This is a genomic window from Porphyromonas bobii (assembly GCF_943169685.1).
Taxonomy (GTDB): domain Bacteria; phylum Bacteroidota; class Bacteroidia; order Bacteroidales; family Porphyromonadaceae; genus Porphyromonas; species Porphyromonas pasteri.
In genome coordinates, this window is the sequence record NZ_CALPBU010000003.1 from 173,015 (window position 1) to 264,626 (window position 91,612).

At 56.5% G+C, this 91,612-nt stretch carries 72 protein-coding genes, 2 rRNA genes and 1 other RNA gene (1 of these 75 only partly in view); 48 read left to right on the plus strand and 27 right to left on the minus strand.

All coding sequences use genetic code 11. The features are described 5' to 3' along the window. The 13 genes from KO088_RS04485 to KO088_RS04545 form a co-directional block, all read left to right on the plus strand. On the plus strand, positions 1-1,269 hold the 3' portion of the coding sequence (locus KO088_RS04485) for an amidohydrolase family protein (RefSeq protein WP_215493751.1). Its footprint begins 3 nt before the window's first position; the window shows 1,269 of its 1,272 coding nt (coding positions 4-1,272); its start codon lies off the left edge, out of view; the stop codon is at positions 1,267-1,269. Beyond that, positions 1,270-3,054 (plus strand): phosphoethanolamine transferase family protein, encoded by a 1,785-nt coding sequence (locus KO088_RS04490; RefSeq protein ID WP_215493752.1) that lies wholly within the window; start codon positions 1,270-1,272, stop codon positions 3,052-3,054. Positions 3,055-3,217: 163 nt separating this feature from the next. After that, entirely contained in the window at positions 3,218-4,000 is a 783-nt protein-coding gene (locus KO088_RS04495; protein WP_215493753.1) for a DUF481 domain-containing protein, read from the plus strand. 35 nt (positions 4,001-4,035) lie between these two features. Beyond that, positions 4,036-4,719, plus strand: a complete 684-nt coding sequence (locus KO088_RS04500; RefSeq protein ID WP_060935241.1) for a DUF421 domain-containing protein — start codon at positions 4,036-4,038, stop codon at positions 4,717-4,719. A gap of 95 nt (positions 4,720-4,814) precedes the next feature. Further along, the gene (locus KO088_RS04505; protein WP_044114621.1) at positions 4,815-5,630 is read left to right on the plus strand and encodes a purine nucleoside phosphorylase I, inosine and guanosine-specific; all 816 of its coding nucleotides are present in this window, start codon (positions 4,815-4,817) and stop codon (positions 5,628-5,630) included. A 363-nt stretch (positions 5,631-5,993) separates the two neighbouring features. Then, positions 5,994-7,085: an acyltransferase family protein gene (locus KO088_RS04510; RefSeq protein ID WP_215493754.1), complete on the plus strand. Its 1,092-nt coding sequence runs from the start codon at positions 5,994-5,996 to the stop codon at positions 7,083-7,085. Positions 7,086-7,300: 215 nt separating this feature from the next. Next, positions 7,301-8,410: a methylmalonyl Co-A mutase-associated GTPase MeaB gene (gene meaB / locus KO088_RS04515; RefSeq protein WP_060935239.1), complete on the plus strand. Its 1,110-nt coding sequence runs from the start codon at positions 7,301-7,303 to the stop codon at positions 8,408-8,410. Between the two features lie 157 nt (positions 8,411-8,567). After that, a complete protein-coding gene (locus KO088_RS04520) occupies positions 8,568-8,840 on the plus strand; it encodes an HU family DNA-binding protein (protein ID WP_009432465.1) in 273 nt (90 codons plus the stop codon). A gap of 243 nt (positions 8,841-9,083) precedes the next feature. Continuing rightward, on the plus strand, positions 9,084-10,646 hold the full coding sequence (locus KO088_RS04525) for an Rne/Rng family ribonuclease (protein ID WP_215493755.1): 1,563 nt from the start codon (positions 9,084-9,086) through the stop codon (positions 10,644-10,646). A gap of 102 nt (positions 10,647-10,748) precedes the next feature. After that, entirely contained in the window at positions 10,749-11,369 is a 621-nt protein-coding gene (gene recR, locus KO088_RS04530) for a recombination mediator RecR (protein ID WP_009432452.1), read from the plus strand. Between the two features lie 4 nt (positions 11,370-11,373). Further along, a complete protein-coding gene (locus tag KO088_RS04535; protein ID WP_215493756.1) occupies positions 11,374-11,910 on the plus strand; it encodes a GNAT family N-acetyltransferase in 537 nt (178 codons plus the stop codon). Then, positions 11,898-13,985, plus strand: a complete 2,088-nt coding sequence (ligA, locus tag KO088_RS04540) for an NAD-dependent DNA ligase LigA (RefSeq protein ID WP_215493757.1) — start codon at positions 11,898-11,900, stop codon at positions 13,983-13,985. The genes KO088_RS04535 and ligA overlap by 13 nt, the downstream gene beginning before the upstream one ends. Positions 13,986-14,027: 42 nt before the next feature. Then, positions 14,028-16,268 carry an inorganic phosphate transporter gene (locus KO088_RS04545; protein WP_215493758.1) on the plus strand — a complete coding sequence of 747 codons (2,241 nt, stop codon included), beginning with the start codon at positions 14,028-14,030 and terminating at the stop codon, positions 16,266-16,268. Between the two features lie 237 nt (positions 16,269-16,505). Here KO088_RS04545 and tyrS read toward each other — a convergent pair whose 3' ends face one another. Continuing rightward, complete coding sequence (gene tyrS / locus KO088_RS04550) at positions 16,506-17,798, minus strand: tyrosine--tRNA ligase (RefSeq protein ID WP_215493814.1); 1,293 nt, start codon at positions 17,796-17,798, stop codon at positions 16,506-16,508. Positions 17,799-18,451: 653 nt separating this feature from the next. Here tyrS and KO088_RS04555 point away from each other — a divergent pair. The 19 genes from KO088_RS04555 to KO088_RS04645 all read left to right on the plus strand — a co-directional run bounded on the left by KO088_RS04555 (position 18,452) and on the right by KO088_RS04645 (position 41,038). After that, positions 18,452-18,802 (plus strand): hypothetical protein, encoded by a 351-nt coding sequence (locus KO088_RS04555; protein ID WP_215493759.1) that lies wholly within the window; start codon positions 18,452-18,454, stop codon positions 18,800-18,802. Between the two features lie 127 nt (positions 18,803-18,929). Next, positions 18,930-19,388, plus strand: a complete 459-nt coding sequence (locus KO088_RS04560; protein WP_215493760.1) for a hypothetical protein — start codon at positions 18,930-18,932, stop codon at positions 19,386-19,388. A gap of 41 nt (positions 19,389-19,429) precedes the next feature. Next, positions 19,430-20,311, plus strand: a complete 882-nt coding sequence (locus KO088_RS04565) for a GLPGLI family protein (RefSeq protein ID WP_215493761.1) — start codon at positions 19,430-19,432, stop codon at positions 20,309-20,311. A 12-nt stretch (positions 20,312-20,323) separates the two neighbouring features. Further along, positions 20,324-21,202 carry a GLPGLI family protein gene (locus KO088_RS04570; RefSeq protein WP_215493762.1) on the plus strand — a complete coding sequence of 293 codons (879 nt, stop codon included), beginning with the start codon at positions 20,324-20,326 and terminating at the stop codon, positions 21,200-21,202. Positions 21,203-21,216: 14 nt separating this feature from the next. Beyond that, positions 21,217-22,095: a GLPGLI family protein gene (locus KO088_RS04575; RefSeq protein WP_215493763.1), complete on the plus strand. Its 879-nt coding sequence runs from the start codon at positions 21,217-21,219 to the stop codon at positions 22,093-22,095. Between the two features lie 29 nt (positions 22,096-22,124). Continuing rightward, entirely contained in the window at positions 22,125-23,018 is an 894-nt protein-coding gene (locus tag KO088_RS04580; RefSeq protein ID WP_215493764.1) for a GLPGLI family protein, read from the plus strand. Positions 23,019-23,049: 31 nt separating this feature from the next. Further along, positions 23,050-25,665 (plus strand): hypothetical protein, encoded by a 2,616-nt coding sequence (locus KO088_RS04585; protein WP_215493765.1) that lies wholly within the window; start codon positions 23,050-23,052, stop codon positions 25,663-25,665. Between the two features lie 250 nt (positions 25,666-25,915). Further along, positions 25,916-27,196: a phosphopyruvate hydratase gene (gene eno / locus KO088_RS04590; protein ID WP_009432153.1), complete on the plus strand. Its 1,281-nt coding sequence runs from the start codon at positions 25,916-25,918 to the stop codon at positions 27,194-27,196. 227 nt (positions 27,197-27,423) lie between these two features. Next, positions 27,424-28,113, plus strand: coding sequence for a rhomboid family intramembrane serine protease (locus tag KO088_RS04595; protein ID WP_215493766.1), 690 nt, complete (start codon positions 27,424-27,426; stop codon positions 28,111-28,113). Between the two features lie 58 nt (positions 28,114-28,171). Next, entirely contained in the window at positions 28,172-28,900 is a 729-nt protein-coding gene (locus tag KO088_RS04600; protein ID WP_215493767.1) for a rhomboid family intramembrane serine protease, read from the plus strand. Positions 28,901-28,922: 22 nt separating this feature from the next. Beyond that, positions 28,923-30,047: an endonuclease/exonuclease/phosphatase family protein gene (locus KO088_RS04605; protein WP_215493768.1), complete on the plus strand. Its 1,125-nt coding sequence runs from the start codon at positions 28,923-28,925 to the stop codon at positions 30,045-30,047. A gap of 10 nt (positions 30,048-30,057) precedes the next feature. After that, positions 30,058-31,431, plus strand: a complete 1,374-nt coding sequence (vimE, locus tag KO088_RS04610; RefSeq protein ID WP_215493769.1) for a UDP-2,3-diacetamido-2,3-dideoxy-alpha-D-glucuronate deacetylase VimE — start codon at positions 30,058-30,060, stop codon at positions 31,429-31,431. 24 nt (positions 31,432-31,455) lie between these two features. Beyond that, positions 31,456-32,526: a bifunctional 3-deoxy-7-phosphoheptulonate synthase/chorismate mutase type II gene (locus KO088_RS04615; RefSeq protein WP_215493770.1), complete on the plus strand. Its 1,071-nt coding sequence runs from the start codon at positions 31,456-31,458 to the stop codon at positions 32,524-32,526. Between the two features lie 2 nt (positions 32,527-32,528). Continuing rightward, positions 32,529-32,936, plus strand: coding sequence for a 2-amino-4-hydroxy-6-hydroxymethyldihydropteridine diphosphokinase (locus KO088_RS04620; RefSeq protein ID WP_044114637.1), 408 nt, complete (start codon positions 32,529-32,531; stop codon positions 32,934-32,936). Positions 32,937-33,250: 314 nt separating this feature from the next. Next, entirely contained in the window at positions 33,251-34,042 is a 792-nt protein-coding gene (locus tag KO088_RS04625; protein WP_215493771.1) for a DUF3575 domain-containing protein, read from the plus strand. A gap of 52 nt (positions 34,043-34,094) precedes the next feature. Next, positions 34,095-34,889, plus strand: coding sequence for a DUF3575 domain-containing protein (locus tag KO088_RS04630; RefSeq protein ID WP_215493772.1), 795 nt, complete (start codon positions 34,095-34,097; stop codon positions 34,887-34,889). Between the two features lie 595 nt (positions 34,890-35,484). Further along, complete coding sequence (gene pyrG / locus KO088_RS04635) at positions 35,485-37,107, plus strand: CTP synthase (RefSeq protein ID WP_215493815.1); 1,623 nt, start codon at positions 35,485-35,487, stop codon at positions 37,105-37,107. Positions 37,108-37,177: 70 nt separating this feature from the next. After that, complete coding sequence (yidC, locus tag KO088_RS04640) at positions 37,178-39,031, plus strand: membrane protein insertase YidC (RefSeq protein ID WP_215493773.1); 1,854 nt, start codon at positions 37,178-37,180, stop codon at positions 39,029-39,031. A gap of 123 nt (positions 39,032-39,154) precedes the next feature. Further along, positions 39,155-41,038, plus strand: coding sequence for an amidophosphoribosyltransferase (locus KO088_RS04645; protein ID WP_215493774.1), 1,884 nt, complete (start codon positions 39,155-39,157; stop codon positions 41,036-41,038). Positions 41,039-41,145: 107 nt separating this feature from the next. Here the strand turns inward: KO088_RS04645 and KO088_RS04650 are convergent, their stop codons facing one another. The 3 genes from KO088_RS04650 to KO088_RS04660 form a co-directional block, all read right to left on the minus strand. Continuing rightward, the gene (locus KO088_RS04650; RefSeq protein ID WP_215493775.1) at positions 41,146-41,607 is read right to left on the minus strand and encodes a MarR family winged helix-turn-helix transcriptional regulator; all 462 of its coding nucleotides are present in this window, start codon (positions 41,605-41,607) and stop codon (positions 41,146-41,148) included. Between the two features lie 104 nt (positions 41,608-41,711). Further along, positions 41,712-42,140 carry a DoxX family protein gene (locus KO088_RS04655; protein WP_231724902.1) on the minus strand — a complete coding sequence of 143 codons (429 nt, stop codon included), beginning with the start codon at positions 42,138-42,140 and terminating at the stop codon, positions 41,712-41,714. Then, positions 42,137-42,556, minus strand: a complete 420-nt coding sequence (locus KO088_RS04660) for an organic hydroperoxide resistance protein (RefSeq protein WP_215493776.1) — start codon at positions 42,554-42,556, stop codon at positions 42,137-42,139. Before KO088_RS04660 ends, KO088_RS04655 begins: the two co-directional genes overlap by 4 nt. A 1,099-nt stretch (positions 42,557-43,655) precedes the next feature. Here KO088_RS04660 and KO088_RS04665 point away from each other — a divergent pair. The 7 genes from KO088_RS04665 to KO088_RS04695 all read left to right on the plus strand — a co-directional run bounded on the left by KO088_RS04665 (position 43,656) and on the right by KO088_RS04695 (position 51,221). Then, positions 43,656-44,051 carry an HU family DNA-binding protein gene (locus KO088_RS04665; protein ID WP_009432149.1) on the plus strand — a complete coding sequence of 132 codons (396 nt, stop codon included), beginning with the start codon at positions 43,656-43,658 and terminating at the stop codon, positions 44,049-44,051. Between the two features lie 22 nt (positions 44,052-44,073). After that, positions 44,074-45,444 (plus strand): TolC family protein, encoded by a 1,371-nt coding sequence (locus KO088_RS04670; protein WP_215493777.1) that lies wholly within the window; start codon positions 44,074-44,076, stop codon positions 45,442-45,444. 4 nt (positions 45,445-45,448) lie between these two features. Beyond that, positions 45,449-46,486 (plus strand): HlyD family secretion protein, encoded by a 1,038-nt coding sequence (locus tag KO088_RS04675; RefSeq protein WP_215493778.1) that lies wholly within the window; start codon positions 45,449-45,451, stop codon positions 46,484-46,486. Position 46,487: 1 nt separating this feature from the next. Then, on the plus strand, positions 46,488-47,660 hold the full coding sequence (locus tag KO088_RS04680; protein ID WP_215493779.1) for an ABC transporter permease: 1,173 nt from the start codon (positions 46,488-46,490) through the stop codon (positions 47,658-47,660). A gap of 7 nt (positions 47,661-47,667) precedes the next feature. Beyond that, positions 47,668-48,852, plus strand: a complete 1,185-nt coding sequence (locus KO088_RS04685; RefSeq protein WP_215493780.1) for an ABC transporter permease — start codon at positions 47,668-47,670, stop codon at positions 48,850-48,852. 520 nt (positions 48,853-49,372) lie between these two features. Next, a complete protein-coding gene (locus KO088_RS04690) occupies positions 49,373-50,017 on the plus strand; it encodes an ATP-binding cassette domain-containing protein (protein WP_215493781.1) in 645 nt (214 codons plus the stop codon). A 4-nt stretch (positions 50,018-50,021) separates the two neighbouring features. Further along, positions 50,022-51,221 (plus strand): ABC transporter permease, encoded by a 1,200-nt coding sequence (locus tag KO088_RS04695; RefSeq protein WP_215493782.1) that lies wholly within the window; start codon positions 50,022-50,024, stop codon positions 51,219-51,221. A gap of 101 nt (positions 51,222-51,322) precedes the next feature. Here the strand turns inward: KO088_RS04695 and KO088_RS04700 are convergent, their stop codons facing one another. From KO088_RS04700 to dgt, 3 genes are all read right to left on the minus strand, one after another. Then, complete coding sequence (locus KO088_RS04700) at positions 51,323-51,643, minus strand: MerR family transcriptional regulator (RefSeq protein ID WP_060935211.1); 321 nt, start codon at positions 51,641-51,643, stop codon at positions 51,323-51,325. 12 nt (positions 51,644-51,655) lie between these two features. Continuing rightward, positions 51,656-52,651: a type I phosphomannose isomerase catalytic subunit gene (locus tag KO088_RS04705; protein ID WP_215493783.1), complete on the minus strand. Its 996-nt coding sequence runs from the start codon at positions 52,649-52,651 to the stop codon at positions 51,656-51,658. A 116-nt stretch (positions 52,652-52,767) separates the two neighbouring features. Next, complete coding sequence (dgt, locus tag KO088_RS04710) at positions 52,768-54,108, minus strand: dGTP triphosphohydrolase (protein ID WP_215493784.1); 1,341 nt, start codon at positions 54,106-54,108, stop codon at positions 52,768-52,770. 853 nt (positions 54,109-54,961) lie between these two features. On the opposite strand from dgt, the gene KO088_RS04715 reads away from it, so the two are divergent. The 7 genes from KO088_RS04715 (at position 54,962) to cobM (ending at position 65,413) form a co-directional block, all read left to right on the plus strand. Beyond that, positions 54,962-56,629, plus strand: coding sequence for a DUF4836 family protein (locus KO088_RS04715; RefSeq protein WP_215493785.1), 1,668 nt, complete (start codon positions 54,962-54,964; stop codon positions 56,627-56,629). A gap of 166 nt (positions 56,630-56,795) precedes the next feature. Further along, positions 56,796-58,472, plus strand: coding sequence for a DUF4836 family protein (locus KO088_RS04720; protein WP_215493786.1), 1,677 nt, complete (start codon positions 56,796-56,798; stop codon positions 58,470-58,472). A 164-nt stretch (positions 58,473-58,636) separates the two neighbouring features. Next, positions 58,637-60,340: a DUF4836 family protein gene (locus KO088_RS04725; RefSeq protein ID WP_215493787.1), complete on the plus strand. Its 1,704-nt coding sequence runs from the start codon at positions 58,637-58,639 to the stop codon at positions 60,338-60,340. A 188-nt stretch (positions 60,341-60,528) separates the two neighbouring features. After that, positions 60,529-61,836 carry a Na+/H+ antiporter NhaC family protein gene (locus KO088_RS04730; RefSeq protein WP_215493788.1) on the plus strand — a complete coding sequence of 436 codons (1,308 nt, stop codon included), beginning with the start codon at positions 60,529-60,531 and terminating at the stop codon, positions 61,834-61,836. A 6-nt stretch (positions 61,837-61,842) separates the two neighbouring features. Next, complete coding sequence (locus KO088_RS04735) at positions 61,843-62,388, plus strand: GNAT family N-acetyltransferase (RefSeq protein ID WP_215493789.1); 546 nt, start codon at positions 61,843-61,845, stop codon at positions 62,386-62,388. A gap of 24 nt (positions 62,389-62,412) precedes the next feature. Beyond that, positions 62,413-63,561 carry an iron-containing alcohol dehydrogenase gene (locus tag KO088_RS04740; RefSeq protein WP_215493790.1) on the plus strand — a complete coding sequence of 383 codons (1,149 nt, stop codon included), beginning with the start codon at positions 62,413-62,415 and terminating at the stop codon, positions 63,559-63,561. Positions 63,562-63,592: 31 nt separating this feature from the next. Then, positions 63,593-65,413 carry a precorrin-4 C(11)-methyltransferase gene (cobM, locus tag KO088_RS04745; RefSeq protein WP_215493791.1) on the plus strand — a complete coding sequence of 607 codons (1,821 nt, stop codon included), beginning with the start codon at positions 63,593-63,595 and terminating at the stop codon, positions 65,411-65,413. 564 nt (positions 65,414-65,977) lie between these two features. Here cobM and KO088_RS04750 read toward each other — a convergent pair. The 15 genes from KO088_RS04750 to KO088_RS04820 all read right to left on the minus strand — a co-directional run bounded on the left by KO088_RS04750 (position 65,978) and on the right by KO088_RS04820 (position 83,816). Continuing rightward, positions 65,978-68,554: a TonB-dependent receptor gene (locus tag KO088_RS04750; RefSeq protein WP_215493792.1), complete on the minus strand. Its 2,577-nt coding sequence runs from the start codon at positions 68,552-68,554 to the stop codon at positions 65,978-65,980. Between the two features lie 339 nt (positions 68,555-68,893). Then, entirely contained in the window at positions 68,894-69,139 is a 246-nt protein-coding gene (locus KO088_RS04755) for a hypothetical protein (RefSeq protein ID WP_215493793.1), read from the minus strand. A gap of 21 nt (positions 69,140-69,160) precedes the next feature. Beyond that, positions 69,161-70,216 (minus strand): SPFH domain-containing protein, encoded by a 1,056-nt coding sequence (locus KO088_RS04760; RefSeq protein ID WP_215493794.1) that lies wholly within the window; start codon positions 70,214-70,216, stop codon positions 69,161-69,163. A 49-nt stretch (positions 70,217-70,265) separates the two neighbouring features. Then, positions 70,266-71,654, minus strand: coding sequence for a hypothetical protein (locus KO088_RS04765; RefSeq protein WP_215493795.1), 1,389 nt, complete (start codon positions 71,652-71,654; stop codon positions 70,266-70,268). A 119-nt stretch (positions 71,655-71,773) separates the two neighbouring features. Continuing rightward, on the minus strand, positions 71,774-73,075 hold the full coding sequence (locus tag KO088_RS04770; protein WP_215493796.1) for a hypothetical protein: 1,302 nt from the start codon (positions 73,073-73,075) through the stop codon (positions 71,774-71,776). A 79-nt stretch (positions 73,076-73,154) separates the two neighbouring features. Beyond that, the gene (locus tag KO088_RS04775) at positions 73,155-74,456 is read right to left on the minus strand and encodes a hypothetical protein (RefSeq protein WP_215493797.1); all 1,302 of its coding nucleotides are present in this window, start codon (positions 74,454-74,456) and stop codon (positions 73,155-73,157) included. Between the two features lie 138 nt (positions 74,457-74,594). Further along, positions 74,595-75,230 (minus strand): nitroreductase family protein, encoded by a 636-nt coding sequence (locus tag KO088_RS04780; protein ID WP_188807715.1) that lies wholly within the window; start codon positions 75,228-75,230, stop codon positions 74,595-74,597. Between the two features lie 866 nt (positions 75,231-76,096). After that, positions 76,097-78,343, minus strand: coding sequence for a nitric-oxide reductase large subunit (locus KO088_RS04785; protein ID WP_215493798.1), 2,247 nt, complete (start codon positions 78,341-78,343; stop codon positions 76,097-76,099). A gap of 279 nt (positions 78,344-78,622) precedes the next feature. Beyond that, complete coding sequence (locus tag KO088_RS04790; protein ID WP_215493799.1) at positions 78,623-79,330, minus strand: LrgB family protein; 708 nt, start codon at positions 79,328-79,330, stop codon at positions 78,623-78,625. Positions 79,331-79,332: 2 nt separating this feature from the next. Continuing rightward, a complete protein-coding gene (locus KO088_RS04795; RefSeq protein ID WP_009432114.1) occupies positions 79,333-79,680 on the minus strand; it encodes a CidA/LrgA family protein in 348 nt (115 codons plus the stop codon). Between the two features lie 62 nt (positions 79,681-79,742). Then, positions 79,743-81,092: a YihY/virulence factor BrkB family protein gene (locus KO088_RS04800; RefSeq protein ID WP_215493800.1), complete on the minus strand. Its 1,350-nt coding sequence runs from the start codon at positions 81,090-81,092 to the stop codon at positions 79,743-79,745. Between the two features lie 108 nt (positions 81,093-81,200). Continuing rightward, positions 81,201-81,594, minus strand: an RNA gene (rnpB, locus tag KO088_RS04805) — RNase P RNA component class A. A 16-nt stretch (positions 81,595-81,610) separates the two neighbouring features. Further along, positions 81,611-82,723, minus strand: a complete 1,113-nt coding sequence (locus KO088_RS04810; RefSeq protein ID WP_009432109.1) for an Mrp/NBP35 family ATP-binding protein — start codon at positions 82,721-82,723, stop codon at positions 81,611-81,613. Between the two features lie 10 nt (positions 82,724-82,733). Then, complete coding sequence (trmB, locus tag KO088_RS04815; RefSeq protein WP_215493801.1) at positions 82,734-83,480, minus strand: tRNA (guanosine(46)-N7)-methyltransferase TrmB; 747 nt, start codon at positions 83,478-83,480, stop codon at positions 82,734-82,736. Between the two features lie 6 nt (positions 83,481-83,486). After that, positions 83,487-83,816, minus strand: a complete 330-nt coding sequence (locus KO088_RS04820) for a hypothetical protein (RefSeq protein WP_044114664.1) — start codon at positions 83,814-83,816, stop codon at positions 83,487-83,489. A 519-nt stretch (positions 83,817-84,335) separates the two neighbouring features. On the opposite strand from KO088_RS04820, the gene KO088_RS04825 reads away from it, so the two are divergent. Together KO088_RS04825 and KO088_RS04830 are read left to right on the plus strand one after the other, a co-directional pair. Beyond that, positions 84,336-85,202: a tetratricopeptide repeat protein gene (locus KO088_RS04825; RefSeq protein WP_215493802.1), complete on the plus strand. Its 867-nt coding sequence runs from the start codon at positions 84,336-84,338 to the stop codon at positions 85,200-85,202. Then, positions 85,202-88,270, plus strand: coding sequence for a PD-(D/E)XK nuclease family protein (locus tag KO088_RS04830; protein WP_215493803.1), 3,069 nt, complete (start codon positions 85,202-85,204; stop codon positions 88,268-88,270). Before KO088_RS04825 ends, KO088_RS04830 begins: the two co-directional genes overlap by 1 nt. A 139-nt stretch (positions 88,271-88,409) precedes the next feature. Here KO088_RS04830 and KO088_RS04835 read toward each other — a convergent pair whose 3' ends face one another. From KO088_RS04835 to KO088_RS04855, 5 genes are all read right to left on the minus strand, one after another. After that, positions 88,410-90,095, minus strand: a complete 1,686-nt coding sequence (locus tag KO088_RS04835) for a hypothetical protein (RefSeq protein WP_215493804.1) — start codon at positions 90,093-90,095, stop codon at positions 88,410-88,412. Between the two features lie 22 nt (positions 90,096-90,117). Next, positions 90,118-90,564, minus strand: a complete 447-nt coding sequence (locus KO088_RS04840; RefSeq protein WP_215493805.1) for a hypothetical protein — start codon at positions 90,562-90,564, stop codon at positions 90,118-90,120. Beyond that, the gene (locus tag KO088_RS04845; RefSeq protein ID WP_215493806.1) at positions 90,542-90,703 is read right to left on the minus strand and encodes a hypothetical protein; all 162 of its coding nucleotides are present in this window, start codon (positions 90,701-90,703) and stop codon (positions 90,542-90,544) included. Before KO088_RS04845 ends, KO088_RS04840 begins: the two co-directional genes overlap by 23 nt. A gap of 590 nt (positions 90,704-91,293) precedes the next feature. Next, positions 91,294-91,403 (minus strand): 5S ribosomal RNA (gene rrf / locus KO088_RS04850). An 81-nt stretch (positions 91,404-91,484) separates the two neighbouring features. Beyond that, positions 91,485-91,612: ribosomal RNA gene (locus tag KO088_RS04855) — 23S ribosomal RNA — on the minus strand; the annotation flags it as partial.

Consider the following 91,612-nt stretch of genomic DNA (forward strand, 5'->3'; position numbering starts at 1 on the left):
ACCTCTATCCTAATAAAGAATGTCCTCCACGGGACGACGACTACCGACGTCCTCATCGAGGGAAACCTTATCACTCGTATCGCCCCAGGCATCTCCGCTCCCACAGGAGTGGAGGTGCTTGACGGCACCGACAAGGCGATCATCCCCGGCTTCATCAATACGCATACCCATGCATCGATGACGCTCTTCCGTGGCTACGGCGATGACCTACCGCTGATGACGTGGCTCGAGGACTACATCTGGCCCGTCGAGGCGCAGATGACTCCGCATGACGTCTATGTCGGCGCCAAGCTCGCCTGCCTTGAGATGCTACGCTCGGGCACGACCTGCTTCCTCGATATGTATATGCACCCGCTGAAGACCGCCAAGGCAGTCGAAGAGATGGGGCTACGTGCACATCTCTCCTACACGCTCTTCGACCAAGGCAACCCCGAGCGTGCTGCACTGGACCGCAAGCGCAGCTACGAATACATGGAGCGCTTCGGCGAGTTCAGCGACCGCATCACCTTCACCCTTGGCCCACACGCTATCTATACGGTGAGCGGTGAACAGCTGCAGTTCTGCCATCAGTTCGCAGTAGAGCACGGTGTGAAGATCCACCTGCACCTCTCTGAGACCAAGGGCGAGGTAGAGGAATGTATCCGCCTGCATGGCCTCAGCCCTGTGCGCTACCTCGAGAAGCTCGGCATCCTCAGCGAGCACCTCGTGCTGGCGCACGTCGTCTGGGTAGATGATGAAGAGATGGATCTGCTGGCCAAGCACAACGTCTCCGTCGTGCACAACCCAGCCTCCAACATGAAGCTCGCCAGTGGCTACACCTTCAAGTACGAGGAGATGAAGCGCCGTGGCATCCGCATCGGTATCGGTACGGACGGCTGCTCTTCGTCGAACAACCTCGACATGGTCGTAGCGATGAAGCTCGCTTCCTTCCTCGGGAAGGCTTGGCGCTTCGACAGCACGGCGTGCAAGGCTGACGACATCTTCGCCTCTGCTACAGCTGTGGGTGCAAACATCCTCAACCTCAACGCAGGGCGCATCGAAGAGGGACGCCTGGCAGACGTCTGCCTCGTCGACCTCAATACGCCTGAGCTCGTGCCGCTGAATGACCTCACGTCGAACCTCGTCTATGCTACCTCGGGCAGCAGCTGCATCGACACCGTGATCGTCGATGGGCGCATCCTCATGCGCGACAAGCACGTGCCAGGGCAGGAAGCTATCATCGCGGAAGCCCGCGAGGTAGCCCAGCGTCTCTTCAGTAAGCACAGATAAATGCGGGGACTTCCCTCCATACTTCACCGAGTAGCACACGCAGCCTTCGGCAGGCGACTAAGCGAGCGTCTCTGGCTCTTCGTCTTAGTCTTCCTCGCCCAGCTGCGTGTGCTACTGGCTTATCTACCCTATCAGACCGAGGTGCCCTCGGGCGAAGTACTCCCGCTGGTCCTCAGCCAGCTCCTTCGCATCGGGGGCTGGGCGAGCCTCCTGACCCTCCTCTTCGCCCTCTCCCCGTGGAAGTGGCTGACCCGCACGCTCGGGCTCCTCTTCTCCGTCATCGTCCTCACCCTCTCCGCCTACGAGCTCTACCTCATCGGGCTCTACCATGTGACCTACAACATGGACTTGGCGCAGATCATGCTCTCGACCAACTGGCGCGAGGGCAGTGAATTCCTCGACAGCATCACCGCCGAGCAAGCCCTCCGCGTGCTCTGCCAGCTCACGCCTGCCGTCGTCATCGCCTTCGTAGTATCCCTCGTCTTCAGGAAGAAGTATCCCTCCTGCATCACCCTGTGCTGCAGCCTTACGATTACACTTCTCTCCCTCTTCGTGGGTCTCGAAAACATCTATAGTAACCTCCGTCTATGTCGTCGGCATTACAACTTCGGAGGACTCGAATACGCTGGTATTGATCGCACGATCTTCAATACCCTTAGTGCTCACAAAGCGATGAAGCATATCGCTGCAGAGCTGGATATGATACGCCGCTCCCAGCACAAGCTCAATAGCGTCGTCATTAACCCCATATCTAAGGCTCCACTCAACATCGTCCTCATCCTCGGAGAATCAGCCCGTCGTAGCAGTATGCACTGCTATGGCTATCCTCTGCAGAACACCCCCTATGCAGACAGTCTAATTCAGGCTCAGGAGCTTATTCCATTCTCCAATGTTGTCTCGCCAGCCTCAGCAACGATCCTCTCCAATACGCGTTCACTGACCTTCTACACTCAGGAGCAAGGCGAAAAGCCCTGGTATAAGTTCCCTTCGATTATTAATGTGCTTCGCCAAGCAGGGTATGCTACAGCCTGGATCGCAAATCAAGAAATCACAGGTAAGTACTCGATGTCTAACCTACTGGGTAGACAGGCGGATATCCTCACGGGCAATCCGGCCTTCTTCAAAGGACTGGGCGGAGAAGGTGTAGCAAATCGCCCCGACTTGTTTGATGAAGTCATACTCCCCTTTCTCCTTCATCATCGAGACCTATCAGATAGTCTCCGAATGAGCTCCCCCAGAGGACTCTTCCAGATCGTTCATCTTATGGGTTCGCATATGACCTACAAAGAGCGATACCCCCAAGCATTCAACAAGTTCACATCCGATAGCCTACCCATCCACAAGGGAGAAGCTAAGGATCTGGTCATCTCAGCCTACATCAATAGCCTTCTCTATACCGACTACATCATCCACGAGATCATAGAGCGCTACCGCGAGGAGAATGCCCTCATCATCTATCTCTCCGACCACGGCGATGCGCTCTTCGACGAAGACTACCCCGAGCTGATGGGCCATGCACTCGTACCCCGAGCCGTAGAGATCCCGCTCTTCGTCTACTTCTCCCCACAGCTCCGTGAGGAGCGCTCCGACCTCTGGCGTCAGATAGGTCGTCAGCGAGATAAGCGTATCCTCTCGGATCTGCTCACACACGCTCTCGTAGATCTCCTCGGCATCCATACCGAGTATACACAGCCACGCTTCAACTTCTTCGCGCCCACCTACGACGACCGTCGTACTCGCATCGTCGTCTCCCCCACGTCGAATAAGAAGATGGTGATGGAGTAGCCCGCTTCACACCAAGCCTCCCCACGTATATATTCATCAAGCGATCACGGCATTTTTGATGCCAGCTATCTCCCTATATATTGGGTATATCGCTCCGCTAAATCTGCATACACTTTTTTTCTACTTTTACAGCGTCAAAAGACGAACGAACAATAGATCCTATATGAAGCGATTACTCTATCTACTCGCCACACTACTCGCTCCCATCCACGTGTCGGCACAGATGCTTTTCTCTGAGAATATGACGATGAGCATCGATAGCACGAAGACACTCCAGGGGACGATCAGCCCTTCACTCAACTTCCAGACCGAGAAGGAGGAGGTATTCACCTTACGCAATAGCGCCAATATCAACCTGCTCATCAAGCGTAGCCGAGTGATCAACCTCATAAATAAGTTTGAGTTCTCCACCTACGGTAAGAAAGTGACCCTCAGTGGTGGGTATATACACGCCGAGTATCGCTACCTGCTGGACCGAGCCTTTGAGGTCTACCCTTACGCGGAGTCTCAGTGGGCTGCGAGTAGAGGGATGGCCTTTAAGTTCTCTACGGGGATTCAGTCGCGCTATCGTCTGCTGAATTCCTCAACAACCCTCATGTTTGCTACACTGGGCTTATTCTACGAATATGAAGAGTGGGAGCGCCCGATGCCCGCTACGAATGGCCCCAAGTATGCCTACAGCCACCGCATCAAGAGCCATCTCTCGCTCAGCATGCGGAATAAGATCGGCGAGCACTGGGAGCTCACGACGACCGCCATCCATCAAGCGACTCCTGACACTTACTTCAAGGAAGCCCGCTTCGGAGGTGCCGTTGACCTCAAGTACGACATCACGCCCACCATCGGGATACGAGGCACCTACCGCCTGATCTATGATACAGACCCCATCGTAGACATACGTAAGGACTACAATGTAGTCGATGCCGGCCTCGACATCTCATTCTAACAGCAGTCTAATCAATCTCACCTCATTCATATAATATGACAGCACTTTCCTACCTCCAGTCGGATGACCTCTTCTATCTGAATGTCTTCCTGAAGCTACTCCTGGGCTTACTTGCCATTGTCCTCGTCATCAACAAGTCTGGCAAGGGCAATCTAGCACCAACCTCTGCGATAGACCAGGTGCAGAACTATGTCCTCGGGGGTATCATCGGTGGGATCATCTATAGCCCAGCCATCTCGATCCTCCAGTTTGCAGCCGTCCTCGCGATCTGGGCCTCCCTCATCATCGGCCTGCGACGACTCAAGACGAAGAACCATAGCATCAAGAGATTCATCGATGGCGCTCCTGTTGTCCTCATCAAGCACGGGGTCCTCGATGTAGAGGCCTGCCGCAAGGCTAAGATCACAGCGAACGAAGTAGCATTCAAGCTACGCCGCGAGGGGGTCTACCACATCCGCGACGTGAAGCGAGCTGTCTTCGAGCAGAATGGAGAGCTCATCATCGTCCTGAAAGGCGAGGAGAACCCCAAGTACCCTGTCATCACAGATGGCATCGTACAGACCAGCGTGCTGGATGACGTAGACCGCACCGAAGAGTGGCTCGCCGAGGAGCTGCAAAAGATGGGATATGAGTCTGCTGCAGATATATTCCTTGCCGAATACGAAAGCGGGGAGCTGAAGCTGGTACCCTACAACTCCACCGTGCAAGAAAAGGAGTAGATAGCGCCGTCTCCCTTCCCCGATTATTGCTATATTTGTTTTGCCCTTGAGGCAAATACTATTCGCAATATTCGGCAAGATATATCCCTATTATTATGCTCGACCAACACTATCACGAGGCGGCCAACTACCTGGCATCACGCCTGCCAAAGGATATCAAGACCGCCATCATCCTCGGTAGCGGCCTTGGCAAGCTCGGCGACATGCTCGAGAATCCCACCATTATCCCCTACACACAGATCCCCCACTTCTCACACTCTACGGCTATCGGCCATAAGGGGAATCTCATCGCTGGTACCCTCTCGGGCGTAACCGTGCTGTGCATGCAGGGGCGCTTCCACTACTACGAAGGCTACCCTATGGAGCAGGTCACCTTCCCCATCCGCGTGATGAAGCTCCTCGGTATCGAGAACCTCCTCGTCTCCAACGCCGCAGGTGGTATCAACCAGACCTTCCGCGTAGGTGATCTGATGATCATCCGCGACCACATCAACAACCTCCCCAACCCGCTCATCGGCCCCAACGTCGAGATGTTCGGCCCACGCTTCCCTGATATGACGCGCCCCTACGACCGCGAATTCATCACGAAGGCTAAGGCCATCGCTCAGGAGCTCGGCATCCACGTCCACGAAGGTGTGTATGTCGGCCTCACGGGTCCCTCCTACGAGACCCCTGCTGAGTACACCTACTGGTCTCGCTCGGGTGGTGACGCTATCGGTATGAGCACCGTACCCGAAGTCATCGTCGCACGCCACGCTGGTATCCGCGTCTTCGGTATGTCGGTCATCACCAACGAAGGCTGGCACTTCGATGATGACTTCGTCAACGATGGTGACGACGTCGTACGCGCAGCCAACGCTGCCTCCGACCGTATGGGCCGCATCTTCAGCGAACTCGTACGCCAGCTCTAAGTATGACTCCATAGCACAAAGACATCAGCCCCGGTGTAAGTACAGGCACTTACACTGGGGCTGCTTTGTAGCGATCTCAAGGGAGGGGAGGCACAAAGCTCTTCTCCAATCACACAAATATTAGCGTGTCGCAACAATTCGCAGACCTATGATGTCGTCAAGTAGTTCGCTGATATTGGATCCTCATCGCAGCTCCGGCTCCGCAGAGAATTATATTTAGCCCTATATAGATTAAATAGCCGTGAGGCTACGTTCCCTTTATGGAGGTCGGTACATCTAAATTAGACCTATCGACTTCAGTCCTCCTCGGCATACGCACTTACGCAGTGCTTCGCTATCATCACCCTTTACCTCAAGTAGTATATGTCTCATCAGTCGGCGGTATCTTCTGATTCGTCTCGATCCATCAATCTCCATAGTCAGGTCTTACGAGGCTTGGCCATCCTCTCGATCATCCTCCACAACTATACGCACTGGATGTATGGAGCGATCTTCGAGAATGAGTTTACATACCAAGAATGGCACGTCTCGAAGCTCCTGAACTACCTATCACACCCCGACGGAAGACTCCCCCTACAGCTTTTCTCCTTCTTTGGACACTATGGCGTCGTGATCTTTGTCTTCCTCAGCGCCTACGGCCTGGAGAAGAAGTATGGACGCACTACCAAGGAAGTTCGCCCCCTCCCCTTCATCTGGACGCACTACCTCAAGCTCCTCTCAATGTGTATCGTGGGCTATGCGGCATACCTCCTGATAAATGCTTTCTACGTAAGCTATCCCACCTCTACGATCTTCGGAGTACTGAGCCAGCTCACAATGCTCAGCAATCTCCAGATTTGCTCCTTTGACACCTTTGCCCCAGGGCCCTATTGGTACTTCGGGCTCATGCTCCAGCTTTATGTCGTCTATCGTCTGCTCCTTTTCCGTCGCTCGTGGGGCGTGATCGTCGGAGCAATCTTAGTGTGTAGCATCGCTCAAGCCTTCGTCACCCCTGATGGAGCTGTCATGACGTGGCTACGTACCAATTTCGTCGGGAGCATCCTCCCCTTCGGTCTTGGCCTCCTCTATGCGCGCTATGAAGAGGATATCCAGCTGAGCAAGACGGCATACGGAATCATTGCCCTGGTCTCGATCGCACTGATCTTCGTGACAAGCCTCTCCCTCCTGCCATGGATCACGACTCCGATCTTCGTCTGTGCTCTCGGCATCTCATGCACCCAACTCCTTCCAAAGAGTGTGAATAAACCTCTCGCTTGGGTCGGTGGTATCTCCGCAGCGATCTTCGTCAGCCACCCGATCGTACGCCAGCTGGGGCTTGCACTAGCAGAGAAGCTCCACTTCTCCCCCTACCAGAGCGTCCTGACCTTCCTCATCAGCGCACTACTGCTCGGAGCACTTTTCCAGCCCATCCTCAATCGCTCATCCAAGCTTTTCATGAGGCTGGCTAAGCACTAAGCAAGAGCCAAGCAAGATATATAGCACGCGGGGTGGACCAATATTGGTCCACCCCGCGTACTTTATTAGGAGCTCCCAACTACGTATAAGGAATGGGGGTGTGGCACAGGACGAAATTGCGTACCTTTGACAGAGGAAAGCGCGAGCATGGGGACGACCTTATCCCGTGCCCCTTTACCACCGACACAAAACAAGCACTATTCAAAGCAAGCGATATGGACATCAACGAAGAGCTTCTACACCACCCAGAGAATGATCCAGCCTACCTCGGGCTCAAGGTCAATCAAGGCGTGGCAGCCCAGCCTATGGTCAATCCCAACCTACGACGCGTAGCTCGCCGCACCTATACGGTGGACGAATTCGTCGAAGGCATCCTCCGCTCCGACATCACCTGCCTCAGTCAGGCCGTGACACTCGTCGAGAGCAACCGCCCCGACCATCAGGCCATCGCCCAGCAGATCATCGAGCGCTGCCTCCCCTACGCGGGGAAGTCAATGCGCATCGGCATCACGGGGGTACCAGGTGCAGGGAAGAGTACCTCGATCGACACCTTCGGGATGCACCTCGTCAAGCAGGGGCGACGCCTGGCAGTCCTCGCTATCGACCCCAGTAGCGAGCGCTCTGGTGGTAGTATCCTCGGGGATAAGACCCGTATGGAGCAGCTCTCCCGCGAGAAGAATGCCTTCATCCGCCCCAGTCCTTCGGCAGGGTCACTCGGCGGTGTAGCTCGTAAGACGCGTGAGACGATCGTACTCTGCGAGGCTGCAGGCTTCGATACGATCTTCGTCGAGACCGTCGGCGTCGGTCAGAGTGAGACGGCTGTACACTCTATGGTAGACTTCTTCCTCCTCATCCAGCTGGCTGGGACTGGCGACGAACTGCAGGGGATCAAGCGCGGTATCATGGAGATGGCTGATGCCATCGTCATCAACAAGGCCGATGGTGATAACATTGACAAGGCCAACCTTGCGGCCACCCACTTCCGTAATGCCCTCCACCTCTTCCCTCCTACGGAGTCAGGTTGGCGCCCCAAGGTCCTCACCTACTCAGGCTTCTACGGTCTTGGCATCAAGGAGATCTGGGATATGGTCGATGAGTACCGACACTTCGCCACGGACTCGGGCTACTTCGAAGAGAAGCGCCAGCGCCAGACCAAGTGGTGGATGTACGAGAGCATCAATGAGGCTCTGAAGAGCTCCTTCTACCAGAGTGAGGCTATTCGAAGCCTGCGCCCCGAGGTAGAGAACGACATCCTCTCTGACCGCCTTTCCTCCTTCGTCGGAGCTCAGCGTCTCCTCGACGCCTACTTCAAGAGTCTCAAGTAAGCAAGCAGAAGGTAAAATAAAGTATAAGGGAGCGGGGTGGAAGTGCAGTCTCCACCCTGCTCTCTGATGCTAAGTACACCTTGCATATTCGAAGATTTACCGTATATTTGCAGGGCAAAAAGAATGATATTCATACAATTAAAATATTTCATCAACTATGACGAAAGCAGAAGTGGTGAGCGATATCGCCAAGAGCACGGGAGTAGATAAAGAGACTACTCTGGCAGTGGTAGAGGCGTTCATGGAGTCAGTCAAGGACTCTCTGGTACGTGGAGAAAACGTCTACCTCCGTGGCTTCGGTAGCTTCATCATCAAGGAGCGCGCAGAGAAGACTGCTCGCAATATCTCGAAGAAGACTACGATCATCATCCCCAAGCGCCGCATCCCTGCCTTCAAGCCCTCGAAGCTCTTCGCCTCCAAGGTCAAGTAGTGGATCGAAAGCCGAACTATAGTAAATAATCATATAATCAAAAGCAGCTATGCCAAGCGGAAAGAAAAGAAAGCGCCATAAGATGGCTACGCACAAGCGTAAGAAGAGACTCAAGAAGAACAGACATAAGAAGAAGTAATGTCACATGCGCGGGGGTAGGGCAGTTCACAAGACGTATGCCTTGCCCCCGTACACTTTATACTACTTCCTTTTTTACTCTACTATCATTAACGAATCCGCCAAGTGAACAGTGAACTGATCGTCGACGTCTCCGCCAAGGAGATCTCGATGGCTCTACTGGAAGACCAACGACTGGTAGAGCTCCAGCGCGAGCGTCGTGACCTGGCCTTCGCCGTCGGAGATATCTATCTCGGACGCGTCAAGAAGGTGATGCCTGGCCTCAACGCAGCATTCGTCGATGTAGGATATAAGAAGGATGCTTTTCTTCATTACCTCGACCTGGGGATGATCTACCAAGCGCAGCAGCGCTTCCTCGAGCAAATCGAGAAGACCAAGGCAGTACCTGCCTTGAGCAAGATCCCCACCTTCCCTGACCTGCCGAAGGATGGGAAGATCGCTGACTACCTGAAGGCTGGGCAGAATGTCCTCGTCCAAGTCGTCAAGGAGCCTATCTCCACGAAGGGGCCACGCCTCTCGGCTGAGATATCCATCGCAGGGCGAAACCTCGTCCTCGTCCCCTTCTCCGACAAGGTATCCGTCAGCGCTAAGATCGAATCACACGAGGAGCGAGCACGCCTCAAGCAGCTCATCCTCAGTATGAAGCCTAAGAACTTCAGCGTGATCATCCGCACCTCGGCCGAGGGTAAGCGAGCCAGTGAGCTCGATCAGGAGCTCAGCCGTCTGCTAAGACGCTGGGAGGAGAGCATACAGAAGCTCCCCAAGATCACCAAGACCCCAAAGATCGTCTACGAAGAGTCCAGCCGTGCCTTAGGCATCCTGCGCGACACCTTCAACCCCTCCTTTCAGAGCATCCACGTCAACGACAAGGCCTACTACGAGGAGATACGCGAGTATGTCCGTCAGATAGCCCCTGGGCGTGAAGATATCGTCCGCCTCTATACGGGGAACCTCCCCATCTTCGATGAGAAGAATGTCACCAAGCAGATCAAGGCGTCCTTCGGGCGTACTGTCACCTGTAAGAGTGGTGCTTACCTGATCATCGAGCAGACTGAGGCCATGTACGTCGTGGATGTCAATAGTGGCAATCGCTCCCGTAAGAGCACCGAGCAGGAGGGTACAGCGATCGACGTCAATCTCATCGCAGCCGAAGAGCTCGCTCGTCAGCTCCGCCTGAGAGATATGGGCGGTATCATCGTCGTCGACTTCATCGACATGCATGACCAGAAGAATCGTCAGCTCCTCTATGAGCACATGGTCAAGCTGATGGAGAGCGACCGCACGCGACACAATATCCTACCGCTGAGTAAATTCGGCGTGATGCAGATCACCCGTCAGCGTGTGCGCCCCGCCACCCAGATCAATACGGATGAGACGTGCCCCACGTGCCTTGGCACAGGGAAGATGAAGTCCTCTATCCTCTTCACCGATCAGCTCGAAGAAAAGCTCCGTGACTTAGCTCCACGCTTAGACACGTCCTACATCAACGTCCACGTACATCCCTACGTGGCCGCCTACCTCACCAAGGGGTTCTTCATGTCCATCGCCCGCCGCTGGAAGCTCCAGATAGCTCGCGGGATACGTGTGACCCCCAATCAGAGCCTCGGCTTCCTCGACTACAAGTTCGTAGACAAGGAAGGCAACGAAATCGAGGCCCTCGAAGAATAACCTACGATAAAGCCCGTAGAAGATCCCTCCCCTATCCCATAGCGATAGTACTCAGGGTATCTTCTGCGGGCTTTATCTCTACTGAGAGCGAGACCCGATACGATGAACGCCTACCCGTCCAAGCTCGTCGAGCGAGCCGTAGAGCAGCTCTCTACCCTCCCAGGGGTAGGGCGCAAGACCGCTCTACGCTTGGCGCTACACCTGCTCTCACGCCCCCCGATTGATACCCATACCTTCGCTGATGCCCTCGTAGAGATGCGAGATGGTATCGTCTACTGCCGGCAGTGCTACAACATCAGTGATACCGAGCTCTGCCCCATCTGCTCCAGCCCCCAGCGTGATAGCTCCACCGTCTGCGTCGTACAGCATGTAGGCGATGTGATGGCTATCGAGAATACCGGTCAGTACCGTGGTGTCTACCATGTCCTCGGCGGGGTCATCTCCCCTATTGACGGCATTGGTCCCGACGATCTGAAGATCCCCGAGCTCATCGAGCGGGTACGTAGTGGCAGTGTCCGTGAGGTCATCTTGGCGCTGGGCACGACGATGGAGGGGGACACGACGAACTTCTTCATCTACCGCAGCCTCGCGGGGCTGGACGTACGCCTCTCGGTCATCGCCCGCGGTGTAGCCATCGGGGATGAGATCGAGTATGCCGACGAAGTGACGCTCGGCCGCTCCATCCTCACTCGCACGGACTTCGATCAGTCGCTAAGCTTCTGACCTCATGCACACGCAGGCTATCGGCATCCCGGGCGAGCACATACAGCTCCGCGCCCTATCGCAGGAAGATCTCCCGCTGCTACTCAGCTGGGAGAACGACCCCGAGGGCTGGTACTCCAGCGGCACGATCAATCCCCTCTCCTCCGACTTCATCCAGCGCTACATCACCGCCTCGAGCACGCATATCCTCGAGACGGGCTCGATGAGCCTCATCATCGAAGGGCTCAAGACCCGCTCGGCACTGGGGCATCTTGTCCTCTACGACTACAGCCCCATCCATCGCCGTCTGGGCGTCGGTATCTACATCGACCGCGAGGCTCGCAAGACGGGGATCGGCTCCGAAGCCATCCGCTTAGCCCTACGCTACGCCTTCGACAAGCTCCGTTGTGAGCAAGTCTATGCCGAGGTCTTGGCTTCCAACGAAGCCTCCCAGCAGATGCTCCGCGGCATCGGCTTCGAGCATACCGCCACGCTCCCTCGCTGGCACTGGCAAGACAACCACTACGAGGACCTCCATTACTATCAGATATGGCACCCATAGCCACAGAGATCCAGCGTCTAAGAGAGGAGATCGAGGCGCACAACTACGCCTACTACGTCCTCTCATCCCCCACCATCTCGGACTACGACTTCGACCAACTGCTCAAGCAGCTGGAGCGACTGGAGGCGGAGCATCCCGAGCTCATCACACCCGACTCGCCTACCCAGCGTGTCGGCCGTGACCGCACCGAGGGCTTCACGCAGGTAGCGCACCGCTACCCCATGCTCTCGCTGGGCAATACCTACAGCTACGACGATGTACGGGAGTTCTACGAGCGTGTCTCGAAGGACTTGGGCGGTAAGCCCTTCACCATCGTTGCGGAGCTCAAGTATGACGGGCTCTCGATCTCCCTGACCTATGAGAAGGGACTACTGACCCGTGCTGTCACTCGTGGCGACGGACAGATGGGCGATGATGTGACGGCTAATGTACGCACGATACGCTCCATCCCCCTCCGCCTGCGTGGCACGGGCTATCCCGAGAGCCTCGAGGTGCGTGGGGAGATCCTCTTGCCCTTCGTGGAGTTCGACCGACTGAATGCCGAGCGTCATCGTGCCGACCTCCCTCTCTTCGCTAATCCTCGCAATGCTGCCAGCGGTACGCTCAAGCAGCTCGATCCTGCGATCGTAGCTGAGCGCCGACTCGATGCCTACCTCTACTACGTACCTGGGCAGCCCAGTCTCCCCGACAGTCACTACGAGCGTCTGCAGCTCTGCAAGAGCTGGGGGCTGAAGATCTCGGAGGCTACCCGTCGCTGTCATTCGCTGGAGGAGGTCCTATCCTTCCTCGACTACTGGGAGCAGGCACGTGCCGAAGCCCCCGTTGCCACCGATGGCGTCGTGCTCAAGGTAGACTCCATCACCGAGCAGGAGGAGCTGGGCTATACGGCGAAGACCCCACGCTGGGCTATCGCCTACAAGTATCAAGCTGAGCAGGCTAAGACGCGCCTCATCTCCGTAGACTTCCAAGTCGGGCGTACGGGTGCTGTCACACCTGTGGCCAATCTCGATGCCGTGGCACTCTCGGGCACGACCGTGCGCCGTGCCTCGCTTCACAACGCTGACTTCATCGAAGCCTTCGACCTGCACATCGATGATCAGGTCCTCGTAGAGAAGGGCGGTGAGATCATCCCGAAGATCGTCGGCGTCGTCACGGAGGAGCGTCCCAGCGATGCTCAGCCCGTCATCTTCCCCAGCCACTGCCCCGCCTGTGGCTCTCCCCTCGAGCGAAACGAAGGAGAAGCTGCCTACTACTGCACGAACCAAGCGACCTGCCCCCCACAGCAGACGGCTCGTATCGAGCACTTCTCTGGGCGCAAGGCTGCTGACATACGCCTCGGAGCTGAGACCATCGACCTCCTCTTCACCCACGGTCTCGTGCATAGTATCGCCGACCTCTATCGCCTGAAGCTGGAGGATCTCCTGCAGCTCCCAGGCTTCAAGGAGCGCAGTGCTACCCGCCTACTGGAGAGCATCGAGGCCTCTAAGGAGCGCCCCTTCCGTGCCCTACTCTTCGGGCTCGGCATCCGCTTTGTGGGCGAGACGGTAGCTAAGACGCTCGTGCAGCGCTATGCGGATATCGATGCCTTAGGCACAGCGACCTTCGAGGAGCTCACGGCTATCCCCGATATCGGTGCAGTCATCGCCGAGAGCCTCGTCCACTACTTCGCCTCACCCGAGAATAGGGAGTTCATCTCGGAGCTCCAGCGCCTGGGGCTTCCTCTGAGCCGTCGCCCCGAGGAAGAGCCACTCCCGACGACCGATCATGCTGCTATCTCGGGCAAGGCCTTCGTCATCAGTGGTGTCTTCACCCACCACTCCCGCGAAGAGTACAAGGCCCTCATCGAGAGCCTCGGGGGGAAGATCGCTTCATCCATCTCCAGCAAGACCAACTACGTCTTGGCCGGCGCCAACATGGGCCCAGCAAAGCTCGCTAAGGCCACCGACCTCGGCATCACCATACTCTCCGAGGACGAATTCCTCGCCCTCATCGAGCCCCACGAAGGAGAGCAGCCCGCCGCCTCCACCGATGAGGCGGACACGGCCGACCTCCCCCTCTTCTCTAATCCCTCCTAATTCCCTCTCCACGACGATCACGAATCCTATCAGCTATCTGTAATGGACATTATCTTTATCTGTATCCTCGTCTTCTTGATCATCCTCGCCTGCTTCGACCTCGTATCAGGGGTGAGCAATGACGCGGTGAACTTCCTCAACTCCGCTATCGGGGCGAAGGCTGCCCCGTTCAAGGTCATCCTCGGCGTCGCTGCCGTGGGGATCTTCCTCGGAGCCTCCCTAAGTAACGGGATGATGGATGTAGCACGCAATGGGATATACAACCCCGCCTACTTCACCTTCCAGGAGGTCATGACCATCTGCTTGGCGGCGGTAGTCACCGACATCATCTTGATCAACATCTTCAATACACTCGGGCTGCCGACCTCGACGACCGTCTCCATGGTCTTTGAGCTCCTCGGGGCTTCCTTCTGTATGTCGGTGCTCAAGGGCTTTGACGATCCCAGCCTCCAGATGCTGGATATGCTGAATGCCACCAAGGCCCTACAGGTCATCATCGCTATCTTCCTCTCGGTAGCTGTGGCCTTCTTCTTTGGCTCGGTGGTGCAGTGGATCACGCGTGTGTGCTTCTCCTTCAACTATAAGAAGACTCTCCCCTACCTCGCTGGTATCTTCGGGGGCATCGCGCTGACCTCTATCGTCTACTTCATGCTCATCAAGGGGCTCGAGGAGTCGACCTTCGCCTACAAGGACTGGGTCAACAGCCACACACTGGAGCTCATCATCGGCTGCCTCATCGGCTTCTCGATCATCATGCAGGTCCTACACTGGTGCGGCGTGAATATCCTCAAGATCATTATCCTCGCCGGTACGCTGGCCCTCTCGCTGGCCTTCGCGGGCAATGACCTCGTGAACTTCATCGGGGTACCTCTCTCGGGTCTCTCCGCCTATCAGGACTACATGGCCAACGGGAATGGGGCCTACGACACCTACCTCATGGGAGCGAATAACCTCCCCGCCAAGACGCCCTATATCTTCCTCCTCGGCTCAGGGGTCATCATGACGCTGGCCCTCTTCTTCTCTAAGAGCGCGCAGAATGTCATCAAGACCTCGGTGAATCTCTCCCGCCAAGACGACGGGGAAGAGACCTTCGGCTCATCCCGTATCGCCCGTGGTCTCGTGCGTACCAGCAGCGCCATCAGCACCTTCCTCGAGCGTGCCGTACCGCAGAAGGCTCGCACATGGATTGACTCCCGCTTCAATAAGCAGGAGCTCACGATGGAGCCTGGTGCAGCCTTCGACCTCGTGCGTGCCTCGGTGAACCTCGTCCTGGCAGGGCTACTCATCGCACTCGGTACCTCCTTCAAGCTCCCCCTCTCCACGACGTACGTCACCTTCATGGTGGGTATGGGTACGTCGCTCGCAGACCGCGCTTGGGGTCGTGAGAGTGCCGTCGGTCGTGTGACGGGTGTGATGTCGGTCATCGGTGGCTGGTTCATCACGGCTGGTGCGGCCTTCATCATCGCGATCATCATCGCTACGATCATGCGCTATGGTGGCTTCATCGCTATGATCATCCTCATCGCGGTGGCGCTCTTCCTGCTCTTCAACAGCCATCTCATCCGTCGCAAGAAGGGGGATGCTGATGATGAACTCTTCGTGGCTATCCTCAATGCCGAGGATCCTACGACGATGTGGAGCCTGCTCTCTGAGCACGTCCGTCAGAATCAGATCGGCCTGCTCGACCACGTCAGTCAGGACTACCTCGACATGACCAATGGCCTCTTCAGCGAAGATCTGCGCCGTCTGAAGAAGACCATGCACCATCTCGACGAGCACAAGCGTGCCTTCAAGACGATGCGCCGTAAGGAGACCATCGGGCTGAGACGCATGGCCAGCGACGAAGACATGCTGGAGAAGAACATGTGGTTCCACCTCGGTGCCAATACCTGTCTGCAGATGATCTATGCCCTCGAGCGTGCTACGGAGGTAGCGGTAGAGCACGTAGACAACAACTACAACCCCATCCCCGAGGAGTACCGCGCTGAGTTCGCCCCCATCCGTGACCGCGTCATCGACTACATCGCACAGGTCCACCAGCTCATCTCCAGCAAGCGCATGGAGGATGCCAAGAAGGCGAGGAACATGGGTAAGGAGCTGCGCGAGATCGTCAAGGATATGCGTAAGACCCAGATGAAGCGTGCTCACAAGGGCCGTCGTGAGGACCTGCGTGCCTCGATGGTCTACCTCAACGTCCTCATCGAGACCAACGAGCTCCTCGGCAACCTCCGCCACCTCGTCGGCTATAGCCAGAACCTCCTCGACGAAGAGGCCGAAGGCTAAGCCCCCCCCCTTCGCCTTCTGCAGGCGAAGACCAAGAAGCCACGGGCGCGCTACTTCATCATAGCGCGCCCGTGGCTTTTTATTATGCTCTCCCCGATGAGGGTAGCGATCTGAATGCGGGAGGCGTGCACCTCGGCGCTCCATTCGTAACACCCCCGAAGTGGGCAAAAGAAGACGGCTCCCCCGCTACCGCCAGCGGTAGCGGGGGAGCCGTCGTATATAGAGGATGTCAGTGGCTTACTTAGCCAAGACGAGGTAGTAGTTCTTCTTACCGCGCTGTACGAGCAGGTAGCGATCAGCGATGAGCTGGGCAGAGGTGATGAGGTCATCGGGACTGGCAACCTTCTCCTTGTTCACGCTCACACCACCCGAGGCGATGAGCTTGCGCAGCTCGCCCTTCGAGGGGAAGACTGCCGCATCTTCGGTGAGGAGGTCGATGACCTTCACACCACCCTGCAGCTTGTCCTTCGAGACTTCGAACTGGGGTACCCCCTCGAAGACGGAGAGGAGTGTAGCTTCGTCGAGCGACTGGAGCTGCTCGCGCGTGCCCTGCCCGAAGAGGATGCCCGAGGCAGCCACAGCGGCATCATAGCTCTCACGGCCGTGGACGAGGACGGTGATCTCCTCCGCCAGGCGCTTCTGCAGGGCGCGCTCGTGGGGAGTAGCAGCCTGCTGAGCCTCGAGACCTGCGATCTCCTCCTGCGTCAGCGTCGTGAAGATCTTGATATAGCGTGCCGCATCGGCATCATTGACATTCAGCCAGAACTGGTAGAAGGCGTATGGGCTCGTGCGCTCGGGGTCGAGCCACACATTCCCGCTCTCGGTCTTACCGAACTTACCGCCGTCGGCCTTCGTGATCAGCGGACATACCAGAGCATAGGCCTCGCCAGCATCCATACGGCGGATCAGCTCCGTACCCGTGGTGATATTCCCCCATTGGTCAGAGCCCCCCATCTGCAGACGGCAGCCGTAGTGGCGATAGAGATACAGATAATCGTAGCCCTGCAGGAGCTGGTAGCTGAATTCGGTGAAGGACATCCCGTTGGAGTTCTCGCCGCTGAGGCGCTTCTTCACCGAGTCCTTAGCCATCATATAGTTGACCGTGATATGCTTACCGATGTCGCGGATGAAGCCGAGGAAGCTGTAGTCCTTCATCCAGTCGTAGTTGTTCACCAACACAGCAGCATTGGGGGCATCGCTATCGAAGTCGAGGAACTTAGACAGCTGCTTCTTGATGCAAGCTTGGTTGTGGCGGAGCGTCTCTTCGTCGAGGAGGTTACGCTCGGCGGACTTCATCGAGGGGTCACCAATCATCCCCGTAGCACCGCCGATGAGGGCGATGGGGCGATGGCCTGCCAGCTGGAGGTGGCGCAGCATCATGACCCCGACGAGGTGGCCGATGTGAAGGGAGTCTGCCGTGGGGTCAATACCCAGATATGCAGAGGTACGCTCCTTCTGTAGCTGCTCCTCAGTGCCTGGGAACATATCATGGATCATCCCACGCCAGCGCAGCTCTTCAATAAAGTTGATCATTTTTCTTCTTAAAAAGAGGTGATTATCTGTATGTATAGTGGTACAAAGATAGCTAAAGCCTCGCACCTGCGCCCCTATGCGCGCGAGGATAGCCCGCTAACAGAGGGTAAGGGACTCGCCCTATCACACAAAATTCTCTCATCCAGCAGAGGGAGAAGTGCTATCCCCTCGAAGAAAAAGCCGCCCTCCCATAGTGGTCTTCTCCTATCCAGGCACGTAGTCTTAAAGACCACGTACGTAAACCCTATCATCCACGTACGTAGACATTAGATCTACGCACGTAGACGCAGCTTATCTACCATTCGTCCGTGACTTTTATTCGCACTCGTAGGAAGTCATTCCACTACTGCTCTCAGCTTTTCTCACCGAAGAGACGAGCCTCACATAGCACGGTGGCGCAGCGTGTATCGCAAGGTTCTCTTCTCTGGTATTGCTGATTACAAGTTTTTTCTTAGGTTTGCAGTGTGGAGAGAAGCCCTTCTCCATGCAATACAGAGACACAAGAGCACAACGCAACGACACCACTTTCATCTGATCGCGCTATGCACTACACGTTTAGATACTCTACCCCACTCAAGGTCTACACCGCCCTCTGCATAATGGTTCTTGGGCTAATCTGCTACTATGCATTCAGATCAAGCCCTTGGTTTATGATTGTCCTATACAGCGGGATGATCTTTATATCGCTGCTCTATTCCGCCCTCTCTATACCCCGTTCGATAGAGGATGACGGAGAGACTGTGGTCTTGAGGCGGCTCTTATGGTCGAAGCGGTATAGCCGTACGATCTACGACATCTCCGAGGTAAGTGGTATGGAGCTAACGAAGAGCTACGCCATCGTTGGCTCGGCAGGTTACTTCTGCTATAATGGCCTCTTCTACAAATCAAAGATGGGCTTCTTCAATCTCGTCGCTACGGAGGAGACTGGTCATTACCTACGCATCCAGCGTAAGGGTCGTCGCCCGCTCTACATCGCCTACCAGCCTGCCCTATCCTACTAATCGCATCTTCCCACACACCCCAAGCACCACACCTTCCACAAGACACTCATTACTCCGCACCCTATTCCTCACCATCGGAATGGGGCGTTAGCGCAAAGCAACACCATCACTTCCATCTAATCGCGCTATGCACTACACGTTTAGGTACTCTACATTCGTCAAGGTCATCACCTTCATTGGATTATGGGCTCTTGCACTCATCCTTTATCTTCTGGCGACCGTAGACGGCTTATCATCGTTTGCCTTCCTCCTCTGGGCAGGCGCTTTGGGCCTCATCTACCCTCCCCTCTCCATGCCCCGTTCGATAGAGGATGACGGAGAGACTGTGGTCCTGAGACGACTCTTATGGTCGAAGCGGTATAGCCGCACGGCCTACGACATCTCGGAGGTAAGTGGCATTAATTTAATGAATGGTCTCCGTGTCTTCGGCTCGGGAGCTTACTTCGGCTATAGTGGCTACTTCTACAAGACGAAGATTGGCCTCTTCAAGCTCCTCGCTACGGAGGACACAGGCCATTACCTACGCATCCAGCGCAAGGGTAGCAAACGACCGCTCTACATCGCCTACCGGCCTACCCAATCCTAATCATAGCATCTTCCCACATCACCCCAAGCACCACACGACACATGAAACCCTTACTTCTCCGCACCCTATCCCTCGCTATCGGTATAGGTAGTCTGTGCCTTCACAGCACGACCGCTTCAGCTCAAGCGACCCAAAAACCCGACAAGCACTATGCCCTGAGCGATACCATAGCGCTTACCATCTTCGACTATGCTCAATACCGAGCCTACTACCAAAAGGAATATCGAGATGTCCCCTCCGACCCCAAGTCCCAACGCTGGCTTCAGCTCCTGCAAATCGGGAGTAAGTATCAGGGCTACGTCAACTATGGGGAGCTACGTGCCGACTCAATATGGAACGCCTCGATAAAGGCGGGCAAGAGTGATGCCGAACTGCATCCCGAATGGTCTGCAGCTAGGGATGAATCACAGCCCGACGTGAAGCTCCTCTTTGACCGCAACAAGGGTGTCTTGGACGCACACGACAGGGTCTACATCAACAAGTACCACTACAGCGAGCCCATCCCCCAGCAGCAGTGGACGATGGCCGAGGGCGATAGCACGATCTTAGGCTACACGTGCCACAAGGCCACGACCCGCTTCCGTGGGCGAGACTACGTCGCTTGGTACACCGAGGAGATCCCCTACCCCTACGGGCCCTATAAGTTCGGCGGTCTCCCTGGTCTCATCACCTGCATCTACGACACCCAGCGCGAGCACATCTACACGCTTGTAGGCTTTGAGAAAGCCCCCGCCTTAGACTACATCTACTACGGCAACGGGCGACGCAAACCCACCGAGGGCACACGCGAGGAGGTCAATAAACTCCAGCGACAGTACCACGAGCAGCCGAATCTCTTCAAGTCCGACCTTATCACGCCAGCCCCTGGCACTAAGATCAACCGCAAGAAGCCCAAGCCCTACAACCCCATCGAGCTGGAATAACCCCACAGAGCTATGATACGTTCGCTTCTCCGCACCCTCTTTCTCGCTATCGGGATGGGGTGCCTAAGCCTTCCCGCCACAGGGCAAGCGCCCAAAGCAGGCCTTGATCCCAGCAGAGTATATGACCCGAGTGACAGCATTCAGAAGACCATCTTTGATCATGCGCTGTACCGAGCCTACTACCAGAAGCTGTATCGAGATGACCCCGCTGATCCGCAAGCCTATCACTGGATGCAGATCCTGCAGATAGGTAGGAGCCACCAAGCCTACCTCGACTATGGCGAGCTACGTAGAGACTCCATCTGGAATGCAGCAGCAAAGGGGAGGAAAAGCTATGGAGAAATCGAGGCTGATCTTGATGTGGCCTTTAATGATACCTTTTCCAAGCAGAAGCTCGTCTTCGACCGCGCCAGAGGGATAGTCAACGCCTACGAAAGGATCTTCATCAGCACGTACCACTACACCGAGCCCATCCCCCAGCTCCAGTGGACGATGGCGCGGGGCGATAGCACGATCTTAGGCTACCCATGCCACAAGGCCACGACGCACTTCCGTGGACGAGACTACATCGCTTGGTACACCGAGGAGATCCCCTTCCCCTATGGGCCCTTTAAGTTCGGTGGCCTCCCTGGCCTTATCACCTGCATCTACGACACCCAGCGCGAGCATATCTATACGCTTGTAGGCTTCGAGAAAGCCCCGTCAGAGGACTACATCTACGAGCGAGCGCGACGCCACTGGTTCGAGACCACGAGGGAAGTGCTGGCGAAGCAGCAGAAGTACTTCCACGAGCAGCCCAACCTCTTCACCCCCGACATCCTCACCCCTGACCCCAGGAACAAGGCCATCAAGCGCAAGCCCAAGCCCTACAATCCGATCGAACTGGAGTAAATCCCCACAGAGCTATGAAACAGTCCATTCTCCGCACCCTATTCCTCACTATCGGGATGGGGTGCCTAAGCCTTCCCGCGATAGGTCAAAAGCCCAAGGTCTTCCCTGACTACACCTATGTATATGAGCCGAGTGACTCCATTCAGATGACCATATTTGACGACGCACAGTATCGGGCCTACTATGAGAAGCAGTACCGAGACGACCCGTCTGTCCCCCAGGCTTATCACTGGATGCAGGTCCTGCAGATAGGCAGGAACTACCAAGCCTTCCTCGACTATGGTGCGCTACGTAGTGACTCGATATGGAATGCTTCGGTGAAGGCGAGGAAGACATACGGGGAATTTGAGGCGGAGAGTGACGCTGCCTATGAAGCTACCTTATCTAATCTGAAGCTCATCTTCGACCGCTCCAAGGGGATGATCAATGCCCACGAGAAGATCTTTATCAACAAGTACCACTACACGGAGCCCATCCCCCAGCTCCAGTGGACGATGGCGCGGGGCGATAGCACGATCTTAGGCTATACGTGCCACAAGGCCACGACACGCTTCCGCGGACGGGACTACATCGCTTGGTACACCGAGGAGATCCCCTTCCCCTATGGGCCCTTTAAGTTCGGGGGCCTCCCAGGCCTCATCACCTGCATCTACGACACCCAGCGCGAGCATATCTACACGCTCGTAGGCTTCGAGAAAGCCCCTTCTGCTGACTACATCTACGAGCGAGCGCGACGTATGTGGTTCGAGACCACGAGGGAAGTGGTGGCGAAGCTCCAGAGGAACTACCACGATCAGCCCGACCTCTTCACCTCCGACATCGTCATCCGTGACCCCAAGAGCAAAGCCGTCAAGCATCATAGTAAGCCCTACAACCCCATCGAATTAGAATAAATCTGCCCGTCCACTCCTCCCCGCCCTCTATGAAGACAGTAAGACTCCTCCGAGGCATCGCCTTATCCCTCAGTATGTGCATCCTCTCCGTAATGAGCGCTGAGGCACAAGAGACCAACATGGCCCCATTCATTGAGAGCTTGATACGTGCCTTCAAAGCAATGAAGGCTGACACCGTACGCAAGGACGTCATTGAGCCCAACCTCTATCGTGCATTCTATAAAGCAGAGTACCATCCTGTTGCGAAAAGCATGGCGCCAGCCTATGAATGGACGCAAGTATTGCAAATCGGAGAAACGGCCCAGCGCTATATAGACCATGGAACCTTGCTGGCTGATTCGATATTTGACGATGGAGTCAAGACGGGCAAGGCCCCCGAAGAGTTCGTCCCAGGATACCATAAGGCAAGCAAGAGCTCCGTCATGGATAGCCACATACTTTTCCTTCAGAGAGAGGGGAAGATGGAGTACTTCGATCGGATCGTCGCCGACCACTTCACCTACATAGATAGTATCCCTCAGCAGCAGTGGGAGCTGGTCGCAGGAGATAGCATCATCGCAGGATACACCTGCCACCGCGCCCAGACCCGCTACCGAGGGCGCGACTACACGGCTTGGTACACTGAGGAGATCCCGCTGAGCTATGGCCCATATAAGTTCAGAGGACTCCCTGGACTCATCACCTGTATCTATGATAAGGACCGTGACCACGTCTTCACCCTACAGGGCTTCGAGCGCGCTCCGCTCGGGGAGGTCATTTACCGCAAGAAGAAGTCCTACTTCAAGACGACGAGGGAGCGCCTCCAGCAGGCCATCCGCAACTACATGACGAACCCCTCGGGCTACAGCACACCAAAGATCAACGTCCAGGGGAAGAAGACCGCCAAGCCACCTAAGCCCTACAACCCGATTGAGCTGGAGTAACATCCTCTCTCCTCACGTTCCCGATACCACTATGAGACACTACGACTACACGCCCCGACTCCTTTGGTGCCTCCTCACACTGCTCCTCCTGATCCCCATAGGGCAAGCGCATGGGCAAACGAGTGAGCGCCACGTGACCGCCCGCATCGTCAATGCCGAGACGGGTGCCCCCATCGTCGACGTCCTTTGCTCAGCATGGGACGGCGAGCGGCACCGCACAGCCTTCACGCAGAGTGACGCTAAGGGCGAGGCGCGCTTTCGACTCACGCCCCAAGACCAGTTTCTTTCCTTCGTCCTCTTAGGCTATACGAAGCAAGAGCTACGCATCAGCGAGCTTTCGGGAGATAGCTTCACCGTGCGTCTCCAGCCCTCGACGACGCCGATACGTGAGGTACATATCAAGGCACGCCCCATCACCGTGCGGGGCGACACGCTCCGCTACCGCGTCAAGGCCTTTGCAGGCAAGCGAGACCGCTACCTCGAGGATGTCATCAAGAAGCTCCCCGGAGTAGAGGTCAAGGAGAATGGACGGATAGAGTATCAGGGTACACCGATCAATAAGTTCTACATCGAGGGGCAAGATCCCTTGGGCAGCAACTACACGCAGGCCTCGCGCAACATCCCCATCAATGCCGTTGATCAGGTCGAAGTCATCGAGCACAACCAGCACAAGCGCGTCCTACAGGGCCTCGTCTCCAGCGACCAGGCAGCACTGAACATCCGTCTGAGCAAGGCCTCACGCTTCCGTCCCTTCGGGGAAGTCTCAGCAGGAACGGGCCTGCCTGCGCCACTCTGGGAGGGCAAGGCCTTCCTCATGCAGGCCTCACCGACGAATCAGCTCATCACCTCACTCAAGGGGAATAATACGGGGGTAGACCTCTCGTCAGACTTCGAGCAGCAGCACGACGCAGGGAGTGGCCTGCCGCAGATCTCCCTTCCCTCGACCACCCTACAGACCTCCTCCCCACAGCGCCCACCTCTCGACATCGGGCGCTACCTCGATGATAGAGGCTTCAACTGGGGTATCAATGACCTGCAGAAGCTCGGGGAGTACAGCAACCTCCGCATCAACGTCTCGGGATACCATGACCGCCGACACCTCAGCTCCGAGAGCGAGACCCACTACCTCGGCACTACCCCTCTCGACCTCTACGAGACCTCTCAGCTGACCCGAAGCCCCAACTACTACAATGCCGCCCTGCGCTACGAGCACAATGCGCCCAAGCGCTATCTCGTAGGTGAGCTGCGCTTCGGAGGTAGGCGCTCCGACCAAACGGAGGGCCTTCGCTCCAATAGCCGTGAGTACACCTTGGGGCTACGGCAGGAGCCGCTTTGGCTCCAAGCAGCCCTGCAGACGACCCTCCGCTTAGGCGGTACGGTCCTCGACTTCGTCTCCTCCACACGTGGCTACACCGCAGGAGAGACGCTCCGTGGCGAGTGGACCGAGGCGGCACTCCCCACACAGACGCTCTACGAGCAGCGCCGCATCACCCAGCTTCACACGACGCATCAAGCCTCGACGAGCTTCCACTTCTCCCATACCACCGCACTTCACACGGGGCTGGAAGCCACGGCGGACCTACGGAGCTTTGACACGCCCTACGCCAGCCTCGCCCGCTCCTGCAGCTACCGCGACCTCTCTCTGGCGCTGGATGCGTCCTTCAGCTACCGCCCCGAGGGCTTCTATCTCTCGGTGGGGAGCCCCCTGACCCTCGAGCGGGAGATGCTTCAGGTAGGTACGCGACACGATGAGGCGACACGCCTACGTATCGCCCCCTTCTTCAGCATGAGGGCGAGCCTCGGGCAGCACGGGGAGCTATGGCTACGCGGGAGCTACTCTGAGCGCCCCGACCTCGACGGCTACTACAGCTCCAGCACCCAGAGACGAGGCTACCGCCTCTACTACCAGAGTCTCGAGCACCTCTACAGTCAGCAGACCCTCTCCAGCTCGCTCCGCCTCACCTATCGCAACCCGCTGGAGCTCTTCTTCACCTACCTCCATCTGAGCTACAACTACACGACCCACGGCTACTACCGTGACTATACTTATAGTCTTGACCGCACGGTGAGCATCCCCATCGACAGCACGCACCACCGCCAGACCTTCTCCGCAGCGGGCGTCGTCGACAAGTCCATCGCACCACTCGGGCTGAGCCTACATGCCGAGCTACGATACAGCCACTCGAGCTACATCTCCTCACAAGCACATCGCGTCTATCAGATCCAGAGCGACCTCCTCGTGCCCAGCCTCACGATGACGTGCAACAAGCTCTCCCCGCTGGAGCTGGCCTACACCTTCGAGCTCAGCAGCCTATGGATACATCACCCGCTGACGAAGCTACGCCCCGTCCTCTCCCTACGCGAGAGCTTCGAGGCAGGCCTCCCCCTCGGTGATCGCTGGCTCCTCGGCCTGCAGATCGTCCACTCGATGAATGAGGTCGCTCCGAGGGAGTACAAGCATACCCTCTTCGGTGACCTCGACGCCACCTGGACTGTCAGCAAGCGCGTCAAGCTCACCGCCCGCTTAGCGAACCTATGGGGACAGACTGCCTACCAAGTGACCCGCCTCTCCGCCACCGACATCTCGAGCTTCGCCGTACCGCTCCGCCCCCGCGAGCTCATCGTGACGGCTACGCTTCGCATCTAAGGCGCTCATCTCTTAGTCCTTTCTCCCCCACCTTCGCCTCACAGCACGCTACGAAAAGGCGTGCTGTGGGGCGCTTTTTCTACGACCGAAGGAGGTGCTTTTGAAAGGCCTTAAATAGGGTGCAGAGGAGTGCCCTTATCCCATTGTCCATTCTCTTGTAACTCGGGCAGTTGAATATCATATATTCGTTGTACCTTTGTAGGAGACAGAAAAGTCTATATAGACAGATTTGCTAATTCGAATTAGTTTTATGGAAATTATCAAGATCGTCGGGCGTGAGATCCTCGACTCCCGTGGGAACCCCACAGTAGAAGTAGACGTACACCTTGCGTGTGGTATCATCGGTCGTGCAGCTGTACCCAGCGGTGCATCCACGGGCGAAAACGAAGCTCTCGAGCTCCGTGACGGCGACAAGGGTCGCTACCTCGGTAAGGGTGTCCTCAAGGCAGTAGAGAACATCAACAACGTCATCGCACCTGAGCTCTACGGCATGAGCGCCCTGAACCAGCGTGAGATCGACCTGAAGATGATCGCTCTCGATGGCACCAAGACCAAGAGCAACCTCGGCGCTAACGCTATCCTCGGTGTATCTCTCGCCGTCGCTAAGGCTGCCGCTCAGTACCTCGACATCCCCCTCTATCGCTACATCGGTGGCACGAACACCTATGTACTGCCCGTACCTATGATGAACATCATCAATGGTGGCTCGCACTCTGACGCTCCTATCGCTTTCCAGGAATTCATGATCCGCCCTGTGGGTGCATGCTGCTTCCGCGAAGGTCTCCGCATGGGTGCTGAAGTCTTCCACGCACTGAAGAAGGTCCTCCACGATCGTGGCCTCAGCACCGCTGTAGGTGACGAAGGTGGTTTCGCTCCTGCCCTCAACGGTACGGAAGACGCTATCGAGTCGATCCTCAAGGCTGTCGAAAAGGCTGGCTACGTCCCCGGTAAGGACATCACCATCGCTATGGACTGTGCTTCCTCTGAGTTCTTCAAGGATGGCATCTACGACTACACGAAGTTCGAAGGTGACCACGGTGTGAAGCGCACGATCGACGAGCAGGTTGAGTTCCTCAGCCAGCTGGTAGAGAAGTATCCTATCGACTCTATCGAAGACGGTATGGCTGAGAACGACTGGGAAGGTTGGAAGAAGCTTACCGACAAGCTCGGCAAGAAGATCCAGCTCGTCGGTGACGACCTCTTCGTCACGAATGTAGAGTACCTCCGTCGCGGTATCGCCGAAGGCTGCGGTAACTCGATCCTCATCAAGGTCAACCAGATCGGTACGCTCACCGAGACCCTCGACGCTATCGACATGGCTCACCGCCACGGCTTCACCTCCGTCACCTCACACCGCTCTGGTGAGACGGAAGATGCTACGATCGCTGACATCGCTGTAGCTACGAACTCTGGTCAGATCAAGACCGGTTCGCTCAGCCGTACCGACCGTATGGCTAAGTACAACCAGCTCCTCCGCATCGAAGAAGAGCTCGGTGACCTCGCTGTCTACGGCTACAAGCGCATCAAGTAGTCGACTCCCATACGGCCCATCTGCGCTGAGGCAACCCTGCCCGCGCACCGAAGCCGTAGGATATAAATAGCCCCGCAGGATGACCTCCTGCGGGGCTATTTCGCTTCCTGCTGTGCAACAAAGAAGCGGGGAAGAATAGTTATCTTTGTGAGACGGGGCTTTTCAGGTGAGCATATCCCCGAGAGCCCCATATATAGATAGACTCCATCATCACTCCATAGCGCTGTATGCAACAGTCCTCCTCCGCCTGGACTCGCTGGGCTCCCCCAGTGACCCGCAACTTGATCGTCATCAACTTCATCATCTACTTCGCCTCAGTCCTGCTACTGCGTCGAGGCTTTGACCTTGCGGAGGTCGCTGGCCTGCACTACTTCGAGTCCTCAGCCTTCCGAGTGTGGCAGCTCCTGACGTATCAGTTCCTCCACAGCACCTCGTCCATCGAGCACGTGCTGTCGAATATGTTCGCGCTCTATATGTTTGGCTCGAGCATTGAGTACTTCTGGGGCAGCAAGCGCTATCTGATCTACTATCTCCTCTGTGGTATTAGTGCAGGGCTGGTGCAGGAGCTGAGCTGGTACTATGAGCTAAGCGAGGTCGTACAATACGCGAGCGTACAGCTCCCATCGGGGATCGTGCCACTCGACACCTTCCTCAGTATGCTGAATACCGTGGGGGCATCGGGAGCTGTCTTCGGCATCCTCCTTGCCTCTGGAGTACTCTTCCCCAACTCATACGTCCTCATTGGCTTCGCCATACCGCTGAAGATGAAGTATTTCGTCTTCCTCTACGGCGCCTTTGAGCTCTTCGCCGGTATCCACAATACCTGGGGTCAGGTAGCCCACTTCGCTCACCTCGGTGGGATGATCGGCGGAGCTATCCTCATCTATCTATGGCGTAAGAAGGGGGTTATCCGATAGCTCTTCGATGAACTGGCAGAAGCTATATAAAGAGTATTGGCAAGAGGGGGGCATCGTTATGCGCCTCCTCATCCTACATACCTTCGCCTACCTCCTTATTGGGCTGACCTCTTGGGCCTGCACGCTCATCACACCCTTACGCTGGTGGGATCTCGGGCTCTCGCTCTCCTTCTACCCTGAGTGGGACAAGGTACTCTACCACCCTTGGTCGCTCGTCACGTATGCCCTCCCCCACCTAAACTTCTTCCACTTCTTTGGCAACATGTGCCTGATCTATGCGCTCCTCCCTGTGATGGCGTATCGACTCGGGACGCGCAGATTCCTTTGGATCTATATCGGAGGCATCATCGCAGGGGCATTGACCTACCTCTTAGGCTACCAGCTCCTCGGAGCAGAGATCATACCTCCCCTGTCGCTGCAAGGTGCTTCAGCTGCCATCCTCAGCGTATGTGCTGCGGCAGTCATGGTAGATCGCAAGATTCTCTCCTCGTTCACCCTACGCTTTACGGGAAATCGCATCCCACCCATCGCACTCTGGGTCTTCCTCTTCCTCGTCTTCCTCGGTGCTGGACGAGGAAACTTAGGCGGTCACTTGGCGCACCTCGGCGGGCTCCTCTTCGGTATCGCCTGCGGTCTCTACTACCGCAAGCAAGCCAAGCATCCCGCAAGCGTTTTTACCAGCGACCGAGAGGAACTGCTACGCAAGACCCGTCACTCGAGCTTCTCCAGCCTAAGCCCCGAGGAGCGTCGTCGCTTGATGAAGAACCTCCCCAAAGACAAGAACTAACCTACCCCACAGCAACCAAATAATGAAGCTTCGCGCTCTCTTCACCTTCAGCTCACGCGTCGCACGGGTCATCCTTCTCGTGGGGACACTCCTCATCTCTGGGATCTATCTCCTCGGAGCCTACTCGGGGTACATAGCACCGAAGACCTGGATCCTCCCGAGCTTCTTAGGCCTACTATTCCCTGGGCTGATCTTAGCGCAGATCCTTGTGAGCCTCTTCTGGCTCATTGCGCTCGACAAGAAGCGCCTTATCCTCGTCGGAGTCGTGTGGCTCATCTCCCTGCCACAGCTCCTCACCTACTTCCCCATCAGCCGCTCGGCGAAGATCCTCGGCGACGAAGACGATGCGATACGCGTGCTCTCCTACAACGTCTGCGCCTTCGGCTTCAAGCCCCACACCAAGACCAGCCCCAACGCCATCCTGCAGTACATCAAAAGCAGTGGTGCTGACATCGTCTGCCTACAGGAGGCGATGCTCAATCAGAATCCTTGGGCAGGTGTCGTCTCAAAGACCCTGCGTAGCTATCTCGACAAGGACTACCCCTATATCCAGGTGAATCGCGTGAATCGTGGCGGGAGTACCCTCGCGCTTCTCTCCAAGTACCCTATCACCGATACCAAGGAGATACCTATCGACTCTTGGGTCAACGGAGCTATAGCCTACAAGGTGCTCATCCGTGGTGAAGAGACACTCATCATCAATGTACACCTCGAGTCCTTCCATCTGCGCCGTATCGATGGCGAGGACTACCTACGCTTGGCCTCTCAAGGCGATGCCGTCCGCCTGAAGGACGCCATGGGCGCAAAGCTCGCACCGACCTTCCGTGCCCATGGCGTACAGGCGAACGTCATCCACCAGCTCATACAGAGCTATGGTACCGAGCGTGTCATCGTCTGTGGCGACTTCAACGACACGCCCCTCTCCTATACCCGGCGTAAGATCGCCGATGGGCTGAAGGATGCCTTCGTCGAGCGTGGCAATGGCTTCGGCTTCACCTTCACGACGCGCCCCTTCATCGTGCGCATCGACCACATCCTCTACGGCTCTGCCTTCCGTGCTATCAGCTGCGAGGTCGACAAGACGGCCAGCGAATCGGATCACCATCCTATCGAGGCCGTGCTCAGCTTAAGCCCAGCACAAGAGTAATCCCGCACCCATGCTCTGCAAGAAGATACGCCAGTACCTCATTGACTTCCTCGTCGGCTCGCTCTGGGTACAGAGTGAAGGTGACGATCGCTTCCAGCGCCGCTTCGAAGCCATCGGCTATACCGACGATCCTGAGCAGATGAAGCTCTATCCTATCGTCATCATCCCCTCAGGCTTCTTCAAGATGGACGTCTATGGCACCGAGGAGTCGATGCCTCCCCTCCCGCTGAAGACGTGGCGAGGGATACCACTACTCTTCGGCGAGCCCCGAGAGGAGTGGAGCGCTGATGGGAGTCAGCTCATCATCCATGCCGACCTACTCGCCTCGACCTACTTCCTCATCTCCCGCTATGAGGAGATGTACCGACGTAGTGAGCGCGACTCCTATGGGCGATTCCCTGGGAAGAGTTCGCTCCCCTATCGAGCAGGCTTCCTGCACCGCCCCATCATCGACGAGTACGGCGAGGCCCTCAGACAGATCCTCCTCGAGACGGGCATCGCTGAGCGCCACAACCTACGCCTCGAGGAGCGTCCCCAGACCTTCAGCAGAGTCAACCTCACCCACGACCTCTCCCGCCCGTACAACTATCGTGGCTGGAGAAGCTTCCTGCGTGCATGGCTCAAGCAGAAGAAGAGTCCCTTAGAGGCAGCACGCCTTAGCTTCTCAGCAGATGTCGAGGACGACTACTTCACCTTCCCTAAGTTCCTCAAGTGGGATCGTAATACCTGCGATAGCTTGGGTAGGGATAGATCGGATATCTTCCTCTTCATCCGCATGCCCTCGCGCCACCCGCTGGATAAGCCTTACTACAGCCTCCACTCGCACTATCTCCATCGCATCCTCTCGATAGCCGCCAAGCACAAGGTGCTCTTGGCGCTGCAGTGTAGCTATGCCGCGGGGCACCAGTCGGAGCTCATCAGCAAGGAGCGCCATCAGTTTGAGAAGGCCTTCCGTCAGCGTCCCCGTGGCCTGCGACACAATAAGCTCACCTCCTGCGAGCCCGAGGACCTCCTTCAGGCCTATGTCTCGGGCTTCCGCAATGATTACTCGATGGGCTACGCCGATGTCGTCGGCTTCCGCCTCGGCACCTGCCGTCCGGTGAAGTTCATCAACCCCAATACCCGCCTTCTGACAGAGCTCATCCTCCACCCTCTCGTGCTGCGCGACCTGACGCTGAGTGATCAGCGCTACATGGCGCTGGAGCAAGATGAAGCCGAGCGCATCGCACACGACCTCATCCGCACGACAGCTCGATACAACGGCGAGCTCACGCTCCTCTGGCACAACGACCTACTCTCGCAGAAGACCCACCCCTGGCACTCCGTCCTCTATCGCTCCATGCTCCGTCTCATCGAAGAGCTCGGCGCAGAGCCCCAAGCGTAGTCCCAGCCCCTCACCCGCTCGCCCATGCAAGCCTCCCCCTTCCGCCCACTCACCCTCCGTCATCCCTCTCCCTTCCCTTATATAGTCTTTGCTGGCCCTTGTAGTGCCGAGACAGAAGCACAGACCCTCGCGACAGCCGAGGCGCTGCGTGCCCGAGGTATCCGCCTCTTCCGTGCCAGCCTATGGAAGCCCCGCACACGCCCAGGCTCCTTCGAGGGAGTAGGTAGCGAAGGCCTGCCTTGGCTCCAGCGCGTCGAGCGTGAGCTGGGTATGCAGGTCGCCACCGAAGTGGCCTCCGCCAGCCATGTGGAGGAAGCACTCGCTGCAGGGCTGGATACCTTCTGGATCGGAGCGCGCACGACGACAAGCCCGTTTGCTATGGCAGAGCTTGCCGAGGCCCTCAGCGGAGAGCGCGTCACCGTGCTGGTAAAGAACCCACTTAACCCCGACATCGAGCTGTGGGAAGGCGCTCTCCTGCGCCTCTACCAAGCAGGTATCCCTCAGATAGGGGCTATACACCGCGGCTTCAGCACCTACGCCAAGGGGCTCTATCGCAATGCCCCCCTCTGGCAAATCCCCATTGAGCTACGCCGTCGCCATCCCGAGCTTACCATCCTCGTTGATCCCAGCCACATCGCTGGGCGCCGAGACCTCGTACCGCTGGTCAGCCGTATGGGGCTGGAGATGAACTTCTCCGGCCTGATGGTCGAGACGCACCCCGAGCCCGAGAGTGCTTGGAGCGATGCCGCACAGCAGCTCACCCCCACCGACCTCATCACCATCCTCTCCCAGCTGGATCTCCGCCCAGTCCGACCGACCGATGACCGCATGCTCAGCGGACTACGGGAGAAGATTGATCATATCGATGCCGAACTCCTGCGCCTGCTGCGAGAGCGTATGATCATCTCCGAAGAGATCGGGCATATCAAGGCCAGTGCCCACCTCCCTATCGTGCAGCCCGACCGCTACCGCAGTCTGCTGGAGGACCGCTTATCACAGGGCCATGCCTTGGGACTGGATGAAGGCTTCCTCAGGGAGCTCTTCAGCTCGATCCACGAGGCCTCTGTACACACCCAGCACACCGACAGCAAGTGACTATGAAGCTCCATCGCTTTGTCTTGACCTTGGGCTCTAATAGTGAGCCACAGAAACACCTCTCTCTGGCCCAAGCGGGGCTCCGCAGTCTCGGGCTGGAGCGCCTCACCTTCTCCCCAGCTCGCGAATCTGCCCCCATCAGCTTTGGACTCTCCGATGCGCTCTTCACCGACCAAGTAGCCGTAGGAGAGACAAGTATGGAGCTGGAGACCTTCGCCACACACCTCAAGGCTCTGGAGCGTCGTACAGGCCGTACCCCCGAGCAGCGCAAGAAGCACCCCGAAGCTATCCCCGTGGACATCGACCTCATCACCTGGGATCGGGAGATCCTCAAGCCCCGGGACATCACTCGCCCCTACCTCATCGAAGGTCTACGCGACCTCGGTGAACCACTCCTCCCCGAGGAATAACCCCACCGCTTTCACCCGAGACTTCACAGAGTGCTCACAGCCCTCTGCCAGCTCGCCGTATCTTGAGGTAAAAGCAACCAGTACTGGTCACCGAGCGAAGTAGTACTGGTCACCAGTAGTTACCAGTAGTTACCAGTACTGGTCCGAAGCGCGACCAGTACTGATCGGGTCAGTGACCAGTACTGGTTCATTTACCCCTCCCCGCAATGCTCTTTCCCCCTACGACTTACGCCGCAGCAAAATACCAGTAGCAAAATTCCCTGAATTCACTAACTTAGCGGTACGATACGACACGATCTATACCTCTATCCATCATGATCAAGAGACTTACTCCTCTGCTCTTTGCTCTCGGCACGCTCCCCGTGCTGGCGCAGCAGACACCTAAGACAGACCCCACACAGGTCTATTCGCTCCTTGATGGGAAGACCATCATCAAGACCAATCCCTTCAGCGACATCTTCGGGAACCTCAACCTCAAGATCGAGCGCATCCTGACCGATGGGCTTAGCGCACAGCTATCCGTCTTCACCTCTCCTAAGTCCAATCAAGGGCGACAGTTCGGAGCCTTCCACGACATCACTTCGGTGACGAGTAGTATAGCCCTCTACTCCTTCCAGCCCAAGTATGTCGCTGTCGTGCCGCAAGTACGATGGTATCTCAATGATGGCTTGGGCTATGGCTTCTATATGCAGGCGTATTATCACTACCAGCACACTCAGTTTACCAACCAAGAGATCAGCTCGCACCGCACTCTAATTGGCAATGATACACCTGAATTTACTCTGGTATATGATGGTCAAGCTACGATGCATGGCTTCGGCTTTGGTGTCGGGGCACAGTGGCTCTTTGGCCGGAGAAAGAATGTCGTCTTAGACTGGTACATCGCTGGGATCGGCCGTGGCTTCGTCCGAGGTAAGCTCACGGGGAGCTATACCTCAGCCCTCGACCAGCAGAGTTTCACAGAGCGCATCCGTGGCGACCTTCCCAACCAAGGAGAAGGTACTGAGTTCACCTTTGATGCCACACAGCCTCGGGTAAAGGTATCAAAGATCAAGTACCAGTCCTATATCCTTGATATGGGGCTCTCCATCGGCTTCCGCTTCTAACGATTCATTAATTCAGCTGGGGTCACAAAGCCCCAGCCCTCTCTACATATTTATGCGAAAGATACTTACTGCCCTTATGCTTAGCCTCAGCACACTCCCCGTGCTGGCACAAGAAGCACCCAAGCCCGACCCTACCCAGCTCTACTCGCTCCTTGATGGGAGGACCATCGTCAAGACCGACCCCTTGAGCGATGTCGTCGGGAATCTCAACCTTCAGGTCGAGCGCCTCCTCGCCCATGGAGTCAGTGCCCAGCTCGGTCTCTACTTCACCCCTCAGGGAGATGAAGGGACGCAGTCTGGAGCCTTCCACTACCGTAGCTATGCTCTCAGCAACTCCATCGTTTTCTCTCCCGAGCAACCGAAGTATGTAGCCTTCTCGCCCCAGATAAGATGGTATCTCAATGGAGGCTTAGGACATGGCTTCTACATACAGGGCTACTACAGATTCCAGCATAGCGACTTCACCCGCCAGCATATATATGCCCCACACAAGGTGGTAGACGACAAGATGCAGCATATCAGCGTTGACTACGACGGTCAGGCCACGACACACAGCTACGGCCTCAGCATCGGGGCACAATGGCTCTTCGGACGACGGAAGAACATCGTCTTAGACTGGCACATCCTCGGTGTCGGACGTGGCTTCACACGCGGGAGTCTTACAGGCACCTATACTCCTGCGGTCAGCCACGCAGAGGTCGAAAAGGCTCTTCGTCAAGATATCCCCAGAGATATGACGAATGCTGTGTTTACCTTCGATGCCACACAGCCCCAGGTCAAGGTTTCAAAGATCAAGCAGGCTTCTGACATCTTCGATATGGGCGTGTCCATTGGCTTCCGCTTCTAAGGCGAACCGAAGTAGCGCACGCCTCTTCGCGTAAAGCCCTCCCCATTCTCTCCCTCATAGCAAAGGCTACACCCGAAGTCAGACTTCGGGTGTAGCCTTTGTTTTGCTCCTAAGTGGGGTATCTTATTCGGAAGGGATGAAGAGCCCCCCCCCGAGCGAGGCAGTGCAAACCAATAGTGGTCGGTAGTGCAAACCAATAGTGGTCGGTAGTGCAAACCAATAGTGGTATGGGGTATGAACGAATAGTGGTCTGAGTGCAAACAACTACTCATTCACACCCCATACCAATAGTCCTTTGCACTTCATCACCTTCTATAGAGAAGAGGAAGTACCCAGAGAAGCCCTCTCTTCCCTGCAGAAGACGGAGCTACGAAAGGCCAGCATCTCGAAGTTTTCTCTATCGTGGTAGGCAGGGGTAGTAATAGACGTCGGAGAAATTTGCAGCACACACTACGCGGGAAGGAGCAAAGCGGGTAAAAAGCGTATCTTTGCAGGGTAACTTGGGTGGAGTACTTATCAGCTCGTCCCTACCCCCTGCAAGGCAAGGGGCGTGTGGCCATCGCTGGAGTACGCTTCATCCGATATATAATAGCGCATAGTGGAAACAAAGTACATCTTCGTCACGGGGGGCGTCGTCTCTTCCTTAGGCAAGGGGATCGTAGCAGCCTCTCTTGGCAAGCTCCTACAGGCACGTGGCTACAGCGTCACGATACAGAAGTTCGACCCCTACATCAACATTGACCCAGGCACCCTCAATCCCTACGAGCACGGCGAATGCTATGTCACCGATGACGGGCACGAAGCCGACCTGGACCTCGGACACTATGAGCGCTTCCTCGACATAGCGACCTCACGAGCCAACAACATCACTACCGGGCGTATCTACCAAAACGTCATCCGCAAGGAGCGTAAGGGTGACTACCTCGGCAAGACCGTACAGGTCATCCCCCACATCACCGACGAGATCAAGCGCAACGTCAAGCTCCTTGGCCTCAAGAAGCAGTACGACTTCGTCATCACCGAGATCGGTGGTACCGTCGGCGATATCGAATCCCTCCCCTTCCTCGAAAGCGTACGACAGCTCAAGTGGGAGCTCGGGCAGAACTGCCTGTGCGTCCACCTGACCTACGTCCCCTATATCGCTGCGGCTGGTGAAGTGAAGACCAAGCCCACCCAGCACTCCGTCAAGCAGCTCCAGGAGGTCGGTATCCAGCCCGATATCCTCGTCCTGCGTACTGAGCACACACTCAGCAGCGACATCCTCCGCAAGGTCGCACTCTTCTGTAATGTCTCAGCAGAGTCCGTCGTGCAGAGCGTCGACGTCCCCACCATCTATCAGGTACCCTTGGCACTCGGCGAGCAGCATCTCGATGAGATCGTGCTCAAGAAGAGCGGCATCACGCCTGAGGCTAAGCCTGAGCTGAAGGAGTGGAAGAAGTTCCTCGCCCTGCGCGAAGAAGCTAAGGACGTCGTCACCATCGCCCTCATCGGTAAGTACGTCGAGCTGCAGGATGCCTACAAGTCCATCGACGAAGCGCTCCTGCAGTCTGCTACCTACAGTGGCCGCAAGCTCCGCCTCATCTCCGTACACAGCGAGAAGGTCTCTGAGGAGAATGTAGCCGAACTGCTGGGGGATGTTGATGGTGTCGTCGTAGCTCCTGGCTTCGGCTCCCGCGGTGTTGATGGGAAGTTCGTCGCCCTGCGCTATACCCGTGAGCACGGCATCCCCACGCTGGGTATCTGCCTCGGTATGCAGTGTATGGTCATCGAGTTCGCCCGCAACGTCTTGGGATGGAGCGATGCCCACACCACGGAGATTGACCCCACGACCACACACAAGGTCGTCGACCTCATGGAAGAGCAGAAGAGCATCTCCGACCTCGGAGGCTCGATGCGTCTCGGGGGCTACGACTGCGTGCTGCGCCCTGGGTCGAAGATCGCTGCCGCCTATGGCTCGGACTTCATCCGTGAGCGTCACCGCCACCGCTTTGAGTTCAACAGCCAGTATCGCGAGGCTTACGAAGCAGCTGGCATGATTTGTGCAGGGGAAAACCCTGACACGGGGCTCGTCGAGACGGTAGAGCTCAGCGGACATCCTTGGTATGTCGGCGTGCAGTATCACCCCGAGTACCGCAGCACGGTACTCCACCCCAGCCCGCTCTTCCTCGCCTTCGTGAAGGAAGCGATCAAGCACGGTGGCGAGCGCCATCAGGCCTAAGAGCCCCCCGCGACTGTATCACATCGCCTCCAGCGCCCCACTGGCGCGTGTGGAGGCATAGTATAGATTAATGGATAAGAATACACTCATCGGAGCCCTACTCATCGGGGCCGTACTCATCGGGTTCACCTGGTTCAGCAAGCCCGACCCGACTCAGCAGACACCGCCACCAGCGGATACCACCCACGTCGTAGCTCAGCAGCCCGCTGCCCCACAGGCCACGGCTGACACCGCCGCCCTCGACAGCACGGGTGCCCCCATCCTCGCCCCTTACCAGCAGGCTAAGGAAGAGAAGGTCATCGTACTGAAGAACGAGAAGCTCGCTCTCTCCATCTCCACCCGTGGTGGTGCCCCTGTCGAAGCCGTACTCGCAGACTACCTCGACCAGTCGAAGAAGCCCGTACATCTCTTCCGTAAGGGCGACACGCGTCTGGACCTCCCCCTACGCACGCTCGACAACCGTATGGTGAGCACGGCTGATGCCAACTTCGACATCATCGAAGCTACCGACTCCACTGCTACCCTGCGTATGCAGCTCGACGAGTCAGCTTACCTCGACTACGTATATAAGCTCCGTAGCTCCGACTACCGCGTGGACTTCACCATCCGCGGTCACGAGCTTCGTCACTTCCTCCCCGTGAACATTGCGCTGCAGGATATCGAGTGGCGTCAGCGCATCCCCCAGCAGGAGCAGTCCTGGAAGTTCGAGGGTCAGTATAGCGGTATCTACTACCACTACCCTCAGGGCGATGTAGACCGCCTCGAGACGACCAGCGAAGCCAACGAAGATATCCAAGAGACGCTGCGCTGGGTGGCCTTCAAGGACAAGTACTTCAGCTCCGTGCTGATCGCTTCGGCTACGGGCTTCAAGGATAATAAGCTCACCCTCAAGACCGAGGGCGAAGGTAGCGGCTACGTCCGCTCTGGCGACTTCAAGGGGACCTTCCCCATCTCGGTCAAGGAGACGGAGACCGTCGTGCCCTTTATGTTCTTCTTCGGCCCCAACGACTACGACCTTCTGAAGGGCTATGACGAAGGTGTCGACAAGGCAAACGCCCTGCACCTCGACCACCTCGTCTACCTCGGCATGAGCGTCTTCCGCTGGATCAACCAGTATCTGATCATCCCCGTAGTGACCTTCCTCTCTGGCTTCCTGTCGAACTGGGGTATCATCATCCTCTTGATGACGCTCTTCATCAAGATGCTTCTCTGGCCCTTCACCTACAAGAGCTACATGTCGCAGGCGAAGATGCGTGTGCTGCGCCCTCAGATCGAAGCCATCAACGCTAAGTACCCCGGCAAGGAGCAGGATCAGATGATGAAGCGTCAGACCGAGACGATGAATCTCTATCGCTCGGCTGGTGCCAGCCCGATGAGCGGCTGTCTGCCCATGCTGCTGCAGATGCCCTTCCTCATCGCACTGTACATGTACTTCCCTACCTCCATCCTACTGCGCGGACAGGGCTTCCTCTGGGCTGACGACCTCTCTACCTATGACGCGGTCATCTCGTGGCATGCGAACATCCCCCTCATCTCGTCCTTCCTGGGCAACCACCTGAGCCTCTTCTGCGTGCTGATGACGGTGACGAACATCCTCTACACGCGCTACACGATGAATCAGAGCCCCTCGGGCGAAGGTATGGCCGGTATGAAGACCATGCCCTATATCATGGCGATCATGTTCTTCTTCATGTTCAACCAGAACGCCTCGGGTCTTAGCTACTACTACTTCGTCTCTACGCTCATCACCATCCTGCAGTACTTCGCCTTCCGCTGGACGCTCAACGAGGACAAGCTCCTCCGCCAGCTCGAAGAGAACAAGAAGAAGCCCCGCAAGAAGTCTAAGTGGATGCAGCGCCTCGAGGAAGCTCAGCGCCTCCAGCAGGAGCAGCAGCGCAAAGCCCAGAAGCAAGGCAAGCGCTAACCCTCCGCACCCTCCTATGCACAAATAGATAAGTCAAAGATGCGCATACTCCCCGCTGCGGGAGGCATGCGCATCTTTACTTCTTTCCTCTATACCGACTCCATAGATTTATCCCTTCACTCAATGGAACCCCTCAAGCACGAATGTGGCGTGGCGATGATCCGCCTGCGTAAGCCCCTCGCCTACTACCAAGAGAAGTATGGCACCTGGATGTATGGCCTCAATAAGCTCTATCTCCTCATGGAGAAGCAGCACAACCGCGGTCAGGAAGGTGCTGGGCTCGCTGTCGTCAAGCTCCACGCGGCTCCTGGTGACGAATATCTCTTCCGCGAGCGCGCCGAAGGTGCCTCCGCCATCCAAGAGATCTTCAACTCCGTCTACGCCTCCTTCGCTGATGTCCCCGCAGAGAAGCTCGCTGATGCAGCCTATGCCGAGCGCTACCTGCCCTTCGCTGGCTCCTGCCTCATGGGACACCTGCGCTATAGCACGACGGGCAAGAGTGGCCTGACCTACGTGCACCCCATGATTCGCCGCAGCAACTGGCGCGCCAAGTGCCTCTCCATCTGCGGTAACTTCAACCTGACGAACGTCACCGACGTCTTCGAAGCCATTGCCTCCGTCGGCCAGCATCCCCGCCACGTCTCCGATATGCATATCCTCCTGGAGCAGCTCGGGCACCGCCTCGACCGCGAGGTCGAGCGTCTCTTCAAAGAGAGCCGTACCCACGGCCTCACAGGCATGGACATCACGCACTACATCGAGGAGCGCATCGACCTGGCGAACGTCCTGCGCCAGTGTGCCCCCCTCTGGGACGGGGGCTTCGTCATGTGCGGTGAGACGGGTAGCGGCGAGACCTACGCCATGCGCGACCCCCACGGCATCCGTCCAGCCTTCTACTATATCGACGATGAAGTCGTCGTCTTGGCCTCCGAGCGCCCCGTCATCCAGACGGTGATGAACGTCCCCGCCGAGCAGATCACCGAGCTTCGCCCAGGGCAAGCTATCCTCGTCAACCGCGCTGCCGAGGTCCGCACCGAGCAGATCATCCAGCCTAAGCGGGATCAGGCTTGTAGCTTCGAGCGCATCTACTTCTCCCGAGGTAGTGACGTCGACATCTACCGCGAGCGTAAGGCTCTCGGTGAGCAGCTCACGCCCGCTATCCTCTGTGCTATCGGTGGTGACCTACGCCACTCCGTCTTCTCCTTCATCCCCAACACCGCCGAAGTCGCGTACTATGGTATGATCGAGGGTATGGACAAGTACCTCACAGAGGAGAAGCTCCGACAGATCAAGAGCACGCCTTCGCCCTCCGACGAAGCGCTACGTGAGATCCTCTCCGCACGCGTCCGCACCGAGAAGGTCGCTATCAAGGACATCAAGCTCCGCACCTTCATCTCCGAGGGTAAGAGCCGCAATGAGCTCGCAGCGCACGTCTACGACATCACCTACGGCACCGTAGAGCGTGGCGTGGACAACCTCGTCGTCATTGACGACAGCATCGTGCGTGGGACGACCCTTCGCCAGAGTATCATCGGTATCCTCGACCGCCTGGGCCCGAAGAAGATCGTCATCGTCTCGAGCTGCCCACAGGTCCGCTACCCCGACTACTACGGCATCGACATGAGTAAGATGAAGGAGTTCATCGCCTTCCGTGCCGCCATCGCCCTCATCGAAGAGCGAGGCATGCAGCACCTCCTCGAGGAGCAGTATCAGAAGGCGCGTGAGCTGGAGAGCGTCTCGCACAATGAGCACGTGGAGAATGTCGTCAAGGCGATCTACGCTCCCTTCTCGCCCGAAGAGATCTCCCGCAAGATGGTCGAGCTCCTTCGTCCCGTAGACACCAAGGCCGAGGTCGAGCTGGTCTTCCAGAGTCTGGAGGGTCTGCATACAGCGATCCCTGGGCACCCTGGTGACTGGTACTTCAGCGGCAACTACCCCACCGCTGGCGGCTCGCACCTGGTGAACAAGGCTTTCATCGACTACATCGAGCAGGACTACCGCAAGTAAGCGCCCCCCGCTCCACCCCATACCTCATACAAAGCACCCCGCCCCACACCACGAGCCATCAGGCTTACGGTGTGGGGCGGGGTGCTTTATCCCTATTGAGAAGAGAGCTATACTCCTGCGGTCTGAGTGAGAGTCTCCAAGCGTGAGATCAGATGATCGAGTTGCTCACGGAGTGCCGATAGTTCGCCCTCGGCACAGCCTGCATCTCGCAGCTTGCAGGAGAAGAGCGAGGGGATATCTTCTGCCTCCTCACGCAAGGCCTTCGCCTGAGGGGTAAGACAGAGGATCACCTGCCGACTATCGACCGTACCACGCGTACGCGTGACGAAGCCCGCCGCCTCGAGACGCTTCAGCAGAGGCGTGAGCGTATTCGTATTCAGCCCCAGACGATCTACGATGTGACTGAGGGGCACCCCGTCATGATCCCACAGGACGAGCAAGACCAGATACTGCGGATAGGTCAGCCCCAGACGGTCAAGATAAGGCTGGTAGAGGCGTGTGATCAGCCGGACGACCGTATAGAAGCGGAAGCACAGCTGATCCTCCAGAAGGAGTGAAGGTGAGGACATACGATGTATATATCTTCGAAGAACGCGCACCCCATAGGCACCGAGGGAGGCTACTCCTTCGGCACCTATGGGCTACGCCGTAGATTAGAGTTGAGAGATAGGGCTTAGCACTTAGAGCGCTGGCATAGTGCCTTGAGCGCCCCAGTGGACCACAGAGCCCAGAGGACCAGCAGTGGCTGGAAGAAGAGGCGCACCAAGCGCTTCGCATCCGTATCGAGCCCAAAGGCGCTGATCCCCTCCGTGTACTGATGGATGTTGCCAGGGAAGATCGCCACGAAGAAGATCGCTACGACCAGCCCGACCCACACGCGCTGACGATAGAGAGCTACGAGGGAGAGCCCTAAGAGCATCTCCACGACACCCGAGGCCAGCACGACGAAGTCCTTGCTCATCGTGAGCCAGTCGGGCACCTGCGCCACAAAGTCCGCACGGCGGAAGGTCATGTGGCTGATCCCCGCATAGAGGAGGAAGAGCCCGAGGAGGATACGAAAGGCGTGCTGCGTCTTGCTCGTCGGGAGCGTAGCGGGCATCATACGAGCTCGAGGGTTACGTCGATATTGCCGCGCGTCGCATTGGAGTAGGGGCATACCTGATGGGCACGCTCCATAGCCTGCTGTGCTGCCTCACGATCGATACCATCGACCTCGACACGGAGCTTGACAGCGAGGCCGAAGCCTCCTTCACCATTCTCGCCGAGGCTGACCTCTGCGGTGACAGCCGTCTTCGCACGGAGCTTGCTCTGGCGCAGGACGAGCCCAAGGGCGCTATCGAAGCAGGCGGCATAGCCAGCTGCAAAGAGTTGCTCGGGGTTGGTACCACCGCCCTGACCACCGAGTTCCTTGGGCGAGCGAAGCTGTACATCGAGTACACCATCATTACTTACTGCGTGGCCTTCGCGGCGGCCACCTTCGACACGAGCCGAAGTCGTGTACAAAACCTTGATTGACATAGCTGAATCTATTTAATGTAAAGTACTACTGGGAGTAAGAGCATCAGGGTGCTCCTTAGAGCTACTTAGCGAGAAAGCAAGAGGTATCGAGCAGCTTAATAAGACCGCCCCGCTCATTAGAGTCGATTCCTTTCTTGTAGCTGATGATCTGTTTCCACTCCAAAGGTAATACAAATCTTACATACATCGCACACGATATAATCAACTCGAAGGGTAAAGCCTGCGAGAATAGCCTACCCTACTCGCCTTCGTCTCACCACTGATCTCCCACGTTCAAGCCACCCAACAGCCCTATTCAGAGCATTATCTCCCACCCAACTGAGTCGCGTCCACCTAAGCCGCGCAGTCCCTTCCTATACAGCTTCACCCCTCACACACGCTGAGAAAAAGCGCCATCGCAATAGTCAAATAATAGACTTCGTATAGTGCATTTCCCTTATCTACGTAGGTAGATTTATCATCCACGCGCGTAAACTCTAATATCCACGTGCGTAGATTTTAGATCTAGGCACGTAGATAGAAGTAATGCTATACTCGTCCGTGGCTTTACCTCTATGCCGTGGAAGCTTTTCCTTCGGTAGCGTGGAACTTTCCCTGTATAGGGATGCCCTCGCAAATCAATGAAGACACAAGAGACTCCCGCCCCAATGGCGGTAGCTTTCCCCAGCTAATGAGACTCCGACGACGGCACAGGCGAAGGCACTCCATACCCTCTTCTCGGAGGTATGACACCGAAGCTCCAAGAGGAGACACAGCACAATTCCGGCAATTCTTCACCGAGTCATTTGGCAAATCTTTGATTTTCAATCTACACTATCACACAGCGCATTAAGTATCAAAAAGGAAAATCCTGAGTAGTAGTCACGGCAAATCTTCCACGCTTCATCAAGGGGTGGAAGGCTCATTTATAAGAGCTGAGCATCGCCCATCCTCGGAGGGAGGAGCTGGTAGGCAAGGGAAAAGACGAGAGAAAAGCGGGGAAAAGCAATGAATATTTGGTTGATAACATTTTGTTACCCACCTTTGCATCGCAAATCACCTATGTAAGGTAATTCCATTTACCACACATAGGTCACTCCTAAAAACGATAAGAAATATGATGACTCTTGAGATAAAGAGTAAGGTATCTAAGCAGGGCCTTCGCGCCGGCAAGACGCTTTACTACGCCTACCCCACGAAGCGTGAGAAGCTAAGCATCGACCAAGTGATGGAGCAGATCAGCAGTATTTGCTCGCTCTCCCGCATCGATGTGGAGTCCGCTCTGCGTGCCTTCGCCGAGGTCGTATGTACGAGCTTCGAGCAAGGCGTCGGCGTCGACCTCGGAGAGATGGGTACACTGATGCCCTTCGTCCAAGGCAAGCTGATGAACACCCCCGAGGAGGTCACCGAAGCGACCCTCCAGCCTGCGAAGATCATCATGCACCCGAAGAAGAATATCCGCCAAGCGCTCGGCCGCATCACCTGCCAGATCAAGCGCGAGCCCTCCCAAGACTAAGTAAGAATAAGAAATAGCTATAATGGATCTACGTTTATCAGTACGCACCAAGCGTATAGCCCTCCTTCTCACAGGGCTCGTGGCCAGCACGTCGCTGCTCTCTGCCCAAGAGAAGCTCACCCTCGACGAGTGCCGCGAAATGGCCAAGACCCACAGCCGGGTGCTCCAGCAGAAGGACGCCGAGCGCGAAGCTGCCCACGCCCGCAAGCAAGAGGTCTTCACGAAGTTCTTCCCTCAGGTGACGGCTCGCGGAGCCTACCTGCATATGCAGAAGGAATTCCACCTCATCGACTGGGACAAGCCACTGGGCTCCTTCAACTTCCTCATCCCCGATCGTCTGCGTCACCTCGGCACCGTCGACCTGCGCAACGTATGGGTAGCCAACGTCACCGCCATCCAGCCCATCTACCTCGGTGGTAAGATCACCACGGGCTATCAGATGGCCTCGCTCGCCGAGCAGCTCCAGGACAACCTCCGTGAGACAGCTGCCACGGAGATCGAGACGAAGGTCGATGAGACCTATTGGCAGATCATCTCCCTCGACAGCAAGTCCCGCCTACTTGACCAGCTCGTGACCCTACTGACGCAGACCGTGCGCGACGTAGATGCCTCCATCGCAGCTGGTGTAGCGACGAAGGCCGACGGCCTCTCCGTCCGCACGAAGCTCAGCGAAGCCGAGGTCAAGCGCAGTCAGGTACAGAATGGTCTCGAGCTCTCGAAGATGCTCTTGGCTGACCTCTGCGGTTTGGAGTCCTCTGCCGAGATCCATCTGGCAGACGAAGGACAGATCGAGCTTGCCCTCCCTGCTCCTACTGAGCGCCTGCAGGCAGAGGACCTTCCCGCCGCCGTCGAGCGCCGCAGCGAAGTGCGCTCCCTGCGTATGGTCGACACCATCTATAGCAAGCGCGTGCGTATGGAGACAGCAGAGCTCCTGCCTAAGGTCTACGGCTTCGCCAGCTATTCGGCTACGAACCCCAATAGCTTTAATGGTCCGAAGAAGGAATTTGGCGGACAGTATTACCTCGGCGCGATGCTTCAGGTACCCATCTCCGACCTCTTCTCAGGCTCCTTCCGCCGTCGTCAGGCTAAGGCCGAGCACCGCGTCAAGCAGCTCGAGCTCGCCGAAGCCCGCAGTAAGATCACCCTGCAGATGAAGCAGGCACTCCGCACAGCTGACGATGCTCGCCGTGCCTACCAGACGGCTCTCAAGGCTGTCGAGATGGCGCGTGAGAACATGCGCTACGCCGAAGTCGGCTACAAGGAAGGCGTCATCCCCCTGCTCAACTATACTATGGCGCAGACCGCCTGGATGAGCGCACAAGACAGCCTCATCGACGCGCAGATCCGCGTCCTCCTCTCCGAAAGCAAACTGAAGAATATCCTTGCCCTATAAAACAATGAGTACACAACCCACCCAGCAGCCCACGCAGAACGAGGCTGCCAACACATCGTCCAAGAAAAGTATCATCTTCGGAGTCGGTATCGTCGTCGTAGCTATGGTCCTCTTAGCCCTCTCTGGCTTCATCTTCTTCGGTGAGAAGGAGGATATCATCACCGGCCAAGTAGAGGTCGATGAAGTACGCATCGCGGGCAAGGTCCCAGGTCGTATCACTGAGTTCCTCGTCAGCGAAGGCCAGAGCGTACATCGTGGCGACACCCTTGTACGCATCTATTCGCCCGAAGTCCTCGCTAAGCTCGAGCAGGCTCAGGCCGCTAAGTCTGCTGCCGAAGCCCAGAGCCAGAAGGCACAGGCTGGCGCTCGTAAGGAGCAGAAGGAAGGTGCCTACGAGATGTGGCAGAAGGCTAAGGCTGGTCTCGAGGTCGCAGAGAAGAGCTTCGAGCGCGTCGAGCGCCTCTACAAGGAAGGCGTCCTCCCCGCACAGAAGTACGACGAAGCCACCGCTCAGCTCAACGCAATGCGCGCTACCGAACGTGCTGCTCGCAGCCAGTACGATATGGCGATGAACGGCGCTCAGCGTGAGGACAAGTGGGCTGCTCAGGCCCTCGTCGAGCGCGCTGCAGGTGCTATCACCGAGGTCGACGCTTACCTCAAGGAGGGTGCGCTCATCGCTCCCGTCGACGGTATCATCTCCGAGATCTACCCTCATCAGGGCGAGCTCGTCGGTACGGGCGCTCCTATTATGAGCATCTCCGACTACCGCGCCGTGCGTGTCCTCTTCGCCGTGCGCGAAGACAAGCTCGCCGGCCTGCGTCAGGGTAGTAAGCTCCACGGCACCATCCCAGCCCTCGGCGGTAAGAAGATCGAGCTGACTGTCTCGAAGATGAAGGACATGGGGAGCTACGCTACGTGGAAGGCTACGAAGCCTCGCGACCAGCACGACCTGCGCACCTTCGAAGTAACTGCTCAGCCCACCCAGCCTGTCGAAGGTCTGCTGGCGGGTATGACGATCGTACTGGACAAGGGTCAGCTCTAAGATGTCAACCCCCAAGACAGGTCTGGGTGCCGTACTGAGGCGCGAACTCCGCTACCTCACGACGCGCCCTATCTACCTCTTCGCCATCTTCGGGGCACCGCTCTTGGTCACCCTCATGCTCCTCTACATGATGGGCGGAGGACTCCCGACCAATATGCCCGTAGCGGTCGTGGACGAAGACCATACCCCTACCTCGCGTGCCCTCACACGTAGCCTCGACGCCTTCCAGAGCTCTGAGGTAGCCCTCGAGGCTGCCTCGATGCCCGAGGCACTCGAAGCGATGCGCCGTGGGGAGGTCTATGCGATCTTCCACATCCCCTCCGGCCTACAGGCAGGTGCGGGATCGGCACGTCAGCCCAAGCTCCACTATTATACCAATAGCGCCTACCTGATGGCAGGGAGCTTCACCTTCCGAGATATGAAGATGCTCTCCGAGCTTGCTTCGGCCAAGGTCGGCCTTCAGACCGGCCAAGCCAAGGGTAAGACGATGGAAGAGATCATGGCTACCGTGCAGCCCATCGTCGTGCGCAATGAGGTGATGAGTAATCCTTGGCTGAACTATTCGGCCTACCTCACCACGACGATCCTCCCTGGTATCCTGCAGCTGATGATCCTACTCCTCACCTCGTACAGCATTGGTCTCGAGATCAAGCGCGGTACGGCGAGCGAATGGCTTCGTCTGGCTAAGGGCTCGATGAGCCGTGCGCTCATCGGCAAGCTTCTTCCGCAGACCATCCTCTTCGTCCTCTCGGGCTGGATCATCCAGGGCATCCTCTACGGCTGGATGGGCTATCCCCTGCAGTCGGGCTGGGCACCGATGGCGCTTGCCATGGTCTTCCTCGTGCTGGCAGCTCAGGCTCTCGGTATCTTCTTCATCTCGCTGATCCCCGTGCTCCGCATGGGTATGAGCCTCGGTAGCCTCCTCGGGATGCTGTCCTTCTCGATCTCGGGGATGAGTATCCCTGTGAGCTCGATGATCGCACCGATGCAGACGCTGGCCTATATCTTCCCCCTGCGCTACTACTTCCGCATAGGGATCAATCAGGCGCTCATCGGGGCACCCTTCGCTGACTCGCTCCCCCAATATATCGGGCTACTCGCCTTCATATTCCTGCCGCTCATTATGCTACCTCGCTTGAGGAAGTACCTCCTGAATGTCGGCTATATCGCTTGATGCTTCTATGAATATCATCCGATCTCTCAGACTCCGCATAAGTGACCTCTGGCAGGTCTGCCTCAGGGAGTTCCGTCATATCTTCGCCGACAGCGGGGCTATCCTCTTCTTCCTCGTCGTCCCCTTCGCCTATCCCTTCCTCTACTCCGCCCTCTATGGGAGCGAAGTCGTGCGAGAGACACCACTGGTCGTCATCGACAAGAGCCATACGGCACACTCACGCGAGTTCATTCGCCGTGTCGATGCTTCGCCTGATGTACGCGTGGTGGCGCATGTCGCAGGGGAGTCAGAGGCCTACCGCCTCATCGGGGAGGAGCGTGCCTACGGCATCTTGATTATCCCCGAGGACTTCGACCGAATGCTGATGAGCGGGCGCCAAGCGCACGTCGACCTGCATGCAACCTTCGTCTCCGCACTCTACTATAAGGCCTTCTCTCTGGCGACGACCGAGGTAGCGCTGACGATGGGGCGCGAAATCGAAGCGGAGCGCCACCACGGTCCCTCCAGCGAAGCCACACGCATCTCCGTTCGCCCTATCGAGAGCGAATGGGTCGTACCCTACAACCCGCAAGGGGGCTTCCAAGGCTTCCTCCTGCCTGGGGTGCTGGTGCTCATCATCCAGCAGACGCTCCTCATCGGCATCGCGATGATGTCGGGTACGCAGCGTGAGCGTGGCGGGCTGAGCACACCTGTGCAGTACGTCGGTGGGCACTACGTCAGCGTGATGCGCCTCCTCATAGGTCGTGCGATCTGCTACTTCACCCTCTACTCGGTGACGTCGCTCTTCACGCTGGTCGTCGCACCCTGGCTCTTCGGCCTGCCACAGCTGACGGACTTCACGACCTATGTGCTGCTCTTCCTGCCGATGATTCTGGCGATGATCTTCTTCTCTCTCGGCTGCAGTCTCCTGACACGCCACCGTGAGAAGGCGATGATCCTCTGGGTCTTCACCTCGGTGCCCTTCCTCTTCCTCACGGGGCTGTCGTGGCCTCTGTCGGCTATCCCTGGGCCACTGCGTGCGCTGGGCTATCTCATCCCCTCGACGCCAGGCGTCCAAGCCTTCGTCGCCGTGAGCAGTATGGGCGCGCAGCTCTCCGACATCCTACCGCAGTACATCACGCTGTGGGTACAGGCTCTGGTCTACTTCCTGATCACGTCCTTCGCCTACGCTCGCGTGCTGCGCCGCTCGTAGCTCACAGCTCAGCTGTATCAAATATGCGAGGCCCGAAGCATCTCTGCTTCGGGCCTCGTACGTTTGATGCCAGCAAGATAAAACTATTTGCGCTCAAGCATCATACGGTAGTACCACTTCGGAGTCCATCCCTTCGGAGAGAAAAGCAGGAAGCAGTAGTCAAGTGATTTCCTACGAGTACGAATAAAAGTTGCTGACGAATAGCTGATAAGTTTGATCTACGTGCGTGGCTCTAAAATCTACGTACGTAGTCTTTTGGATTTACGTACCTGGTCTTTAAGACTACGTGCATAGACAGAGGAAATGCACTACGGGAAGCTCCCTTTTTCTTCACGGGAATGTAGATTTTGCTCCGCAGGGCAAGAAGAATCCCCGTGATGGGGTTCGCCCCCACGAAGGACTATTCTTGCATCATAAGCCGATAATCCATATCTTGCACGTTGATAATCACGGGGGTGCAGTCGCACAGACCCGCATTCCCCCCCAAGAATACAAGCGACTAAGTATAGTCCATCTCTCCATGCAGCAAATCACCCTCTCCCAAGTCCTACCCGAGGTCTTCCGTGAGCGTACCGATCTCGTCTCCGAGGTCTGGCGACAGGAGCTCAGCCTCGAGCGGGGCAAGCACTATCTCATAGAAGCCTCTTCCGGCGCTGGTAAGTCGTCCTTCTGTAGCTTCGTCTACGGCTGGCGTGGCGACTACTCGGGCCGCATCGCCTTCGACGGACAAGATATCCGCGCACTCTCCGCCTCAGCCTGGGGGCGCATCCGACGTGAGTCCCTGAGCTTCCTTTTCCAGGATATGCGCCTCTTCGGCGAGCTAACGGCTTGGGACAACGTGTGGATCAAGAACCAGCTCACAGGGCACAAGGACCGCCAGACTATCGAGGGCTACTTCGAGGCGCTCGGTATCGCCGACAAGCTCAAGAGCCCCGCACGCCTGCTCTCCCTCGGGCAGCAGCAGCGCCTTGCCGCTATCCGCTCGCTCTGTCAGCCCTTCGACTTCCTCCTCCTCGACGAGCCCATCAGCCACCTCGATGAGTCGAACGGCCGCACACTCGCAGGGCTCATCACCGCCGAAGCCACCGCCCAAGGCGCCTCCGTCATCGTCACCTCCGTAGGCAAGCACCTACCGCTGGAGTATCACCACACCTACCAGCTATAGCCCCATGAATAGACTTGTCATACGCCTGCTGAGCCGTCATATCAGCCCACTGCAGCTCTTCGGCTTCTTCGTCGCCAACCTCATCGGCATGGCGATCATCCTACTCGGGTGCCAGTTCTACCAAGACGCGACGAGCGTCCTCGGTGCGAAGGACCGCTTCATGAAGGGCGACTACATCATCATCAGCAAGCAGGTACGCGGTGGGCTCTTCGGCAGGAAGAAGAACAACAGCTTCTCCGCCAGCGAAATCGAAGAGCTATCGAAGCAAGACTTTGCCCTGCGTGTCGGGCGCTTCCTCCCCTCGAAGTTCCGTGTGTCGGCGGGCCTGACACTCGGCATCGGGATGTCGACGTATATGTTCTTCGAAGCCGTACCCGAAGAGTTCCTCGACGTGAAGGCCGAGGACTGGAAGTACGACCCGAATAGCGATGAAGTGCCGATCATCATCCCACGCAACTACCTCGGGCTGTACAACTCTGCCTTCGCACAGAGCCAAGGCCTTCCGCTTCTCTCCGAGGCGACGATGAGTAGCCTTCCCCTTCAGCTCGACCTCTCGGGTGCTGGCGAAGAGGTCCAGCTACGTGGCCGTATCGTAGGCTTCTCCAACCGCCTCAATACGCTACTCGTCCCCCTACCCTTCCTCGAGGCGATGAACGAACGCTTGGCACCTGGTGCCGAAGCCCCCTCGACACGCCTCATTGTCGAGGTCAAGAGCCCTTCCGATCCAGCCATCACACTCTACCTGCGCGACCACCACTATGAGAGCGAAGGCGAGCGCCTGGCGTCAGGCGAATCAATGTACCTCCTGCGACTCCTCGCGGGGCTTGTCTTAGCTATCGGGGTACTCATCTCCGCCCTCTCGATCTATCTGCTTCTCCTCTCGATATACCTTCTCCTGCAGAAGAATACGCGACAGATCGAGGATCTCCTACTGCTCGGCTACACGCGTAGTGCCGTCATCCGCCCCTACATCGCACTGACGCTCCTCGTACAGTGCGCTGTCCTCGGCCTTAGCCTCGTCGCTGTGGCCTACGCCCGTGGCTACTATATCGAGGCTGCTCAGCGCCTACTCTCTGACGAAGTGAGCGGAGGGCTTGGCACGACCGCCCTCATCGGTGTCGGCATCTTCCTCATCACGGCACTCATCAATACGCTATCCATCCGCCACAAGGTGCACAGCCTACGCCTCTTCGCTAAGGCATAGGCTCCACTAAGCATCACAAAAGCATAAGCCCGTGCTCCCCAGATGTGGGAGTACGGGCTTATGCTTTTATCGGCTTTTCAGCTGACTACGGCGAGGGGCGATTAGCCGAGTGCCTTACGCAGCTCATCGAGCTGCTGACGGATCTGCCGTAGGCGGAGCAGCGTGTCGGCGCGCGACTCGAGGGAGGACTGACGGACGCGAAGCTGGGCATTCGCCCCCTCGATCGTCATCCCCTTCTCTCGCAGGAGGAGCTGTATGGTGCGTAGCGTCTCGATATCCCGCTCGGTGTACTGCCGCACGCCCTTAGGCGAGATGTGAGGCGATACCTGCGGGAAGACCGTCTCCCAGTAGCGGACGGTCGAGACGGGCTCACCAAGCTGGTGCGCCACCTCCTTGATGCGGTAGAAGAGTCGCTTAGCCATAGCTGCGAGAGCTTACTTAGCTGCGGGGATGTAGGTCTCGAGGAGCTTGACCTTGCCCACGGGTGTGAGGGTGAGCGAAGGATTGGAAGCAGGGACGAGTACGCTCTGACCCTGATGCAGCTCGACGACCGTGCCGTCAGCATCCGTCAGACGTACGCCACCCTCCATACAGATGTAGATGACGAAGCTATCCAGCTTAGACCAGTCACGAGCAAGTGGCGCATCGAGGTCCAGGAGGTTCGTCTCGAAGTAGCGGCAAGATACCAGCTCGACGGGAGCATCTACCTGAGGCGTGTAAGCCGTGCGGTAGTCGTCCTCGAGGTGATAGTCGATGGCGTCCTTCGCCAGCTCGGTGTGAAGCTCACGCTTGTTGCCTGCGGCATCCGTACGATCGTAGTCGTAGATACGGTAGGTGATATTGGAGGTCTGCTGGATCTCAGCGATGAAGCAGCCTGCACCGATAGCGTGGACACGACCTGCGGGGAGGAAGAAGACGTCACCAGCATTCACTTCGTATTCGGCCAGTGCCTCGACGATGGTACCTTCTTCGATACGGCGCACGTAGTCCTCGGGCGAAGACTGCACGGCGAAGCCACTATAGAGCTTGGCCCCTGGGGTCGCATTGATGACGTACCACATCTCGGTCTTCCCGAAGGAATTGTGACGCTTGAGACCGAGGGCATCATCGGGATGCACCTGGATAGAGAGGTAGTCGCGGGCATCGATGAACTTGATGAGCAGGGGGAAGCGACGGCCAAAGCGCTCGAGGACGCTCTTACCGACGAGCTCTTCGCCGTAGGTATGGATCAGTTCGTCGAGGTTCTTCCCAGCGAGCGGGCCAGCTGCGACGACGGAGTAGTTGTCGTCGACGTGAGAGATTTCCCAGCTCTCACCGACCTTCTTATCGTCAGGAGTAAGGCCTTTGAATGGGCGGATAGCACTGCCGCCCCAGATGACTTCCTTCAAGAGAGGCTCGAAGGTCAGGGGATATAGCTTATTGATAGACATAATGGGATGTATGATATCGTGGAGATATATGTGGATTGTCGGATGACGGTGCAAAGGTAGTCATTATAGCCTCTACACCCTATTTATGCATAGGTACAAAGAGAAGAAGCGAGCGCTTAGACCGCAGGGAGGTTCATCCCCGTGATGCGGCGATAGAGGTCGAGGGCGTAGATATCCGTCATCCCCGAGATATAGTCCAGCGTGCTCTGGATGCGTCCGTACATCGTGGGCTGTCCCATCTCATACTGGCTACTTACGCGACTGAGGAGCGTGCGGCTGTACTGGTAGTCGGGGTGAATCTGTGCCTCAAGGAGCTGGTCGAGGAGGGCGGTGAAGATACGATGCCCTGCGAGCTCGACGTCGACGACCTCACGGGCCCGATAGATGCGGGCATAGGCCGTCTGGCTACACGCCTCGTAGGCCGCCTTCGTGCGTGGCTCGAGGTGATGGATGAGGCTACCAGAGAAGGTCCCCGCGAGGATCTCCCGCTCAGCATCGAGGAAGATACCTGCGGCCTCCTCGACCAAGAGATTGATGACCTTGGAGCGCAGGTAAGCCGTCTGCTCGTTGGGGTCGGTGATATGCCGAAGGCCCTGCTGCACCTCCCGCAGCTCCTCCTCGGAGAAGAAGGCCGAGAGCAACCCCTGTGCCTCCCCACGACTCAGGATGTGGAGCTTCGCGGCATCCTCGATGTCCATAATCTGATAGCATATATCGTCTGCAGCCTCCACGAGGTAGACCAGTGGATGGCGGGCATAGCTCAGTGCTGAGGCGGTGCGTCGCTCGAGGCCCAGCTCTGTGGCGACCTCTTTCATCGTCTCCTCTTCTGTGGCGAAGAAGCCGAACTTACTCTTCCCTCCTGCCAAGAGACTGCTATAGGGATACTTCACGATGCTCGCCACTGTGCTATACGTCAGGGCAAAGCCCCCAGGACGGCGACCACGGAACTGATGTGTCAGGAGGCGGAAGGCATTCGCATTCCCCTCGAAGTAGAGGAAGTCCTCCCAGCGTCCACCCTCGGCACGTACCAGAGGCTCCCAGCGCTTCCCCGGGCCTTCGCCGAAGTAAGCGCTGATCGCACGCTCTCCGCTGTGTCCGAAGGGGGGATTCCCCATATCGTGCGCCAGACACGCAGCGCTGACGATGGCACTGATCCCCGAGCGGAAGGGCGTCTCACGGTCGGTGGGATAGCGCTCGGAGAGCACCTCCCCGACGATGTTGCCCAGCGATCGCCCGAGGCAGCTCACCTCGAGGCTATGCGTCAGGCGGTTGTGCACGAAGATGTTCCCAGGCAGAGGGAAGACCTGCGTCTTATTCTGTAGGCGGCGGAAGGCAGGCGAGAAGACTAAGCGGTCATAGTCCCGCTCGAAGTCGCTTCGTGCCCAGCCCCGCGACTGGGGGCGCTCTGCGCGGTCTGCACCCAGACGGCGGTCAGAGAGGAGTTGGGTCCAATGCATTGGCTTAGGATCGAGAGCGAGCAGGGAGACTCCCCGCTCGTAGTAAGGAGATGAATGATATCACAAAGGTAGTGCATCTAAGCGCTTTACCCCTCATCTCCCCCCGAGATCAGGATACACGCCCCGAAGGAGGTGATGTGAACCAATATAGGTCGGTGCGCTGACCTATATTGAGATTGTTGCCGCGAGTCCTGTTCCCTATTTAGAGTGCTAAGGCATCGTGCGCCCAGCTCCCCGATACACCTCTCCGAAGTGACCGAGCAAGCCCTTCGCCTTATCACATATATTCCTCTTATCCTGCGAAGGGAAAAGTGTCCTTCTCGTGAAGGAAAAAGCGCCTTCACGTAGTGGTTTTTCAGTATCTATGCACGTAGTCTTAAAGACCAGGTACGTAAATCCAAATGTCCACGTACGTAGATATTAGAGCCACGTACGTAGCCCAAACTTATTTGCCACTCGTCCACAACTTTTATCCCTACGCGGAGCAACAGTCTCATATTGGTCGAGAAGCGAAGCTATATAGGTCGATATATGTGACCTATATTGGTTCGAGCAGTGACCTATATAGGTTCGAGCAGTGACCTATATAGGTCGCTATCCCCCTCCTCCAGAGTTCAGAGCAGCGAAGCGATATACTTCTGGATGTCAATTACTAACGGAGCACCTCTACTCTCCCATTCTCCCGCTCTACTCTTTGGCAGAGCGACATCCTTTGCTCCCAGGATAATAGGAGGAGTGAAATGCCCGTTTGAGCTAACAGCAGAGTGATCACACGTAGCGGCCTCTTTTGTGGATATATCCCTATATTTGCAGTATATAGATGCCCCCAATTAACTACACATCATAGCGACTTATGAAACGAATCAAACATTACCTTCTCCTCTTAGCAGTCCTTGCCCTCGGGCTCTCCAGCTGTAGCAAGGACCAAGCTTACCAGTATGCCCTGCCGGCTGACGCCTACTCGGTATGCTCCTTCGACCTCAAGTCTATGGCCAAGAAAGCCGGCGTCGCCAACAGTAAGGATGGCGAGCTACAGAAGCATCTCACCGAGATGCTCAGCGACAGCGAGGAGGCCGAAGCCTACTACAAGGAGCTCATCCAAAACCCCAGCAAGAGCGGTGCCGACCTCAAGAGCCCCGTCTTCTTCTTCTCCAATGAAAAGGTCAGCCTCGGCTACCTCCTGCGTGTCGATGACAAGGCCAAGCTCGAGGCCTGCGTGAACAAGCTCCGTAAGCTCCGCAACAAGGATGCTGCAGCTCTCAAGGCCGAGGACGGCATCTTCTTCGATATCGACGAAGACTCCACCGAGCCCGAAGAAGTCGAATACGATGAGAGTGAGTACGACACCATCGAAGAGACCAGCGACACGACAGCCCACCAGCCCTCGATCTCTACCTACCACGTCTCTGGGAATGTCACGGTCTACGCTTTCAATGACAAGGCCTTCATCTCCCTCAACACCAGCGAGTCGACCATCGAAGAGACGAAGCAGCTCGCTAAGCAGTACCTCAGCCAGACCAAGGACAAGAGCTATGTAGCTACCCCAGCCTTCCGTGACCTCGAGGACCAAAAGGGCGATATCCGCGGTGTCCTCTCGATGACGAAGTTCTTGGAATCCAGCTATGGCAAATCAATGACTGAGAACATTGTAGGCCTTTCGGATGCCACCAACTTCGATGGCATCGATATGAAGAAGTGCTATATGCTCTACTCGGTCTCCTTCGAGACGGGCGAAGTCGTGGGTACGATGACCTATGGTAGCGAAGACAAGGAGATCCTCAAGAAGCTCAAGAAGCTCGCCGAGGAAGTCTCTCCCAAGTCCGTACAGGATGACCTCGTGAAGCTCCTCCCCAAGGATAGCTATATGACCGCTGCTGCTACAATCAGCGCACAGAAGCTCATCGAGCACTACAGCAAGCTCCCTGGTCTCAGGGAAGCACTCTCGAACCTCAAGGAGGAAGGCGTCGATATCGAAGCTATCGCTCCCACCCTCGGAGAGGAGTTCGCCTTCACCTGCCCCCACATCAATGCGGAGCAGGCTGACTTCGGCCTCGTAGTCTACCTCAAGACGAAGGATGCTACGCTCGTAGATATGCTCTATCAGCAGGCTGAGAAGGAGCACTCTGGCAGATACGTCAAGGATGGTGGAGACCACCGCTATCGCATAGCAGAAGGTTCCTTCTTCTTCGGCTACCAAGACGGTGTGACCTATCTGGTCTACGGCGGTATGGGAAGAGAACAGCTCTTCAAGACCTCGGGTGAGAACTTCACGAAGCACAGCGAATACAGCTCGCTCAAGAAGAGCAACAGCTTCTGCTACATCGACCTGAAGAAGCTCCTGACGACGGCTCCTACCTCTGATCTGCTCCAGATGTTCATCGGCGAGAAGGCCAAGGCCTTCCACGTCCTCCAGTCCCTGAGCTTCACGGCCACCAATATCGATGGTAAGATGAGCCTGAAGATCGACTCGAAGGAGAACTCGCTGAAGACGCTCGCAGACCTCTTCGTCGCCCTGCGATAATCCCTCACGATCAGCGCTCTGCACCGAGCGTCCCCCCTTACGCAGTGCCCCGCCCCTCAGACTGAAGAGCGGGGCACTGCGCTTTTGACGGAGAGCCACATCAGCGCATCCAGCTGATTTGCACTACCTTTACGCACATAGGTCAATCCCCAACTATCCCCCTTATATGACACGAATCAAACATTACCTTCTCCTCTTAGCAGTCCTTGCCCTCGGGCTCTCCAGCTGTAGCAAGGACCAAGCTTACCAGTATGCCCTGCCGGCTGATGCCTTCTCGGTATGCTCCATCGACCTCAAGTCTATGGCCAAGAAAGCCGGCGTCGCCAACAGTAAGTATGGCGAGCTACAGAAGCATCTCACCGAGATGCTCAGCGACAGCGAGGAGGCCGAAGCCTACTACAAGGAGCTCATCCAAAACCCCAGCAAGAGCGGTGTCGACCTCAAGAGCCCCGTCTTCCTCTTCTCCAACGAAAAGGTCAGCCTCGGCTACCTCCTGCGTGTCGATGACAAGAGCAAGCTCGAGGCCTGCGTGAACAAGCTCCGTAAGCTCCGCAACAAGGATGCTGCAGCACTCAAGGCCGAGGACGGCATCTTCTTCGATATCGACGAGGACTCCACCGAGCCCGAAGATGTCAAATTAGATGAGTTCGATGAGAGTGAGTACGACGTCGTCGAAGCGACCAGCGACACGACAGCCCACCAGCCCTCGATCTCTACCTATCACGTCCCAGGGAATGTCAAGCTCTACGCCTTCAATGACAAGGCCTTCATCTCCCTCAACACCAGCGAGTCGACCATCGAAGAGACGAAGCAGCTCGCTAAGCAGTACCTCAGCCAGACCAAGGACAAGAGCTATGTAGCTACCCCAGCCTTCCGTGACCTCGAGGATCAGAAGGGCGATATCCGCGGTGTCCTCTCAATGACGAAGTTCTTGGAATCCAGCTATGGCAAATCAATGACTGAGAACATTGTAGGCCTTTCGGATGCCACCAACTTCGATGGCATCGATATGGAGAAGTGCTACATGCTCTACTCGGTCTCCTTCGAGACGGGCGAAGTCGTGGGTATGATGACCTATGGTAGCGAAGACAAGGAGATCCTCAAGAAGCTCAAGAAGCTCGCCGAGGAACTCTCTCCCAAGTCCGTACAGGATGACCTCGTGAAGTTCCTCCCCAAGGATAGCTATATGACCGCTGCAGCCTCGCTCAGCGTGCAGAAGCTCATCGAGCACTACAGCAAGCTCCCTGACTTCAAGAAAACACTCTCGGAGCTCAAGGAGGAAGGCGTCGACATCGAAGCTATCGTCCCCACCCTCGGAGAAGAGATTGCCTTCACCCTCCCCCACATCAATGCGGAGCAGGCGGAATTCGGCCTCGTAGGCTACCTCAAGACGAAGGATGCCACGCTCGTGGATATGCTCTACCAGCAGGCTGAGAAGGAGCACTCTGGCAGATATGCCAAGGACGGTGGAGACCACCGCTATCGCATAGAAGAAGGCCCCTTCTTCTTCGGCTTCCAAGATGGTGTGACCTATCTGGCCTACGGTGGTATGGGAAGAGAACAGCTCTTCAAGACCTCGGGTGAGAACTTCACGAAGCACAGCGACTACAGCTCGCTCAAGAAGAGCAACAGCTTCTGCTACATCGACCTGAAGAAGCTCCTGACGACGGCTCCTACCGCTGATCTGCTCCGGATGTTCATCGGCGAGAAGGCTAAGGCCTTCCGCGTCCTCCAGTCCCTGAGCTTCACGACCACCAATCTCAATGGTAAGATGAGCCTGAAGATCGACTCGAAGGAGAACTCGCTAAAGACACTCGCAGACCTCTTCGCCGCCCTGCGATAATCCCTCACGATCAGCGCTCTGCACCGAGCGTCCCCCCTTACGCAATGCCCCGCCCCTCAGACTGAGGAGCGGGGCACTGCACTTTTGACGGGGAGCCACCATCGCATCCATCTGATTTGCACTACCTTTACGCACAGAGGTCAATCCCCAACTATCCCCCTTATATGACACGAATCAAGTACTACCTCTTCCTCTTAGCAGTCCTTGCCCTCGGGCTCTCCAGCTGTAGCAAGGACCAAGAGTATCTGAATGCCCTACCAGCCGATGCCCATCTGGTATGCGCCTTCGAGCTGGAGCCTACCCTAAGGAAATCAGGCCTCTTAGAGGCCAATATCCAATTGCGTCAGCGTATCACCCGAGCACTGACGGGTCCTATCAACTCCAATGGCGATATCAAGGGCCTCATCCAGGGCATCAAGCAATGGGGAGTCAGTATCAAAAGCCCCGTCTATGCATTCGCGAATGAGAAGATCGATGTGGGCTACCTCCTGCGTGTCGACAATGTGGAGAAGCTCAAGAAGACCTCCAGGGATGTCCTCAAGCTCTTCGGCAAGGATCCAGCCTCAGTCAAGTCAGAGGACGGTGTCTTCATCTATATCGACGAGGAGTCGAGAGATCCAGGGGAAGTCGGGTGCTACCACACCGAGGACGGCTTCTCTACTGAGGGGGGTGCAGCAGTTGACTTCACTGAAGACTCCATAGCCCGACAAGAGTGCGAGGGGGAAGTGAGCCTTCCCGATACCATCGCCTATCATCACCCAGGAGACGTCTCCATCGTAGCCTTCAACGACAAGGCACTCATCACGCTCTTTACCACTAAGGCCACCATCGAGGAAGCGAAGCAGCTCGCCAAGCGCTACCTCAGCCAGAAGAGGGGGCAGAGCTATGCAGCTACCCCTGCCTTCCAAGATATGGAGAAGCAGAAGGGCGACATCCGTGGTGTCCTATCCTTGAGGCCGCTCGCAAGTGACAGCTATCCCTTTGAGCTGTTCACCGAGCAGGGTAAGCTCAGCCTCCCCTTGAAGATCGGTGGCATCGATCTGAAGATGTGCCACCTACTCTTCGCCTTCTCCTTCGAGCTGGGGGAGCTCAAGGGCAGTGTGACCTATGGCAGCGAAGACGGAGTGACTCTGGAGAAGCTGCGGAAACTCACCAGCGAGATCTACCCCACGACGATACAGGAGGGGCTCATCAAGTACCTCCCCAAGGATAGCTACATCACGGCAGCAGCAGCCTTCAGTGCTCGGAAGCTCCTCGAGCAGTACCGAGAGGATCCCAGTTACCAGGAGCTCCTTAGCGAGCTCAAGGCTAACAGCTTCGACCTTGAGGCTATCGCCCCCACCCTCGGAGATGAGATCGCCTTCTCCTTCCCCCGCATTGCAGAGGACTGGACGGACCCACAGTATGGCTTCGTCGTCTACCTCAAGACCAAGGACGCCACGCTCGTCGATGCTCTCTACCAGCAGGCAGAGAAAAAGATCCCTGGCCGACACACCGCTGAGGGTGCCCACCGCTATTTCGTAGCTGAGGGCCCATTCGTCTACGGCTACCAAAACGGGGTGAGCTACTTCGCCTACGGCTTGATGGGCAAGGACGACCTCTTTAAGAGTGGAGGTGCAGACTTCACCAGGCACAAGTCATATCACACGCTCAAGGAGACGAATAGCTTCGCCTACATCGACCTGAAGAAGTTCGTCACCAACCCTGCCACCGCCTCTATCAGCCAATTCATCCTCGGTGATAAAGCGAGCCTCCTTGAGTCACTCACCTTCACCACCTCTGGCTCCGAGCTCCAGATGAGCCTCAAGCTTAGCTCGACGGACAATGTGCTGAATACGCTCCTCGACGCCTTCCTCCCCACGGAGTAGAGCCTGATTCTTAGCGCTCTGCACCGAGCGTCCCCCCTTACGCAGTGCCCCACCCCTCAGATTGAGGAGCGGGGCACTGCGCATTTAGCGGGCACTCATCCGCCAGATAGTCGGAATAGAATGCGTACCTTTGTGCCACTGTGCAAGGGATTTGCACGACGTACATTCCATCATTTACTCCCTCCCGCATGCAGCAAGATACCCCTACATTTTCGCCGAAGCGATGGGGCTGGTTCGGCCTGAGCCCTCTCATCGTCTTCCTCTCCGTCTATCTACTGACCTCTATTTGTGTAGGGGACTTCTATAAGATGCCCATCACGGTGGCCTTCACCGTAGCCTCGATCTATGCCGTCGCTATCACCCGCGGCATCAAGCTCGAGGAGCGTATCCGCCAGTACTCACGTGGTGCCTCCGACCCGAATATCCTCCTGATGATCTGGATCTTCGTCTTGGCTGGTGCCTTCGCTACAGGTGCTAAGAGTATGGGTGCCATTGACGCGACCGTGAACCTCATCCTCTCGCTCCTCCCCTCCTCGCTCCTCCTCCCAGGACTCTTCATCGCGGCGTGCTTCATCTCCCTCTCCATCGGCACAAGTGTCGGCACGGTCATCGCCCTCGTACCCATCGCCCTCGGGCTCGGTGAGAGCCTCGGGCTATCAAATGCCTATGTAGCTGCCGTCGTCACAGGGGGCGCCTTCTTCGGCGACAACCTCTCGTTCATCTCCGACACGACCATCGCAGCGACCCGCACACAGGGCTGTAGCATGAAGGATAAGTTCCGTGCGAACATCGCTATCGTCCTACCAGCCGCCATCATCGCTCTCGTCCTCTACTTCGTCGTCGGGCTGGAGCTCCCTGCCGTACGTCCCTCGGGCGAAGGCTCCTTCCTCCTCACCCTCCCCTACCTCCTTGTCCTCGTGGCGGCCGTCGCTGGGATGAACGTGCTGGGTGTCCTCACCCTCGGCATCATCGCCTGCGGTGCCGTCGGGCTGGGTACAGGTACGCTACCCGCCTGGGACTGGATAGCCGCTCTCGGCAGTGGTATCACGGGCATGGGCGAGCTGATCATCGTGACGCTGATGGCAGGCGGTATGCTCGAGCTCATCCGCTACAACGGCGGTATCGATTACCTCCTCAGGCACCTCACGCGGGGCATCAGTGGCAAGCGTGGGGCTGAGCTGACTATCGCTATCCTCGTCTCTGTGGCCAACCTCTGCACAGCAAACAATACGATCGCTATCCTCACCACGGGCAAGGTATCCCGTGAGATCACGAAGCAGTACGGCCTCGATCCGCGCAAGACAGCGAGTATCCTTGACACCTTCTCCTGCTTCGTGCAGGGGCTCATCCCCTATGGTGCACAGCTCCTCCTTGCTTCGAAGCTCGCAGGTGTGTCGCCTATGGACATCGTCCCCAACCTCTACTATCCCTTCATCATGGGTGGCTGTGCACTGCTCTCGATCCTCCTGCGCTTCCCACGCCGCTACTCCCGCTGACCCGTCATGCCTACCATCGAGCTATATCCTATACCTTGGGGACAAGAGCCCCCAGCACATCTGCGACAGATCTATGAGGAAGCCTTCCCTCCCGAAGAGCGTCGTCCGTGGACACAGCTCTTCGGCCCAGAGCGCTGCGAACATATAGCTCAGCTCATCCTCTCCGATGACGAGGTCGTGGGCTTCGTCGTAGGCTGGGAGCTACCTTCATCACATTACTTTGAGTACCTTGTCATTGATCCCAATCGAAGAGGACAAGGCCTTGGTACTAAAGTACTCCAGCTGCTGGGACAGCTCTACGATGACGAATATCCCATCGTCCTCGAAGCCGAACCAGCGGGCTACTCACCGATGGCGGAGCGACGCTTAGCCTTCTATGCACGCTTTGGACTCACCGTACAGCCCTTCGACTACCGCCAGCCACCCTATGGAGCAGACCTCCCCTGGGTCGATCTACACTTACTCTCTAATCGCTCACTGCAGGAAGTAGACTTCCTCCGCATCCAGCAGGAGATCCACCGCCAAGTCTACCGTATCTCTTCAGACAAGTAATGTCTATCAAACAAGTAAAGCCCTATGAATAACTTCACCTTCCGCAATCCCACCAAGCTCGTCTTCGGCAAAGACAGCATCCTGGAGCTTCCTAAGCTCCTTCCCTCAGATGCCAAGATCCTCCTCACCTTCGGCGGAGGTAGTGTCAAGCGTAATGGTGTCTACGAAGCTGTCATCAGTCAGCTCAGTGGCTTCCAGACCGTAGAGTTCTGGGGCATCGAACCTAACCCCAAGGTAGAGACCCTGCGTAAGGCTATCGCCCTTGGGAAGCAGGAGGGAGTCACCTTCGTCCTCGCAGTGGGCGGAGGGAGTGTCCTCGATGCCAGCAAGCTTATCGTCAATGCGATCCCCTCGGAGCGTGACGCTTGGGATCTCGTACTACATGGCGCTGACCGAAGCGTCCAGACCCTTCCTCTTGGCACCGTGCTGACGATCCCCGCTACGGGCTCAGAGATGAACCGTGGAGCCGTGATCTCCAGCGAAGCGACACATGAGAAGTTCGGCTTCTACAACGAATATCCCCTATTCTCGATCCTCGATCCGAGCTATACCTACTCCCTACCCGACTACCAGATAGCGTGTGGTATCGCCGATAGCTTCATCCACGTCGTAGAGCAGTACCTCACCCGTGTCGGGGAGAGCCCTCTCATGGATCGCTGGGCAGAAGGCATTCTACTCACCCTCATCGAGGAGGCAGACAAGATCAAGGCTCAGCCTGCAGACTACGATGCACGTGCCACCTTCATGCTCTCAGCAACGATGGCACTCAATGGCTTCATCTCTATGGGCGTGACACAAGACTGGGCGACCCATCGCATAGGGCATGAGATCACAGCTCTCACGGGGCTAACGCATGGTCATACACTAGTCATCGTCCTACCCGCCCTCCTCAGAGAGCAGGCCAACAAGGGGAAGCATGCCAAGCTCCTGCAGTATGCCTCCCGTATCTGGGGTCTTACCGAGGGTAGTGAGGACGAACGCATCACTCAGGCCATCGACAAGACGGAAGCATTCTTCCGTTCGCTTGGTCTCGAGACGCGTCTCGCTGAGCGTGGCTTCGGAGATGACCTACGCGAAGAGGTCGTCCGACGCTTCCGTGAGCGTGGCACCCTCCTCGGTGAAGATCAAGACATCGACCACGAAGCAGTAGCACGCATCCTTGCTCGCTGCTAATCCCCCCCTTATCATACACAAAACCTCCTCTATGACTCTTGCCATCCTTGCCGTCTCACCCCAAGGGATCCAGACGGCTAAGCTAATCCTATCCAACTATCCCAATGCTCGCCTCTTCTCCACTCATCCTGGGGAAGGGGTCGAGCACATTGATCATATCCAGTCGTTCGTAGCCGAGCAGTTCACCGCATTCGAAGGGTGGATCTTCATCGGTGCTATGGGTATCTGTGTGCGTAGCATCGCTCCACTGATCGGGCACAAGTACACCGATCCTGCGGTGATCAACATCGACAGCACAGGGCGCCACGTCGTCTCCGTCCTATCGGGACACATCGGCGGTGCCAACGAGCTGACGCGTGACCTCGCCGCCCTCCTCGGTGCCGAGCCCGTCATCAGCACGCAGACTGACAATACAGGCCTGTGGGCTCTGGACCTCTTCTCTCGCCGCTATAGCTGGGTGACGAAGGCCAGCTCCGAGGGGCTGAATCGCCCCATCGCTCTCTATACCAATAGGGAGAAGACTGCACTCCTCCTCGAAGTGCAGGACAAGGGAACGAGCGAGCTGGAGCGTACCAAGGCCGACCATGTCGACGTCTATTACTCGCGTGAGGAGCTTATCCCCCGTCTCTCCGAGTACGCGCTGCTCCTCGTCGTCTCCTACCGAGCACTGGAGATCGACCTACTCCCCACCGTACACTTCATCCCGCCCGTACTGAGCCTCGGCCTCGGCTGCCGCTATCAGTGCGACCCCAAGGATATCGTCAGCTATATCCTCGGTGAAGTACGCCGTCACGGCTTCTTCCCCGAGGCCATCCATCATCTGGCGACCATCGACCTCAAGAAGGACGAGCCGCTCCTGCATGAGCTTGCTGCGACCCTCCGGCTCACACCCGAGATCTACACCGCAGCCGACCTCGCCGATGTAGAGGTCGCTAATCCCTCGAAGAAGGTCCACGAGGTGACGGGCGTATGGGGCGTGGCTGAGAGCACGGCACGCTATGCTGCCTCCCTCGGTAGCCTCGTGCTGGAGAAGCAGAAGGGTATGCTCCACAATGGTAATGACTTCACCTTCGCTCTGGCTGTAGAGCGCAGTGCAGAGCGCCGCGGACATATTGAGATCGTCGGTGCAGGTCCTGGTGACCCCGACCTCATCTCCATCCGTGGTCGTCAGTGGCTGGAGATCGCTGACCTCATCCTCTATGCAGGAAGCCTCGTCCCCCGTGCTCTCACGCTATGCGCTAAGCCAGGTGCGACGGTGCGTAGCTCGGCTGACATGAACCTCGAGGAGCAGTTCGCTCTGATGAAGGAGTTCTATGACAAGGGCCTCATCGTCGCCCGCCTTCACACCGGTGATCCCTGTATCTACGGGGCGATCCAGGAGCAGATGGCCTTCTTCGATGCCTATGGGATGAGCTACCATATCACCCCAGGGATCTCGTCCTTCCAGGCGGCAGCTGCAGAGCTCCGCTCGCAGTTCACCATCCCCGAGAAGACGCAGACCATCATCTTGACGCGTGGCGAAGGCCGCACGAAGATGCCCGAGACGGAGCAGCTTCACCTCTTGGCTCGCTCACAGAGCACGATGTGTATCTTCCTCAGTGCAGGTATCGTCGACGACGTACAGCGCCAGCTCCTTGAGCACTATCCCGAGGATACCCCCGTCGCAGCCTGCTACCACCTGACGTGGCCTGACCAGCGTATCTACCGTGGCGTACTGCGTGACCTCGCACAGATCGTCCACGAGAACAAGCTCACCCTGACGACGATGATCGTCGTCGGCGAAGCCATCGACAATCGCAAGGGGCTCTCTCGCCTCTATGCCGATGAGTTCAAGCACCTCTTCCGCAAGTAGTCTCTCGCGGTACCCAAGAGAGTAGCCACCTAGAGCAAAAGGTCACGGCCTCCATCCCTACTCGGTAGGGATGGAGGCCGTGACCTTTCATTTGGGGAGCGTATATCTGCTTAGATGAGGCTGTAGCCGAGAGTCCTGCCCTCTATTTAGAGTGCTAAGGCATCGTGCGCCCAGCTCCCCGATGTACCTCTCCGAAGTGATACGCAAGCCCTTCGCCTTATCGCGCGTATTCCTCTTATCCAGCGAAGGAAAAAGCATTGTTCTCGTGAAGAAAAAAGCACCTTCCCGTAGTGGTTTTCCTCTGTCTATGTACGTAGTCCTAAAGACGAGGCACGCAAATCCAAATATCCACGTACGTAGATATTAGAGCCACGTACGTAGCCCAAACTTATTTGCCACTCGTCCACAACTTTTATCCCTACGCGGAGCAACAAACTAATAGAGGTCACTTCATAAAGCTATATAGAAAGCAGCCCAAAGCTATATAGCTTTGGGCTGCTTCCTATATAGTTCTACCTACGCACCCATATACCTATATATGGGATCATTGCGCAAGGCTATCTCTTAGATATCGAAGGTCGCCGAGAGATAGAGGCGACGAGGACGGTTAGGCCCATAGATGTAGTCCGAAGCTCGTCCAGGACCCATATCGGTATCCTTCTGATAGGCATTGAGGAAGTTCTGCACACCAGCATCCAGCGTGAGCTTCACCAGCGAAGTGAGGCTGAAAGCATAGCTTACACGGAAGTCAAGATCAACAAAGGGCTTTGCCTTGTATAGGTAAGCTGACCCTGCATTCTGCCCACGGTAGCGCGTCCCATCACGCACGACATCGAAGTGTCCCTGAGCATCCAGCTCATTAGCTTGGAGGTTGAGATCCCCTACTCCTTCGTAGGCCGTATGGGGCACATTCATCGAGCCCGTATAGGTGCCCGAGAGGACGAAGCTCAGAGCAGAGGTAGGACGAAGCGTAGCGGTCAGATAGCCGTAGAGATTAGGGGTACGCTCATAGTCACGCGTCGTGACCTTGGCCTGCGTGGGGTTCCCATCATCTGCATCGAAGAGCACCTTCTCCTGCCCGTAGAGGCTACGCTGTAGGGTCACACCGCCCTGCAGGTCGAAGAGGCGCTGGTATGCCAGACGAGCCTCGAAGCTAAGGCCATAGACCTTGCTCATCCCGTCACGAGCGTTGATGATCGTGATGACCTTGCGCCCCGTCTTGGGGTCGAGGACACCATCCTCGTTGTCTGGAGTGAACTTGTCTCGGATCCAGGTAGCGAAGCCTTCACCCATGAGGTTGAGCTGCCAGCCCTTCCCCAGCGTGGTGTACCAGTCGAAGGAAGCGCTGAGGCTACGAGAGCGCTCTTCCTTCAGGTCCTTCGCTAGGACACGCTCCTTGGGTTCGCCACCCGCCAGCGTGACGTGCATCTCCTCATCGAAGAACTGAGGAGCACGGAAGCCTTCGCTGTAAGAGAGGCGCAGACTGAGGTCCTTCGTGGGATTGAAGCGCACGTTCGCTCTGGGGCTGAAGATGAGGAGCGGATCAATGCTCTTCTGCCCACCCTGCGTCAGACGAACATAGTCGAAGCGGCCACCAAGGAGGAAATTCCAACGGTCGGTCGAATACTCCAGCTGGTCGTACTGCGACCAAGTCGTCGTCACTTGATCGATGCCGTGAGCACGGTAGCCACTCTTATCGTTGAGCGTCGAGTAAGCACCCTCAGCACCTACCGTCAGGGTCAGCGCCTTGGGGAACTTGTGGACATAGGTACCGCCCCCCTGGAAGTCAAAGCCCTTGGTCTCGCCATAGGCTGTCAGCGCCTTGAGGGCATCGTCATAGGCCTTCTGATACTCCTCGGCCTGCTTCTTCTCCTCGTCGGTGCCTTGGGCATTACCACGAGGGAGGTTGATCAGGGGCTTCAGGAGCTCATCGGCGTAGTTGCCCCCACCATAGTAGCTCTTACGCAGGACCTTCTGCCCCGAAGCATAGAGGCTAAAGCTGTCGTTGCCCTCAGCAGTCGTCTGGTCGAAGCGTAGGCTTCCCCCATCGACGAAGTGCTGGAGATACTCAGCGATACGAGCTTGGAAGGGTGCTTCACTTAGGCGATCACCACCACGACGATACTCGTGCATGGAGCGGTATTCAGCCGTCAGCTTGCCATAGATGCCCGTCTTGTAGTAGGCACGGAAGCCGAGAGCTCTATTCTTCAGTTCGGGAATATCGGTGAAGTCATCCCCATCGACATCCACGATCCCACGAGAGGAATGCTGACCGAAGATCATCGCAGCAGCACGGCGGTCTTCGCTGACCAGCGAACCATTGAACGAGGTCGTAGGCATCAGCGAAGTGTATGCCCCCTTGTTCTGCTGGAAGGAAGTATAGCTCTGGCGAAGGCTAGCGGTATTGCGCAGAGGCTCTCTCGTGATCACATTGATCACCCCACCGACGGCATTAGCACCGAAGAGGGCTGATCCACCCCCACGTACCACCTCGACACGCTCGATCATAGAGGCAGGGATCTGCTCCAGACCATAAACGCCAGCAAGCGAACTGAAGATAGGACGGCTATCGATGAGGATCTGAGAATAAGCCCCTTCAAGCCCGTTGATACGCACTTGGTTGAAGCCACAGTTCTGACAGTTGTCCTCGATGCGAAGACCTGGCTGGAAGCGGAGACCTTGGCTGAGGTTCTCCGAATTGGTCTTCTTGAAGATCTCCTGCGAGAGGACGGTGACAAGGCTCGGTGCATGACGGCGAAGCGTCTCCTGACGATTAGCCGAGACGACGACCCCATCAAGGTCGATACTCTGCTGCTGGAGATAGAGGTCTAGGTGGCGACTATGCCCAGCCTCAATCCCGACACGGCTCTCCTCCACCCCATAGCCTACGAGACGGGCTTGGATGGTATAAGAGCCCGGAGCAAGGCCTTGGATCGAGAAGGCTCCATGGACATCGGTAGTCGTACCGATCGTGGTCCCCTTGATGAGGACTTGGACATTGGGAAGGGCTTCGTGTGTCGAAGCGTCAACGACGGTGCCCACGATACTTCCCGTAGTCGCTGAGTGCTGTGCCTGAGCTTGCCCAAGGGCCACAAGGACAAGGCTCAGCAGTAGTGCCATACGGCAAATAATACTCTTCATGTATACTATAAGTTGATTATACGAATCGGACCAACAACAGAGCAAGACGTAGTCCTCCCAGCGCAACTCACCCGTCAAAGGATCCAGGGAAAGGGGCTACATGTCGAGCGGAGAGAGAGGCTTTCTCGAGAGCGATTCCTCGGTAGAGCGAGGGATCTTGTTCTGTTTAGGTCTACACAAAGTTAAACACAGAAAGCACAACTATGGATCACCTACCCACAAAATACCTATTGCTGGGGATAGACTGATACCCGCTAATAAGCTAATAAATAGGTCACGGCCTCCATCTCTACCGAGTAGAGATGGAGGCCGTGAGCTTTTATTATTAAGGAGTAGTCCTTAGTCCTTCTTGCGCTGAGCGATAGAGCCCGAAGACTTGTCGTAGCGATTGGAGCGACCGCCGAAGAAGAAGGGCAGGATGACCGTGAAGACCAAGAGAGCACCCAGCACGACGAGGCCCGTGATCCAGGCCTTGGTCAAGTCGGCAGAGGTCACGGGGATCTCGACACCCCACAGCCCAAGGAGATAGAAGGCCAGCGTGGCCAGGAGAAGCAGCGTGATGATGCCGCCAAAGATGTACTTCATAAGTCGGATCTGTCTGAGGGGTTAGAGTTGATCGAGAAGCTCTTGCTTCTTCTTGTCGTAGTCTTCCTGAGTGATGACGCCCTCGCTGAGGAGGAGCTTGAGCTGCGTGAGGCGACGAAGCAGGGGGTCATCAGAGCCGAGGTCCTCGGTCTTCACCTGAGGAGCCTCGGGTGCAGGAGTTGCAGGAGCAGGCTCTTCGCCATTCACGGTCTGAGTGAGCTTCTTACCCAGCTCCAGACCGAGCCCCATCTGCAGGCCTGCGGCACCGATACCACCTTCGTTACGGGCAGCATCACGCAGAGCCTCGAGACGCTGCATCTCTTCGTAGCTGATACCCGCTTCACTGGCAGCAAGGCTCTCTGCCGTGATGTCTGCCACGCGAGCGATACGCTGGCTCGTAGCCTGATCATAGTGGGTACCTGTGATACGCACATCCGTCAGCTCAATACCCAGCTCGTTGAGGATGGGTGACATCGTAGATTGGAGTTCGCGAGAGATCTCGGGCAGGCGGCCGTCGATCTCAGTGATGGGATACTGATGCGCATGGAGGATAGAGGCGATCTGCTGGTAGGCACGCTCGACGATGACACTCTGGAGTGCACTTACTTCATAGTTAGCGACACCAGCACCGATGAACTGCGTGAAGAAGTGGCTGGGATCAGCGACACGGAAGGCATAGACCCCATGCACACCGAGCTCTACAGGCACCTTGTAGATCGGATCGACGATGAGGATAGGTGTAGCCGTTCCCCAGGGGATATTGACGATCTGCGTGGTACGGAAGAAGTAGATCTGGAGCTTATGCTCGCTCTCAAAGCCTTGGCGCAAACGTACCAGCGTAGTGAAGAAGGGATGGTTATCTGTCTTCAGCTGGAAGGAACCTGCCTCGGTCAAGACCTCGGCGACCTTGCCTTCGTAGACGAGGAGTGCACCCTGACCAGGAGCAACGATGAGCTTACTGCCATCCTTGATTTCATCAAGTGAGGAGGGGAAGCGATACCAGAGATCGCCTGGGCGTGGATCAGCCCACTGGATGACCTGCGCCAGCTGCCCCTTGAAAACATTGAATAGACCCATAGAAAGTATTGTATGTGTGGGGTTAGAGTTATCGTGTTATTGGCTTGTACTATTCTTCGCCCTCGACGACCTCGTGGAAGTCCGTGCCTTCCTTGAGCTTACCATCGTTGGTTAGCACCCAGGCCTTAGAGGAGCTCGCCACGACATAGCCTCCAGAGAAGCGAGTAGTCTTCAGCGTATAAGCGAAGTCATCCTCTTCATCAGAATAGCTCCACAGCACCTTGCCCGTCTGGGCATCCAGGCATCGGAGGATCCTTGTCGCATCAGAGGCTGCCGTGGGCTTGAAAGAAATGAGGACTCGGTCAGCTGCCTCATGAAGGACTGCAGGAGAGAAGTAGTAAGCCCCTGGGGTAAAGTCTTCGTAGCCCTGCAGGCGTGAGCGCTCAGCTGTATAGGGTAAGACGAAGACCTTGCGATAGGGCGAGGCATCAGTGAAGATCCCAGAGCCACCATAGTCCTTCTGCCAGCCGAAGTCTGGCTCATCGTACGGATAACCGACCTGCTCAAGCGTACGGTAGCGCACCAGCTGGATCTGCTGATCCTCATAGTCAGTAGTCTGACGTGAGAAAGTAAAGTGCGTGCCGACCTTAGGAGCAGGGAGCTTCTCCAGATAGCCCTTATAGGCCATCTTCTCGCCATAGAGCTTATTGGGGATAGGATAGTAGACAAAGCTCTTCCCCAGATTCGTCATGACCTTCAGGCCATCGCCATTGTCCCTATAGACGAACTCTACCGTCGCAAAGCCCTCGCTGAACTCAGCTACCTTATAGTCCTCGCCATGGATCTCCTTCATATCGAGCGTCGAGGGATCGATACGATAGAGGTGCTTCTTATTGAGGATAAGGTAAACTGACCCATCTCCGAACTGACGCACGCCCGTCACATCGACGCTTCCCTTCAGATCAGGGAGCTGGATATCCTTGAGGACCTTCTTAGTCTCTCCATCATAGAGGCGCACAAAGCCTTGGGCATTCTTTGAGCTCGTATTCATCTGATAAGCAGAGCCACAGACCACCACGACGGGGCGCCCTGCGGTACTGGCAAAGAGCTCGATGGGCTCCAAGTCATAGGACATACGCTCCTTCAGAGTACCGGTATAGCCGTAGCCACCTTGTGAGGCCGCGATACGCTCGGCCACACGGTCCATCGAGCGACTGGAGGTGAGATTACCGATGATGACCAGGAGGAAGAATGCAAACGATGCCCCTCCTGCGATGAGGAGGCTGCGCTTGGGATGTGCTGAGAACTGCGACTGGATGAAGGAGAAGGGATTCGAGTTATCGGGTACCGTCTCATGCTTGTGATGGATGGTGATATCATCTGAGTCGAGGAAGAACTCCGTCGAGCAGCTGTCACAGCGGTAGTGATCCTCGCGGATCAGTGTGGCGCGCGTGCTACCACACTGGGGGCATTTCAGAGCTTTGATGTGCTTGGGCATACTGGGTATGAGCTATGCGAAGAGCTATAAATATGTGTAAGTTACGAACGTGATAAAGTCCTGTATTCGTATGGGGCAAAGCCTCTACAAGGACAAATTTAAGTAAGAAATACGAGTAGTTAAGAGCGGCCTTCGATGAGCTTACGATAATCCGTGCTGCTCACGAGCTTACCCTCGTTGGAGATGACGTAGGACGAACGGTTGTTCACCACGACATAGCCACCCGCGAAGCGTGATGCGACGGACCCACCATGGAGATTATTTTCATCATCGGAGTAGCTCCACAGCACCTTCCCGGTCTGGGCATCCAAGCATCGGAGCATTTGCTTAGCGTCATCGGCTGCTGTGGGCTTGAAGGTGATGAGGATCTGGTCTTCCGACGTATCAAGGACCCCAGGCGAGAAGTAATAAGCTCCAGGAGTCAGATCTTCATACCCCTGCAGACGCGCACGCTTCTCACTGGTGGAGCTGATCAAAAAGTCCTCACCATCCCAGCTCCGCCATTGGAACCTTGGGTATTCGCAAGGATAGCCGTCCTGCTCGAGTCTACGATAGCGTATGAGCTGGAGCTGCTTATTGGGATAGTCTGAGGACTCAAGCGAAAAGGAGAAGTGTGTCGCCACCTTAGGAGCTGGGAGTGGCTCCAGAGGAGCCGCATAAGCGTCCTTCTCCAAGTAGAGCTTATCCGCAATGGGATAGTAGACGAAGCTCTCACCCAGATTTGTCTTGACCTTCAAGGCATCCCCAAACTGAGAGTAATAAAATACCACCTTTGCAAATCCCTGACTAAGCTCAGGGCGCTTATAGTCCTCACCATGGACCTCCGTCATATCGAGCGTTGAGGGATCGAGCCTATAGAGGTGAGCCTCATTGAAGACAATGTAAAAAGCCCCATCCCCAAATCGGCGCATATCCATATTCTGGATTCGCCCCTTCACGTCAAGGAGCTCAATCTTCTTAACCAGCTTTTGAGTCTCTCCATCAAAGAAGGACACGAAGCCCTTAGCATCATCGACATTGCTTGAGCTTGTCGGGCGAGCAGAGCCAAAGATCACGACGATCGGACGTCCCGCTGTAGTGGTAAAGGTACCGAGCTCCTCAATACTGTAGGACATCCCCGACTCACCGCTACCCATCCCCGAGCTCCCTTCTCGGGAGCTTCCCAGGGTAATAAGCCCCATGATAATGAGCGAGAAGAAGACCGTCACCGCAAGGATAGCGAGGGGTAGACGCTTGAGGCGTGCCGTGGCAGCACTCTTATGGAAGGGCTCCGTCTCGATCTTGTGATGGATGGTGATATCATCCGAGTCGAGATAGTACTCCGTCGAGCAGCTGTCGCAGCGGTAGTGATCCTCGCGAAGCTGTGTGGCACGCGTGCTACCACACTGCGGACATTTGATCGTTTTGATATGCTTGGGCATCCTGTATATGAGCTATGCTAAGAGGTATGTTTAGTTGAGAGGGCAAATACTATGTAAGGGGAGCGGACTGGAGTTCGTGTTACCTAAAGCGGCTATGGATATCCACACAAGTCATCACCTTACCCTCACTGGAGATCAGCCAAGAGTGAGAGTAGTCTACCAATACATAGCCGCCAGAGAAGCGCGCTACGCCTAAGCAGAAGTCGAGGCCGTCCAGCCCCTCAGAGCAGCTCCACAGCACCTGACCCGTCTGAGTATCCAGACATCGGAGCATCTTCTTGGCGTCAGCAGCTGCCGTGGGTTTGAAGGAAATGAGGATCTGATCATCCGACTCATAAAGGACGGTAGGCGAGAAGTAGTAGGCCCCTGGAGTAAAGTCCTCGTAGCTCTGTAAGCGTGACTCCTCTACGAAGTACTGGCTGACAAAGATCTTCTTCGGATAGTATGAATGCCTGTCATTCTCCCAGCCAAAGTGTGGAGTACGACGAGGGTAACCGAGCTGCTCCAGCGTCTGATAGCGTACAAGCTGGATCTGCTCATCCTTGTAGTCAGATCCCGTCATCTGCTCTGAGAAGGTAAAGTGAGTCCTGAGCTGAGGCGCGGGGAGCTTATCCTTATAAGCCTTGAAAATCGACTGATCAGTGTAGAGCTTATTGGCTATGGGATAGTAGACAAACTTCTTACCCAGATTCGTCTCGATCTCCAGGGCATCCCCATATTCGTGGAAGTAGAGAGCGAGCTTACCAAAGCCCTCACTGAGCTCTGGCAGCTTATAGTCCTCACTATGGATCTCCTTCACATCAAGCGTCGAGCGATCAATCGCAAAGAGGCGCTTCTTATTGAGGACGACATAGTAAGTCCCATCCTCGAACTGACGTGCATCCGTCACGCTGACCCTCCCCGTCACATCAGGGAGCTCGAGCTTCTTGATGATCTCATAAGTCTCTCCATCGAAGAAGTACATGATGCCCTTCGCATGATCCCAGTCCCCACTGGAGTCGTCACGGCGCGCAGCACCACAGAGCACGACGATGGGGCGCCCTGCCGTACTGGAGAAGGCCATGAGCTGCTCACAGGCGTAGGACATATGCTCCTCTCCGTCCCTCTCCCTCGAGGTCTCTTCTCGAGAGCTTCCCCAGACGATGAGCCCTATGGTAATGAGCGAGAAGAAGGCCGCCGGCGCAAGGATAATGAGGAGTAGACGCCTAAGGAAGGTATTAGGAGCCGGCTTCGTCTCTACCTTGTGATGGATGGTGATATCATCCGAGTCGAGATAGAACTCCGTCGAGCAGCTGTCGCAGCGGTAGTGATCCTCACTAATCTTTGTAGCACGCGTGCTACCACACTGAGGGCATTTCAGAGCTTTAATATGCGTGGGCATCCGAACGATTAAGCTAAGTGGTGAGCTGCGTAAGGGAGTGCTACAGCCCTTACATAACAAGAGGATACACCAAGAGAGTCCGCCTCTATATGGGCAGACTCACTTGGTGCATACTATAGTGGGTGTGAAAATGCAGAGCTACTTGATGAAAGTCGCGAACTCTTCCATCGAGTTGCGCACCTTCTTCATCTTGCCCAGCCAGTCACGCTCGGGGTCAGCGTAGCCGAGGTAAAGGAGCGAGACGCTACGCAGGCCCTTCTCACGCAGACCGAGGAGCTCGTCGACGAGCTTGGGGTCGAAGCCACCGATAGGCGTGCTATCAATCTTCAGCTCAGCAGCCTGGGCCAGTGCCAGCCCGAGGGCGATGAAGCTCTGGTTAGCAGCATGCTGGAACTGCTCTTCCTTAGGCATCTTACCGAACGTCTCCTTCAGCATATCGGTGTAGCGCTTGAAGCGACCACGTACCAGACCACGCTCATCGGTCGTCAGGTCGTAGATCTCATCGATACGCTCGGGCGTGTACTCATCCCAAGCAGCGAAGACGATGACGTGTGAGCACTCGCGCATGCAGTCAGGGTTCAGAGCCCCTTCGACCATCTTCTCCTTCAGCTCTTGGTTGCCGACGACGATTAGACGGAACTGCTGCAGGCCCGATGACGTGGGAGCCAGACGTGCTGCCTCGACGATCTTCATCAGGTCTTCTTCACGGAGCTTCTTGGTGGGGTCGTAGGCCTTCGTGGCGTGGCGCCACACGAGGTCATCTAATAGTGCCATATTATTTGTCTTTATATTTAATTAATAGTGTCCTATACGTATGTAAAGATAATCACTCTCGCCGACCTAAGCTACACGGCCGGACGAATTCATCGTAACCGCAGAGAGAAGCCTTCACCCCGCCCCCGACACCAAGCCGATCAAGGCGCATCCCCCCTGCTATCAGCGCGCCACCACGACAGCTCTACGATAGGGGCAGTACGAACCTATATTGGTCAGCGGGCGAACCTATATTGGTCCGTGCGACGACCTATATTGGTCGCGAAGTGAAGCTATATAGGTTCGCCCGCTGACCAATATGAGACTGTTTCGGTAGAGTCCTATCCTCTATTTAGAGTACTAAGGCATCGCACGCCCAGCTACCCGATATGCCTCTCCGAAGTGATACACAAGCCCTTCGCCTTATCGCAAGTATTCTTCTTATCCAGCGAAGGGAAAAGCATCGTTCTCGCGAAGAAAAAAGCGCCTTCACGTAGTGGTTTTCCTCTGTCTATGCACGTAGCCTTAAAGACCAGGCGCGCAAATCCAAATATCCACGTACGTAGATATTAGAGCCACGTACGTAGCCCAAACTTTTCTGCTACTCATCCACAACTTTTATCCCTACGCGGAGCAACGACCTAATAGAGGTCACTTCTCAAAGCTATATAGCTTCGCACCGAAAGCTATATAGGAATCAGTCCAAAGCTATATAGCATCCTTCGCCATCCTATACAGCTCTACCCATGCATCCATATAGGTTCACACCACCCTCCCCTATTCGTACACTGAGCGCCCTCCCGTGAGCGGGGTATAAACGTAAGCAGAGGCTACCACCGCTCCTATGGGAGCAGTGATAGCCTCTGCTATCGAAATAGGTGAAGGGACTAACGCGTACCCTTGCGCGACCAGCCGAACTGCAGGCCGAAGATGAAGACCACCAGCAGCAACTCCCCGATACCGAGGAGGAGGTCACCTGGCATACGCATCCAGCGGATCAGCTGCATGTGATCCTGCTGCATGAACTCTGCCGAGCGAGCCGACCAGTAGGCATTCGTGATCGATTCGTGCGCCTGCAGGATACCGATGGGCAGGACGCTCACCGTCACCATCAGGAAGAGCCCGATATTGATCATCCAGAAGGCCGTACCGATGAGCTTGTCATTCCACTTGTAGTCAGGGTAGAGACCACGCAGGCAGAAGAGCATCAGCCCGATACCCAGGATACCATAGACCCCGAAGAGCGCAGCGTGACCATGCACAGCCGTCGTATTCAGGCCCTGCAGGTAGTACAGTGCGATAGGAGGATTGATAGCGAAGCCAAAGATACCTGCCCCGAGGAAGTTCCAGAAGCACATAGCGATGAAGCAGTAGATAGGCCACTTATAGGCTTCGATCCAGTCGGTAGACTTCGAGAGCTTATAGTTGTGGTAAGCCTCCATACCGATGAGTACCAGCGGCACGATCTCCAGAGCGCTGAAGGTAGCACCAAGTGCCAGCACCGCCGTCGGCGTAGCGCTGAAGTAGAGGTGGTGGAAGGTACCGAGGATCCCCCCCGAGAGGAAGATGATCGTCGAGAAGAGTACAGAGACCGTAGCCGACTGGATGCGCAGCAGACCAAGACGGCAGAAGAGGAAGGCGGCCACGACCGTAGCAAAGACTTCGAAGAAGCCTTCTACCCAGAGGTGGACGACCCACCAGCGCCAGTACTCGGCGATAGCCATATGCGTCTGACGACCGTACATCAGCCCAGCAGCGTAGAAGAAGGCGATAGCCAGCGAGGCGATGATGAAGAGCGTCAGGAGGTGGCGATTCTCATCCTTGCGCTTGAGAGCGGGGATCAGTGCGCGGATCATGAGGAAGAGCCACAGCACGAGGCCCACCAGCAGCAGGATCTGCCACAGACGGCCAAGCTCTACGTATTCGTAGCCCTGATGGCCGAGCCAGAAGTTCTCGATGAGGCCGAGCTTCTGCATGACCCCGAACCACTGACCGACGAGTGAGCCGACGACGACAAAGAGGAGCGCACCGAAGAGCACATTCACCCCGAGGCGCTGGAACTTAGGCTCGACCCCCGACACGGCAGGTGCGATGTAGAGCCCCGTAGCCAGCCAAGAGGTAGCGATCCAGAGGATAGCCAGCTGGACGTGCCAGCTACGTGATACCGCCTGAGGGAGGAAGTCCTGAATAGGTAGCCCGAAGAGTGCGTCACCCTCGACCCCATAGTGTGCCGTGATCGCCCCGAGGACCATCTGCACAAGGATGAGGATCGACACGATCCAGATGTACTTCGTCGTGGCGCGCATCGAGGGCGTAGGCTTCATACCACGCAGCGGATCAGAGGTGGGCAGGACGCCTACCTCGTCTTCCTTCGACTGAGCATAGTAGTAGACGAGGATACCGACGCAGGTCAGCAGCATCAGCACGCTGAAGCCCGACCAGAGGTGGAGCGACGTGGGAGCGATATTGCCGATCGTGGGGTCGTGAGGCCAGTTGTTGGTATAGCTGACATCCGTACCTGGGCGGTTGGTGACGCAGACCCACGAAGCCCAAGCGAAGAAGGCGCTCATCTGCTCCATTTTGCGGGGATCTTCGATGCTCTTAGCGCGCAGGGCGTAGGCCGAGCGGAGCTTCACGAACTCAGGCGAAGCGTCGCCGAGGAAGAGCTTCGCGTAGTAGGCACCCAGCTCGTGGGCGACCTCAGCACGCAGCGGTGAGTACGTGATGACGCCCGTCGCTTCGTCGAAGGTGTTCTTACGCACCTCCTCACGCAGGAGGACCTGATACTTAGCCTGCTCAGCGGCAGGGAGTGAAGCATAGTCCAGACCGTCACGCTCGGCGAGCTTCTTCAGCAGGAGCTCAGCCTCACGGTGCAGGTAGTCAGCGGACCAGTCGGGAGCGATATACGCCCCGTGGCCCCATACGCTACCTACGGTCTGACCACCGATGGACTGCCATACGTTTTGGCCGTCCTTAATGTCTTGACCTTCGAAGAGCGTCGTGCCATCCGTCGTCACCACCTTCGTTGGGAAGGGGGGCATCGTGCGGAAGATCTCCAGCCCGAAGAAGCCAAGTACACCGAACGACAGCAGGATGACTGCCGCCAGTGCATACCATAGTTTCTTAGGAGTCATGGTTAGTTGTGAGAATAATTACGCTTATACTTAACTTGATTTTACAACTACTTGCGCATTGCAAATAGAAACCATTCAAATATAAGTGATATTTGATTATTCACACTCATCAGCTCGATGAAATTGGCGAAAACCATGCATACAACCCTACCACACAGGGGGTAGAGATTTACATATTGGCTCTACGGAAATAGAAGGAGGGTGGCTACGAATTGGTACAAAAAGCCCCGAAGACCGAAGGCTTTCGGGGCTTATGATAGCGAGTTGGGGGACGTATGCTTAGCCGAACCAGCGAGCAAAGAGCGGCAGGAGGATGGAGGTCATCAGCCCCATAATCCCGATCGCCAGCCCACTCAGAGCGCCTTCGATAGCACCCATCTGGATCGCTGCAGCCGTACCGATACCATGCGATGAAGCACCCATCGCCAGCCCCTTCGCCACGGGGCTCTTGATCTTCATCAGCTTCATGATCGGAGGGCCGATGATACTACCGATGATACCCGCACAGACAACGATGACCGCCGTCAGCCCGGGGATACCACCGTTGTTACCAGCCAGCTCCATCGCGATAGGCGTCGTCACGGACTTCGGTGCAAGCGAAGCGATGAGCGAGCTCTTTACGCCGAGGAGATGCCCGACACCGATGATAGAGCCGATACCCACCATAGCACCGATGGTGATAGCTACGATGATAGAGATCGCGTTCTTCTTCAGATGCGCCACCTGCTCATAGAGGATGTAGCCGAGAGCGACGACCGAGGGGCCGAGCATGAAGTGAATCATACGGCTCCCCTCGCGGAAGGTCTCATAGGGTACCTTCAGAGCGGTGAGGATGAGGATCAGCTCGATGATCGTCACCAGCACAGGGTGCAGCAGCGAGTGCAGTACAGGGACTTGCACCCAGCGATGGATCTTGATATTGATGAGGTAGAGGCCTATGACGAACGTGATCGTGAAGACCTCGCTATGGAAGAAGTGCTCGAGCATGATTATTTACGCCTCCTTTCCATTTGATCCTGTACGTAGGCCACCGAAGCGATGACGAGGATAGAGCTGACGATGACCGCCACCAGGATGACCCACCAATTGGCCACCACGGTATCCAGCTGCGCCATCAGCCCCACACCAGCGGGGATGAAGAAGAGCCCCATGTTGTCCGTCAGAGCACGAGCAGGAGAGTCGATCTGATGCACCTTGACGAGCTTCAGCTGCAGCGCCAGGAAGAGAAGGAGCATCCCGAGGACGCTACCTGGTACAAATCCCCCCATCAGATAGGAGAGGAATTCGCCTATCCAGTAGAAGAGGAAGATGAAGAATATCTTGATAAGTGTCTGCATAAGCAATCGTAGTTTGCTACACCTCGCAGGGGATACAGAGCGGTGTGCAGCGAAGGAGTGGCCTATACGAGGTCACGCAGTAGGACGTCCGCACGCTCACGGACAGCAGCATAGGCACGGGTACGCGCCTGCCATGCAGCAGCGTGCACGCCGTTGAGCTTGAGCGAAAGGAGTTCGCCACCGAAGCGATCGATATGATCGAGGAGCACACCGAGCGTGAGGCGGTCGGGCGCGATGTTGGGGCAGTAGTAGCCGCCCATAACTTCCTCCTTGCCGTAGTTCACCTCGATGAGTATGCCCATACGCGTCAGCTGGCTCAGTGCCTCCTGCGTCTGTCTCAGCGGAAGGTCGCAGGCAGCAGCCAAGGTCTCCGCACGGTAAGGCTCGGGATCCTCCGAGGTATAGCGTGCCGTGATACGTGCCGTGAGGGCGATGAAGACGGTATCGGCATAGCGGCGCGAGAGCGGACGGCTATTGGGAGGCGAGGTGAAGTGCCAGACGTGCTGTATGGAGTAGGAGATCTGCGCCCCAAGCAGGATGATGATCCACGAGAGCTGGATCCAGAGGAGCGCCAGCGGCACGGCAGCGAAGCTCCCGTAGATCGCGTTGTAGCGTGAGATCCACAGCACCCCATTGATGTAGAGAGCCTGGAAGATCTGGAAGGCAATCCCCGCGATAAGCCCTGCAATGAGGGCGGGGATGAAGTGTACCCGCACGTTTGGCACGAAGAAGTACAGGCAGACGAAGCCGAGCGTCACGAGGACATAGGGCAGGAGACCGAGGATCTGTGTCGTGAGGGCTGAGATCATCCCCAGCTCACCGAGGTAGGTATTACTCAGGGTGGAGAGGAAGAGCGTCGTACCGCTCGAGATGGTGAGCAGTAGCGGGAAGAGGATGAAGGCACCGAGGTAGTTGATCACACGGCGTGACCAAGGGCGGGCATAGGGTGCTTGCCAGAGACGGTTGAAGGCATCTTCGATCGTCGAGATCAGCATCAGCACCGTGTAGAAGAGCACCGCCAGACCGACTCCGATGAAGAGGCCACCCTGTACCTGCGATAGGTAGCTCTCGACATAGGCAAAGGCCTTCCCGAACTCCACCTCGTGCCCTGGGAGGGCACGCATCAAGGCATCACGCACCGTCTCCTGCAGTCCGAAGCCCTTAGCGATACCGATGATGACCGCCAGGATAGGCACCAGCGAAAGCACCGTACTGTAGGTAAGCGAACCCGCAAGCGAACCAATACCCTCCTCGATATAGGCCTGTACCGTCATGTAGAGCACACGCAGCGTCGCCACCCCGAGACGGGTAGGAGCTGCGAGCGAAGCGCGCGTCAGACGCCACATATCGAGCGTCACAAAGCGCCAAGCAGCGAGGGCTTGCGCCTCTATATGCCGCAGTACGTTAGGCATAGAGTGAGGGTAATGAGGATAGGATAAGTGATCTCGTCGGGAGGGAAGGAGGATGGGAGCGGGACACCCCCGCTACCAGGAGAGGGATATGAAGAAGAAGCGCGCAATAGAAGCAGTGGAGCTATAAGCCGAGTTCTGTACCCATGGGCGGTCACCCACCCGACGGGTGTCTGTCATTTATCTAGGATGGTAGTCACCTACCACCTCGTGCGGTCTACCCTCCGACTGGGGCGAGCAACCCTCGTAGCGTCGGTTTACATGACCTTGCAACCCATAGGATGTACGGCAGCATGTATTGCTACACACTCCGGTGAGCTCTTACCTCACCTTTTCACCATCACCGCGGGGGATCGAGTCCTCCGTGGCTGTCATTCTCTGTTACACCTACCTACCCTCGCGGATAGCTTCCCGTTAGGAAGTATGGCGCTCTGCGTTGCCCGGACGTTCCTCACACGCCCTTCAGCACAAGACTAAAGAGGTGCGCGACAGACCGCCCCACTGCTCTATAGCGTCTTCTTTTATTTCTGTAGCTCTACGCGCTGGGTCGGAGCTTGCTCGGCGTTGCGACGCTCGATCTGCTCGACGACATTGCGTGCCAGCGTGCGGAAGTAGATACCCATCAGGCTATCGCGCTGCGTGGCGATGGGCTCGCCGCCGTCACCGCATTCGCAGATACTCTGGATGAGGGGGATCTGCCCGAGCAGAGGAATGTCCAGCTCTTCAGCCAGCTCCTTACCGCCATCACGCCCGAAGATATAGTATTTGTTCTGTGGGAGCTCGGCAGGAGTGAACCATGCCATGTTCTCCACCAGCCCAAGGATGGGGACTTGTACGTGCTCGTCGAGGAACATCCCCACGCCCTTGATGGCATCTGCTAGGGCTACCTGCTGGGGTGTCGTGACGATGAGTGCGCCCGTCAGACCGAGCGTCTGCACCAGCGTCAGATGGATATCGCTCGTCCCTGGAGGCAGGTCGATGAGCAGATAGTCCAGCTCACCCCAGTTCGTCTCCGTGAGGAGCTGCTTGAGGGCGTTACTCGCCATACTACCGCGCCAGAGCACGGGGCTCTCCTTATTGACGAAGAAGCCGATAGAGAGCATACGCACGCCGAAGCGCTCGACAGGTGCGATGAGCTCCTGCCCGTCGACGTCCTCGAGGACGGGACGCTCGTCTTCGCAGCCGAACATCTTAGGCTGCGAAGGGCCGAAGATATCAGCATCCAGCAGCCCAACCTTATACCCTGCTTGGGCTAAGGCTACGGCGAGGTTAGCGGAGACAGTGCTCTTCCCGACGCCTCCCTTACCAGAGAAGATCGCCAGCGTATTCTTCACCTTCGGCAGCAGTGGTAGGCTATCCTGAGGCACGACCTCGGGGACCTTCACGCTGATATTCCCCTCGATCTGGACCTCGGGGCTGACGTAGGTGAGGATGGCTTTCTCAGCGGCCTTGACGACCGACTTGATGAAGGGGGAGTTGGGCTTGTCGAAGATAAGCGAGAAGCTCACCTTCATACCCTCGATACGGATATCGTCCTCGACCATGCCGGCCGTGACTAAGTCCTGACCCGTACCTGGGTAGCGGACACGGCGCAGGGCGTCGAGGATGAGGTTGGGATATAGTGTGATGGGCATAGGAATAGTGCTATTGGACTCTGCGTGAGCGGCTGAAGCTGCGGTAGCTATCGGGCTCGATCTCGATCTCGGGCTCGACGAAGCCACGAGCAGGCTCCTTGGGGATGAAGTGCAGGTACTTGATCGTCAGACCACGACTCAGCCACTGACGCTCGTAGTACGTCTTGATCCCGAGGATCTTATCCTCAAAAGCCCCGTCATAGAGATCGGCCGTATCGGTCAGGATCTCCTGATGGTTCAGCTCAACGAAAGCCTTGGTATAGGTGTAGAGGAAGGGGCTATCGGTCTTGAGGTGAATGGAACCACCAGGGCGCAACACCTCGAGATAGCGACGGATGAAGCGCGAGGAGGTCAGGCGCTTCGTCACCTTCTTCATCTGAGGGTCGGGGAAGGTGATCCAGATCTCATCGACTTCTCCAGGAGCGAAGAAGCTCGTCAGGGACTCGATCTCCCCACGCAGGAAGGCAACATTCGTCATACCCGCCTCGTGCGAAGCCTTCGCACCCGTCCAGATGCGAGCGCCCTTGACGTCCACACCGATGAAGTTCTTCTCTGGATACAGCTCACCGAGACCTACGGTGTACTCGCCCTTGCCACAGCCGAGCTCCAGCACGATGGGGCGGTCGTTGTGGAAGAAGTCCTCACGCCAACGCCCACGCAAGGGGAAGACCTCCTGCTGCAGACGTGCGAAGGGATACTGGAGCACATGAGGGAAGGTCTCCATCTCGGCGAACTTCGCCAGCTTGTTCTTTCCCACTGGCGATTAGTCAAAGAGGTTAATGCTCTCGCAGTACTCGAGCTCACCCTGCACGACGAAGCGGATCTGGTCGGGATCGAACTTCCCTACCCCATCCTTCTGGGCATTGCGTACGACATAGTCGACCAGCTCGTCCTCATCGATCTCGATGGGCTCTTCATCGTCGGCATCATCGTCACTCAGATAGCCACGGCTCTCGTAGTAGTCATAGATGAGGTCTACGAAGTAAACGATATCATCATCGGAGAGGAGCTCCTTGAGCTCCTGGGGGATATAGTTGCGGATGAAGGCCACCGAAGCGGTATCATCATATCCAAGCAGTTCGTCTTCTACCATAATATTTATAGGGAGGGGCTTGCCCAGTGAGGCAAGGCTATAGTTACCCGTGCAAAGGTAATAAAAAGCCCCCACGGCAGGGGCGGAAGGGAGATATTCACACCTACTCCATAAGCCATCTATGGTAGGCGCGAAGGAGCCTACCCGATCAGCCACACCCTGCGATCATCCCCCACGAAGCTGTGCCCTACGGGATTTACTTCTCTGGAGGAAAATCAAGGAATAGCAGTGGTATGACTTCTGCTGATGACGAATAAAAGTGGTGGACCTATAGCTGATAAGCTGGATCTATGTACGTGGATCTAAAATCCACGTACATAGTCTTTCGGATTTACGCACCTGGTCTTTAAGACTACGTGCATAGACAGCAGAAAAGCACTGTAGGACGCTACTTTTTTCTTCACGGGAATAGCGTTTCCCCCTCTACTGGATCAAGACGTATGCTATATCGTGAATGAGCAGTATCTTTGGATAGATAGGGGAGGATCATTCACTTAGTCCCTCCCCCCACTTCATTCGATGACTCGCTCCAGACAGATAATTTCCTTTGCCCTCATAGCCCTCTGCATAGGCCTCTTCTTAGCGCCACTTCGTGCCTCCGCCCAAGAGCAGACGACAGCGCCCATTGATAGCACCCGCTATACCCATCTCATCGACTCCTGCTTCACAGCAGGCAACCGAGGTGATTACGCTGCTGCCGAAGCCTTCCTCGCAGAGGCTCTGCGACTCAATCCCCCCGCAGCCCTGCAGCCTATGCTACTCAATAACCTCGGGGGGCTTCAGCTCCTGCAGGGTAAGGACGATGCCGCCCTCCTCTCCTTCTCCTCCGCTCTCAGCAAAGATCCCCACGAAGCGACGACACGCTTCAACCGCGCCAAGCTCTTCGTCCAGCGCAAGGAGTACAAGGCAGCCCTCACGGACTTCGCCCTCCTTCTCAGCGACCATCCGAAGAACGAGCTCTACCGCTACCAGCGCGCGATGGTCTACCTGCTGACGAAGGAGTATGACCTGGCGGAGGCCGACCTCAAGACCATCATCGAGGAGAATGACGGCTCGCTCAAGGCTCGCATAGGCTATGCCCTACTGGAGACGATGCGCGGACGCTATGACGAGGCCGAGCGCCTCTATGCCTTCCTCACGGACAAGCTCCCGAAGAATGCCGAGGTCCTCGAGGGACGCGCACGTATGTATATGGCTAAGGGTATGCGAGGCTTCGCCCAGCGCGATATCCGTCAGGCTTTCGAGCTCCTCGGAGGTCGTGCACCAGCTACCCTCTACCGCCTGCGAGCCGAGCTGAATACCACCCTTGGCAACACCAAGGAGGCGGCCGAAGACCTGCGCCGTGCTGAAGAGCTGGAGAATCCCAAGAACACCGCCATGCGCTAATGAATCATATCGACCCCTTCCTCAAGCAAGTCGCGGCCCACTACTATCAGCAAGGAGCCGAAGAGCTCGCCAAGCTACGCTTCATCTTCCCCTCGAAGCGTGCCCTCTCCTTCTTCCGCCATCACCTGAGCCAGCTGGCTACGGCACGCCCCCTCTTCGCCCCACAGATGGAGACGGTGAGCGAATTTATGCATAGCCTCCAGCCTCAGGTGCAGATCCTCGACAAGACCGCACTCCTCTTCAAGCTCTACCAGACCTACTGCGAGGTACGTGCCGAGCGAGGCGAGATGACCGAGAGCTTTGATGAGTTCCTCTACTGGGGCAACATTATTCTCAAGGACTTCGAGACCTGCGACCGCTATCTGGTGCGCACCGATCACCTCTATCGCAACCTGAGAGACATCAAGGAGATCTCCGACGACTTCAGCTACCTCACCGAAGAAGCCCGCGAGATGATCCAGGGCTTCTGGGGGGACTTACCCAGCCTTCAGAGCATCAGCGAAGACGACGACAAGGGCTACAAGAAGCGCTTCCTCTCCTTCTGGGAGTGCCTTGCTCCGCTATATGAGCGGTTCACCACCAGCCTGCAGGAAGAGGGCTACGTCTATGACGGGCTGCTCTATCGCCGTGCCGCCGAGGCGAAGGAAGAGGTACTTGATCAGCTGGCGGGGGATGAAAAGCTCGTCTTCGTCGGGCTCTTCTACCTCACCCCCTCCGAGGAGAAGCTCTTTAAGACCCTCACGAAGGCAGGGCGTGCTGAGTTCTGCTGGGATGCCGCTGTCGAGGTCGTACACGACACCAACCACCCTGCGAGCAAGTACTTCCACAAGCTCTGTAAAGAGTTCGGTCAAGTCGATGGCCCGTGGAAGGAGGGAGCTCGTACGCACCACCTCCCTCATGAAGTACAGGTCATCGAGTGCTCCAGCCTCCTCTCACAAGCCAAGGGACTCCCGACGCTCCTCCAAGAGCTGAACATCGCCGAGGCGACGGAGAACCTCGAGGCAGCTATCATCCTGCCCGACGAAGGGCTCCTTCTCCCCACCGTCAGCTCGATACCTGACGACATCGGCAGTATCAACATCACCCTCGGCTATCCGCTGGACCGCACCCCCATCGCCCTCATGCTGAAGCGATGGATCACGCTCATCTCCTTCAACCTCAAGCGCTCGGAGAGCTCGGCACGCTACCCCGCTGACCAGCTCCTCGGGCTACTTGGCCAAGGACTGATCACGGCACACGCCCCCGAGGCCACACGCCTCATGGAGCATATCCGCCAGAGCAAGCGTTTCTTCGTCCCCGCCAAGGATCTATGGACGGACAAGACGGAAGCTGAGTTCCTACACCTCCTCCTTGACCCGCTCTCCGAGACGAGCGATCCACTGCAGCGCATCGAGGCCGTACTGCTCCACCTCATCCAATCGGCCCAGCAAGAGATACATACCAGTGAGGACCACGAAGAGGAGGGCGAGGAGCAAGACACAGCGCTCGTCTATGAAGGGCTCTCGTCCTTCGACATCGAGTTCATCCACCACTATCTGCGCCTCATCAACCGCCTGCAGGGGCTTATCCAGCAGCATCAGATGGTGCTGGGCTTCGAGGCAATGATACATCTCTTAGAGGGCTTAGTGGGGACTGTGACCATTCCCTTCGAGGGCGACCCACTACAAGGTCTGCAGGTCATGGGGCTTCTCGAGACACGACTGCTCCACTTCCCCACGATGATCTACCTCTCCGCTCAGGAAGGGGCTCTTCCCACGAAGCGCTACAGCGACACGCTCATCCCCTACACGCTCCGCCGAGGCTTCGGCCTTCCTACGGGACGCGCCGAAGAAGACCCGGGGCAGGACTACACCTTCTTCCAGAGTATCGCACGTGCCGAGCGTCTGACCTTCGTCGTAGCGCCCGCCAGCGACGGCTACAACCTCGGCGAAGAGAGCCGCTACATCAGCCTACTCCAGTACATCTACGGCTGCGACATCAAGCGCCGCTCCCTCCGCCTTGAAGCCAAGGCCAAGGAGAGTGCCGGTATCTCGAAGCGTAAAGAGGGGGAGCTATGGGAGCAGTTCGTCCATCGTACGACGACCGACCCCAAGGTGGATACCGACCGTAAGGCCGTCCGCCCGCTCTCTCCAAGTAGCCTCTCGAAGTACGTTGCTTGTCCGCTGCGCTTCTACTACGAGGCGATCTGTCGCTACCGCGAAGAGGATTCCCCCAGCCTACTCTTGGCTTCGAATGAGTTCGGTACCGTACTGCACCGCGTCATGGAGGAGTTCTACTCAGACCTTACCAAGAGCCCAAGCGCGGGAGAACAACTCACCTTCACCACCATCACCAAGGAGATGATCGATGAGAAGCTCAGAGCCAAAGGCTACATCAGGCAGCGTGTAGAGAAAGCCTATCGTGACGAGCTTAAGCTCAAGCAGGGCGTACCACTCAGCGGACTCTCACGCATCTATTGCCAGACGATCGAGCGCTATGCTCGTGAGCTCCTCGAGTGGGATAGTGCGCATGCCGCATCCTTTAGCTACGCTGCGAGCGAGAGCGAGGTCTATGCCGCCTTCACGCTCCGCAGTGGTGAGACCGCCTATCTCGGTGGTATCATCGACCGCATCGACCAAGTCGATGGCAAGTATCGCGTCGTAGACTACAAGACAGGGAATGCCTCACTCACGATCTCTACGCCCAAGAAAAAGCCCGTAGACTTCCGATGGGAAGAGCGGCTCAAGGATCCTAAGAACAAGGCTATCCTCCAGACGCTCATCTATTGCGCTGGCTTAGCTCAGACCTACAAGCTCGACGAGTCTATGATCCACCCTGCTATCTTCCGCTTTAAGGGAAATGATGGCTTGGTGACGAAGCGGGAGAAATACGATCCCCTCCTCACCTTCCCCATCGGTGAAAAGGAAAGCAAAGTAGCAGCCCCCTATGCTGAGGTCAAGGAGTCCTTCGAAGCACTCCTCGTAGATGAGCTCTTAGCCGAACTCTACGACACCGACCAGCCCTTCACACAGACCGAGGACGACGAGCAGTGCGCCTACTGTCCCTTCGCCCTTAGCTGCGGTCGGTAAAGCGAGCGGCAAGTAGGCAGCACCCGAGCTACGGCTTCATCTCCCATAAAAAGGCCGAGGTGCCGCATGACTCAGCATCAGCTGAGCACATGCGGCACCTCGGCCTTTTATATTATTCTCTACCGGAGAAAGCTACCCATTAAGGGTGCTCCTCGGTAGTGAAGGGACGGCAGGAGAAACGGAGAACCTCCCCTAATCGTGCATCAGAAAGACCAGACCCCCAGAAGTAAGCCCCATTACATAAAGCAGTCTTTGATAAATCTCCAATCCAGTAGAAAGTAGTACCTCGATGACCAATAGTTATAGGGGCCCGCCAACCTAGTACCTCATAGGAGGTATAGTGGGTAGGAAGAATACGACGCTCCTTACGCATAGAGAGATCGCTCCAAAACGTCTCATTGGCAATATCATCTACCCCGCCAACAAAGTGTGCACCAAGATGAACTGCCTCAACTTGGAATGCGGCACGGTCATATAACTCCGGACTACTTTTTGCTAGCGAGAACTGAGGGTTCAAGTGGTAAGAGTTTCGAGCCCGAGTATAGCTAATACTCAAGTAGGGATTTGCCCTTGTTGGAGCATCAGGATTATTAACTCGCTCATAGCGGTAAGCCACGCTATACTTATTTGTTCCGCCAAGGTTTCTCAAGGCGACAGCATAGACGACGTTACCTACACGACGGGAAGAATAGACCGTAGTTCCCCTCAATGAAGCCCCCAACTGCACATTCACAGAAGCATTATCCACAGTCTGAGCTCCCGAGAGATTCACGGCAGCTTGCCCCTGTATAGGGATGACACTTTCCCACTGCTGAGGAGAAGGAGAGGTATAGGTTCGACTATTATGCGATAGTTGAACCTGCTTAACTTCCCCCATTGTCAGCATAGCAAAGGAATTGACTCCATGCTGTGTGTCAAGCTGATTAGAACTTCCATAGGGGATGCGACCACCTTTCACAAACTGCCATGGCTCCTTGCGCATGAGATTGTACTCCGCCATATAGTCCAGAGGCGTGTAGGGGTTGTAGTAGACCGCATCGAAGTAGACGCTCTTCCCCGAGAGCACCTGATGAGGATGCTTCTTACCATAGATATAGGTATGCTTAGGCTCGAGGATACGAGCATTACTACTGGTACCCGTCTCAGCGATGAGAGTCGTAGAGAGATTCGTACCAGCCGTATTCGTAGGGATAGCCCAAAAGAGAATCGTGGGGATACCAGCTGCGACATTGCGCTTCACATCAGCGCCAACAGAAGTATCGGAGAAGATCTTTGCGCTACTTCCGCCCTGCAGAGAGAAGACATCACCCGTGAAGATCTTCTCATATTCGGGGGTAGAAGCATTGAGTGCAGTAAACTCCTTCTTCGCAGCTGCAGTCTGAGAGGGAACCCACTTCATCAGATTGCCATTATTCGCGCCGCCACGATCGAGTTCTGACTTACCCTTAAAGTCGACCGCTGGCAGGTCATTCTTAGCCAAGCTAAAGTAACCGGCAAAGCTCAGAGAAGTCGATACGATACGCAGTGTATTCACCTTGAGGGCAACCTGTTCGCTCCCTAGCCGCTGCTTATAGGCATCATCCAGTCGGAGCGTCGCACGGCAGAGGACGCCTTGAGGGAATACCTCGAGCTTACGCTGCTTCTCAGCCTGCGACCAGTCTTTAGGCCACTTGGGATGGCCATTGGGATAGGTAGGCATCTCCATCCAATGCGATACAGCAGGGATATCCATTACGCGACCAGTCGATGTAGCTACAGGGGCAGCTTCAGGACCGCTTGCGCCGAACTTCATCTGCCCAGCATTCTCATCGTAAGTGCCCCCCATAGCGATCATGATGTACCACTTCTTACCTGGAGCAAGAGTAAGAGCCTGAGCGCAGCTTGATTCGCTCCTTCTCAATGTGGTAGCCCGTGGCAGTCTTCACCGCCTTAGCCTCATAGTAGGTAGGCTCATCATTGCCACTACTGCGGATGATGCAGAGTACAGGCAGCTCATTAGGGAGCGTGATACCATGACGCCCCTTGGCATTGAGCGTGGGGCTGACCGTAGCTGAGATACCACGGAGCGTGCTCTCCGTCTCCTCGCTGAAGGTGATATTGAAGTCCGCTGCGAGAGGGAAGTCAATATCCCCCTCACGATAAGAGGCAGCTGCCTCTTGAGCAGTCTTGGTCTGTACGGGTTCGGAGGTCGCTTCATTGCGACAAGAGGCAAAGAGCCCCATAGCTGCGAGAGCCAGTAGCGGGAAGGTACGGCCCATCCAGCGAGAGATACTAATAGTCGTTGTCTGGTTCATAACCTTGAATTTCATCAAAACGATAGTCGACAGGAGCCGAAGGATCAACAAGCAGATCACCCGTATGGAGCGTATAGAGCTCCAGTGCGGGCGCTACGTAAGCCTCCTTCGTGGGAAGCGTTGAGTACATTTTACTCATGTGAAGAATTAGTTCCTAATATTTAAGAATAGAGTAGAGGGAGTAGATACGTCTTACAAATCAAAAGCAAGAGCGCCTCAGGAGCTGGTGATCCCCAATTCACAGGACGCAACCAGCCAAATAAATCAAGCGCAAAGATACGACAATAAAAGCAAAGCCCAACATCGACATAGGACTCCTGCATCAAAAGCTCTCCTCACCAGCAATCCATATTGAGGCTAAGCTGATTTGCAAACGACTATTGCTCTGCAGGCGAACAACTATTGGTTTGGGCTTCAAATGACTATTCGTTTCGCCTCCGAACGAATAGTTCTTCGGATATGAAGCACTATGGATTTTGCAGTACGCATATAAACGACGATAGGGTGACGAAGCCGCATCAGCTCCATCACCCTACCCCATAGATCATCCTGTAGTATGCGACTGCATAGCTTGGTGCCTCATCGCTCGCTGCATCGCGCCTTGCTCGGCATAGCAAGCTGAATAGCAGTAAATGGAATGGTAGCAAGCAGCAAGCTCACTGCATCATCATCACCTTGTATAAAACGAAGTGGGTGTGATCACTTGCGTAATCACACCCACTCTCCTTAAAATGGCGGCTACCTACTCTCCCACGAAACGCAGTACCATCGGCACGATTGGGCTTAACTTCTCTGTTCGGAATGGGAAGAGGTGGAACCCCAACGTTATAACCACCTAAATATCTCTGTATTTAGACAATCATTGACTTGATAAAAACGCACAATACTCACTCACGTATCGCTAAGTCGGTATACAACCTCTGGCAAAAACTTTCGGGCAATTAGTACTACTCGGCTATGACGTCACCGCCTTTACACCTGTAGCCTATCAAGGTCATCGTCTATAACCACCCTTATAATGAGATCTAATCTTGAGGCAAGCTTCGTA

Bases quoted from the DNA above. Each gene is read 5' to 3' on its own strand.
- KO088_RS04490 (WP_215493752.1), top strand. From the start codon at position 1,270: ATGCGGGGACTTCCCTCCATACTTCACCGAGTAGCACACGCAGCCTTC.
- KO088_RS04495 (WP_215493753.1), top strand. From the start codon at position 3,218: ATGAAGCGATTACTCTATCTACTCGCCACACTACTCGCTCCCATCCAC.
- KO088_RS04500 (WP_060935241.1), top strand. From the start codon at position 4,036: ATGACAGCACTTTCCTACCTCCAGTCGGATGACCTCTTCTATCTGAAT.
- KO088_RS04505 (WP_044114621.1), top strand. From the start codon at position 4,815: ATGCTCGACCAACACTATCACGAGGCGGCCAACTACCTGGCATCACGC.
- KO088_RS04510 (WP_215493754.1), top strand. From the start codon at position 5,994: ATGTCTCATCAGTCGGCGGTATCTTCTGATTCGTCTCGATCCATCAAT.
- meaB (WP_060935239.1), top strand. From the start codon at position 7,301: ATGGACATCAACGAAGAGCTTCTACACCACCCAGAGAATGATCCAGCC.
- KO088_RS04520 (WP_009432465.1), top strand. From the start codon at position 8,568: ATGACGAAAGCAGAAGTGGTGAGCGATATCGCCAAGAGCACGGGAGTA.
- recR (WP_009432452.1), top strand. From the start codon at position 10,749: ATGAACGCCTACCCGTCCAAGCTCGTCGAGCGAGCCGTAGAGCAGCTC.
- KO088_RS04535 (WP_215493756.1), top strand. From the start codon at position 11,374: ATGCACACGCAGGCTATCGGCATCCCGGGCGAGCACATACAGCTCCGC.
- ligA (WP_215493757.1), top strand. From the start codon at position 11,898: ATGGCACCCATAGCCACAGAGATCCAGCGTCTAAGAGAGGAGATCGAG.
- KO088_RS04545 (WP_215493758.1), top strand. From the start codon at position 14,028: ATGGACATTATCTTTATCTGTATCCTCGTCTTCTTGATCATCCTCGCC.
- KO088_RS04555 (WP_215493759.1), top strand. From the start codon at position 18,452: ATGATTGTCCTATACAGCGGGATGATCTTTATATCGCTGCTCTATTCC.
- KO088_RS04560 (WP_215493760.1), top strand. From the start codon at position 18,930: ATGCACTACACGTTTAGGTACTCTACATTCGTCAAGGTCATCACCTTC.
- KO088_RS04565 (WP_215493761.1), top strand. From the start codon at position 19,430: ATGAAACCCTTACTTCTCCGCACCCTATCCCTCGCTATCGGTATAGGT.
- KO088_RS04570 (WP_215493762.1), top strand. From the start codon at position 20,324: ATGATACGTTCGCTTCTCCGCACCCTCTTTCTCGCTATCGGGATGGGG.
- KO088_RS04575 (WP_215493763.1), top strand. From the start codon at position 21,217: ATGAAACAGTCCATTCTCCGCACCCTATTCCTCACTATCGGGATGGGG.
- KO088_RS04580 (WP_215493764.1), top strand. From the start codon at position 22,125: ATGAAGACAGTAAGACTCCTCCGAGGCATCGCCTTATCCCTCAGTATG.
- KO088_RS04585 (WP_215493765.1), top strand. From the start codon at position 23,050: ATGAGACACTACGACTACACGCCCCGACTCCTTTGGTGCCTCCTCACA.
- eno (WP_009432153.1), top strand. From the start codon at position 25,916: ATGGAAATTATCAAGATCGTCGGGCGTGAGATCCTCGACTCCCGTGGG.
- KO088_RS04595 (WP_215493766.1), top strand. From the start codon at position 27,424: ATGCAACAGTCCTCCTCCGCCTGGACTCGCTGGGCTCCCCCAGTGACC.
- KO088_RS04600 (WP_215493767.1), top strand. From the start codon at position 28,172: ATGCGCCTCCTCATCCTACATACCTTCGCCTACCTCCTTATTGGGCTG.
- KO088_RS04605 (WP_215493768.1), top strand. From the start codon at position 28,923: ATGAAGCTTCGCGCTCTCTTCACCTTCAGCTCACGCGTCGCACGGGTC.
- vimE (WP_215493769.1), top strand. From the start codon at position 30,058: ATGCTCTGCAAGAAGATACGCCAGTACCTCATTGACTTCCTCGTCGGC.
- KO088_RS04615 (WP_215493770.1), top strand. From the start codon at position 31,456: ATGCAAGCCTCCCCCTTCCGCCCACTCACCCTCCGTCATCCCTCTCCC.
- KO088_RS04620 (WP_044114637.1), top strand. From the start codon at position 32,529: ATGAAGCTCCATCGCTTTGTCTTGACCTTGGGCTCTAATAGTGAGCCA.
- KO088_RS04625 (WP_215493771.1), top strand. From the start codon at position 33,251: ATGATCAAGAGACTTACTCCTCTGCTCTTTGCTCTCGGCACGCTCCCC.
- KO088_RS04630 (WP_215493772.1), top strand. From the start codon at position 34,095: ATGCGAAAGATACTTACTGCCCTTATGCTTAGCCTCAGCACACTCCCC.
- yidC (WP_215493773.1), top strand. From the start codon at position 37,178: ATGGATAAGAATACACTCATCGGAGCCCTACTCATCGGGGCCGTACTC.
- KO088_RS04645 (WP_215493774.1), top strand. From the start codon at position 39,155: ATGGAACCCCTCAAGCACGAATGTGGCGTGGCGATGATCCGCCTGCGT.
- KO088_RS04650 (WP_215493775.1), bottom strand. From the start codon at position 41,607: ATGTCCTCACCTTCACTCCTTCTGGAGGATCAGCTGTGCTTCCGCTTC.
- KO088_RS04655 (WP_231724902.1), bottom strand. From the start codon at position 42,140: ATGATGCCCGCTACGCTCCCGACGAGCAAGACGCAGCACGCCTTTCGT.
- KO088_RS04660 (WP_215493776.1), bottom strand. From the start codon at position 42,556: ATGTCAATCAAGGTTTTGTACACGACTTCGGCTCGTGTCGAAGGTGGC.
- KO088_RS04665 (WP_009432149.1), top strand. From the start codon at position 43,656: ATGACTCTTGAGATAAAGAGTAAGGTATCTAAGCAGGGCCTTCGCGCC.
- KO088_RS04670 (WP_215493777.1), top strand. From the start codon at position 44,074: ATGGATCTACGTTTATCAGTACGCACCAAGCGTATAGCCCTCCTTCTC.
- KO088_RS04675 (WP_215493778.1), top strand. From the start codon at position 45,449: ATGAGTACACAACCCACCCAGCAGCCCACGCAGAACGAGGCTGCCAAC.
- KO088_RS04680 (WP_215493779.1), top strand. From the start codon at position 46,488: ATGTCAACCCCCAAGACAGGTCTGGGTGCCGTACTGAGGCGCGAACTC.
- KO088_RS04685 (WP_215493780.1), top strand. From the start codon at position 47,668: ATGAATATCATCCGATCTCTCAGACTCCGCATAAGTGACCTCTGGCAG.
- KO088_RS04690 (WP_215493781.1), top strand. From the start codon at position 49,373: ATGCAGCAAATCACCCTCTCCCAAGTCCTACCCGAGGTCTTCCGTGAG.
- KO088_RS04695 (WP_215493782.1), top strand. From the start codon at position 50,022: ATGAATAGACTTGTCATACGCCTGCTGAGCCGTCATATCAGCCCACTG.
- KO088_RS04700 (WP_060935211.1), bottom strand. From the start codon at position 51,643: ATGGCTAAGCGACTCTTCTACCGCATCAAGGAGGTGGCGCACCAGCTT.
- KO088_RS04705 (WP_215493783.1), bottom strand. From the start codon at position 52,651: ATGTCTATCAATAAGCTATATCCCCTGACCTTCGAGCCTCTCTTGAAG.
- dgt (WP_215493784.1), bottom strand. From the start codon at position 54,108: ATGCATTGGACCCAACTCCTCTCTGACCGCCGTCTGGGTGCAGACCGC.
- KO088_RS04715 (WP_215493785.1), top strand. From the start codon at position 54,962: ATGAAACGAATCAAACATTACCTTCTCCTCTTAGCAGTCCTTGCCCTC.
- KO088_RS04720 (WP_215493786.1), top strand. From the start codon at position 56,796: ATGACACGAATCAAACATTACCTTCTCCTCTTAGCAGTCCTTGCCCTC.
- KO088_RS04725 (WP_215493787.1), top strand. From the start codon at position 58,637: ATGACACGAATCAAGTACTACCTCTTCCTCTTAGCAGTCCTTGCCCTC.
- KO088_RS04730 (WP_215493788.1), top strand. From the start codon at position 60,529: ATGCAGCAAGATACCCCTACATTTTCGCCGAAGCGATGGGGCTGGTTC.
- KO088_RS04735 (WP_215493789.1), top strand. From the start codon at position 61,843: ATGCCTACCATCGAGCTATATCCTATACCTTGGGGACAAGAGCCCCCA.
- KO088_RS04740 (WP_215493790.1), top strand. From the start codon at position 62,413: ATGAATAACTTCACCTTCCGCAATCCCACCAAGCTCGTCTTCGGCAAA.
- cobM (WP_215493791.1), top strand. From the start codon at position 63,593: ATGACTCTTGCCATCCTTGCCGTCTCACCCCAAGGGATCCAGACGGCT.
- KO088_RS04750 (WP_215493792.1), bottom strand. From the start codon at position 68,554: ATGAAGAGTATTATTTGCCGTATGGCACTACTGCTGAGCCTTGTCCTT.
- KO088_RS04755 (WP_215493793.1), bottom strand. From the start codon at position 69,139: ATGAAGTACATCTTTGGCGGCATCATCACGCTGCTTCTCCTGGCCACG.
- KO088_RS04760 (WP_215493794.1), bottom strand. From the start codon at position 70,216: ATGGGTCTATTCAATGTTTTCAAGGGGCAGCTGGCGCAGGTCATCCAG.
- KO088_RS04765 (WP_215493795.1), bottom strand. From the start codon at position 71,654: ATGCCCAAGCACATCAAAGCTCTGAAATGCCCCCAGTGTGGTAGCACG.
- KO088_RS04770 (WP_215493796.1), bottom strand. From the start codon at position 73,075: ATGCCCAAGCATATCAAAACGATCAAATGTCCGCAGTGTGGTAGCACG.
- KO088_RS04775 (WP_215493797.1), bottom strand. From the start codon at position 74,456: ATGCCCACGCATATTAAAGCTCTGAAATGCCCTCAGTGTGGTAGCACG.
- KO088_RS04780 (WP_188807715.1), bottom strand. From the start codon at position 75,230: ATGGCACTATTAGATGACCTCGTGTGGCGCCACGCCACGAAGGCCTAC.
- KO088_RS04785 (WP_215493798.1), bottom strand. From the start codon at position 78,343: ATGACTCCTAAGAAACTATGGTATGCACTGGCGGCAGTCATCCTGCTG.
- KO088_RS04790 (WP_215493799.1), bottom strand. From the start codon at position 79,330: ATGCTCGAGCACTTCTTCCATAGCGAGGTCTTCACGATCACGTTCGTC.
- KO088_RS04795 (WP_009432114.1), bottom strand. From the start codon at position 79,680: ATGCAGACACTTATCAAGATATTCTTCATCTTCCTCTTCTACTGGATA.
- KO088_RS04800 (WP_215493800.1), bottom strand. From the start codon at position 81,092: ATGCCTAACGTACTGCGGCATATAGAGGCGCAAGCCCTCGCTGCTTGG.
- KO088_RS04810 (WP_009432109.1), bottom strand. From the start codon at position 82,723: ATGCCCATCACACTATATCCCAACCTCATCCTCGACGCCCTGCGCCGT.
- KO088_RS04820 (WP_044114664.1), bottom strand. From the start codon at position 83,816: ATGGTAGAAGACGAACTGCTTGGATATGATGATACCGCTTCGGTGGCC.
- KO088_RS04825 (WP_215493802.1), top strand. From the start codon at position 84,336: ATGACTCGCTCCAGACAGATAATTTCCTTTGCCCTCATAGCCCTCTGC.
- KO088_RS04830 (WP_215493803.1), top strand. From the start codon at position 85,202: ATGAATCATATCGACCCCTTCCTCAAGCAAGTCGCGGCCCACTACTAT.
- KO088_RS04835 (WP_215493804.1), bottom strand. From the start codon at position 90,095: ATGGGGGGCACTTACGATGAGAATGCTGGGCAGATGAAGTTCGGCGCA.
- KO088_RS04840 (WP_215493805.1), bottom strand. From the start codon at position 90,564: ATGAACCAGACAACGACTATTAGTATCTCTCGCTGGATGGGCCGTACC.
- KO088_RS04845 (WP_215493806.1), bottom strand. From the start codon at position 90,703: ATGAGTAAAATGTACTCAACGCTTCCCACGAAGGAGGCTTACGTAGCG.